Here is a 114,441-nt window from a genome sequence, read left to right on the forward strand (position 1 = left end):
CGCGACCGACACCTTCGTCGACGGCCTCGGTGACCTGCTCGACGACCGCGACCGCGCGACCCTCGCCGAGTGCGTCGACGTCGCCTACGACTGGGCGCTCGCCCGCGCGTCGCGGTTCGCGCTCGTGCACGGCGACTACCGGCTCGACAATCTGCTGTTCCCGACGGTGAGGGACGCGGCGCCGCCCGACGCCCGACGCGTCGTCGCCGTCGACTGGCAGACGCTCAGCCTCGCGCTGCCCGCACGCGACCTCGCGTACGTCCTCGGCACGGGCCTCGCCGTCGCCGACCGGCGCGCATACGAACAGCAGCTGGTACGCGCGTACCACGATGCGCTGCTGCGCTTCGGCGTCGCCGGATACACCCTCGACGACTGCTGGGACGACTACCGGTTCGCGATGCTGCAGGGCCCGCTCGTGTCGGTCTTCGGGTGCGCGTACGGCACCCGCAGCCCGCGCGGTGACCGCATGTTCGCGGCGATGGTCACGCGGGCGTGTGCCGCGATCCGCGACCTCGGCACACTCGATGCGGTGCGCGGCGAAAGCCCCTGAACAACAACCTGAGGGCGTCGTGACCGCCCCAGCAACTTCAGGCGTCGTGACCGCCCCAGCAACTTCAGCGCGTCGTGACCGCCCCAGCAACCTCAGCGCGTCGTGACCGCCGCAGCAACCTCAGCGCGTCGTGACCGCCGCGACGGCCCGCACGGTGTCGCCGACCATGAACCACGTCGTGAGCGACGAGTCGGTGTGCACGGTGCGCAACACGAGTTCGTCGCTCGAGGTGACGGGGGACAGGTACTCGACGACCGCGCGGTGCGGCACGGTCGCGAGGTGCGCCGACTCGGGTTCGGCGAGGAGTTCCTCGACGGCATGCCAGTACGCGGCGTTGTTGACGTGGTCGAAGGGGTCGATGTCGGTGCGGCGCAGCGGGAAGTGCCGCACCGACGCGTCGGCGGGCGGCGTCTTCGGCAGCCACTGCTTCCACTTGAGCCGGTGCTCGTCGGTGGATCTCGTGAGCCCGGCGAGGAATCCGTCCGACATGCGGGTCGGCATGCCCGTCTCGCCGCTGATGTTGATCCAGAATCCCGAGGTCTCGAGGAGTGCACCCGACTCGCTCGTGATCTGCACGCGCATGTCCGCCCACCTCGTCGAGAACCCGCTGCACCATCGGCGCAATGCGACCCGCTCGGTACCGGTGGTGGGCCGCACGACGTCGATGACGGTGCGCCGCACGATCCAGTAGGGGTGGGTGTCGAGGGCGTCGATCGCCTCGAGGTTGTCGTTTCCGATGTCCTGGAGGTAGCGCGCGACGCCGTCGAAGCGCAGTCGGCTCGACGCGTCGACGTCGCCGGTGCGGATGGGCCACGACGTGTCGAAGTACCGCGCATCCGGAAAGCGAGCCGGGTCGGGCGGCTCGGGAAGTGCGCACGCGAGTGGGTCCGGCGTCGGCGTCGCGAGGTTCGTGGTCACGGCCGTCGATTCTCGCACCTTCGGCGCGGCCCGTCGATCCGTGCACGCTTGTCTACGGAGACACGAATCACTAGAGTCGTAGTAACTGTTACCGAATGTCACACACAGAGTGTGGCCGCCCCTCGGGCGAGCGACGGCTTGTGAGGAACGACCGATGGCTTACGTGATCACCCAGGCGTGCTGCAACGACGCGAGCTGCGTGTCGGCGTGCCCCGTCAACTGCATCCACCCCACGCCCGAAGAGCGTCAGTTCGCGCAGACCGAGATGCTGCACATCGACCCGCAGACGTGCATCGACTGCGGTGCCTGCGTCGACGCGTGCCCGGTCGACGCGATCTTCCCCGAGGACAAACTGTTCGGCTCGCTCGAACGGTACAAGGAGATCAACGCCGAGTACTACGAGACGAACCCGATGCCCGAGACGTGGGCCCCGCTCGTGCCCGAGACGCCGCCGCGCCGCGACCTCGGCACCCTGCGTGTCGCGATCGTCGGCGCCGGTCCCGCCGCCTGCTACGCCGCAGGCGAACTGCTCGAGCGCTCCGACATCGAGGTCGAGATGTTCGAGCGGCTGCCCACGCCCTGGGGCCTCGTGCGTGCGGGCGTCGCACCCGACCATCCGGGCACCAAGGAGGTCACGCGCATGTTCGAGTGGAGTCTCGACCGCGCGAACTTCGCTCTGCACCTCGGCGTCGAGGTCGGCACCCACATCACGCACGACGAACTTCTCGCCAACCACCACGCCGTGATCTACGCCGTCGGCGCCTCCTCCGATCGCCGCCTGAACGTGCCCGGCGAGGATCTGCCCGGTTCGCACGCCGCCACCGAATTCGTCTCGTGGTACAACGGCCACCCCGACTACGCCTCCCGCACGTTCGACCTGAGCGGAAAGCGCGCCGTCATCGTCGGCAACGGCAACGTCGCGCTCGACGTCGCCCGCATCCTGACCATGAACGTCGACGAACTCGCGGCCACCGACATCGCCGACCATGCACTCGACGCGCTGCGCCGCAGCAACATCGAAGAGGTCGTGCTGCTCGGCCGCCGCGGTCCCGCGCAGGCCGCGTACTCGAACCCCGAGTTCCTCGCACTGGGCGATCTCGACGGCGTCGACGTCGTGATCGATCCGGTCGAGCTCGAACTCGACCCGTCGAGCGCGGCGCTCCTCGACGACCCCGCCGTCGCGATGAAGATGCAGCTCGCCCGCGAATACGCTGCACGCCCCCCGCGCCCCGGACACAAGCGCATCGTGTTCCGGTACCTCGCTTCTCCCACCGAGATCACGCCCACCGAGGGCGCCGAACGGGTCGGTGGCGTCGAGATCGTGCACAACGAACTCGTCGACGTGGACGGCGTCGCACGCGCACAGGCCACCGATCGCCACGAACACCTCGACGCGTCGCTCGTGCTGCGGTCGATCGGCTACCGCGGCCGTCCGGTGCCGGGGGTCGCCTTCGACGACGCGAAGGGCGTGCTGCCGAACGAGGGCGGACGCGTCGGCGAGCGGATCTACGCGACCGGCTGGATCAAGCGCGGCCCCAGCGGCGTCATCGGCACGAACAAGGCGTGCGCGAAGGAGACCGTCGGGGCGCTGCTCGACGACTTCGAGTCGGGCTCGCTGCGGCGCACCGTCGGGACCCGCAAGGACGTCGCGAGGCTGCTCCGTCACCGCAGGCCCGAGCAGATCGGCTTCGACGGATGGCGCGCGATCGACGCCGCGGAGGTCTCGCGCGGGCAGGGCAGCGGCCGGCCTCGCGTCAAGTTCACCGACACCTCGGAGATGCTCGCGGTCGCGGGCAAACGCAAGCGGCGGCTCTTCGCACGATGAGCGGCGGTGCGCCGTCTATGCTCGCCGGTATGCGTGCTGCTGTCGTCACCGAACTGTCCGGTCCCTCCGCCACGATCGTGCGTGACGTCGACGAACCCACCGCCGACGGCATGGTGGTGCTCGACGTCAAGGCGAGCGGTGTGTGCTTCCCGGATCTGCTGATGACACACGGCAAGTACCAGATCCGGCCCGAGCCGCCGTTCGTGCCGGGGACGGAGGTGGCCGGTGTCGTGCTGTCGGCACCCGACGGCAGCGGGATCGAGCCGGGTGCACGCGTGCTCGCGTTCGCGGGTCTGGGCGGTTATGCCGAGCGCGTCGCCGTCGCGCCCGAGATGGTGCTGCCGATTCCGGATTCGCTGGGTTTCGCCGAGGCGGCGTCGCTGATCATCAACTACCAGACGATGGAGTTCGCGCTGGCGCGGCGCGCACGCCTCCAGCCCGGCGAGACGGTCGTCGTGCTCGGCGCCGCGGGCGGGATCGGCACCTCGAGCATCCAGCTCGCGAAGGCACACGGCGCGCGGGTGATCGCGGTCGTGCGCCGCGAAGGCGTCGACGACTTCCTGCGTGACCTCGGTGCCGACGAGGTCGTGCGGCTCGCGGACGGCTGGGGTGCGCGGGTGCGTGAGCTGACCGAGGGCGGCGCGCATGTCGTCGTCGACCCGGTCGGCGGCGACACCTTCGACGAAGCCGTGCGTGTGCTCGCGCCCGAGGGCCGGCTCGTCGTGATCGGGTTCGCCGGCGGCGGGATCCCCGAGCTCAAGCTCAACCGGGTGCTCTTCCGCAACATCAGCATCGTCGGTGCCGCGTGGGGCGAGTTCCTTCGCAGTCGTCCCGAGGCGTACCGCGAGGTGCACGAGGCCCTGCTGCGGCACGTCGAGAACGGCCTGGAACCGCTCGTGCGGGCGCGCTACGCGCTCGAGGACGCCCCGCGTGCGCTGGCCGACCTCGAAGCGGGCGAGGTGCTCGGCAAAGCGGTTCTCGTTCAGTAGTGACGTACGACACGTGAAAGTGCCGGGCATTCCGGTCTTTTCGGACGAATATCGGTAGCACGGCTAATTGAAGTCCGAATGAGCTGTGCGAGTGCGCAATTCGTTTGCGCAACGACGGTCGCGGCGGGCATATTCGATGTCGGTGCGGCGTTCTCTGCCGACCTGCCTTGCCGGGTTCTGTCCTGACCCGGCCCGACTCTCGTTCCCTCAGGAGAAGTTCCCCGATGAGTTCGTCGAACACCCCTGGCTCCGCGCCGTCCAGCGACGCACCACCGCCCTCGTCGGGTAGCGCCGGATCCAGTTCCGACAAGCTCGACGCCACGGTCCTGCGGATCGCGTCCGTCGTCGTACTCGGTGCCATCATGTCGATCCTCGACATGACCGTGGTCAACGTCGCGCTGCCGACCTTCCAGCACGAGTTCCAGACCAACTATGCCAATGTCGCGTGGACCATGACGGGCTACACGCTCGCGCTGGCCACCGTCATCCCGCTGACCGGGTGGGCTGCCGATCGGTTCGGCACCAAACGCCTCTACCTCACGGCACTCGTGTTGTTCGTGCTCGGTTCGGTGCTGTGCAGCTTCGCGTGGGACATCACGTCGCTCATCGCGTTCCGTGTCCTGCAAGGCCTCGGTGGCGGCATGCTCATGCCGCTGGGCATGACGATCATGACGCGCGCCGCGGGACCCGAACGTGTCGGCCGTGTCATGGCGGTCCTCGGCATTCCGATGCTGCTCGGGCCTATCGGTGGCCCGATCCTCGGTGGCTGGCTCATCGAGATCGCGTCGTGGCACTGGATCTTCCTGATCAACCTGCCGATCGGCATCGTCGCGCTGATCGCGGCGCTCCTGATCCTGCCGTCCGATTCGCCGTCGCCTTCGGAGTCGTTCGACTTCGTCGGCATGTTGCTGCTCTCGCCCGGCCTCGCGCTGTTCCTGTTCGGCGTGTCCTCGGTGCCGGAAACCGGCACGGTGCTGTCGGCACGCGTTCTCGTCACCGCGATCGCGGGCCTCGTACTGGTGGCGGTGTTCGTGTGGCACGCGTTGCGTGCGTCGCACCCGCTGATCGACCTGCACTTGTTCCGCAACCGCAATCTCACCGTCGCGGTCGTCACGTCCACGCTGTTCGTCATCGCGTTCATGGGCTCGGCGCTGCTGTTCCCCACCTACTTCCTGCAGGTGCGCAGCGAGACCACGCTCGGCGCGGGCCTGCTGCTCGCACCACAGGGCATCGGTGCGATGGTCACGATGCCCATCGCGGGCAGGCTCGTCGACAAGATCGGTCCCGGCAAGATCGTCATGACCGGTGTCGTGATCATCGCCGCGACGATGGCGGTGTTCACACAGGTCGGCCCGCACACGTCGTACGGCATCCTGTTGCCCGCGCTGTTCGTGATGGGGCTCGGCATGGGCTGCACGATGATGCCGATCATGACCGCCGCGTTGCAGACGCTCACCGACCACAACATCGCGCGCGGCTCGACGCTCATGAACATCGTGCAGCAGGTGTCGGCGTCGATCGGTACGGCGCTCATGTCGGTCGTCCTGACGAACCAGCTGCAATCGCGCGAACTCGCAGGTCCCGCGGTGGCGGCGCAGCAGTCGCCCGAGATCGCGCAGCAACTCGGACCCGACGCCGTGTCGGCGGGTCTCGCGCAAGCGGCCGACGCCTTCGGCTCGACCTTCGTGCTCTCGGTCGTGCTGATCGTGGTGACGATCGTTCCCGCGTTCTTCCTGCCACGGCGCCGGCCCGCCACGCCGGTCGGCGACACTGCAGCCCCCGTCGCGATGCACTAGCCGCCGTCTGCGCGGCCCCCGTCACCGGGCGGCCGCGCAGACGCGCCGCGGTCGGTGAGCACCGAACCCACGCCTGCGCACACGACGAGCGCGATCGCGACGAGTGCGCCCGCCGCGAGGGTCTGGCCGAGAACGACGGCGCCTGCGAGCGCGGCCACCGCGGGATCGAGCGCGATCAGGACGGCGAACACCTTCTTGTGCAACACGCGCAGGGCTCGCAGTTCGAGCGAGTAGGGGATCACCGACGACAGCAGGGCCGCGAGCGCACCGAGTGCGAGCACCGTCGGGTCGAGCAGATCGTCGCCGCCCGCCGCGAGCCCGAACGGTGCGGTGAGCACCGCGGCCACCACGCTCGCACCCGCGAGGCCGTCCGAACTCGGCAGTGTCGCCGCGATATTCGAGCCCGCCACGATGTATCCGGCCCACGCCGCGGCCGCGACGAGCGCGCATGCGACGCCGACCCAATCCCATGCGCCGTCCGCGTGGTCGCCGTAGACCCCCAGCAGGCTCACGCCGCCGAGCGCCGCGAGCACCCACACGCCGTCCCACCACCGGCGCGCGAGCGAGGCCGCGAGCACGAGCGGTCCCAGGAACTCGATCGTGACCGCGGTGCCCAACGGCAGTCGCGCGAGAGCCTCGTAGAACGCGCCGTTCATCACCGCGAGCGCGATACCGAGCGCGACGACACCCCGGCGCTGCCGCGTGTTCCAGGCGCGCACGCGCGGCCGGACGAGGACCACGAGGATCAGCGCCGCGATCGACAACCGCAGGAACACCGCGCCGCCCGGGGCCACATGCTCGAACAGGCGGCCCGCGAATCCCGCACCGAACTGCACCGACACGACCCCGCCCAGGACCTGCAGGGTGGGAACCGCCTGCGCGCGTGTCCCTCGGCTGCTCACGAGTGCAGTGTCGCCCACGGCCTGCCTGCGCGCGCGGCGGTTGCGGGAGCCGCTCGTGGATGATGGAAACATGCGCCCGCCTCCCCGAGCCCGCGCCGTGCGCGCGCTCGCCGCCGCGGCCGTTGCCTGTGCGACTGCGCTCGCGGGTTGTTCGTTCGATCCGACACCGCGGCCGCACATTCCGGACGGTGTTCCGCCCGGCCCGGGCGCGCCGACCCCTCTCATCGACCTCGATGCGCCGCTGCGCAGTGCCGACCAACTCGCCGGGTGGGCCGCCGAGCGCAGCGACGAGTTGTCGATCGGCACGACCGCGCTCGAGGCGTACGGGTACGCGGCCGCGGTGCTCGCACGCAGCAGGCCCGGCTGCGGCATCGGATGGACGACCCTTGCCGGAATCGGGAGCGTCGAGAGCAGGCACGGCACCCACGGCGGGTCGTCGGTCGCGCCCGAGGGGCTCGTGTCGCCGCCCATCCGTGGCGTGCCGCTCGACGGCACGCCGGGCGTCGCGGAGATCCCCGACACCGACGGCGGCGCGATGGACGGCGACATCGAGTTCGATCGCGCGATGGGACCGATGCAGTTCATCCCCGAGACGTGGCGACAGTGGGGTGTCGACGCGAACGGCGACGGCATCGCCGACCCGGACAGCATCGACGACGCGACGCTCACCGCGGCTCTGTACCTGTGCGAGCGCGGCGGCGACCTCACGACCGCCGACGGGTGGTACTCGGCCCTCATGGCCTACAACCTGTCCGGCTCGTACCTGCGGCTCGTACGTGACCGCGCGGCCGCGTACTCGGTGGGTGTGGCGCCGTGACGACGGTCGGGTCGCGTCCGGGGTGACAGGGCGCGCCCTCTGCACCGCGGAGAAGGCTCCCGTTAGGCTGTCCCCTGCACGACCGACACCGGTCGTCTGTGCCACCGGGCACGGCCACCACGGCCGGCAATGCGAGGCGCGAACAAGCCGAGGCGTCAGTCCACAAAAGGAGAATCAGCAAGTGGCCATCATTGAGCAGGTCGGAGCGCGCGAGATCCTCGATTCGCGTGGCAACCCCACCGTCGAGGTCGAGGTGCTGCTCGACGACGGAAGCTTCGCGCGCGCGGACGTGCCGTCCGGCGCCTCCACGGGCGAGCACGAGGCGGTCGAACTGCGTGACGGCGGCTCGCGCTACGGCGGCAAGGGCGTCGAGAAGGCCGTCGAGGCCGTGCTCGACGAGATCGCGCCGGCGATCATCGGCCTGGATGCCACCGAGCAGCGCACTGTCGACCAGACTCTCCTCGACACCGACGGCACACCCGACAAGTCCCGTCTCGGCGCCAACGCCCTGCTGGGTGCGTCGCTCGCGGTCGCGAAGGGCGCGGCGGAGTCGTCCGGCCTCGAGCTGTTCCGTTACCTCGGTGGCCCGAACGCACACATCCTGCCGGTCCCGATGATGAACATCCTCAACGGCGGCGCGCACGCCGACACGGGTGTCGACGTCCAGGAGTTCATGGTCGCCCCGATCGGTGCCTCGACGTTCAAGGAGTCGCTGCGCTGGGGTGCCGAGGTCTACCACTCGCTCAAGGCCGTCCTCAAGCAGAAGGGCCTGTCCACCGGCCTCGGCGACGAGGGCGGTTTCGCCCCCGACGTCGCGGGCACCAAGGCCGCGCTCGACGTCATCGGCGAGGCCGTCGAGAAGACCGGCCTGAAGCTCGGCACCGACGTCGCGCTCGCACTCGACGTCGCCGCCACCGAGTTCTACACCGCGGGCTCGGGCTACGCGTTCGAGGGCAAGGTGCGCACCGCCGCCGAGATGGAGGCCTTCTACACCGAGCTGCTCGGCCAGTACCCGCTCGTGTCGATCGAGGATCCGCTGAGCGAGGACGACTGGGACGGCTGGGTCGCGCTCACCGAGCAGATCGGCAACAAGGTCCAGCTCGTCGGCGACGACCTGTTCGTCACCAATCCCGAGCGGCTCGAGGACGGCATCGTCAAGGGTGCCGCCAACGCCCTGCTCGTCAAGGTCAACCAGATCGGCACGCTCACCGAGACGCTCGATGCCGTCGACCTCGCGCACCGCAGCGGGTACCGCACGATGATGAGCCACCGCTCGGGCGAGACCGAGGACACCACGATCGCCGACCTCGCGGTTGCGGTCGGCTCGGGCCAGATCAAGACCGGTGCGCCCGCACGCAGCGAGCGTGTCGCCAAGTACAACCAGCTGCTGCGCATCGAGGAGAACCTCGGCGACGCCGCACGCTATGCGGGAGAGGTCGCCTTCCCGCGCTTCGCGTTCGAGAGCTGATCCGACAGTGAGGTGATTCCCGAGTGGCCACGCGTGGCAGACCCGGTCCGGGACCGGGTGGGCGAGGTGGTGGACGCGACCGTCCCGGTCGGCGTCGCACCGACGCCGACACGAGCACCGGTCGCCGTTCGTCGCGGCCGGCGGACGTGTCTGCTCGGGGTCGCACGGGCAAGTCCGACACCGGCTCGGGCACGGTCCTTCCGGGCCGTGCCCGGCCGCGGCGGGTGGGCGGCGGTCGTGGCCGTGCGCCCATCCCCGAACGCACGATCCTCGGGCTGTCGACGGGGCGTGCGCTGATCCTCGCGGTGGTCGTCCTCGTGCTGGCGCTCACCCTCGCGGTGCCGCTGCGTACCTATCTCACTCAGCGCAGCGACCTCGAGCGCGTCGCCACCGAGCGTGCGCAACTCGAACGTGAGCTCGACGAGTTGCGCAAGCTCGAGGAGAAGTACACCGATCCCGCCTACATCGACACCCAGGCGCGTCAGCGGCTTCGCTTCGTGCGCCCGGGGGAGACGCCGTACCAGGTGCAGTTGCCGGGCGACTATCGCGAACCCGAGCCGGTCGCGGCCGAGGAGAGCCGATCGCCCGGGCCCTGGTATTCGGATCTGTGGCAGTCCGTGGCACGGCCCGACGCGAGCACCGAGCCGCCACCTCCACCACCGATGCCGCTCGAACCTGCGGAACCGGAAGACCGAGAACAAGGAGAACCCACCGGGTGACCGAACCGACCGTGCCCGAGGGCGGCCCGTCCGCCGACGATCTCGAGGTCGTGGCGCGTCAGCTGGGCCGCGAACCGCGAGGCGTCCTCGCGATCGCGTACCGCACGCCCGACGGCGCTCCCGCAGTCGTCAAGACCGCGCCGCGCCTGCCGGACGGCACGCCGTTCCCGACGCTCTACTACCTCACCGACCTGCGGCTCACCGCCGAGGCGAGCAGGCAGGAGTCGGCGGGCGTCATGCGTGAGATGACCGAACGACTCGGCAGCGACGCCGAACTCGCGCGTGCCTACCGTGCGGCGCACGAGTCGTTCCTCGCCGAGCGCGACGCGATCGAGTCGCTCGGCACCGACTTCTCCGGCGGCGGCATGCCCGACCGCGTCAAGTGCCTGCATGTGCTCATCGCGCATTCGCTCGCGAAGGGCCCCGGCGTCAACCCGCTCGGCGACGAAGCGGTCGCGCTCGCGGCACGCGCGGACGGTGGCAAACTGCGCGGCACCGCGATTCCGGCCGACTGGCCCGGTGCGGACGGTGCTGTGAGCGACAGTGCCGACGGGGCGGGGGGAGACGAATGACGAGGGTCGCGGCGATCGACTGCGGAACCAACTCGATCAGGCTGCTCGTCGCCGACCGCACCGACGGCGCACTGAGCGACGTGCGCCGCGAGATGCGGATCGTGCGGCTCGGTCAGGGTGTCGACGCGACCGGCGCGTTCGCACCCGAAGCGATCGAGCGCACCCGGGTCGCGCTCGAAGAGTACGCGGCGATCATCGCGGACACCGGCGCCGGCGCGGTGCGCATGGTCGCGACGTCCGCAACGCGCGACGCGTCGAACCGGGACGAATTCTTCGCGATGACCCGCGACGTGCTGGGGCGCGTGATCCCGGGCGCGGAGGCCGAGGTCATCACCGGCGACGAGGAAGCGCGGCTGTCGTTCGCGGGCGCCGTCGGCGAGCTCGCCGCGTCCGAGGCGCCGTTCGTCGTGGTCGATCTCGGCGGCGGCTCCACCGAGCTGGTCGCAGGCACGAACGACGGCGTCGACGCCGCGTTCTCGGCCGACATCGGATGTGTGCGCGTCACCGAGCGTGCGCTGCCGAGCGACCCGCCGACCGCCGACGAGGTGGATGCGGCTCGCGCGTTCACGCGCGAGCGCCTCGACATCGCCTTCGAACGCGTCCCCACGGAGTCCGTTCGCACGTGGGTGGGCGTGGCCGGCACGTTCACCACCCTCGCGGCGGTGGCCGACGACCTGCCGGAGTACGACCCCGAGCGGGTGCACCTGTCGCGGGTGTCGCTGACACGGCTGCGTCAGGTGTGCGACGACCTCGTCGCGATGCCGCGTGCCGAGCGGGCCGCGCTGGGGCCGATGCACCCGGGGCGGGTCGACGTGATCGGCGGCGGCGCGATCGTCGCGTCGGTGCTGGCCGACGAACTGGAGTCACGCGCGGGCATCACCGAATTGGTGGTCAGCGAGCACGACATCCTCGACGGAATCGCGCTGTCGATCGCGTGAGAGGGGCGCGCCTCGTCAGCGGGGCGCGCAGGCCGGACACAGGTCGACGAGCGAGTCGGTCCACCACCCGTACACGTCGCGCAGCAGCAAGCGGACCACCTCGACCGCACGGTCGGTGGTGCCGACGTGTACGGCGGTGCGGTGCACGTGGCCGCACTTGTTGCAGAATGCGATGACGTCGAGTTCGTCGACGCTCGCGTCCAGCAGGTTTCTCATCCTCACCCCTGCGGTTCCGGTTGTTGTCACAAATCCCCAACCTTGTGCGCCAATTACAGAGTGTTTGCTGGTTACTCGCCAGTTCGATTCAGTGTCGTGCGACGAACGGTCGGTTTCGTGCGACGAGTGGTGGTTTCACCAGGTCTTTGGTGGAACGTTCAACCAGTGTGGCTTCCTGGACGAGCGACCATTCAGCTACCGGATAGGCTGTTCGACGCGGCGCCGGGCGACGGCCCCCATAGCCCAATTGGCAGAGGCAGCGGACTTAAAATCCGCCCAGTGTCGGTTCGAGCCCGACTGGGGGCACAGGCAGAAGACGCGCTACCTGCACCGATAGCGCCCGCGACTGTAGCGGTACCTTGCGGATCCGGCCCAGTGGTCACCGAATGGTCACGCGGAGCCGCGGCGCGGCTCGATCGAGGGACGAGAGCCGCGGTTGCCGCGGCCGCCTGCGCGCCCACACCTTCGAGTAGGTGTGAGTACGTGTCGGAGGTGATCGCGATCGTCGAATGCCCAAGGGTCTTCGACACCACGGCCATCGGCACGCCCGCGGCAAGCATCAGGCTTGCGCGCCCGTGACGTAGATCGTGTAGCCGCACCTTCCTCAGGCCGGCCTCGTTGGTGAGGCGTGCGAACAGATCCGTGACGGCCTGCGGCGACAACGGTGTCCCGTCCTCCCGTGCGAAGACGAGCCCGTGATCGTTGTAGGCCTCGCCCCAGTTCTCTCGCTCATCCTGCTGTCGCAGTTGGTGGGCCAGTAGCGTTCCTGCGGTTGTTCCGTCCAAGTCGACAACCCTGTTTTCGCCTGACGCCGTCTTAGGGGCGCCGAACGCGATTCGGTGATGCTCGGCGCCGCAGTACGGACACTGGATTCCGTGGATGCCGTCGACGATCTGCTGGCGCACGACGATGCGACTGCGCTCGAAGTCGACGTCCTCCCAGCGCAGGCCGCAGGCCTCGCCGCGCCGCAGGCCTGTCATGGCCATGAGTTCGAAGAGTGTGCCGAGTCGGTTGTTCGATGCGTGGTCGAGGAACGTCCCGAGTTCGTGCGCTTCCCACGGGTGGACCTGCGGCCGTACTGCGCGAGGGAGCTCGAGGTTCTCGGCGGGGTTTACCGAAATGAGGTGCTTCCGCTTCGCCGAGGTCAGGGCGCTACGCAGCGTCGCGTGCACACGGCGAATTGTGGAAGGCGACAGGTGGTTGCGCTGACCGATGTCTCGAAGCATGCGTTCGATCTGTTGCGGGCGGAGGTCGCCGAGCCTGGTTCGACCGAGGTGCGGATTGATGTAGTGGTCGATGTGCTGCCGGTAGGACTTGAGGGTGGTGGGCCGTGTCCCGGTGTTCTCTTTCGCTTCGAGCCACGTCGCGAGGTAGGCGGCGACTGTCTGGCGTTCATCGTGCGCGACCTGGCCGGTGCCGACCTCGTGGAGGAACGTCGTCAGTGCCGCCTCGGCTTCGTCGCTGGTTCGGAAGCCTGAGCGGCGAACCTGCCGGCGCTTTCCCGTCGCTGGATCTGCGCCCATGTCAGCGACGAAAACCCAAGATCCGTGCGGCTTTCGGCAGGTCTTTCGCCGCCCCTTAGCGTCGCGTTCGACCGGGCACTTGCATCTCTTGAGAACTGAGCCTTTCATTCCATCGTTCCTTCTCTTCGGTGGGTACTCAGTCAGTACGGCTCGTCTGAGTCGTCATCCAGGGGTGATCTGTTGATGGCAGGACTTACCACGTAGGGCACGGTGATTCCCTTCTCCCGGAGATGGGCGCGCACACCACGGATCTGTGCCTGTAGGTGATCGAGGCGTTCTTCGATGCGCTCGACTTCGGGAGAGGTGGCACCTCCTGCCCGTTCCCAGGCTCGATCGGCGAGTTGCTGGTCTTCGCGGTAGTTGGACGCGAGCCGATCGTGCAGACGAAGGAGCTCGAGTGCTTGTGCGTTCGCCTCGAAGTGCGCGTATGCCTCCGGTTCGATGCCTTCCATGACGACCCCGTCGATCAGCCTGTAGTCCATGAGGGGCTCCTCACCGGTGAACCACTTCAGTGCATTCCATGCGGTGGCCTCGACCTGCGGGGTCACTTCGACGACCTTCTGCGCGAGGTTCGGGTATAGCAGGCTCACAGGCGGCACCTCCAACGCTTTGGCGAGCACTATCAGCTCGGCGAGACCTAGTAGGCCACCACGTTTGCCGCGCTCGAGGTCGGAGAGTCGTGAGCGACTGATCGGGTAGCCGAGTTCAGCCGTTCGGTCAGCGACCCACTGCACCGTCCGCTCGCCTCTCAGGCGCTGCACTTCCGCGGCTACCCGAGAGGTGGTCTCGCGTGCCCAATCTCCATTCGTCATTTAACGAACTGTAGCGGATTGTCGCGTAATACTCCACAGTGCTGTATTGTACTCGTTGAACAGCGAGCGACTGGCTCACTGTTCGTCAAACTACGAATGGAGTGGTTATGGCAACCGGGGGCAGTTCCTCGACAACGATCGATGACCTCAGGGCCGCTGGCCCGACGGTCGCACTCTGGCCGACAGCCGGCCGCGCACTCGGAATCAGTCGCACGACTGCGTACAAGCTCGCCCGTGCGGGCGACTTCCCAGTGAAGATCCTCCGGTTCGGAACGACCTACCGGGTCGTCACCGCGGACCTCCTGGACGCCCTCGGTGAAGGACGGCGCCGGGTACCAGCCGCGTGACCAGGAAAGCTGATCCGCCGCAGACAAGACGAAACCCCCGCCAAATCCAGACCGTTGCAGCGATCCGGGGCGAGGGCTCCACCTCAAACATTCGATCCACCCCACTCGACATGGAGGAGAAGATCCAATGACCACGCTACAGCACGCTACTGACACCACCCCTACCAACCGTCGATCGGCAGGCTGCACGACGCGCATCTTCACCGGCGTCCTCCACCCCGCCGACATCGACCAGTACACCCACTTCGCCACCATCCGAACAGCTGACTCCGGCGACTGGGAAGTCGAAGCGCAGGTCTACCACCACGGAACAGGCAGCCACATCGAGCGGTACGCCAACATCGGCGCCACGAGCGTCGAGTTCGACCAGCTCGAATCCCTCATCGACGCCCTCACCCGCTGCCGCGACCTTCTCCGTGCAGACGCTCAGGCCAAGGAGCTCCGGCGTGACGTGATCCGCATCGACACCGAAGTGGAGATCCGGGAGCGGCTGCAATGACACACCGGCAGAACGACTGTCGCGATTCAGGCGGTGTGAGACGTCCGGAGTTACCTGGTGCAACAGGGCCGAGACGCGAGACCTGGACGGGCGGGCACCGACCACAACCGGACATGATCGAGGGGGCCTGCCATAGTGACTGACTCGATGCGTTTCGACTGGCGTCGCATGGTGAACCGGGACCCCGGCCTCACCGACGCCAGCCGTCGCGTCCTCTTCGAGTTGGAGTCGTACGCCAACCCAGACGGCACCAAAGCGCACCCGAGCGTCCTCGGAATTGCACTCAACCTCCGAACCTCCACCGGCTCGCACGGACACGTCTCGGAGAAGACCGTCCGGACGGCCCTCCGCGACGGTGTCGGCCGCGGATACATCGAACTCACGCACAAGGCGCGACGTGTCCCGAGCGGGGGTCTCGCAGACGAGTACAGGCTCACCCTGCCCGACACCGCGTACACGCTGGGGTGGGGAGTCCTCGACTGTGTCTGTGCCGTCGCACGCGAGGAACAACGTACGAAACGCCTGATCCAGCAGCAAAACCAGGGTTCACCGGTAACAGCTGCTACCGGTGAACCCGGTTCGGCGGTAACAGCTATTACCGGTGAACCGACGGTTTCACCGGTAATCAGCGACCACTTCACCGGTAATCCGGCTCAGTTTCACCGGCAACAGCTATTACCGAACACCAGATCCTTTCCACCAGTTCTGGAACACCAGAAAGCCGGATCTCTCGTTGGCATACCGGACGCGGGCGCAAGCGCCACCGCGCCCGAAGGCGAGCAAACCGACCTCGAATGGCTCAGCACTGCCGTAGCCGGACTCGACGCTGCCGAACTCGCCACCGCAACCGAACAACTGGCGACAGGCAACAGCCGCTACGCCGTCGCCGCACACATCCGCACAGGCCGCAAAAGGAGAGCCTGATGACCCCAGACACCCACAGGAGCAACCCATGCCCGACAGATACGGAGACCCCGAACCCTCCAACGAACCACCCAGCATCCACGACCCTCGCTGCAACCGAGGCTGGCTCGGCGAAGACTACGACGGACGCCGAATCCCATGCCTCACATGCAAACCCCACCTCACCCACAGAGCTCCATGACCCACAACGACCGGCCAGCCCCATCACCCAGCACCTCGAGCCTGCACGCAAGCTCATCGAGCACCTCGCCGCAGGCCGGCACCGCGAATTCGCGACCACATACAAGGCCATCCACCCCGGCGACATACCACGAGTCCTCCTCGCCACCCTCGCCATCGCAGCCACAACCGAAATCCTGGCGGCCGAACCGCAATGTTCCTCGCGCACGAGCGAGGGAGGTGAGGGTCGATGACGGCCCGGAAGATCACGGAAGAGATGGGGGCGAGGATCCGTGAGGGACACGCGGCGGGTGACTCACTGAACTCGATCGCTCGGGCACTCGGGGTGAATCCGGCCGCGGTCAGTCGATGGTCCAAGAAGGAAGGAATCGTGTGGACCGGTGTTCCCTATGCGGCGACGGTCGTGAAGAACCGTATCGCATACAGCCGCACGCGGATCGCGGAGGCCGCGTTGGCCGACGCGTTAGCGATCAGAGAACGGTTGTGGGAGCGGCACACGATCGTCGTGAGTACGGCTGCGGGGCCACAGCGTGTGGTGCTGGACCTTCCAGATGCGAAGGCGACGGCTGAGTACGCCGCCGCCATCGAGAGGCTGATCAAGACCCACCAGCACCTGGCCAGCTACATCGACATGACGAGCTCAGAGGCTTCCAAGAGCGTGCTCAGCCAGATGCACGAGGCGCTGATGCGACTCGCGGCGGAGTCGGACTACGAAGACGAGCTTGGGCCACCCACACCTGCTGATGACGAGCTCGAGTCGGAGGCGGTGGAGGCAAGGCGCGGTCTGGACGAGGCGCCACACGATGAGGTGACCACGCTGTGACCACATATCAATTCACCTGCGGCTCTGGGGCATCCATCGGATTCTCTATCCGCACTGAACGTCCGGGAGGACAACATGTCTGAAGATGCAGCACGAGTGCAGGCCGTCGTTGACGCGATCTGCAACGACGACACCGAACACGCCCGCTCGATTCTGAACCGGTTCGAGCGTGACGAACTGCTCGAGATGACGCTCGCGGCCTGTCGGGTGTTCGCCGCCTCGGCGGCGATCACTCACCCGGAGCACATCGTTCGGACCGACGCGAAGACGCGCCTCAGTGAGTGCGAATGGTTCATCAACACGGCGAAGACGTTCAAGCCGTCTGCTGCGTCGTTCCGTGAGCTCACGAAGGACGCGGAAATGAGGGCCCGCCTCCTGAGGAAACGGGTCGCGGATCCACTGAAAAGGGGTATGTAGATGAGTCTGGATGTTGGCGAACTGGTTGCTCGGCTCACGATGGACGACGCCCGCTTCGTCCAGTCCACGAAGGACGACGAGAAGCGGCTCAAGGGGCTCGGCGACACCGCCCGCACCGAGTCGCAGCGCATCGAGAAGGCCCTCGTCGACGCGACGAAGGGCACCGACCGTCTCGGTACCGGCGCGCAGCAGGCGACGCGTGACCTGTCGAAGATGGGCACCGGGTCGGCGCAGGACATCGGCCGGATCGAGGTCGGTGCACGGCAGGCCGCGACCGGTGTCGACAAGATCGGTACCGCGGCGCAGCAGGCGGCCCGCGAGGTCGGGCAGCTCGACAAGTCCCTCGGCGACGCCGGCAACGGTGCCGGGGCGGCGGGGAAGAAGTCGGGCGGCAACTTCCTGTCCGGGTTCTCCGACGCGGTCGGCAGCCTGTCGTCGAAGACCGGCCCGATCGCGGGCAGCATCCTCGGTATCGCCGCCCTCGGCCTGGCAGCAGGAACGTTGCTCGCGAAGGCCGTCCAGGACGGAATGGCCCAGGAACTGTCACGTGACATTTTCCAGGCGCAGACCGGCGTCACCGAAGCGCAGGCAGAGAAGTTCGCGAGGGCTGCCGGCGAGGCGTACGCCAATGTGTTCGGCGAGTCGGTGCAGGAGAACCTCGACAACGTGCAGCTCGCGTTGAACTACAAGTTCATCGACGCCGGGTCGACGCAACTCGAGGCGCAGAAGGTCATCGAAACCCTCGACGGAGTGTCGTCGATCGTGCGCACGACCGCGGACGACTCTGCCCGCGCTATCGGTGGTCTCATCAACTCGGGCCTGGTCGACAACTTCGACGAGGCAGCCGATCTGATCGTCAAAGCCACCGCTCTGGGATTGAATCGCCAGGGCGACCTGATCGACTCCATCTCGGAGTACTCGGCGGGCTGGGCGAACACGGGCCTGTCGGCGCAGACGACGATGGCGCTCATTGCGCAGTCCCTCGACCTCGGCGTCGACAACACCGACCGGGCTGCCGACGCGATCCGCGAGTTCGGGCGCCGCGTCACCGAAGAGGGCGACACGATCATCGAGGCGATCGACGGTATCGGGCTCAACGGCCGCGAGATGTACGACGCGTTCAAGCGTGGAGGCGACGACGCCGAGTCGGCGTTCGATCAGGTCTTCGACGCGATCCGGGCGATCGAGGACCCGGTGAAGCGGAACCAGGTCGCGATGGACCTCCTCGGCGACACCGCGGGCGACTTCATCGGCGCGTTCGCGCAATGGGACCCCTCGGCAGCCAAGCAGAAGTTCGGGGAAGTCGAGGGCGCGGCGAAGCGGGCGATCGACGTGATGGGCGGCAACGCCGCGACCTCGGTCGAGGGTGCGGTCCGCTCCATCCAGACCGCGGCAGACGGGCTGAAAGCGGCTCTCGCCGAAGCGTTCGGCCCCCACATCCAGGAGTTCGCGGACACGATCTCGAACAACCGTGCCGGGGTCATCCAGTTCTTCATCGACATCGGCAACGGCGCATTCGAGGCAGCGAAGGCCGTCCTCGGGTTCGCTTCCGACTCGATGCGGGTCCTCGCTGAGTTCGCGCAGGCAGGCACCGACATGTCCGCGTCGTTCCTGCGGTCGCTCGCCGAGATGGCCGAAGGGATCGACTCGTGGACACCGGTACTCAAGTTCCTCGGCCTCGTGCCGATCGACTTCGACTCGGGTGACCTCGGGGAGAAGCTGAACGGGATGGCGGACGCCGCGGAGAAGACCGGCGACCGGATCGCCGACAACCTCGGCAAGGGCGCGGACCTCATCGACAACAAGCTGATCCCCGGGGTTGATGCTGCGCAGGAGCGGTTCAACCAGTTCGCCGGTGACCAGAAACTCTCGGCCGCGTTCAACGACGAGATCCAGAAGGTGAACACCGCGATCGCGTCGGTCGGTGTGACCGCGGACGGCACCGCCATGTCCCTCGCGGACTGGCGTGCCGGAATGGCTGTGCCGCCGGACCTCGACGGGCAGTTGCGGGGTCTGGCCGACGCGTTCCTCGAGCAGAACCGCACCGGCCTCGAAGCCGGGGCGACTGTCGAAGAGCTCACGAAGCAGTACTACGGCAACCGTGACGCCCTCATCCAGCAACTGCGGGCGGCGGGCATGTCGAACCAGGCGGCGGTCGCGCTGGTCGACTCGTACGGTCTCGTGCCGGACCTCGTCGCGACGCAGATCGCGCAACCGGGGATGCCGGAAGCGCAGTACTCCCTCGACGTCCTCAAGGGCAAGGTCATCGACGTCCCGGACTCGAAGACGATCCTCACGCACGCGCTCACGCAGGACGCCGAGGATCGGCTCACCGCGTTGGGGCTGCACGTCGAACACCTCCCGGACGGGACGGTGAAGGTGACCGCGAACACCGACGAGGGCGAACAGATCATCGCCGAGTGGCTGCGCCGGGACCGGTCGATGCGGGTACGCGTCGACTACTGGACCGGGGCGGGCGCATCACCGGGGGAGGCCAGCAACATTCAGGGCCCGGTGCCGGTCGTGCCCAACGCGCTCGGCAACGTCCGCGACCCCGGCCAGGCTGAGATCGCGCACTCCACGATCAACCAGTGGGCCGAGGACGGCCCAGAGGCGTTCATCCCGCTCTCTCCCGGCCGCAAGCGTGCACGCTCCACGTCGATCTTGAACGAGGTGGCACGCCGGTTCGGGTTCGGTCTGGTGAAGATGGCCGACGGCGGCATCACGGACCCGGACACGCTCGACGCGAAGGCCCGCGGCATCGAGGGCGCGACGTACGTGTTCGGTGGATGGGGCGACGGCTGGAACACCGACTGCACCGGTGCCGCGTCGCGGCTCGCGAACATGGCGGTGTACGGCGACCCGGACACCGGTGGCCGCTTCGCCACCGGCAACGCCGGGGTGGCGCTCACCGCCCGCGGCTTCAAGCAGGGGTATCAGGCTGGTGCACTCAACATCGGGTGGCTCGACGACCCGGGCGGACCGGGCGGCGGGCACGCGGCGTCGACACTGCCGAACGGCGTGAACATCGAGATGGGTGGGGCCCGCGGCAACGGCCAGTACGGCGGGCAGGCCGCGGGTGCACGGGCATTCCCCAACATCATGCACCTGCCGATGGTGCCGTCCCTCGACCAGCTCGTCGGGTCGGGGAACCTCGGGTCGACGGGCTACGAGTACGACCTCGGGACACCGGGCAGCGGCGGCACCGGGCGACTGTCGACCGGGTACACCGGCGACGGGCAGCTCGCGCTGTCGACGGACGGGCAACGTGTGTTCGTCACGAACTGGCCGGCATCGTTCGGCGCGGACGGCGGCACCCCGATCTACTCCGCGGCGCTGCGTGTCATGGCGAACGGCGGCATCGAGAACGGGCAGGCCGGTATCGCACCCGCGGGGGCGAACCTGTACAAGTTCGCCGAGCAGGAGACCGGGGGAGAGGCGTGGATCCCGCTCGCCACATCGAAGCGGGGCCGGTCGCTCGCGATCACCGAGACCGTCGCCCGTCGGTTCGGGTACCGGCTGACACCGATGGAGAACGGCGGGTTCGGCGGCTACACCGGTGCCAGCGCACCGGCAGCGCTCGACATTCCGCTGTCGATCCAGGGGTTGGCGGGGCTCACCGGCAGCCAGCGGCGGGCGTACATGCAGCGGCTCACCGCGCTCGGTGTCGGCGGCGCGTTCGCCATCGCGTCCGGCTTCGACGAAAACGGTGTGTTCACGGGCCAGTTCGATACCGGCGCGAACTCGCACGCCGCGCTCGAGAAGGGCTTCGAGGCTGTCGTGCCGCTGCTCGAGGAGATCGCGAACGCGGCAGTGAAGGGCACCTTGCTGCACGTACAGGTGGACGTCGACCGCGACAGCAACAGCGCATCGGTCGAGATCATGAAACGCGGACTCTGAACCGCAACAACACAACACACCAGGAGAACCCTCATGCCCCACTACGTGAATCACCTCGTCGACGGACACCCCGCCTACGGCTGCCATTACGACGAACAGACCGGAGACTTCGTCATGAGCGGAGGCTCGCGCCTCAGTCCCGAAGGCATCTACACCGACCCCTACGGCACACGAACCTACGGCGCTCGCCGACTCCGGGTCCGCAAGTCCGACCTCGGCCTCATTTCGGCCATCCCTAAACGGGACGCGTACGACACGCGACCGAACCCGCCTCTCGTCCCGACCGACGCCGGGTGGCCGACACCCCCGGAAGGCTTCGGCTGGCCCAACCTCGACAACCCCAGCTGGGACGACTGACCAACCACAACCGCACACCCTCCCACCAGGAGCAGAACTTCAAATGACTACCTTCCGACAGATCCAGCAGCGCGCCAACGAACTTCAGGCCGAACGCGAACGCCTCGTCAAGATCCGCCGCGACGCCGCAAACAACGACCGCATGATGACCGCCAGCGAACGCGCCGAGTACGTCGAGGAATGGCGCAAGAGCATCGCCAAGCAGCTCGAACCGCAGTTCGCCGCACTGCGCGAGGAGGCACGCGGCCTCGCCGCCTCCACGAAGCGGCGAGCAGCGAACGCACGCCCCAAGCTCGACCCGTCCTCGGCGGCCGACCTCGTGCGCACCGAACATGCATGGCGCAACTCTGTGCTTCCACAGCTCGAGAGGGGCACACCGCTGGCAGACGCGCTGCGCAATGCCGATGCCGACGCTGTACTCGGCGCCGAGCGGTTCGCCGAATCGTGGCTTCGTGCCAACCAGACACGGCCCGCAGGTCTCGGCGATGTTGCGTACGGGGAAGACGGTCGTTGGCGGCGGCCCAGTGATGCCGACGGCCATGCCGAGATGGTCGCCGCGGCCATCGCGGGCCGGTTCGCCGACCTCACCGCCGACCCCGACGATGCTGCCGCCCTCAGGGCGAGCGTCACTGTCGACTCGGTCATCACGCCGGCAATCGACGCGTACATCAGTGAGGCTGAGTCTCGCCCTCGTGTGAGCCTCGATACCTCGATCGGTACGCACTACGCCCTCGGAGCGGCCGACGGAAACGCAGAAGGCGACGCTGCCTGATAGACCACGCACAGAGCGGCCCCACCCATGAATCCGGGTGGGGCCGCTCTGTGTTGTCAGGATGGTTCAGTGGTGACCACTCTGTGACCGAATCCGGTGCGACCTGCGGTGTTGCACGCAGCAACGGACACTAGATCCGCAAGATTCCGTCGACGTTACTTGGCGAAGCACCGATACCCCGGATGCTTCGAGGCGGTGCGCGCCGGAACCAGTCAGGGAGATTGTGTGCGACTGTCGGGGATAGTTCACGCGCAGGTGAGCGCTCGCTCACGTACGCTTCGCGCTGTTGTCTGCAATCGCGTCGAGCGCTTTAGCAATCTGCTTCAACCTGCCTTCAGGCGAGGTAGACGAGGTGGCGGAGGTCCCTTGCTTGAGCACGCGCATGTCGAGCACGAAATCCTCGCGATAGTGATCTCGCCTTCCGAACCAACCCCTGTCATTGGACTTGGTAGAGATCGATGCGGTGACCTGCTCCGGGAAACCCGGCTCTGTGTGTGGCCAGATGTTGTTGAGTTCAGCGCCGGGCATCAATGTTGGGATCGGATCGCTGTATCGGCGAACGATGAACGACAGCATGTTGTTCGCATCGCCAAGGGGCGGCTCGAAGGTGACACAGACATCTCGGGCAACCGAGGGCCCATAGTTGCGGACTACGAGCTCGGCCATCCCGTTGGCGTACGGAACGGGTCGCAACTCTGCTCCCACCATTGGCCGCGACCGGCTCTGGCTGTCTCTTCGAGCTCGTCTGAATGTCTGGATGGCGGCGCCAGCTGCAAGTACCGCGGCGCCTGAGGCCACACGGGAAGCAGTGAACCATCCCCACAGGTCGCCGATCAGGTCGCCAGCTTGCTGCAAGCTCACGGTGTGCCCTCCCACCTGCTGGGCGCGGCTAGTACGCCCACGTCCAACCGATCCTCGATGTGCCGGCGCGAAGCTCGGATACCAATGTGCCCGTGGGGTTCCGGCTGTCGAACGCAAGAGTGAACTGGTAGCGCGAGGCGGAGTTCATCGCGTCCGGGTAATCCACACTCGCGCAACCATAGCTGTGGGGTGTCGTGATCGCGGTCTCCGTCACGCCGTCGGGCCCGACGATTGACCAGGCATTCCCCTTGAACGGAGACAGGAGATTGGGGAACTGGGAAGGCTCGTAGTCAGGGCCAGTGACGAGCTCGACATCGGCGAGGATCGTGTGGCCGTTCTTGTTGGCGCTCACAGAATCGTTCGGGCACCCCGTGTCGACGCGGATGTCGCGCACAGTCCACGTTGCCACGTCGATGCTGCTGTCCTTCAGGCCGACGTACTGACCGAGTACTGCCGGCTTGTTCGTCATCGTTGCGGCTGCTCTCGTCGTGGGCCTGGTAGTGGGTGCCGCGCTCGGAGCAGACGTAGCGGAGGCTTGGGGTGCGCTGTCGGCGGAGGACGAGCAGCCAAGGAAGAGGGGCGAAGCCAGCGCAATCGCACACGCGAACGCCACACGTTTTGTCATGGCGAATAAGTACCAGATGTTGCCGACACAAGCGAGATTCGGCGAAGGAAGCGGCTGGGGTTTGTCAGAGTCGGTCGGGGAACGCGGGCGCGAGCTTCTGCGCGTAGCCGGTCGCCCACGTGCAGGCGTCCTGCACCGTGGCCGGGATCGTGACGGGGTCGAACGTGTCGGCGCTGTACCCGACTTGCACCGTGATGACGCCGGGGTCGATCTCGACGACCACGACGCACGAGCGTGCCTGGGGCGAATCGGTCGAGATCATGCGGTGCCCGTCGAGTGTCGTCTCGTCGATCTTCGTGCCGAGGTTGAGCGCGTCGTCGACGGTCATCGCGTTCGACGCGACGACGGCGCCGGGCCCGTGTCCGTCGGCCGCGTCGTAGATGCAGCCGTACGACTGCGGGCTCGTCGACCGGTCGATGCGGGCGTCGGCGTCGTCCGGTGGTTTCGCGAGACCGGCCTGCGCGAGCACGTCGGCCGGGATCGCGTCGCACGGCTGCCAACTCACGGGCTCCTGCGTCGGCGTCGCGGACTGATCCGGCTCGTCGTTCGACGAGCAGCCGACGAGCACGACCGCTGCCGCGCACGCGAGGCCGACCGCCCGCCTCACAGCTGACCGCCGAATGCGGCAGCGTTCGCGGCGTCCTGTTCCTCGTACTTCTTCAATGCCTCCCGCAGCGCGTCGCCGAAGTTCCGGGCCCACGCCGCGTGCGACTCGAGGTATTCGACGGCCGACGACCCTTTCGGGATGTTGCCGCCGCCGATGGCCTTGTCCTGGAACTTGCGCACGATCGCCTGTGCCGTCTGGATGTCGGACTCGCCGATGCCGAGGCTTTCGACCCACAGCTCGCGGCGGGCCCGGTGCGCGAGCCGCGTCATCTTGGTCACCTGCTCGTCGCACAGATTGATCATGCCGACCAGCCCCTCCCGGTCGATCGAGAACGCGTCGGCGGCGCACAGCTCACCGAACTTCTTCCACTCGCCTTCGAGCGCCATAGATCCCCCCAGGTGCATCGGTATCCGGACGGCGGACAACCTATCAGCCTGAACGAATCAACTTCGTGAAGTGGATGGTGTGGCCGGGCGGCAGTGGCTTCAATGTGGTCACAGAGGCGGCGTGACGCCGAGGTATAGCGCGGCACCAGGTGGCAGGCGGAACAACCTGCCACCTGGGAAAATGGGCCTGCGCTATCACTCGGTTGCACTTGGCGGCACGTTCGGGTTCTGACTTAAAATCCGCCCAGTGTCGGTTCGAGCCCGACTGGGGGCACAGGTCAGATGGATCTGCACAGGCTTTCGCGCGAGAACCCCGGCTACAGCACGCTGTAGCCGGGGTTCTCGCGCGAAATGGTGTGTGAGACTTCCTGTTGGGCAGGGGAGCGGCCGCGTCAGGCGATGCGGCGCACCATCACGGTGTTGTCCAGGCGTACCCCGTCGGTGCCGTCGGGCCGCTTCTGTGCGCGTTCGTGCACGACGCAGCGCAGCGTCTCCCACTCGCCGTCCGCGAGTTCGAGGTCGGCGAGGATCTCCTCGGGCGTCTTGAACTCCATGTCGTGGTGGTGGTCGTGCTCTTCCCAGTCCGGCATGCCCGAGTGGCTCTCGACGAGCAGTACTCCGCCCGGCGCGACGGCGCGGCTCGCGCGGCGCAGGATGTCCTCGCGGGCCAGTTCGGCGAACGAATGCAGGAAGTGCGCCGACACGAGGTCGAACGTGCCTTCGGGGAACGACTCGGACAGGTCGATGTGCACCAGTTCGACGCGGTCGCCCACACCTTCGTCCTCGGCGTGCTGCCGCGCGCGGCCGAGTGCGACGACCGACAGGTCGGTGCCGGTCACCGCCCACCCGCGCTTGGCGAGCCAGATCGCGTCGCCGCCCTCGCCGCACCCGAGGTCGAGTGCGCGACCGGGTGCGAGGTCGGCAGTCTCCCGGACGAGCGAGTCGTTCGGATTTCCGCTCCAGATGCGGTCACTTTCGAGGTAGCGGGCATCCCACTGTTCGGCGGCGGTCTCGGTCATGGCCCCTCTTTCGTCCCGGGCGGCAATGTCGACACCACTGTGCCGCGCGCGTGACGCGATCCGCCACTTCCGTTGCCGTTCCGGCAACTCGCGCCAGCGGGCACCCTCTGGGGTGACGTCCGCGCGTGCGAGCGAATCGCTCGTCTCGCGGTGCCTGATGCGCGACGATCGAGGGGAGTGCAGTCGAGCGGCGGGAGATCGCAGTGGATCAGGCGCAGTTGCTCAGCGACGGGTTCGGGCGCATCCGGGAGGTGGTGGGCGCGACCCTCGACGGGCTGCCCGACGACGCGCTCACCTTCCGGATCGATCCCGACGCCAACACCGTGGCGTGGCTGATCTGGCATCTCACGCGGGTGCAGGACGATCACGTCGCCGACGCGGCGGGCACCGAGCAGGTGTGGACGATCGACGGCTGGGCGGACCGGTTCGCGTTGCCGTTCGATCGCGACGAGACGGGCTTCGGCCAGTCGTCGCGTGAAGTGGGGCTGGTTCGCGCGAGTGCCGACTTGCTGGCGGGCTACCACGACGCCGTGTGCGAACGGACCCTCGCGTACGTCGCGGGTCTCGACGCGGGGGCGCTGGACCGGGTCGTCGACGAATCGTGGGATCCGCCGGTGACGCTCGGTGTGCGGCTTGTGAGCGTCCTGTCGGACGATCTGCAGCACGCCGGGCAGGCCGCGTTCGTCGCGGGCGCGTGGTCGCGGTCGTCCGGACGGTGAGAAAAAACCGACCGATACGCATGTGATGGGTGTCACACTTGTTCGGTAGGTGATTCCGCGAGAAAGGCCGTGCGGCCATGACAGATCGCGACGAGCCCGGGCGTGCCGACCCGCCGGAGGGCCACGACGCTTCACAGGGCGGACCGGAAGGTCGAGCGCAGCAAGAAGGTTATCCGGGCCAGGGTGCACCGCCCGGTTTCGGTCAGCAGGCGCCCTACAACCAGCAACCGCCCTACGGGCAGGGCCTGTACGGGCAGCAGGGGCAGTACGCACAGCAAGGGCCGCCGCCGGGGTACGGGCAGCAAGCTCCGTACGCACAGCAATCGCCGTACGGACAGCAGGGTCAGTACGGACAGCAGCCGCCACCGGGGTATCCACCTGCGGGTTATCCTCCGCCGCAACAGAAGAAGAAGCGGCGCAAGTGGCCGTGGATTCTCGGCATCCTCGCGGTCATCGTGATCGTCATCATCGCGGTGAGTACGAGTGGAGGCGACGACTCCGGCTCGGGTGGCACCGCGGGCGGTGGCAGTGGTGACGGCGGCGGTGGTTCGTCGAACAGCGAGGCGGCCGGCATCGGCACCGAAGTCCGCGACGGCAAGTTCGGCTTCACGGTGACGAATGTGCGTTCCGGGGTGCCGAGTATCGGCGACGTCTTTTCGGAGGACGCGCAGGGCCAGTTCGTGTTGGTCGAGATGACCGTGCACAACATCAGCGACGAGCCGCAGACGTACTTCGGTGACAACCAGAAGCTGATCGACGCGCAGGGCCGCGAGTTCACGAACGACACCGCCGCCGAGATCACGATGGGCGCGTCGACGTCGGCGCCGGTCAACCCGGGCAACTCTCTGATGACGACACTCGTGTTCGATATTCCGGCCGATGCGCAGCCGTCCGAACTGGAAGTGCACGATTCGCCGCTCTCCAACGGGGCCACCATCAACCTGCAGTGACCCCGCCGGAGGTGTAGCGGCTTACGGCGCGTACCGCAGGACGGCCGACGCGGGCGGCCCGTTCGGTACCTCGTCGCCGCGCAGTGCGAGCACCCGGCCGCTCGACAGCAGGGTGCGGCGCGCGATCTCGTCGATCACGCCGTAGGCGGAGGAGTCGTCGCCGAGGAGCACCGTGCCGTCGTCGGGATCGACGGTGCCGTCGACGATGCTGTCGATGTCGACGAACAGCGTGTCGATCTGTCCGTACGTGGCCGAGCGGCCGAGGTCGGACAGCTCGGTCTGCGTGCGTCCCTGCGACGTGCGCAGATCGAACAGTTCGGCGTAGCCCGCGACGAGCGTCTTGTAGTAGTCGTCGAGGACGTGCCGCGACTTCTCGGCGAGCACGTCGTCGGTCACGTGTTCTGGGTTGCCGTCGATGCCCTCGTCGAGCAGGTCCTCGTAGGTGGCGACCGACCGGTAGATCGACGAGGTCGGTTCGGCCGCGGCGAGAATCAGCGGGATCCCGCGCGCGCCGAGGACGCTGCGCAACTCACGATCGACCGCCCGCGCGTACTGACGCAGCCGCAGCTTTCGGCCTTCGTCGCCCTGCACGCGCCGGATCGCGGCGCGATCGGTGAGTTCGGCCTTCCCCGCGTACGACGCGGCGTCGGTGGGCAGGCCGGGTACCGAGATCTCGTCGGCGGGTCGGTCGGCGGACACCTCGACGACGCGCACCGAGCCTTCGGCGAGGGCTAGCACGATCGCGGACTGCGGGAACGTGACGGCCCGCAGGATCGGCTTGATGTAGTACCGGTCGCCGGTGAAGGTGCGCGCGGGCAGCCGGTTCGGCAGCCGATACGTGCGCAGGCGGGTGCGGGAGACGAACACCGCCAGCGTGCGCGACTGGTAACGCCAGAACTCGGCGTCCTCGAGCAGTGTGTCGAACTGCTCCTCGAATGCGGCGCGGTCGGCCTCGTCGGCGACCGAGTCGAGCGCGTCGCGCACCTGGTTCCCGAAGGCCGTGTGGTTGATCTCCGCGTCGTTCGCGCTCGCGTATTCGGTGGGCGTGTAGATCGTGATGCTCGGTTCGCCCACCACCTCCGCGAGTGCCAGGATCTCGGCGCGTCCGGGAACATCGTTGTGTGCCATCGGTGGTTCCTCCGATCGGGGGCCGCGGGGGGACGTCAGTTCAGCAGTTCCTGCCAGTTCGGCGGCACCTTGCCCGACGGGCCCGGTATCGGCTGGTCCGCGGGATGCGCGCGGGGCGGCGCGAGCACGGGACCTTCGTAGAACTGCTGGTCTCGATAGTCGTAGAACCAGTCCTCGCCGGGTTCGTAGCTCGCGACCAGCGGGTGGCCGGTGGCGCCTGCGTGCTTGGTCGCGTGCTGGGACGGCGACGTGTCGCAACAGCCGATGTGCCCGCAGTGCGCGCATCGACGCAGGTGCACCCACCATCCGTCCGCGGCGAGGCACTCGACGCAGCCGGGACCGCTCGGAGGGACGTCGGGATCGATTGCGGTCGGTTCGGTCATGCCTCGATCCAACCGCTCGCCCGCGCGCTCTGTCCGGTGAACGCGGCGATTGGTGCGGCAGGCGTTCTCGGCCGCGCGTTCACTCCACGTGTCCTCAATCCACGACAGCGTCGCTGAACGTCGGGGGATCACCGAGGAACGGACGGTGCGACGGGGGAGTGTTGCCGTCGACGTCGGTCACGCCGAGCTCGGCGGCGATCTCGGCGCCTACCAGCACCTGGCCGCTGCGCTTCGCCAGTTCGGGGTCGCGAGCGAGGGCGTCGACGACGCGGCCGGTGAACTCGGGTGTCTCGGCTGTCGCGGCGAGCCCTTCGTACGCACCCGGATTCGCGGCGAACGCGGCCATCGTGCGCTCGGTCTTGAGCAGGCCCATCCAGATCGACACGACGGCGACCCCGAACGGGCGGAAGTCGACGGCCATGTCGTGGGCCATCTTGTCGACCGCGGCCTTGCCCGCGCCGTACGCCGGGCCGTGCATGTAGCAGCTGCCGCCGAACGACGACGTGTTGACCACGAGCCCCTCACCGTTGGCGGCGAGCAGCGGGCCCGCGTGGTAGGTCGCGACGTAGGTCGAACGCATCCCGACGTCGAACAGGTCGACGAGCGAGAGCGGCTTCTCCCAGAACGGCCCCTTCGCGGTGAGCGCGTCGGGCACCGTGAGGACGTTGTTGACGAGTATGTCCAAGCGGCCCCCGTTCTCGTCGGCGACCTGCTCGAACAGGGCGCGCACCTGCTCGTCGTCGGAGTGGTCGACCACGACCGGGATTCCGGTGCCGCCGCGCCTGGTGATCTCGTCGGCGGTCGCGTAGACGGTGCCCGGTAGTGGCGACTCGCCCTCGGTGCGCGTGCGCCCGGTGACGTACACCTTGGCTCCGGTGGCGCCCAGTGCCAGCGCGATGCCCTTGCCCGCACCGCGGCTTGCGCCGGTGACGACGACCACCCGATCCGACTTCAGCCCCATGATGTGCTCCGTCCTCGTTGCCGCGACACGTGGCCGGGCCGGCCACGTGTCGCGACAGTAGGGAGTTCGGGCGCGACACGCTCACGGCTCGTCCCGCTGGACGGGAACCGCGGCGTGTCGGGGCTCGGGCGATCGGCAGTTCAGGTGAGCGTGGCCTCGTGCACCGCGCGGTCGAACACCGGCAGTGGAGCGCCCGCCCGAAGCGTCGACGCGATCGCCGGATCCGCCAGGTGCAGGCGCCCGATCGCGATGAGATCGAATTCGTCTGCCGCGAGACGGCTTTCGAGCTCGCCGATGTTGTCGAGGGTGGGGGCGGCTCCGGTCGCCCTGCTCTCGCGCAGGGACTTGCCGATGCCGACGCTGCCGACCGCGCAGGTGACCGCGCCGGTGAGCTTCTTCGCCCATCCGGCGAGACCGAGCGGGCTGCCGTCGAATACCGGGAGGTCGAAGCGGCGACTGCTCGCGTCGAGCACGTCGACACCCGCGTCGACCAGCGCGCCGAGGACGGTCCCGAGGTCGTCGGGAGTGTCCGCGAGTCGCGCCTGGTAGTCCTGCTGCTTGTGCTGCGAGAAGCGGAAGACGATCGGCAGGTCCGGCCCGATCGCGTCGCGGACCGCCCGCACCACCGCGACGGGGAACCGGGTTCGCCGCTCGAGGTCGCCGCCCCAGTCGTCGTCGCGCCGATTCGTGCTCTCCCACAGGAAGGCGTCGAGCAGGTAACCGTGTCCGCCGTGCAGCGCGACACCGTCGCATCCCGCGTCGGCGGCGAGGCGCGCGCCGCGCGCGAACGCGTCGACGACGTCCGCGATGTCCTGCTCCGTCATCGCCTCCGTCGGCACGAGCGCACGCTCGACATAGCGATCCGGGTACGACGTGACACCCGGCTCGCCCCACAGCCCCGACGGGCGCATCGGCACGAGCATCGGGTCGACGCGGCTCATCGCGCCCCACAGCGGCCCGACGTGCCACAGCTGGGGGACGATCCGCCCGCCCCCGGCGTGCACCTCGTCGACGACGCGCCGCCAGCCCGCGAGCGCGTCGTCACCGTGCATCCGAGGCACGTTCGGGTTGTCGACGGCCACCGGGTGGTCGATCGCGACGCCCTCGGTGACCACGAGGCCGGTGCCGCCCTCGGCGCGCCGCCGGTAGTAGGCAGCGACGTCCGCACCGGGAACCCCGCCGGGCGAGTGCGAGCGTGTCATGGGTGACATGACGATGCGGTTCGGCAGCGTCAGCGATCGCACCGCGAGCGGGCGGAACAGGGGCGAGTCGGACATGGTGTGCGAGAGGGTCATTCGCCGAGGGCCAGGGCAGGCTTCTCGAGCTCCGCGATCGAGTACGCGGAGTAGGTCTCGTACTGGCCCCGGCCCGAGAAGTAGCTCGTGAGCTGCTGATCGAGTTCGGCGGCGCTGAACTCGTCGCCCGCGGCGTCGAATCGGTTCTCGACCTGCGGGGCCGCCATCAGCGCGACCATCTTGCCGTACACCACGAACACCTGACCGGTGATCTCGTCGGACGCGGGCGACGCGAGGTAGCGCACGAGAGTGCCGACCCGCTCGGGCGCAAGCGGGTCGAGGCCCGTGGTGGTGGCCTCGGCGAAGGTCGCCTCGGTCATCGCGGTCCGGGCACGCGGGCAGATCGCATTGGCGCGCACGCCGTATCGCGACAGGCCCTGCGAAGTCGAGAGGGTGAGGGCGGTGATGCCTGCCTTCGCGGCCGAGTAGTTCGGTTGCCCCGCCGAACCGAACAGGAACGCCTCGGACGACGTGTTGATCACTCGGCCGAAGACCGGCCCGCCCGCCTTCTTGCTCTCGCCGCGCCAGTAGGTTGCGGCCGCACGGGACGTCGCCGCGTGCCCCTTGAGATGCACGCGGATGACGTCGTCCCAGTCGGATTCGCTGAGATTGAAGATCATCTTGTCGCGCAGGATCCCCGCATTGTTGACGAGAATGTCGAAGCTGCCGAAGTTCTCGACCGCGGTCGACACGAGCCGGTCGCCGAGCGACCAGTCCGACACGTCGCCGGTGACCGCGACGGCCTGCCCGCCCGCGGCCTTGATCTCGTCGACGACGTCGTGCGCCGCGGCGCCCATGTCGTTGACGACGACGGCGGCGCCCGCGTCGGCGAGAGCGAGCGCTTCCGCGCGGCCGAGGCCGGCCCCTGCGCCCGTCACGACGGCGGCCCGGCCGGCGAGGTTCAGCGAATCGTCCATGCTGTGCTCCTGATTCGAGTGGGAACGAGATTTCGTGCAGTCAAGCGCGGGCGGGCCACTCGTGTCTCGTCCGGTCCCACTGATCGAACCTGCCCGGCGTCGTGGTGCTACGCGCGAACGCCCGCGGCGAGCAGTTCACGCGCTTCGGCGCGGCCGTCGAGCAGGCGCGCGGTCCGTCGCGTCACCTTCCACTCGCCGTCGATCCTGACCAGCTCCCACCGGCTGGCGGTGACCCGGCGCACGTCGAAGCCGCCGGTCTCGGCGTTGTGGATGATCAACTGAGACTTGCCCGTCGCCACCGCGGTGTCGCCGTCGACGAGGATGTGCCCGGGCTCGAGCACGTGCCCGCATCCGCCGCCGATCCAGTTCTGGTGCGCCGCGGACTGCACCATCGCGACGATCTGGTCGTGCCCGCGCATCACACCGGTGTCGACGTCGTAGACGCCGTCCTCGGTCCACAGGCGCGCGACGGCTTCGGCGGAGCCGCTGTCGACGGCCGGCCCGTATGCGGTCATCAGCTGGGAGATGGCGATCGTGTCCTCGAGGGCCGTGACGCGTGCGGCGAGGGACTGGACGAGGTCGTCGGTGCTCGTACTGGTCACTGAAGTGCTCCTGATCTGTGATTCGGATGTCGAGTGCTGGGCGGTTCGGGGTGCAGGCACGGATCAGTGGTCGCCGAACGCGCTGCCGTGTTCGGTCGCGAGGTCGCGCAGGCTGTGCAGCTGATCCGTGTAGTGCTCGGCGGACTCGGCGTGCACGCTCGCCTTGACGATCGTCGCGCCGAGCGCGCGCAGTCGGTCGAGTGCCCGATGAACGCGATCGGGATCGCCGGTCGGATCGAGGTTCGCGGAGAGGACGACGTCGAAGCCGGTGGGCAGTGCGGCCCCGCCGAGCATCGTCGTCAGCTCGTCCGTGCGTAGTCCGAAGGGCACCCAGCCGTCGCCGTGTTCGACGGCGCGCCGCAGCGAGCGCTTCGTGCGGCCGCCGACCCACACGGGCACGTGCGTGCGTGGTGCGTGCGGTTCGACGACCATGTCGTCGAATTCGAAAAATGTTCCGTGATAGGACGGTTCGCGACGTCCGAGCGCGCGGCGCAGTGCCGCGAGGGCGTCGTCGGCGCGTGCCCCCCGGTCGTCGAAGGGCGCGCCAAGGAGGTCGAACTCCTCGCGCAGCGTTCCGACGCCGACGCCGAGCACGGTGCGTCCGCCGCTGAGGACGTCGAGGGTGCCGTAGCTCTTCGCGAGTGCGAGCGGGTGGTGGTAGCCGAGCACGACGACGAGCGTCGCGAGGCGGATCCTGTCGGTCGCCGCCGCGAGATAGGAGAGCGTCGCGAGTGGATCCCAGTACGTGCCGCCGCGCTCGGACGCGACATGCGCGGGGATCGCGACGTGCTCGCTGCACGTGAGGTGGTGGTAGCCGAGTCGGTCGGCGGTGGCCGCGATCGTACGGAGTTCGGCGGGCCCGGCCGACCGTTCCCACTCCGCGCACGTCTGTGGGTGCGCGGTGACGATCGGAGTGTTGATCCCGATGCGCATGCCTGCTCCCTTCGCCGCGGCGTCGTGCGGCTGTGTCGTCGTGTCGAGCGTGGCGGTGCAGCTCGGTATCGCTTTCGTGTCCCGTGCCTCGTGTCTAGTGAGGCGGCGTCGCCCGCGCGGCGGCGCTCCCGGTGACCGGAATCCGCCCGGTGCGTGGGAGCGGCGCCGCGAAGACCGCGTTTACCAGGCGTGTAACCCACTTCACAACTCGCGTGGGCGGCGCTACTCTGTCACAAGAATTCATTTCAGTTTTGTGATGCGGAGGCTCCCATGACCGTCGTCGACACCGAGACGCGCGCACCGGAGAAGCGTGAGCTGCCTGCTTCGATGGTGGAAAGGATGACGCTCATCCTCGACGCCTTCGAAGGACGCACCGCGCGGCTCACCCTGGAGGAAGTGGCCTGCCGCTCGGGGCTCCCGCGCTCGACCGTGCACCGCATCCTCGACCAGCTCGTCCGGCTCGAATGGATCGAGCACGCGTCCTTCGGCTACTGCCTCGGCCGCCGCTCACTGGGGCTCGCAGGCGACGTCAACGGGCACTCGCAGATCCGCGCGGCCGCCGCCCCCGTGCTGCACGAGCTGCACATGCAGACCGGAATGGTCGTGCACCTGTCGGTGCTCGACGGCAGCCACTCGGTCTACCTCGACAAGATCGGCGGCCGACTCGCGTCGGTCCTCCCGTCGCGCGTCGGCGGCCGGGCCCCGGCGCACGCCACCGCAGGCGGCAAGGCGATGCTGGCGTGGCTCGATCCCGAGCGCGTGGACACCACCTTCAGCGGCAGGCTCGCCAAGTCCACCGACCGCACGATCGGCGAACTCGGCACCTTGCATCAGGAGCTCGGCCGCATCCGGCAGCGCCGCGGCTTGGCGTTCGAACGCGGCGAGGCCGTGCGCGGCGTCGCGTGCGTCGGGGTCGCGGTGCGTGGGCACGACGGTCCGGTCGCGTCGATCGCACTGTGCGGCGACGCCCGCACAGCGCAACTCGAACGTGTCGCGCCGCTCGTCGCCGACGGCGCACGTGAGGTGTCGGCCACGCTGTTCCCCGAGTTGGGCGCTCCCCGCAGACGCAGGCCTGCCGCCACCCCGGAGCGCGGGTCGTGGTCGCCGCAGGCGCTCGACCGCATGCTCGCGATGCCGTCGTCCGGCTGGCTGTGACAGCGTCGCGCCTGGTTCACTGCCCCAGCCCGAACTGCCCGCAGTAGAACACCATCGGCCGGTCGGGTTCCGCCGATTCCAACTCCAGCACACGCCCGATCACGATGTCGTGGTCACCGGCGGTGTGTACGGTCTCGACGTCGGCGTGCACCCGGAGCAGCACGTCCGGTAGCGAGGGCGTCGCCCACGCCGACTCGCACCAGTCGAGGTCGTCGAACCTGCGGCCGTGCCGCGACCCGAAGCGGGTGCACAGGTCGTCCTGCGTCTCCGCCAGTACGTTCACCGTGAACCGACCCGCTGCGCGGATCCGCGGCCACGAGCGACTCCTGCCGTCGGCGCAGAACAGGATCAGGGGTGGCTCGAGGGAGACCGACGCGAACGACTGGCACGTGAACCCGACGGGTTCGCCCGCGTGCAGTGCGGTCACGACGGTCACGCCGCTCGCGAACCGTCCCATCGCGCTTCGCATGTCCTGCGGTGTGGGCGCGAGTGCGTTCGCGCTGGTAGGTGTGCTCACCTTCGCTCCTCCTGTTCCCCGCGGCTGTCGGCTGTCGCCGTACCTGCCGTGCCGGTGTGAGCGACGCTAGGGACGCCTCGGTGGTGGCGCTGCGCGCCTCTCGGTCACCGGAAATCCACGGCGCACCCGGTGTGGAAACGGCCCCGTGCGCAGCACCGACGCCGCTGCGTGGCCGCCTGCCCGGTTCGGCGTCTCAGTGGCCGGGAATCCGGGTGTGGCCGGGCCGGGCACGCTGGCAGCGTGTCGGTTCATGACGACTGAGCTGAGCTACGAGGGCACGTTGAAGGAGTTGCCGACCGAACGCGGTGTCCTCCGCTATCACGAGGCCGGCGACGGCCCGCCGCTGCTGTTGTTGCACGGCTCGGGTCCCGGCGTCACCGGCTGGCGCAACTTCCGCGGCAACCTCGCGTTGTTCGCCGAACACTTCCGTACGTTCGTCCTCGAGTTCCCGGGCTTCGGCGTGAGCGACGATTTCGGCGGCCACCCGATGGCGACGGCACAGGATGCCGCGATCGCCTTCCTCGACGGCATGGGAATCGAAGACGTTGCCGTGGTGGGCAACTCGATGGGTGGCGGGATCGGTATCAACCTCGCGATCCATCATCCCGATCGCGTCAACAAGCTCGTCACGATCGGTGGCATCGGCAAGAACATCTTCAGCCCCGGCCCGGGCGAGGGCATCAACCTGTTGATGGAGTTCACCGACGATCCCACGCGCGAGCGCCTGATCGCATGGCTGCACTCGATGGTGTACGACCCCGCGATGGTGACCGAGGAACTCATCCAGGAGCGCTGGGAGCAGGCCACCGACCCGGAGACCCTCGAGAGCGCCCGGCGTATGTACAGCCGGAAGGCGTTCACCGCGAACATGAAGGCCGCGCTCGCGGCGGACGTGACGCCCGCGTGGGCGCAGATGCACAAGATCAAGGCGCCGGTGCTCCTCACATGGGGCCGCGACGATCGCGTGAGCCCGCTCGACATGGCGCTCATCCCGATGCGCACGATCCCGAAGGCCGAGTTGCACGTGTTCCCGAACTGCGGGCACTGGGCGATGATCGAGCAGAAGACCGCGTTCGAGAGCGCCGTCCTCGCCTTCCTCCTCCGTAAAGAGGGCGCCGAGCGGTGAACCCGCTGTCCCCGTGAACGGGGACCCGCAACATCAGTTTTTCCAGCAGAGAGATGAGTACACAATGGGCGAGGTTCTGGACAGGATCGAGCAGTACGCAGACGAGATCCGTGAGGGCGGCATCGAGGGCGAGAAGCTCATGCGCCTGTCGGACGCGAACGCCAAGCGGTTGCGTGACGCAGGCGTCATCCGGATGCTGCAGCCGAAGGAGTTCGGCGGTCTCGAGGCGCACCCGCGCGAGTTCGCCGAGACCGCAATGGGCATCGGCGCCATCGACGGCTCCACCGGTTGGGTCTCCGGCATCGTCGGCGTCCACCCGTGGGAGATGGCGTTCTTCGACCCGAAGGCACAGCAGGAAGTCTGGGGCGAGGACGTCGACACCTGGATCGCGTCGCCCTATGCACCCATGGGCATGGCGGTCCCCGTCGACGGTGGGTACATCCTCAACGGCCGGTGGTCGTTCTCGACCGGAAACGATCACTGCGAGTGGGTGATGATCGGCGCGGCGGTCGGCGACAAGGACGGCAAGCGCACCGGCAAGATCCTGCACGTGCTGGTCCCGAAGTCCGACTACACCGTCGACCACGACAGCTGGAATGTCGTCGGCCTGCGCGGCACCGGATCGAAGGACTTCGTGGTCAAGGACGCCTTCCTGCCCGAGTACCGCACGATCGACGCCGACATCGTCCTGCAGGGTCAGGGCGCCGCACACGCCGGCCGCGACGAGACGCTGTACAAGTTCCCGTTCTCCTGCATCTTCCCGCTCGGTATCTCGTCCTCGCTGATCGGCATGTGCGAGGGCGGCCTCGGCTTGTACATCGCGATGCAGAAGGAGCGTGTCGCGGTCACCGGCATCCCGATCAAGGACGATCCGTACGTCATGTACGCCATCGGTCAGGCCGCCGACGAGATCAACGCGTCGCGGGTTGCGATCCTCGAGACCGTCGATCGCTTCTGGGACAAGACCGAGAAGGGCGAGACGATCACCTTCGAGGAGCGTGCGATCGGTCGCCGCACCCAGACCAATGCCGCGTGGCGCGCCGTCAGCGCTCTCGACGAGGTCTTCGCCCGCGCCGGTGGTGGTGCGATGAAGGTGACGCTGCCGCTGCAGCGTTTCTGGCGTGACGCACATGTCGGCCTGTCGCACGCGATCCACGTGCCCGGCTCGATCAACCATGCCTCGGCGCTGACCCAGCTCGGTGGTGAGCCTCAGGGCATCCACCGCTCCATGATCTGACCCCCGGCAGATCTGACTCTCGAAAAGGATTGGTACGGAACATGACCGACATCCGATCTCTCGGATACCTCAGGGTGCAGTCCCAGGATCTGCCGCGCTGGCGGGAACTGGCCGTCGACGGGCTCGGCATGGCCGTCGGCACCGGGCCGGAAGAGGACGGCCTGTACCTCCGGGTCGACGAGCGCACCTCGCGTCTGCAGGTGCTGCCCGGAGACGTCGACAAGGTGCTCGCCGTCGGCTGGGAGGTGCGAGACCAGTTCGCTCTGCACGCCGTACGCGAGCAGGTCGAGAAGGCCGGCCTCGAGGTCCGTGAGTTCACTCTCGAAGAGGCCGACTACCGGAGCTTCGAGCGGGGCATCACCTTCGCCGACCCGTCCGGCACCGCCGTCGAGGTGTTCTTCGGACCCGTCCTCGACCACAGCCCTGTCGTCACCCCGCACGGTGGCCGGTTCGTCACCGGTGCAGGCGGTTTCGGGCACGTCGTGCTGCCGACTCCGCTCTTCCAGGAGACCTACGACTTCTACACCGAGGTGCTCGGGTTCCTGCCGCGCGGCGCGATCCGTCTCGGCGGGCCGGGTTCCCCTGGCCCTGCGCGGCGGGTGCGATTCCTCGGCGTCAACCAGAGGCATCACAGCCTGGCGATCTGCCCGGCGCCGCCCACCGAGGCGCCCGGCATGGTGCACCTGATGATGGAGGTCGACACGCTCGACGCGGTCGGGCAGGCGCTGGACCGGATCGGCAAGCTCGGCTTCTCGTTGTCGTCGACGCTGGGGCGGCACACGAACGACAAGATGGTGTCGTTCTACGTCCGCGCCCCCGGCGGCTGGGACATCGAGTTCGGCACGGAGGGAATGCTCGTCGACGAGAGCCATTACACGGCCGAGGAGATCACCGCCGACAGCTACTGGGGACACGACTGGTCCGGATCGGAACCGCTCGCGGCGTTCTCGCCGAAGTGACCCCCACCCGCTGAAGAGCGCGCGCCGACGCCGGCCGTCACCCCGTGACGGCCGGCGTCGGCGTGTTCAGACGCACCGGCAGCCGCACGATCGTGTGCCTTTGCTCAGGCGGCGTGCGACGCAGGTCGCCGAGATGGATCTCGTGCAGGCCCCCGTTCGGCGCGAGGCGCTTGGCGGGCAGGTAGTCGTCGTACAGCTGCTCGACGAGCGTGCCGATCTCGCCCGGTGGGCCGACGTGCAGGATCTGCACCGAGCGGCCCTCGCGCATGCTGCGCATCCGCACGTCGGCGAGCCACGGGTTCTTCCGGCGCCCGTCGGCGATGCGGGTGGCGTCCGCGAGCATCGCGGGCGTGATCCACGCGGGCTGCGAGATCATGAGGGTCCACCGCGCGTCGGCTGCCGAGTCCCGGTGCACCACCTCGAGCGGGGCGACCTCGAAGTCTCTGCTCAGATACGCGCGGCTGCCCTGGCGCACGGTGTGGCATGCGCGGTACAGCGCGGTCACCGCGTCGTGGTAGTCCTGCGAGTCGGCGTCCGCGTTGCCGTCGACGACGGCGAACCGCATGAGCGGCACGTCGATCTGTACGAAATGAGACCGCGGCGCCGTGTACAGGTAGCTGCACTGGTGGGTCAGGTCGTACTTGATCATGGGTCCTCCCGACTTGTTTCCGCCGGAAACTCCATTGTGAGTCGGTTCGGTGGCCCATGTGAGGCAATTCGGCCCGGCGCGTCGGCCTGGCTGTGGCGCCGTGACTCCGGCGAGCAGACAGCCCCGCGGCCGGCGATCGGCAGCGGGGCTGTCTGCTGTGACGAGGGGGTGGTCAGCGGCTCATCAGCGCACGCATCCCCGCGGCCGCCGCGCGGACCTTCTCGGCACGCGGGAAGTCGTTGCGCTTGCGGACCGCATCGTAGTTGCCGCCTGCGACCCACAGCGGGCCGTCGGTGATGTGCTCGAGACCCTCGCGCGCGACGTCGGCGGGTTCGGCGACGAGCATCCCGGGAATGTCGAAGTTGAGGCCGGCACGCTCCATCGCGGGCGTGCGGGTGACCCCGAGCACGAGCTCGACGACGTCGACGCCGTGCGGTTCCAGCTCGAGCCACAGGCTCTCCGCGAAGATGCGGCTGAACGCCTTCGATGCCGAGTACAGGCTCTGCTGCTCGGCGCCCATGAAGCCCGACATCGACCCGAGCAGGATGATCCCGCCGCGACCACGCTCACGCATGAGCGCGCCGTAATGGTGCGACAGTTCGAGCTGCTTGACGACGTTGAGTTCGAGAACGCCGCGGAAGCCCTCCATGTCGCCGGTCACGAATTCGTGGCCGTAGCTGTTGGCGCCCGCGTTGAAGATCAGCAGGCCGACCTCGACGTCGTCGGTGACGGCGCGGATCCGGTCGAGTGCGTCGGCGTCGAGCAGATCGAGCGAGAGTGTGCGGACCTCGACGCCGTGCGCGCGGACGCTCTCGGCGGTGTCCTCGAGCGGACCGGGCTTGCGTGCGATCAGCACGAGATTGAAGCCGGCGCGGGCGAGTTCGTCGGCGAAACACGCACCGACACCCTCGGATCCTCCCGCGACGACCGCCCACGGGCCGTACTTGTCCAGGTCGAGCATTCGATTCCTTTCGCGTTCTGCGTGCGGGGTCGTTCCGGTCGTGCCGGTCACGGCGCCACGATCGGGGTGGGGACGGGCGTGTCGTCCAGGATGGTCAGCGAGCCGTCGCGCGCCGCGGCCTCGACGGTCGCGGTGAGCGCCGGGCAGCCCGGGTGCGGCGCTTCGGGACGTCCCGCGTGTGCGTCGCGGACGTAATGGCATGCGGTGCGCGCCGCGTCGTCCCACTGCACCGACGTGTGTTCCCAGCTGTTCTTGCCGACGAGCACCCGCGCGGCACACTCAGTGCACTGCAGTGGCTGCACTCTCGGCCTCCGTGGTGCGTGCGGTTGCCGAATCGGCATTCCTGGCGGCCATGTTGGCCTCCACTTCCTTCTTCCACGACTCGATCGGACGCGTCGTGTCGAGTTCGAACTCGAACCGGTCGGTCATCTCGGGTGTGACGTCCTCGACGTCGACGTAGAACTGCTCGTACCACCGGCGCAGCTGGTAGACGGGGCCGTCCTCCTCGCACAGCAGGGGGTTCTCGATACGCGTCTTGTTCTTCCAGATCTCGATGTCCTGTTCGAAGCCACGCGCGATGAAATCGCCGAACTTGCGGGCGGTCTCGAGGGCCGAGTCGCCGAGCTGCGGCGACTTCTTGACGATGATGCCGTACATCAGCACGAACTTGTTCTCGTTGACGGGGTAGTGGCAGTTGAGCAGCACCGACTCGATGTCGTAGCCCTCGTACTTGTACACGAGATCGTCGATCATGAACGACGGCCCGAAATACGAGGCCTCCGAGGTGTTTCCGAGCATCTTGGGGCCGTCGGTCGCAGTGGGCCGCATGTCCCCGCGGGCCTCGCCGTTCATGAACTGCGTCGCGACGTGGCCTTCGAAGACGTTCTTGAAGTAGGTGGGGAAGGAGTAGTGCACGTAGAAGAAGTGCGCCATGTCCACCACATTGTCGATGATTTCGCGGCAGTTGGTGTCGACCTCGGTGGTGTACCACACCCAGTCGGTCCACTCGTCGCTCAGCGCCCCCTCGATGCGCGGGATCGTGACGTCCTCGGGCGGAGGATTGCCCTGCGGGTCGTTCCACACGAACAGCATCCCGTCCTGCTGCAGGGTGTGCCATTTCCGGGTCCGGGCGAGCGGCGGGACGCGGCGCGCGTACGGGATCGACGTGCACCGGCCGTTGCCGCCCCAGCGCCAGTCGTGGAACGGGCACGCGACGGAATCGCCCTTGACGGTGCCCTGGCTCAGGTCGCCGCCCATGTGCCGGCAGTACGCGTCGAGGATCGAGATCTTGCCCTGCGAGTCCGCGAAGACCACCAGCTTGGTGCCGAACGCGTGCACCGAGTGCGGCTTGCCGTCGGAGAAGTCCTTCGCGAGACCGAGGCAGTGCCATCCGCGGGCGAAACGCGTGGGTGCCGATCCTGTTTCGATCTCCCTGATCTGGTCGGTGTCCTGTGCACTCACGGCGACCGTCCTTTCTGTCGAGCACGCTGGTGGGTCTGCAGCGGGGCTGGATGTGCGGCGAGCGGATGCCCGTCGCCGGTGCGGCACGCTGCGTGCGCAGTCGTGGCACCGAAGGCAGTGACCAGGACGCTAGGAGCCTGTCCGCGCTGCGGCGTCCGGCGTCCCAGTAGTCGGGACCGTCCGGTGGTCGATCTCCCGACCACCGAGATGTGCGCGCGAGGCGGTACGTCGCGGCCCTACCGTGCAGGGCGCGGGGAGCACACCGGTCGGGGGAGAGTGAGGAGCGAACTCGATGTCCAGTGCCGTACACGCCAGCACCGCGCGTGGCAGCAGCGCCGCGGTACGCGAGGTGGGCAGCCCGGAACGTAATACGGTCCTCGACGCCGTGCGGCCGCACCTGCCGTCGATCGGCGAACGCGCCCGCAAGGTGGACGAGTCCCGGCGCATCCCGTCCGCGACGATGCGTGAGCTCGGGCGCGCAGGGGTGTTCCGGATGCTGCAACCCGCGCGCTTCGGCGGCGCCGAAGCCCATCCGGCGCAGTTCTACGAGGTCGTGCGCGCCATCGCTGCGGAGTGCGGTTCGACCGGGTGGGTCACGTCGATCCTCGGGATCCACCCGTGGCATGTCGGCCTGTTCGACGAGCACGCCCAGCGTGAAGTGTGGGGCGAGGATGCCGACACCCGCATCTGCTCGTCCTACGCACCGGTCGGCACGCTCGTGCCGGTCGACGACGGATACGAGCTGAGCGGACGCTGGATGTTCGCGTCGGGCTGCGACTACGCGTCGTGGGCGCTGCTCGGCGCGATGGTCCTCGGCGCCGAGGGCAGGCCCGTCGACTTCATGACGGTGCTCGTCCCCAAGGCCGACTACCGGGTTCACGACGTCTGGGACGTCGTGGGTATGCGCGGGACGGCGAGCAACGAGATCGTCGTGGCCGACGCCTTCGTGCCCGCGCACCGCGTGATCCGCAACTACGACACCGCACAGCTGACCGGACCGGGGCAGGCCGTCAATACCGGCCCGCTGTATCGGCTTCCGTTCGCGACGATGTTCACGACCGCGGTCGCGATGCCGATCCTCGGGGTGGTCTCGGGGTGCTACGAGCGGTATCTGCGCGCCATGCGTGAGCGCACGCGGCTGAGCCTCGGTGGGGGCAGATTCGTCGAGGACCCGTTCGCGCAGGCCGCCGTCGCGCGCGCATCGTCGGACATCGACGCGTCGCTGTTGCAGCTCGAACGCAATGTCGCTGCGTTGTGGGACCTCGCGCAGGCACGCGAACCGTTGCCGATGGCGTTGCGGTTGCGGGTGCGGCGCGACCAGGTCCTCGCGACCGAGCGCGCCCTGTCGGCGATCGACGTGCTCTTCCGGACGGCGGGCGGCACGTCGCTGGGCCGGGGCAATCCGATCGAACGGGCCTGGCGCGACGCCCATGCCGGTGCGACGCACGTCGCGAACGAACCGGACCGTGCGCTCGCCCTGTACGGCCGGGGCGCGTTCGGTCTGCCGATCGAGGACAACCTCGTCTGAGCGCGCCGTGCGCGAAACAGGCGTACCTGGACTCGCAAGGTGCTCACGGAGCGTGCCCGCTCGTGCTCACCGGGGGTGGGAATCCCGCTCACCGGAAGAAAAAGACCACGACAACGTCGAGATGACAGAATCGCCGAGTCGTCAGAATCGGTCTGTCGTCGACCGGAGGGGAGCGTCGGATGCCCAGAATCGCAACGGCGCGTGACGCGGCGGAGCCCAGCTCGCAGGAACAGCACGCGCGGCACGAGCGCATCCTCGACGCCGCCGCGCGCCTGGCCACCGAGACCGAGTTGCAACGCGTCCAGATGCACGAGGTCGCCAAGGAGGCCGGCGTCGCGATCGGTACCCTCTATCGCTACTTCCCGTCCAAGACCCACCTGTTCGTGGCGGTCATGGTCAACCAGATCGAGCAGATGTCGTACTCGCTCGTGCGGCATCCGGCGGCGGTCACCAGCGCGCAGGACGGCGTCTACGACATCCTGATGCGCGCCACCCGAGCCCTGCTGCGCAGGCCCGCGCTGTCGAACGCGATGATCCAGTCCACATCCGCCGCGAACGTCACGCTCGTTCCCGATGCGGGGCGCGTCGACGCACTGTTCCACCGGCTGCTGCTCGATGCCGCGCGCATCGAGCAGCCGACCGACGACGAGTCCACCGCGCTGCGCTTGCTCGTACGGCTGTGGTTCGGCGTCGTGCAGTCCTGCCTCAACGGGCGCGCCTCGGTCGCGGACGCCGAATCGGACATCCGTCGCGGGTGCGACCTGTTGCTGGTGGCCTTGGACCGCTGACGTGGGTGCCGAAGACGAGGCACACACCTGCGCCCAATACTGAAATCAATTCTATTTGTAAGGAGTCGAGCCCGTGGAGAACGTCGTCGTAGTAGGTGCGGCACGCACGGCCATCGGCCGTCGTCGTGGAGGACTGTCGGGGCTGCATCCCGCCGAACTCCTCGGCCGGCTGCAGGCAGGGCTGCTCGAACGCACCGGCGTCGCAGCCGAGGACATCGGGCAGGTCGTCGGAGGCTGCGTCACCCAGGCGGGCGAGCAGTCCAACAACGTGACGCGTCAGGCGTGGCTGCACGCAGGCCTGCCCCACACCACCGCCGCGACCACGATCGACTGCGCCTGCGGTTCGTCGCAGCAGGCCGTCCACGTCGTCGCGGGCCTCATCGCGTCCGGCCAGATCGACGCGGGTGTCGCGTGCGGCGTCGAGGCCATGAGCCGGGTGTTCCTCGGCCAAGCAGTCACCCCCGAGACGGGCAGCCCGTTCCCCGAGGACTGGTCGATCGACATGGGCGACCAGTTCACGTCCGCGCAGCGCATCGCCGACCTGCGCGGCATCAAGCGCGGCGACGTCGACGCATTCGGTCTCGAGTCGCAGCGCCGCGCCGCGACCGCATGGGCGGAGGGCCGCTTCGACCGCGAGATCGTGCCCGTCACGGCACCGGTCGTCACGAAGGAAGGCGAGCGCACCGGCGAATCGGCTGTGATCTCGCGCGACGAGGGCCTGCGTGAAACCACCGCCGAGGCCCTCGCAGGCCTGAAGCCGGTCATCGAGGGCCACATCCACACCGCGGGCAATTCGTCGCAGATCAGCGACGGCGCCGCGGGTGTCGTGCTGATGAGCGAGAGCCGTGCACGCGCACTCGGGCTACGTCCGCGCGCCCGCATCGTCGCCGCGGGCATGGTCGGCGCCGATCCGTACTACCACCTCGACGGTCCGATCGACGCGACCCGCAAGGTGCTCGCGGATTCGGGAATGTCGTTGTCGGACATCGACCTCGTCGAGATCAACGAAGCGTTCGCATCCGTCGCGCTGTCGTGGGCGCAGGTGCTCGGCGCCGATCTCGCGAAGGTCAACGTCAACGGCGGCGCCATCGCGCTCGGGCACCCCGTCGGTTCGACGGGCGCCCGGCTCGTCACGACGGCACTGCACGAACTCGAACGTAGCGACCGCAGCACCGCACTCGTGACGATGTGTGCGGGCGGGGCGCTGTCCACCGCAACGATCCTCGAGCGGATCTGAGACAGGAGACCGATCCATGACCATGGGATTGAGCGAAGAGCACCGCGACCTGCGCGACGCGGTGCGCGGGTGGTCCACGCGCACCGTCACCGACACGGTGCGCCGCCAGGCAGTCGAGGCCAAAGTCGAAGAGCTGCCACAGTTCTGGGGCTCGCTCGTCGAGCTCGGCGTGCTGGGCCTGCATCTGCCCGAGGAGGTCGGCGGGGCCGGCTACGGCCTGCCGGAACTCGCCGTCGTCGTCGAGGAACTCGGCCGCGGCCTCGTGCCCGGCCCGTTCCTGCCCACGGTGCTCGCAAGCACCGTGCTCGCCGAAAACGGGGGCGCGGCCGAGACCGTCGCCGCGCTCGCGTCCGGTACGAGCACGGCAGCGGTGTCGTTGTCGCCCGGGTCGCTGCGGTACGACGCGGCGACGGGCCTGCTGTCCGGGACGTCCGGTCACGCGCTCGGCGGCCAGATCGCCGACGTCTTCCTGCTCGCGGCGCACACCGCGGGGGAGGGCGACGACGCCGTCACGTACGTCCTCGTGCCGCGCGAGCGCCTCGAGGTCACCGATCTCGTGAGCCACGACGTCGTGCGCCGCAATGCGACGGTGTCGGCGGACGGAGCGGAACCGATCCTCGTACCGACGATGTCGGACGAGCGGGTGCGTGACCTCGCGGCGACGCTGTTCGCCGCCGAGGCGTCGGGCGTCGCCGACTGGGCGGTCACCACCGCTGCCGACTACGCCCGCGTGCGCAAGCAGTTCGGACGAGTCATCGGCCAGTTCCAGGGCGTCAAGCACAAGACGGCCCGCATGCTCGCGGCCGCAGAGCAGGCCAGGGTCACGGCGTGGGATGCCGCACGCGCCGCCACCTCCGCCGAGGCGGGCGAGGCGACACTCGCCGCCGCGGTGGCGGGTGCCGTGGCGCCGCAGGCCGCGTTCACCGTGGCGAAGGACGCGATCCAGGTGCTCGGCGGTATCGGCTACACGTGGGAGCACGACGCCCACCTGTACCTGCGCCGGGCGCAGACCCTGCGCATTCTGCTCGGCTCGACGGCCGGGTGGTACCGCCGCGTCGCGACCCTCACGATCGCCGGGCACCGCCGCGAACTCGGAGTCGAACTGCCGCCCGAGGCCGAGCAGATCCGCACCGGGATCCGCGCGGAGTTGGGGCCCGCGACGGACATGGCGGCCGACGAGGCCCGCCGGTATCTCGCCGAGAAGGGCTACACCGCACCACATCTGCCCGCCCCGTGGGGCAAGAGCGCCGACGCGGTGACTCAGCTCGTGGTCGCCGAGGAGTTGCGTGCTGCGGCGCTGCGCCCGCACGACATGATCATCGGCAACTGGGTCGTGCCCACCCTCATCGCCCACGGCAGCGACGCACAGCGCGAGCGCTTCGTGCCGCCGTCGCTGCGCGGCGACATCGTGTGGTGCCAGCTGTTCTCCGAGCCCGGCGCCGGGTCGGATCTCGCGGCACTCACGACGAAGGCCACCAAGGTCGACGGTGGGTGGAGACTGCAGGGACAGAAGGTGTGGACGTCGATGGCGCGCGACGCGGATTGGGGCATCTGCCTCGCCCGCACCGACGCGTCGGCGCCCAAACACAAGGGCCTGTCGTACTTCCTCGTCGACATGCGGGGCAGCGCGGGGCTCGACATCCGGCCACTGCGCGAGCTGACGGGCGAGTCGCTGTTCAACGAGATCTTCCTCGACGACGTGTTCGTGCCCGACGAGCTCCTCGTCGGAGAGCCCGGCGACGGGTGGAAACTCGCACGCACGACGCTCGCGAACGAGCGGGTGTCGCTGTCGAACGACTCGTCGCTCGGGTCGGGTGGCGAGGCGCTGCTCGACCTCGCCCGCGAACTCGGCGGCCTCGACGATGAACAGCGCACGACGCTCGGCAAGGTGCTGTGCGACGCGCAGTCGGGTGGGCTGATGGGGCTCCGTGCCACGCTCCGGTCGATCACTGGCGGCCAGCCCGGTGCGGAATCGTCCGTCGCGAAACTCCTCGGTGTCGAACACCTCCAGCAGGTGTGGGAGATCGCGACCGAGTGGGCGGGCGAGATGTCGTTGATCGGTGGCACCGAGCGGCCCCGCTCGCGCACCCACATGTTCCTCAACTCGCAGTGCATGTCGATCGCGGGTGGCACCACCAATGTGCAACTCAACATCATCGGCGAACGCCTGCTCGGCCTGCCGCGCGATCCCGAGCCCGGCCGGTGAGTTCCGCCGTGTTCGTGAAGCTCTCGAAAGGACGGTCGCTGTGACGATCGATCGTGACGCGGCGCTCGCCGCTCCGCCCACCCGGCGCGACATCTCGTGGACCGAACGGGACGTCATGCTCTACCAGCTCGGACTCGGGGCGGGCGCGTCGCCGCTCGATCCGGCCGAACTCGCGTGGGTGTACGAGAAGGACCTGAAGGTCCTCCCCACCTTCGCGATGGTGGCGGGACAGGGAATTTCGGCCGGCCATGCACCCGCGCCCGGGATGTCGATGCCGGGCATCGACATCGACCTGCGCCGGATCCTGCATGCGGGCCAGTCGCTCACGGTGCACGCGCCGATCCCGGCTGCCGGCGGCGCGGTGCTGTCCTCCCGGACCGCCGACGTGTGGGACAAGGGCAAGGCCGCCGTCGTCGTCCGGGAGACCGACGCGGTCGACCGCGAGACGGGGGAGCCGCTGTGGACCTCGCGCATGCAGATCTGGGCGCGCGGTGAAGGCGGATTCGGTGGGCCGGCCGGACCCGCCGACCCGCCGGCGGTTCCCGCTCGCGAACCGGACAAGGTTCTCGTGTCCGCCACGACGCCGTCACAGGCTCTGCTGTACCGGCTGAGCGCCGACATGAACCCGCTGCACGCGGACCCTCGGTTCGCGGCCGCAGCAGGATTCGACCGGCCGATCCTGCACGGCCTCGCGTCCTACGGTGTCGTGTGCCGCGCGGTCGTCGACGGGATCCTGGGCGGCGACCCGGGGCGCGTGTCCGAATACTCGGTGCGCTTCGCGGGCACGCTCGTGCCGGGCGAGTCGATCGAGACCGCGGTGTGGCAGGACGGCAGCACGCTCACCCTGGTCGCGACATGCCCCGAGCGGTCCGGCGCCCCGGTGCTCACCCACGCGCGCATGGAGACGGTGTGACGCCCGAGCACGGTGGCGTGGGCGAGCATCCCACCTTCCGCACGGCGGAGGCGCCACTCGTTCTCACGTCGCCGCGGTCGGACGCGCCCGTCGACCGGGCGACCGACGCGGCCCGTCGCGTCGTCGACGCGCTCCTGCGCACGGACCGCGCGAATGCCAATCTCGAACGTGTTGCCGAGGAACTCGACTCCATCGCCGCACACCTCGAAGAGCATGCGCCCGAAGTCGCCGATCGGCTCGTCGACATGTGGCGCGGAGAGGGCGTCACGCGGCACGACCCGGTGACCGGGCCCGAGAACGCCGTCGCGCCGCCGCTCGTCCTCGAAGGACTGGCGGACGGCACGGTGCGCGGCACCGTGACCCTCACGCTCGCGTACCAGGGTCCGCCCGGGTGCGTGCACGGCGGCGTCTCGGCACTCCTGCTCGACCACACGCTCGGCGTCGCCAACGCGTGGGCGGGCAGGGCAGGCATGACGGCGCAGCTGTCGACGCGATACCACCGCCCGACACCATTGTTCGAACCACTCGTGGTGTCGGGCAAGCTGATCTCGGTCGACGGGCGCAAGATCCGCACCGTCGGCGACATCACGACCGCAGCGGGCGAGCTGTGCGTGTCGGTCGAGGGCCTGTTCATCGACAAGGCTGTCCCCAGACCCCGATGACGAGCAGGATGCGTTCACGGACAAGGAATTACGTGCGTACAGGTTGATCCGAGCAAGTGTGTACCCGACCAGAGAGGTGGACATGCAGAAACGATTCGAGAACAAGGTTGCCTTCGTCACGGGGGCCGCGCGTGGTCAAGGCCGTTCGGCGGCGGTGAAGTTCGCGCAGGAGGGCGCCGACATCGTCGCGCTCGACATCTGCGAGGACTTCGCGTCGACGGCATACCAGGGCGCGACCGAAGACGACCTCGCAGAAACCGTGGCACTCGTGGAGAAGACCGGCCGGTCCATCGTCGCGCAACGCGCCGACGTGCGCGATTTCGATGCCGTGTCCGCCGTCGTCACTGCGGGACTCGAGCGGTTCGGCCGACTCGACATCGTGCTCGCGAATGCAGGGATCTGCAGCGCGGGGCTCTCGTGGGAGATCGGCCTCGAGCAGTGGCGCGAGACGATCGACGTCAACCTCACCGGCGTTTTCCACACCGCGAAGGCCACCGTGCCGCACCTGATCGAACAGGGCGAGGGCGGGTCGATCGTGTTCACCTCGTCGGTGTCCGGCATCAAGGGCACCCCGTTCACGAGTCACTACGCCGCGACCAAGCACGGCATCGTGGGTCTCGCCAAGTCGATGGCGAACGAACTCGGTGAACACCGCATTCGCGTCAACACGGTGCATCCGGCGGGCGTCGCGACCGGGATGCAGATGGTGGACATGCTGCCGCTGCTCGAGAAGTACGCGGCAACCTTGGCGCCGGTCTACATGAACGCCCTGCCCTACGGGATCATCGAAGCCGACGAGGTTGCCGACGTCGTGGCGTGGGTGTGCTCGGACGAAGCGAAATACATCACCGGCGCGCAGATCCCGATCGATATCGGGAACACGATCCGGTGACCGCCGCCGGTCGCCTCGCGGGCAGGGTCGCCCTCGTCACCGGGGCGGGCATGGGCGTCGGACGCGGTATCGCCGAGGCGTTCGCGCGCGACGGCGGCACCGTCCTGGTCGCGGAGGTCGACGAGGACGCGGGCGCGGACACCGTGCGGGTGCTCCGCGAGACCTGGGGCGTCGACGCGGAGTTCGTGCGCACCGACGTCACCAGCCGCGACGACGTGATCGGTGCGGTCGACGCGGCGGTCGAACGGTTCGGGCGGCTGGACGTACTCGTCAACAACGCGTGGCGCGGCTCCGGTTACGCGCGATTCGAGAACATGACCGACGCGCAGCTCACCGGCGCGTTCGACATGGCCGTCATGGCGGCATTCTGGGCGATGCAGCGTGCCGAGCCCGAGTTGGCCCGGCACGGTACCGGCCGGGTGATCAGCTTGTGCAGCCTCAACGGCGTCAACGCGCACATGTACTCGGTGCAGTACAACGCCGCGAAGGAAGCACTGCGCACGCTCACCCGCACTGCGGCACGCGAGTGGGCACCGAAGGGCATCTGCTGCAATGTGATCTGCCCGGGTGCGCAGAGTGCGGCCTACCATCGGGTCGCGGAGGCCAACCCGGCGAACGCGGCGGCGATGGCGGCCGCCAACCCGATGGGACGTATCGGGGACCCGCTCGACGACATCGGTCCGGTCGCGGCGTTCCTCGCGAGCGACGACTCGCGCTATCTCACGGGCAACACGCTGTTCGTCGACGGCGGCGCCCACATCAACGGCGTTCCGTGGGCGCCGGACGTGGACTGAGACCGGGACGCGGGCCGAACGTCACAAGGACCGGGCCGCAGGCCGAAATCGGACCGGGCCGCAGACCGAAATCGGGGCCGGGTGCGCTGCACCCGGCCCCGATTTCGCGTTCACAGCTCGATCTGCCGACGGATCATCTTGCCCGTCGCATTGCGCGGCAACAGCTCACGGGTGAGCCGCCAGCGCGTCGGAATCTTGAAGTAGGACAGGCGTTCCTTCGCGAACGAGTGCAACTCGTCCTCGGTGACGTCGGCGCCGTCCTTGACCACCACGACGGCCGCGACCTCCTGGCCGAACTCCTCGTTCGGCGCACCGATCACGGCGCACTCGGCAACGGCGGGATGCTCGTCGAGAGTCTGCTCGATCTCGGTGGGATAGATGTTCTCGCCGCCGCGCAGGATCAGGTCCGAGCGACGACCCGTCAGGCGAAGCCTGCCGTTCTCGACGACACCGTAGTCGCCCGTGCGCAGCCACCTGCCCTTGTCGATGGCGCTCTTCGTCGCAGCGTCGTCGTTCCAGTACCCGAGCATCACGAACGGGCTGCGCACGCATACCTCGCCCTCTTCCCCGTCGGGCAGCCACTCGCCCGCGGGATCGCGGATCTCGAGGCTCACGGTGATGATCGGCTTGCCGAGCGTGCCGGGGAAATGCTCGAGCTCGGGGCCGGCCGCCGCCGCGATCGCGGTGCTGCACTCGGTGAGTCCGTAGCTGTCGACGAGAGCCTCGCGCGCGAACGCGAACTTGTCCTTGAGCCGTTCCTTGAACGCCGTCGACGACGGCGCCGACGCGAGCGCGAAGGCACTGAGCGACGACAGGTCGTAGCGGTCGACGTCGGGATGCTCGAGCAGGCGCGCGGCCATGGTGGGCACCGCGCCCCAGTTGGTGATGTGCTCGCGTTCGATCAGGCCGAGCACGGTGTCCGCGTCGAATGCGCCCTCGTTGACGATCACGGCGCTGCCGGTCGCGAGCCGCGGCACGACCAGGTTGTGCAGGCTCGCGATGTGGAAGAGCGGCGACGTCAGCAGGTAGCGCAGCGGACTCGGCTCGGACGGGTCGTACTCGCGTCCGGTGAACGAGGCTCCCAGGGCATCGTTGAACTTGTGGTAGTCGACGACGGCCATCAGGTTGCGGTGCGAGTGCAGCGCGCCCTTCGGTCGTCCACTGGTGCCGCTGGTGTAGAGGATCGTCGACGGGTCGTCCTCGTCGATCTGCACCTGGGGCAGGGGCGACCCCGCGAACTCGGCGACGAGAGCCGGCAGGTCGTGTTCCATCGTGAGAACCGGTACGTCCGTACCTGTTTCGGCGAGGATCTGCGCGCGCTTGGCGTCGGCGACGACGACAGTCGGTGTGGAGTGTTCGAGCGCGTACTGCACCTCGCGCGGCACCCACCAGCCGTTGAGTCCGACTGCGATCGCGCCCAGTGTCTGCGCCGCGAAGAACGTCGACACCCACTCGGGGGTGTTCGCGGCGAGGATCGCGACGCGATCGCCCTTGCCGACGTCGTACCGTTCGCGCAGCGCGGTCGCGAGCGCCGCGACCTGGTCGTGGTGCTCGCGGAAGGAGACCCGCCGGTCGGTCGTCACGAGGTAGTCGCGATCGCCCCACCTGAGTGAGTCCGCGACGAGCTCGCCCACCGCACGGCCGCGATTGCGCATCACCGGCATCCGGGCACCGAGGACGTCCTCTTCGACGATCTCGAACGGCCCGCCCGGGCCGGTGAGCGTGCTCACCACGTGTTCGAGGAACAACTGGGGGTCTGTGGGGGCACTCATGCTGGGCCTTTCCCTCGAAGTGTGATCCGGCACAACTTCTCACGCAGAATCGAGGTGTCGACGTGACCTACCACTCACCGGGACTTGTGGGATTCGCGTCTGCGCAGCGTCGTTAGCGTTGCTCGCGAACTTGCCCCGGCCACAAGGGATCGCCGACGACGGGCATCGACGACACGGAGGTAGCGCACAGTGTGTTCCGCAAGCCCTGACATGGCTTTCCCGAGCCGCACGACCGCGCGGGCGGGACGCACCGACGGTACCGGTGCACAGCACGACACGATCGCCGCGATGTTGCTCGACCGGGTCGGCGACACACATCCGGGTGTGCGCACGCGCGAACGGACGTGGTCGTGGGACGCGGTGGTCCGCGAGAGCGCGACGCGCGCCGATCTCGCGGCGGCCCACCGCGTGCCCGGTCCGTTCCACATCGGTGTGCTGCTCGAGAACACACCCGAGTTCCTGTTCTGGCTCGGCGGTGCGGCCCTCGCGGGTGCCACGATCGTGGGCATCAACCCGACCCGGCGCGGTGCCGAACTCGAGGCCGAGATCCGTTACGTGGACTGCCAGCTGATCGTCACCGATGCGAAGGGGCGCGACCAGCTCGCCGGCCTCGACCTGGGCCTCGATCCCGATCGCCTCCTGCTCGTCGACTCGAAGGAGTACGCGGACGAGGTCGCCGAGTACGCGAACGCCGTCCCCACGCGCGCTGCCGACGTCGGCCCCGAGTCGCTGTTCCTGCTGCTGTTCACGTCGGGAACGACCGGCATGTCGAAGGCCGTCCGCTGCAGCCAGGGCAGGCTCGCGCGCCTCGCGTACACCAACTCCGCGAAATACGGCCACGTGCGTGAGGACGTCGACTACTGCTGCATGCCGCTCTTCCACGGCAACGCGCTCATGGCGCTGTGGGCGCCCGCGCTCGCGAACGGTGCGACCGTGTGCCTCACCCCGAAGTTCACGGCGTCCGGCTTCCTGCCGGACGTCCGGTTCTTCGGTGCCACCTTCTTCACGTACGTGGGCAAGGCGCTCGGCTACCTCATGGCGACACCCGAGGAACCGGACGACGCCGACAACACGCTCGTGCGCGGATTCGGCACCGAGGCCTCACCCGAGGACAAGGTCGAGTTCGTCCGGCGCTTCGGCGCGGAGCTGTTCGAGGGCTACGGATCGAGCGAGGGCGCCGGCTCGGTCGCGCTCGACCCGAATGCCCCCGAGGGCGCGCTCGGCCGGCCCGCGAACGAACACATCGCGATCGTCGACCCGGAAACCCTTGCCGACAAGGCCCGCGCACAACTCGACGAACACGGCCGCGTCCTCAATCCCGACGAGGCGATCGGCGAGATGGTCGACAAGGCGGGCGCGGGCAAGTTCGAGGGCTACTACAAGAACGAGAAGGCGCTCGCCGAGCGCATTCGCCACGGCTGGTACTGGACGGGCGACCTCGGCTACATCGACGAGGCCGGGTTCATCTACTTCGCGGGCCGCAAAGGCGACTGGATCCGCGTCGACGGCGAGAACACGTCGGCGCTCATGATCGAGCGAATTCTCAAGCGCCATCCCGATGTCGTCGCATGCGGTGTGTTCGCGGTGCCCGACCCCAGGTCAGGAGACCAGGTGATGGCCGCGATCGAGGTCGACGATCCCGACGCATTCGATGCAGGCGCGTTCGCCCGGTTCCTCGGCGAACAGTCCGATCTCGGCACGAAGTCCGCGCCTCGGTTCGTCCGCGTGTCGGCGGATCTGCCGGTCACCGGCTCGAACAAGGTGCTCAAGCGGCAGCTGCAGACCGAGGCCTGGCACACTCGGGAGGCGGTCTTCCGCTGGGTGGGACGCGGCGCGCCCGAATACCTCCCGATGACCGACGCTGACCGCAAAGCCCTCGACGACGAGTTCGCGGCGTACGGACGCCTGCGGTTCCTGGGAGTGTGATGCAGCGCCCGCACGAGACACGGCAGTACCCGCCGGCACCGGAGAGTCGGCGGGAACGGCAGCGTGTGCTCGTGACGGGTGCGTCGCGCGGCATCGGCCGCGAGACGGCCGTGGCGTTCGCAGCCGCTGGTTTCGACGTCGCGTTCACGGCACGCACGGTCACGGAAGGCTCCGGCACGGTGCCGCCACGCACCCGCGGCGACGCGATCGCCGTGCCGGGGAGCCTCGACACGACGGCCGCGCAGATCAGGGCGTGCGGTGTGGCGGCACTGCCTGTTCGCATGGACCTGCTCGATGCGGGCTCCGTGACCGCCGCGGCCGACCGCGTGCTGGACGAATGGGGCGCAGTCGACGTCCTCGTGAACAATGCCTACGCGCAGACCGAGGGCAACATGGACCGTGTCCTCGACGTGCGTCACGTCGACGCGGAAGCGATGGTGCGTGGCAACTATCTGCATCAGCTGCTGTTGATCCAGCGGGTGCTGCCGTCGATGGTCGAGGCGGGCGGCGGCACGATGATCAATCTGGTGTCCAACTCGGCCCGTCAGGATCCGCCTGCCCCGCCTGGCGAGGGCGGCTGGGGTCTGTCGTACGCGGCGTCGAAGGCGGCATTCGGTCGAATAGCGGGCGCGGTCAATGCCGAATACCTCGCGCGGGGTGTGCGTGCGTTCAACCTCGACCCGGCGTTCGTCGTCACCGAGTCGGGTCGCGCACGCGGCGGCACCGACGCCATCGAGGCGACCGGATTCCACGGCGTGCCCGCGACGGTCCCGGCCCGCGCCGCGGTGTGGCTCGCGACGGCGAACGACGCGGCCCACCATCTCGGAAAGACCGCTCACGCCACGCAGATCGTTGCGGCCCTCGATGCCTGACGGGTATCACGCACGGGGCCATCGCATCACGCGCCTCGGGAGGCGCCACATCGACGGAAGGACGGGTCACGCATGACGAAGCTCAGCGTCGTGGTTCCGGTGGAACTCGGCAGCAGCGGCGAACCGGACTGGATTCTCGGCTTCGCGAAAGCCGCCGAATCGCTCGGCTTCGACGAGATTTCGGCAGTCGAACACTCGGTGGTCGTCTCGGACACCGAGAGCGCCTACCCGTATTCGCCGACGGGGAAGTCGCATCTGCCGGACGACTGCGACATCCCCGATCCGCTCGAACTGCTGTCCTTCGTCGCGGGCGCCACCACACGGCTCGGGCTCTCGACCGGAGTTCTCGTGCTGCCCAATCACAATCCGGTCGTGCTCGCGAAGAGGCTCGCGACCCTCGACCGGCTCTCGCGGGGCCGGCTGCGGATCTGTATCGGACTCGGCTGGATGCGCGAGGAGATCGAGGCGTGCGGCGGCGACTTCGACCGCCGCGGCAAGAGCGCCGACGAAGCCCTCGCGCTGATGCGGGCGTTGTGGGCGGGCGCCGATGCCGATTCAGCCGGTGTGGACTTCGACGGGGACTTCTACCGGTTGCGCGGCGCCCACAGTCACCCGAAACCGCATGGCGGAAGGTCGGTTCCGCTGTACGTCGGTGGGCACAGCAAGGCGGCGGCACGGCGTGCGGGCCGACTCGGTGACGGCTTCCAGCCCCTCGGACTCGCGGGCGACGACCTCGCGGCGGCCGTCGCGGTGATGCGCGGCGCCGCAGCCGAGGCCGGGCGCACCGCGGACGACGTCGAACTCGTGCTCGGCGCGACGTTGCCGCGTCTCGACGAACGGAAGCTCGCGTGGGCGCGTGAGCAGGGCGCGGGGCGGATCGTGCTGTCGGCGTCGCGGCACGTGCGCTCGCTCGACGACGTGATCGCGGAGATGGCCGACTGCGCCGAGCGTGTCGGGACACTGCGATGAGCGCGGTCTTCACGCCCGGAGCGCTTCTGCCCGGACGCCGAGCGATCGTGACGGGCGGTGGCCGTGGGATCGGCGCGGCGATCACGCGTGCCTTCGCGGCGCACGGCGCGCATGTGCTCGTCGTCGACACCGTGGACGTCGACCAGCGTGCCCACGAGTTCGACAGCGCGGCAGGAGGTTCGATCGAACACCTGGTGGCCGATGTGTGCGACGGCGCTACTGCGGGACGACTCGCCCAGTGGCGACCCGAGATCCTGGTCAACAATGTCGGGCATTTCCTGCGTCCGCCGGTCCGGTTCGCCGACGAGGCCCCCGCGATGTGGACGCAGCTCGGCGACGTCAACTTCGAGCACGTCCTGCGGCTCACGCACGCCGTGCTGCCGGTGATGCCGCGCGGCGGGTCGATCGTGAACGTCACGACGGTCGAGGCGCACCGCGCGATTCCCGGGCACACCGTGTATTCGGCGTACAAGGCCGCGCTCATGCAGTTCACGCGCAGCCTGGGCGTCGAGGAGGGGCACAACGGGATCCGCGTCAACGCGATCGCGCCCGACCTCGTCGAGTCCGTGCAGGTGCCGTACCGCGACCTGGTGGCCGACGAGGACTGGGCGAAGTGGCCGTACTGGGCCCCCCTCGGCGGACCCGGCGCGCCCGATGACGTAGCGGGCGCGGCGTTGTACCTCGCATCCGACCTGTCGCGCTATGTGACCGGTACGACGGTCCACGTCGACGGCGGCAGCCATGCCGCGGGCGGCTGGTTCCGTCGGGGCTCGGGTGGGTGGACCAACCGGCCCGCCGACGCGTGATCCGGCCCCGGCCCGTCTTCCGCACGAGAGGAACCTCCACGTGACGAACAACCGTGTGACGAACAGCGGCGTGGCGAATCGCGACGTGCCCACGCTGAGCGTGAACGTCCCCAATTTCGGACCCGCACTCGCCGCGGACGACTACGGGCAACTGCTCGCGGTGTGCCGCGCGGCGGACGCAGCCGGATTCGACCGGCTGCAGGTCACCGACCACGTCGTGATGGGGTCGGACACGTCGGGCTACACGTGGTCGGCTTTCCCCACCGCGCCCGACGAGCACTGGCTCGAACCGCTCACCGTCCTCGCCGTCCTCGCCGGACAGACCGAACGCATCCGGCTCGGTACCGGCATCGTGATCGCGGCACTGCGCGGCGGAGCCGTGCTCGCCAAGACGGCCGCGACCCTCGACCTGCTGTCGGGTGGCCGCCTCGACCTCGGTGTCGGAACAGGGTGGCAGGCCCGCGAATACGAAGCCGCGGGCCTCGATTTCGCGCAGCGCGGCCGACTGCTCGACGACACCCTGGAGGTGTGTCACGCACTGTGGTCGGGTGCGCCCGCCGCGGTCGACAACGGCACCGTGTCGTTCTCCGACGTGTACTGCTCCCCGCGCAGGCCGGTCCCCGTGTGGGTGTCGGGTTCGCTGTCGCGTGCCGTGGTGCGCCGCACCGCGCGGTGGGGCACCGGCTGGATCCCCATCATGGGCGCCACCGATGCGGATCTCGCCGAGGGCGTGCGCGTGATGCGCGGCGCGTTCGCCGATGCCGGGCGCGACCCGGGCACGCTCGAGGTGCGCGGTCGCCTGTCCGTCGCGAAGACCGCGGGCGGCGAGATCGACCTCGACGCGACCCTCGACCACGCGAAGACCCTCGTCGCGTCGGGTGTCACCGACGTCATGGTCGCACTGCAGGCTCTCGACGCCGACCCGGATCGCGCGGTGGCGGTGTTCCCTCGCCTCGTCGCCGCCTTCCGCACCGTCTTCTCCTGAGTGCGCACGGACGAATTCCCGTTCGCTCGGAAGGTTCGCGCCGGCCGGGCTCGGTTCCCCGCTCTGCGGCATCGCACCCGGTGAAGAGCGATTATTCGGGCGTTGCCCCGCAGTGCCCGCGTCCGTCATTGACGGCTCCACGATTGCGACGCTAGGTTAACTTCCTGGTTCGGCGCCGCACAGGGATCGGACCGGCAGTGGTCTGGACCGGCAGTGGTCTGGACCGGCAGCGGTCGACACGGAGTGGCATGACGCGAGGGAGTGCAGATGGATTTGGCGTGGTCCGCGGACGACGCGGCGTTTCGTGACGAGGTCGTCGCCTTTCTCGACGAGAAACTGACGCCCGAACTGCGGCAGGCCGGCCGGCTGATGACGAGTGTGTACTCGGATCACGAGGCGAGTATGGAGTGGCAGCGCATCCTGCACGAGCGAGGCTGGGCCGCGCCGGCCTGGCCGGTCGAACACGGGGGATGCGACTGGAGCCTGACGCAGCACTACATCTTCAGCCGCGAATCGGTACTCGCCGGCGCTCCGTCGTTGTCGCCGATGGGCATCCGCATGGTCGCCCACGCAATCGTCGCGTTCGGCACCCCGGAGCAGAAGGACTTCTTCCTGCCCCGCATCCTCACCGGCGAGGTGTTCTTCTGCCAGGGCTACTCCGAGCCCGAAGCCGGATCCGACCTCGCGTCGCTGTCGATGGCCGCGGTCGACGACGGCGACGACCTCGTGTGCACCGGCAGCAAGATCTGGACCACCCATGCCACGGAGGCGAACTGGATGTTCTGCCTCGTGCGCACGTCGAAAACCGGCAAGAAGCAGGAAGGCATCACGTTCCTGCTGATCGACATGAACACCCCCGGTATCGAGATCCGCCCGCTCGTCATGTCGTCCGGCGAAGAGGTCCAGAACCAGGTGTTCTTCGACGAGGTTCGCGTGCCCAAGTCCAATGTCATCGGCACGATCGACGACGGCTGGACCGTCGCGAAGTACCTGCTGCTCTTCGAGCGCGGCGGCGGCGCGGCGGCGCCGGCCCTGCAGGTCATGGCCGAATCCATCGCCGAGGCCGCCGCACAGCAGCCCGGCCCCGGTGGGCGTCCCCTCCTCGAGGATCCGGTCTTCGCCGCGAAGCTGGCCGAAGCGCGCATTCGCACCAAGGTGCTCGAGGTTCTCGAATACCGCACCCTGTCCGCCGGTGTCGACGTAGGCGGCGCCGCGTCGTCGACGATGAAGGTCCTCGGCACCGAACTCAGTCAGCGCCTCACCGAGATCTGGCTCGAAACCGCAGGCCCCCGCGGCCGCGTCTACCAACCGCACGCCACGGCGCCCGGCGGCCCGATCGCCGACTTCGTCGAACCGGACGGCGGGTACGTGAGCGGAGAGTCGTGGCAGGCTGTCGCGCCACTGCGTTACCTGAACGACCGCGCCGGCTCGATCTACGCCGGCAGCAACGAGATTCAGCGGAACATTCTCGCCAAAGCAGCATTGGGGCTCTGATGGACTTCACTCTGACGAAAGAGCAGGAACTTCTCCGTGACGGCCTGGTCAAGTTCCTTGCCGCGCGCTACACCCTCGAGGAGAGTCGCGCCGCCGCGAAAACAGGTCTCGGCCGACAGCCCGAGATCTGGCGCAGCTTCGCCCACGAGCTCGGCATCCTCGGTGCCACCCTCCCCGAGAGCGAAGGTGGACTCGGCGGCGGCGCCGTCGAACTCATGATCGTCACCGAGGCGCTCGGTCAGGCCCTCGTCGTCGAACCGTTCGTCGACACCGTCGTCCTGGGCGGCGGTCTGCTGCGGCGCGCGGGGGGCGAGCGCGCCACGACGCTCGTCGGCGAGATCGTCGACGGCAACGCTCTCACCGCCTTCGCGGCACTCGAACCGACGTCGGGCCAGCACTACGACGACGTCACCACCACGGCTCGGCGCGACGGCGACGAATGGATTCTCGACGGCAGCAAGATCGTCGTCACCAGTGCACCTTTCGCCGACCACCTGCTGGTCACCGCGCGCACCTCGGGGGAGCGACGCGACACCGACGGCATCTCGCTGTTCGTCGTCGACCTCGACCACTCGAACCTGCCCGCCGGATTCGAGAGCCACGACTACCGCACGGTCGACGACCGCCGTACCGCCGACCTCACCTTCACCGGGCTGCGCCTGCCCGCCGACGCGCTCCTCGGCGGCGAGGGCACGGCGTGGGAGTCGATCGCGCAGGGTGTCGACGAGGCCACCACCGCGGTCTGTTCGGAAGCGGTGGGCCTGATGCGCAAGGTGCTCGCCGACACCGTCGACTACGCCAAGCAGCGCAAGCAGTTCGGGGCGACGATCGGTTCGTTCCAGGCGCTGCAGCACCGCATGGTCGACATGCACATGGAGGTCGAGCAGGCGGTTGCCGCCGTGTACCTGGCGATCCTCACCCTGGGTGCCGATCCTGTGGAGCGCGCACTCGCCGTCTCGGCCGCCAAGGCCACCATCGCGCGCGCCGCCCGCTTCGTCGGCCAGAATGCCGTGCAACTGCACGGCGGCATGGGCATGACCGAAGAGCTGGCCATCGGCCACTACTTCCGTCGGCTCACCGCCGTCGAGTACGAATTCGGTTCCGCCGACCAGCACATCGCTCGTTACGCGGCGCTCACCAACCGCGCTTGACGGTCACGGTACGCGGACGGGCACGTCTTCGCTGAAGTCGACCGTGAGCGAACGAGAAGCGAAGACCCATCCGTCCCCGAATGCGACGTAGCGGTCCGCGTAGCGCAGCGCGATGCGGTTGTCGCGCACGGAGTCCTCACGCCGGTACAGATGGTGCGCCGTGCAGTACAGCTCGCCGGTGAGACCGTCCACCACCTGCTGGTGCACCACGTGACGCGTCGCGATCAGGTGCGACACCGCGCCGACGACGGCGTCGGCCACCTCCCGTGCGCCGGTGATCGTGGACGCGTCGCCGCCGGTCAGCGCGGGCGGCAGCGTGAACGTCACGTCGGGTGCGAACAGTGCGGCGAGCGCGTCGCGGTCGCGTCGGTCGACGGCCTGCGCGTACCGTGCGGACAACTCGGCGATGGGGAACGGCATGGCCTGCATCACACCCCGCCGGGCGCCGATCGGTCCACCCCGCTCCCGCTGTGCGAGACGACGCCCACGTCCCGGCGTCGTCGTCGTTAGCGTCCGGCACATGGAACTGAGGGAGAGCCCCGAACAGCAGGAACTGCGCCGCGAGTTGCGCGCGTATTTCGCGGGTCTGCTGCCGGAGGAGAAGCGCCGCAAGGCCGGCGAGCAAGGCGTCGGTGGTGAGTACTTCCGGGAGATCGTGAGCCTGCTGGGCAAGGACGGGTGGCTCGGAATCGGCTGGCCCACCGAGTACGGCGGCCAGGGCCGGTCCATCGAGGAACAGTTCGTCTTCTTCGACGAGGTGCAGCGCGCCGGCCTGCCGTTCCCGTTCGTCACCGTCAACACCGTCGGTCCGACGCTCATGAAGTACGGCACCGAGGAACAGAAGGCCCGGTTCCTGCCCGGCATCCTGGCCGGCGACATCGTGTTCGCGATCGGCTACACCGAGCCCGAGGCAGGCACCGACCTCGCATCGCTCAAGACGCGCGCCGTGCGCGACGGCGACGAATGGGTGATCGACGGCAACAAGATCTTCACGTCGGGTGCGAACACCGCCGACTACGTGTGGCTCGCGTGCCGCAGCGATCCGGACGCGCCGAAGCACAAGGGCATCTCGATCATGGTCGTGCCCACCGACGATCCGGGCTTCTCGTGGTCGCCGATCGACACCGTCGGTGGCCTGATGGTGACGTCGACGTACTACACCGGCATCCGGCTGCCCGACGAGAACGTGATCGGCGACGTCCACGGCGGCTGGAAGCTCATCGCCGCGCAGCTCAACCACGAGCGCATCGGCCTCGCGGCGATCGGCGGCCGCACCTACGGGCTCTGGCATCAGGTCCGCGAATGGGCCACCGACAACGGGGCCATCGAGATCCCCTGGGTGCAACAGGAACTCGCCCGCACGCATGCACGGCTCGAAGCGATGCGGCTGCTGAACTGGAAGATGACCGCGGCCGTCGCCGCGGACACGCTGTCCGGCGCCGACGCGGGCGCCACCAAGGCCTACGGCACCGAGACGCACATCGACGTCTACCGGACGCTGCTCTCGATCCTCGGTGCGGCGGGACGCATCCGGCCCGAATCACCCGGCGCGCTGCTCGCCGGCCAGATCGAGCAGATCTCGCGGCAGGGCATGGTCAACACGTTCGGTGGCGGTGTCAACGAGGTGCTGCGCGACATGGTCGCGACGATGGGCCTCGGGTTGGTGCGGGAGAAGAGGGTCAAGTGAGCGAATTCTTCACCACCCTGAAGGGTTTCGAGGGCAAGGTCCTCACCCCGACGACCTGGGGGCCGGACGAGGTCAACACGCCGATGATCCGCCATTGGATCCAGACGATGGGCGATACGAACCCGATCTACCTCGACGACGACGCGGCGCGCGCCACCGGGCGCGACGGCGCCGTCGCGCCCGCGCTCATGGCGCAGGTGTGGACCATGCGGACGTTCACCGACAAGATGGCGAACAACGACCCGTCCCAGGTGTGGACCGACCTGATCGCGACGCTCGACGGCGCCGGCTTCACGTCCGTCGTCGCCACCGACTCGGACTTCGAGTTCTTCACCGAACTGCGTACCGGCGACCGGGTTTCGCTCACCGAGGTCATCGAGGACATCTCGGAGGAGAAGAAGACCGGCCTCGGTACCGGGCACTTCGTCACCACCCTCAAGACCTACCGCAACGGGAACGACGAGACCGTCGCGACGCAGCGGTGGCGCACCTTGCGCTTCAAGCCGAAGGGTGGCGAGGAAGCCGGATCGAGGGGCTCGGAGAAGCCGTCGGCGAAGGACGAGAAGGCGGGCCCGATCCCGGGACTGCGTCCGCGTCCGGCGCTCAACGCCGACAACGCGTTCTGGTTCGAGGCTGCGAAGGAACACCGACTGGTGATCCAGCGCTGCAGCAACTGCGGCACATTGCGCCATCCGACGGGCCCGATGTGCGGGCAGTGCCGGTCGCTCGACTGGGACACCGTCGACGCGTCCGGCCGCGGCATCGTCTACAGCTTCGTCGTCAACCACCATCCACGGATTCCCGGCTTCGAGTACCCGCTCGTCGTGGCGACGATCGAGCTCGAGGAAGGCACCCGCCTGATCGCGAACATGACCGGCATCGCGCCCGGCGACGTCGAGATCGGCATGCCGGTGGAACTGGACTGGATCGACGCCGACCCGGACCTGACGCTTCCCGCGTTCCGGCCGGCCGTACGGGAGGACTCGTAGATGGACTTCACCTTCAGCGAAGAGCAGGAAGCGATTCGCACACTCGCCGCCGACGTCTTCACCGGCAAGGCCGGCATCGACCGCGTCAAGCAGGTCGAGCAGAGCGACGAGCGGATCGACCGCGACCTGTGGCGTGAACTCGCCTCGACGGGCCTGCTCGGAATCGCGCTCCCCGAGGACCTCGGAGGCGGGGGCCTCGGCGTATCCGAGTTGTACGTCCTGCTCGAGCAGCAGGGCCGCCACGTCGCACCGGTACCGATCTGGCAGTCGACACTCGCCGCACTTGCCGTCGCCGAATTCGGTACCGACGCACAGCGCACCGCGCTGGTGCCCGGGGTGGCCGACGGCAGCAGTTTCCTGACGATCGGACTCGAGGAGTTCGGTCCCTACGTCGACGGCGACCCCCAGACCACCGCCACCGAGACCGGTGGCGCGTGGACCCTGACGGGTGCGAAGGCCGTCGTCCCGATCACGCACGTCGCGGACCGCGCGATCGTGTCGGCGACGACGCCCACCGGCGCCGCACTGTTCGTCGTCGACCTCGCCGCCGGCGGGGTGACCGTGCAGCAGACCCAGTCCACGGACTGGGAGATCTGCGGAAACGTCACCTTCGAGTCGGCTCCCGCCGAACTTCTCGGTCCGGCCGACGGCACCACGGTGGCGTGGCTGCTCGCACGGGTGGAACTCGCCCTCGCGGCACTGCAGTTGGGCGTCGGGTCCGGCGCCGTGCAGCAGGCCGTCACCTACCTCAACGGCAGGCACCAGTTCGGCCGCCCCCTCGCCACCTTCCAGGCCGTCGGCCACCAGCTGGCGGACTGCTACATCGACCTCGAAGCGATGCGCGTGACGCTGTGGCAGGCGGCGTGGCTGCTCGCCGAGGGGGCCGATCTCGGGACCTCGGTGCTCGTCGCGAAGTGGTGGGCCACCGACGCCGGACAGCGCGTGGTGCATCGCACCACCCACCTGCACGGCGGCATGGGCGTCGACACCGACTACCCCGTGCATCGGCATCTGCTGTGGGGCAAGCAGATCGGTGCCACGCTCGGCGGTTCGGCATCCGATCTCGCGCGTCTCGGCGCGCAGCTCGCCGACGGGGTCGAGGTGGTCGCATGACCGCCACCGTCCCGGAGGTCACGGGCCGCGGCTACGACGACATCTCCGTCGGCGACGTGCTCCCGGACCTGGCGATCCCGCTCACCCGCACGCTGATCGTCGCGACCGCACTCGCGACCCGCGACTTCCAGGACGTGCACCACGATCCCGAGCTGGCGCGTGAGCGCGGCAGCAAGGACGTGTTCATGAACATCCTCACCAGCAACGGTCTCGCGGGCCGGTTCGTCACCGACTGGGCAGGTCCGTTCGCCACCGTGCGCCGCGTCAAGATCCGCCTCGGGGCCCCCAACTACCCGGGCGACACGATGAGGATGACCGGCGAGGTCGTTTCGAAGGACGACGGGCTGGTCGAGGTGAAGGTCGTGGGTGCCAACAGCCTCGGCAAGCATCTGTCGGGCACCGTCACGGTCGCCTACCCGGCGGCAACGGAAGGAAGGGACTCCTGATGGCCGTGAGCCCACTGTCGGGTGCCGCCGCGATCGTCGGTATCGGTGCCACCGAGTTCTCCAAGCGCTCGGGCCGTTCCGAGCTGCAACTCGCGTGCGAGGCCGTCACCGCGGCCCTCGCCGACGCCGGCATCGACCCGTCCGAGGTGGACGGGCTGTCGACGTTCACGATGGAGACCAACGGCGAGATCCTCGTCGCCCGTAACTGCGGGCTCGGCGAGCTGAAGTTCTTCTCCCGCATCGGGTACGGCGGCGGCGCCGCGTGCGCGTCGGTGCAGCAGGCGGCGATGGCCGTCGCGACCGGCGTCGCCGACGTCGTCGTCGTGTACCGCGCGTTCAACGAGCGCTCGGGGATGCGTTTCGGCGCGGGTCAGCACGACCGTCCGATGGACTCGACCGCCGATCGCGCCGCCTACGCGTGGCTCACGCCGCAGGGGCTCAGCACCCCTGCGCAGTGGGTCGCGATGTTCGCGCGACGCTACATGTACGAATACGGGGCCACGAGTGAGGATTTCGGACGTGTCGCGGTCGTCGCTCGCAAGCACGCCGCGAACAATCCGAAGGCGTGGTTCTACGAGCGGCCCATCACGCTCGACGACCACCAGAGCTCGCGGTGGATCGCCGAACCGTTGCACCTGCTGGACTGCTGCCAGGAGACCGACGGCGGCCAGGCCCTCGTGATCGTGTCGGCAGAGCGCGCGAAGGACCTGCCGCACGCGCCTGCGATCGTCAAGGGCGCCGCGCAGGGCAGCGGCAAGGACCAGCACATGATGGCGAGCTACTATCGGCCCGACATCACCGGTATCCCCGAGATGGGCCTCGTCGGCAGGCAACTGTACGCGCAAGCCGGGCTCGTACCGGGCGACATCGACGCCGCGATCCTCTACGACCACTTCACCCCGCTCGTGCTCCCGCAGCTCGAAGAACTCGGCTTCTGCGGCGTCGGCGAGGCGAAGGACTTCGTCCGCGAGGGCAATCTCGAGATCGGCGGCGCACTGCCGAGCAACACGCACGGCGGCCAGGTCGGCGAAGCGTACTTGCACGGCGTCAACGGCATCGCCGAGGCGGTGCGACTGCTGCGCGGCACGTCCACCAACCAGCCCGACGGCATCGACAACGTCCTCGTCACCGCGGGTACCGCCGTCCCGACCAGCGGCCTGATCCTGGGAGCAGCCTGATGACCACCACGCTCGGTGCCGGCCGTTGGAGCGGTGTCGACCTCGGCACCCGCACCGTCTCCTACGACGAGCGCGACGCGATCCTGTACGCGCTCGCGGTCGGCGCGCGTGCGGACGAACTGGACCTCGTGTTCGAGGATCGGCTGCGGGTGCTCCCGACGTTCGCGCTCACGCTCGCACAGTGGGCTCCCGACGAACTCGGCGGACGCGGTGGTTTCGACCAGTCGACCACGCTGCACGGGTCGCAAACGCTCGAGGTGCGTGCCCCGCTGCCGCGCAGCGGTGCGCTCGCGCTGTCCGCATCGGTGGGCAATGTGTGGGACAAGGGAGCCGCCGCGGTGTTCGAGGTGGTCGTCGAGTCGGAGTACTTCGTCGCGACGTGGTCGTTGTTCGCGCCAGGTGCGGGCGGCTTCGGTGGCGAGCGTGGGCCGTCGAAACCGGCTCCACCCGAGGGGGATCCGCAGTTCACGGGCGTCATGGAGACCGCGACCACGCAGGCCGCGCTGTACCGGCTCACGGGCGATCGGCATCACATCCACATCGATCCCGCCGCGGCGGCGGGCATCGGGCAGCCGCGACCGATCATGCACGGGCTGTGCACGTTGGCGGCGAGCACTCTCGAGCTGGCGCGGGCCACAGGTGCGCATCCGGCCGACCTGCGCACTCTCGACGGCAGGTTCGCCGCGCCGCTCTTCCCGGGCCAGACCCCGGGCTACCGCGCGTGGGGAGATCGCGGCGAGCTCGCGTTCGAGCTCGACCTCGACGGCACCGCCGTCATCGCGGGTGGCCGCGCGACCTTCGCCTGACCATCTCTCGCTTTCCCTTACCACGGTCGCAATGTCACATCGTGTGCATCGAGTGCACACGATGTGACATTGCGACGCACCGGGATACGGAACGACGACCGACACGGAGGACTCATGGGCACGCTCGACGGCAAGACCGCGCTGATCACCGGGGCGGGGCAGGGAATCGGACAGGGCATCGCGCTCGCGCTCGCGAAGGAGGGCGCGTCGATCGCCGTCGCAGGCCGCACCGAGTCGAAGCTCGACGCGACGTGCGAGCTGCTCGCACAGGCGGGTGGAGTGGGTGTGCCCGTACGGTGCGACGTGAGCGTCAAGGACGACATCGACGCCGCGGTCGCCGCGACGGTCGAGCGGTTCGGCGGGATCGACATCCTCGTCAACAACGCGAACGACGGCAAACCCGGACCGCTGCTCGACGTCCGCGACGACGACTACGTCCGGTTCTTCGCGACCGGACCGCTCGCCACCCTGCGCACGATGCAGGCGTGCCACCCGCACCTGAAGGCCCGCGGAGGCGGCACGATCGTCAACCTCGTGACGTCCGCCGCGGTGCGCTGGGACGCGTCGAACTACGGCGCGTACGCCTCGATCAAGGAGGGCATGCGCGCCCTGACGCGTGCGGCGGCATGCGAATGGGGCCGCGACGGCATCCGGGTGCTGTCGGTGGCGCCGCACGCGTCGACGCCCGCGCTGGCGTGGTGGATGGAGAAGAACCCGGAGGAGGCGGCCGAGTTCGTCGCGGGCATCCCCCTGGGACGCGTCGGTGACCCGGAGACCGACATCGGCCGCGCGGTCGTGTTCCTCGTCGGCCCGGACGCCGGCTACCTCACCGGTGCCACGATCCCGCTCGACGGTGGACAGTCCCGCTGGGGCTGAGTGCAGCAGTTCCCGATTCCCGCTCGCCGGGACCGTTCGACTGTGTGCCTGCGTCCTGCGGCTACCTTCGCACCCGAGATGAACGCACGTACGAGAGGCCACCTGTCGTCATGACGACTGTCGAAGCACCCCAGAGTTCCCGTTCCGTTCTGGTCACCGTGGCCGACGTGGTGGCGGAGACCGCCGACGCCTGTTCGCTGGTCTTCGAGATCCCCGAGGACGTCGAGGACCGGTTCGCGTACCGCCCGGGTCAGTTCCTGACGCTGCGCATCCCCAGCGAGCGCACCGGCTCGGTCGCGCGCTGCTACTCGCTCGCGAGCTCGCCGCACACCGACGACGCACCCAAGGTCACCGTCAAACGCACCGCCGACGGCTACGGCTCGAACTGGGTGTGCGACAACGTGTCCGTGGGTGATCGCCTCGAGGTGCTGCCGCCGTCGGGACTGTTCACGCCCCCCGACCTCGCCGAGAACCTACTGCTGTTCGCGGCGGGCAGTGGCATCACCCCGGTCATGTCGATCCTCAAGTCGGCGCTCGACCAGGGGAGCGCTCACGTCGTGCTCGTGTACGCCAATCGCGACGAGAAGTCGGTCATCTTCGCCGAGGAGCTGCGTCGGCTCGCGGCGGCCGAACCCGAGCGGCTCACCGTGATCCATCTGCTCGAATCGGTACAGGGACTGCCGACCGCGCGCACGCTGGCCGGGCTCGCACGGCCGTTCGCGTCGCATCGCGCCTTCCTGTGCGGGCCGGGCCCGTTCATGGCTGCCGTGCACGAAGGTCTCGCTGCCGCCGGGCTGCCCAAGGACCGCGTGCACGCCGAGGTGTTCACGTCGCTGTCGGGCGACCCGTTCGCCGACGTCGAGCCGATCGAGCTGTCAGCCGAAGAGGAAGCAGGCGCCGCCACGGCATTCGTCGAACTCGACGGCGAGAACCACGAACTCACCTGGCCGCGGTCGCAGACGCTCGTCGACATCATGCTCGCCCGCGGGCTGGAAGTGCCGTACTCGTGCCGAGAGGGCGAATGTGGTTCGTGCGCATGCACTGTCACATTTGGCGAGGTGGAGATGGACAACACCGGAATGCTCGACGCCGACGACATCGCCGCAGGGTACATCCTCGGCTGTCAGGCCCGCCCGGTGACGGACGCGGTGAAGATCGAGTTCTGAGGCGGCACCGAGGCGCGGCCTGTCAGAACTCGATCTCGAGATGATCGGTGACAGGCCGTGCCTGGCAACCGAGGATGTACCCGGCCTCGACATCCTCAGGATCGAGGATCTCGCTGTTCTCCATCGCGACCTCGCCCTTGCGGATCGTGCACGCGCAGGATCCGCATTCGCCTTCCTGGCACGAATAGGGCACGTCGAGCCCCTTGGCGAGCATGATCTCGACGAGGGTCTGCGACCTCGGCCAGGTGAGCGAGTGCGTCTCGCCGTCGAGTTCGACCTCGACGGTCGCGGCGTCGGCGAGATCCTCGTCGCTCACCTCGGTGGCAGGTGCGTCGGCGAACGGATCGCCCGCCAGCGAGTTGAACACCTCGGCGTGCACCTGACTGCGCGGCATCCCGGCGTCGGCGAGCGCGCGGTGCACCGCGTCCATGAAGGGCGACGGCCCGCACAAGAACGCCTCGCTGCCGAGATACGGCCCGGCGAAACGGGCGATGTGTTCGGCGGTGGGCAGGCCCTGCAGCGTCTCGAGCCAGTGCACGACGGTCAGGCGTTCGGGATACCGGTCGGCGAGGGCGCGCAGTTCGTCGGCGAAGATGACCGACTTCTCGTCGCGGTTGGCGTAGAACAACGCGACGTTCCCGTTGCCCTCGGCGAGGGCCGACTTGAGGATCGAGACAACCGGCGTGATGCCGCTGCCTGCGCCGAACAGCACGAAGTCGTGGTCCCACGTCTTGGGTGTGAATACACCCGAGGGGGGCAGCACCTCGATCCTGTCGCCATCGGACACGTTGTCGCACAGCCAGTTCGAGCCGTAGCCGTCGGCGGTGCGTTTGACGGTGACCTTGGGCGCGTCGTCGGTGTGCGGCGAGCTCGCGAGCGAGTAGCAGCGCGCGACCGAGCCGGTGCGCTCGCTGGGGATGCGCAGCGTCAGGAACTGCCCGGGCCGGTAGTGGAAGCGTTCGGCGTGCTCGCCGGGGACGTCGAACACGATCGACCGGGCGTCGTCGGTCTCCTCGATCACCTTGCCGACGGTGAGGATCACCGAGCGTGAGCCGTGCGGTACCTCGATCGTGCCGTCGGTGACGTCGCCGACGGTCGTCGTGTCGGCACCGGTGCTCACGTCGGCACTGCTCGTGTCGCCTTCGCTCATGTCGTCCTCTCTCACCGACGCTCACTCCACGATCGGAGGGCCCCGGTCAAAACTAGAACAGGTTCTAATAGCCTATCGCACGTGAGGGAATGCGTCATCCTCGTGGCCGGTGGCCGCACGCGGAGCGGCGTCGAGGCCGTGTTCGAGCGTCGCCATGCCGTCGGCCAGCAGTCGCCCGAGGTCGAGCGAATGGTCGTCGAGCCAGCTCTCGTATGCCGACATCGCGACGCCCAGCAACAGGTGGCCGATCGTGCGCGGGGCGGGCGAATCGGCGGGAACGTCCAGGCGGCGCGCCGCGTACTGTGCCACCACGTCGCGCCAGCCCGCGTACATGAGCGCCGAATGTGCCTGCAGAGCGGGCACACGCAGGATCAGCTCCATCCGCCTTCGGTGGTTCGCCGTTTCCTCCGCGGGGAAGGTGTTGAAGTCGAGCAGTGCCGCGGCGAGTGCGGTGGACATCGGGAGATCGTCCGGCAGGGCCGCGAGGCGCTCGCGCATATTTGCCAGATGCGCGTCGAAATCGCCCCAGGGAATGGCATTCTTCGAAGGGAAGTAGCGGAACAGGGTGCGGCGTGCGATGCCGCACGCGTGGGCGATGTCGTCCACGCTCGTGTCGTCGAAACCGCGTTCGACGAACAGCTCGAGTGCAACGGTGCCGATGCGTTCTCGCGATGTCGCGGGGCGTCTGCCGGGCCGCGCGGCCGCGGTGGTGTTCGGGTTGCCGCCGTGCGGGGCGCTGTCCTGCGGGGCGCTGTCGTGCGGGGCGGAGGAGTGGCTGGTCATGTTCGCGGTTCCATTTTTCTCTCCGTCGGCTCTGGATTATTGCACTCGATGCCATTAATGTAGGTGATGCAGAGCACATCCACGTGTCATTGTGTTCCATGCAGTAGAGAAAAGGGGCAGCCACGGAAGGTGTGTCCCGCAACCGAAGGGAGCGTCATGTCGCATCAGGAGAATGTCGCCGACGACCGCCAGGCCGACGCGCTGATCGAGGAGAGCCTTGTCGAAGAGGTGTCCATCGACGGCATGTGCGGCGTGTACTGATCGTGTCCACCGCAGCCGAGACCGGGCGCCGCGAACGCGTCGCATTCGATTCGGGACAGGCATGGACCGTCCACCCCCAGGTGGCGATCCGTCCGGAACCGTTCGGTGCGTTGCTGTACCACTTCGGAACCCGCAAGCTCTCGTTCCTCAAGAATCGAGTCGTCGTGGAGGTCGTGCGTGCGCTCGGCGATCACCCGGACGCCCGGTCCGCGCTGCACGCGCACGGCATCGAGGGCGAGAACGCCGCGCCGTACCTGCACGCCCTCTCCACACTCGCCGACTCGTCCATGATCGTGCCGGCCGACCCGCGCGAAGGCGCCGGTGGCGCGACGCAACCGCGTAAGGAGCAGTAGTGACATCGACGCTCGAGCACGGGACCACGACGGCCTCCACGGCTCCGCCGGCTGTGGGCAGATTGATCGACCAGTTCGAGCAGGGGCTCGACGCGCCGATCTGCCTCACATGGGAGCTCACGTACGCGTGCAATCTGTCATGCGTGCACTGTCTGTCGTCGTCGGGCAGGCGCGATCCCCGCGAGCTCTCCACCGAGCAGTGCAAGGCGATCATCGACGAGCTGCAGCGGATGCAGGTCTTCTACGTCAACATCGGTGGTGGCGAGCCCACCGTCCGCTCCGACTTCTGGGAGCTCGTCGACTACGCGACCGCACACCAGGTCGGGGTCAAGTTCTCCACCAACGGCGTGCGCATCGACGAGAAGGTCGCGGCGCGCCTCGCCGCGAGTGACTACGTCGACGTCCAGATCTCCCTCGACGGCGCCACCGCCGAGGTCAACGATGCCGTGCGCGGCCCCGGATCGTTCGCGATGGCGGTGCGCGCACTCGAGAACCTGTCGAATGCCGGCTTCCGCGACGCCAAGATCTCGGTGGTCGTCACGCGCGAGAATGTCAGCCAGCTCGACGATTTCAAGGCGCTCGCCGATCGATACGGTGCGACGCTGCGCATCACCCGCCTTCGCCCGTCCGGCCGCGGCGCCGACGTGTGGGACGACCTGCACCCCACCGCCGCTCAGCAGCGTGAGCTCTACGACTGGCTCGTCGCGCACGGCGAGGGAGTGCTCACCGGCGACAGCTTCTTCCACCTGTCGGCGTACGGCGACGCGCTGCCGGGGCTCAATTTGTGCGGTGCGGGCCGCGTCGTGTGCCTCATCGACCCGGTGGGCGACGTGTACGCGTGCCCGTTCGCGATCCACGAGGAGTTCCTCGCGGGCAACATCCTCGCCGACGGCGGCTTCCAGTCGATCTGGCAGAACTCGGAACTGTTCACCGAACTGCGTTCCCCGCAGACAGCGGGCGCCTGCACCAAGTGCGCGCACTTCGACTCGTGCCGCGGTGGCTGCATGGCCGCGAAGTTCTTCACGGGTCTGCCGATGGACGGGCCCGACCCCGAGTGCGTACAGGGTTTCGGCGAGAGTGCCCTCGCCGCCGACCGTACGATCCCGCCTGCCGCGGTGGATCATTCGCGCACCGGCAAGCGCCGCACACCGCGCGCACCCGTGCCGCTCACCCTGCTCACGACGCCGCCACGCCGGCCGTCGAAGGCATGCGACGAAAACCCCCTCGCCGGCATGACGCCTCCCGTCGCCGGCCCGAGCCGAACGGAATCGTGATGAAGAACCCCTGGGCGCGCAATCCGTGGTTCGAGACGGTCGCGGAAGCGCAGCGTCGAGCCCGCAAGCAGCTGCCGAAGTCGGTGTACGCCGCGCTCGTCGCCGGATCCGAGAAGGGCATCACGACCACCGACAACATCGAGGCGTTCTCGGAACTCGGTTTCGCGCCGCACGTCGCCGGCCTGTCGGCCGAACGCGATCTCACCACGAGCGTCATGGGACAGCCGCTCTCGTTCCCGGTCATGATCTCGCCGACCGGGGTACAGGCAGTCCATCCGGACGGTGAGGTCGCGGTCGCGCGTGCCGCCGCCAATCGCGGAATCGCCATGGGGCTCAGCTCCTTCGCGTCGAAGTCGATCGAAGACGTCGCCGCCGCGAATCCGCAGACCTTCTTCCAGATGTACTGGGTCGGCAGCCGAGACGACCTGCTGCACCGCATGGAGCGCGCCAAGGCCGCAGGCGCGGTGGGCTTGATCATGACGCTCGACTGGTCGTTCTCGATGGGACGCGACTGGGGCAGCCCCGAGATCCCCGAGAAGATGGACCTCGCGGCGATGGTCAAGTTCGGTCCCGAGGGCGCGCTGCGCCCGAAGTGGCTGCTCGAATACGCGAAGCGCCGCGAGATCCCGGACCTCACGACCCCCAACCTCAAGCCGCCCGCAGGCACCGCGCCCACCTTCTTCGGCGCGTACGGCCAGTGGATGAACACGCCGCTTCCCACGTGGGACGACATCCGGTGGATCCGGGAACAGTGGGACGGACCGTTCATGCTCAAGGGCGTCATGCGCGTCGACGACGCCAAGCGTGCGGTGGACGCGGGGGTCACGGCGATCTCGGTGTCCAACCACGGCGGCAACAATCTCGACGGCACCCCGGCGCCGATCCGTGCGCTGCCCGCGGTGGCCGACGCGGTGGGCGACCAGATCGAAGTCGTGCTCGACGGCGGCGTGCGCCGCGGCGGCGACGTGGTCAAGGCTGTCGCGCTCGGGGCTCGCGCCGTCATGATCGGGCGCGCCTACCTGTGGGGCCTCGCGGCCAACGGCCAGGCCGGTGTCGAGAACGTGCTCGACATCCTGCGCAGCGGTGTCGATTCCGCGGTGATGGGATTGGGCAAGAACAGCATCGGGAACATCACGCGCGACGACGTCGTGATGCCCCCCGGTTTCGTGCGCAATCTGGGGGTCGAGCAGTCGGGCACCGCATCGAAGGCCGCGGCGGCAGGCAAGGCGAAGCCGGCCGGGCGTCGCGCGTCGCGCTCGTCCTGACCGCGCCGCACCGGGCTCGATGACGGTCACCGATCCGTGCCGCATCGGCCCGCGCGGCGCGCCGTCGCGCGTCGTGTTCGGGCCGCACGCGACGAATCTCGCGATGCAGCGGGCTTTCTCACCGCGACACGTCGCCTACTACGCCGAACGCGCGCGCGCCGGTGCGGGCGTCGTGGTCACCGAAACCGCCTCGGTGCACGAGTCCGACCACCCCTACGCGCGGGCACCGCTCGCCGCGTCGTGCGGGTTCGGCTGGCGGACGATCGCCGACGCGTGCCACGCGCACGGCGGCCTCGTCGTGGCGAGCCTCGGGCACCGCGGGCTGCAGGGCACGAGCGCGTACCACCGCCGCCCGCTGTGGGGGCCCTCCGCGGTCGCGGATCCTGCCGAACGTGAATTGCCCGTCGTGATGGAGCGCGACGAGATCTCGGCGCTGGTGGTGGCGTTCGCGGATTCTGCGGCGCTCGCTGCAGACGCGGGCGTCGACGGGATCGAGATCGACGCAGGCCCCCGCTCGCTCGTGCGGCAGTTCCTGTCGGGCCTCACCAATCACCGCACCGACGAATACGGGACGCGGCGCGACCTGCTGCTCACCGAGGTGCTCGCTGCGGTGCGCGGTGCGGTGGGGGACGACATGATCATGGGGTTGCGGGCGAGTTGTGACGAACTCGCGCCGTGGGCGGGCATCACTCCCGCCCGCGCGGCCGAATGGGTGCGCGCCGTCGCACCGCTGGTCGACTACGTCGTGCCCGTGCGCGGCGGCCTGTACGCGCCCGACATGGATCGGCCCGATTTCCGCACTGCGGCACCCGACGATCTGTGCGCGCTGCTGCGTCCGGCAGCCGCGGACACACTGCTGGTCGGTTCTGCCGACGATCCCGTGGGTGCGCGCGAAGCGCTCGCAGGCGGCGCCGACCTCGTCGACATGACGCGCGGTCTCGTTGCCGATCCCGGCCTCGTCACGGCGCTGCGCGACGGCCGTGCGCCGCGGCCGTGCGTGCGCTGCAATCAGTCGTGCGTCGTCGACGACTGGCGCACTCTTCCGGTGCAGTGCGTCGCGCATCCCACCGAATACCCTTCCGGCGAGCGCGAGACCACGCCGTGGCACACCGATGCCGTCGCTCTCTCCGCGGGTGTCACGGTGGTCGGCGGCGGTGTCGCGGGCCTCGAAGCCGCGCGCCTTCTCGGCTCCGCGGGTGTCGACGTCGACCTCTACGAGCGGGCGGCACGGCTCGGTGGGGTGCTGCCCGCTGCGGCGCCGCAGTTCGTCCCGCTCGTCGACTGGCTCGTCGCGGAGTGCACGCGCGCGGGGGTGCGGATACACACCGGCACGCCGGTCGACGACGACACGGTGCGGGCCGCCTCGGCCGCGGGTCGGCCGGTCCTCGTCGCGGTGGGTGCGGAGGCGTCGCGGCACCGGTTCGACTGCGACGGAACCGTTCCGGTGGTCGACGCGTCCGTGGCACGGACGTCGGCGCTGCCGCACGGGCCCGTCGTCGTGTTCGACCCACGCGGCGACGACGTGGCGACCGACATCGCAACCGGTCTCGCCGCGGCCGGACGGACCGTCGCCCTGGTGACCCCCGACGACGTCCTCGGCTCGCGGGGTGTGCGCGGCGGCGCACCGCCCGCGACACGCGCGCACCGCGCTGGAGTGGACGTCCGCGTCGCGTCGACCGTCACCGCGGCCACCCGCGGTGCCGTCACGGTCGCCGGCAGGCGTGGCGGCGAGGACACGGTGAACTGCGCCGTCGTCGTCGACTGCACGAGGCCGGTCGCGTCGCCGGCCTTCGCGTCCGGAGCCGGGCGACTCCGCATCGGCGACGCGGTGGCTCCGCGCGGTGTCCTCGACGCGATCACCGATGCGCGCGCCGCGGTGCGTGCGCTGGTCGGCGGTCTCGGCGACGCGAAAGACTCTGCCGCACAGCAGCGTGCGGCGATGTGAAAGGAAACGTCATGGGAGAGTTCGACGGCAAGGTCGCCTTTGTCACCGGCGCGGCGCGCGGACAGGGCCGCAGTCACGCGGTACGACTGGCGCGCGAAGGAGCGGCGATCGTCGCGATCGACGTGTGTGCCCCGGTGAGTGACTACAACTCCTACGCGCCCGCGACGGCGGAGGACCTCGACGAGACCGTGCGCCTCGTCGAAGCCGAAGGCGGGCGCATCCTCGCGCGCCGCGCCGACGTGCGCGACAGCGCACAGCTCGCGCAGGTCGTCGCGGACGGAGTCGCCGAGTTCGGTCGCCTCGACGTCGTGATCGCGAACGCGGGCATCTGCAACTGGAGTCGATTCTGGGAGATGCCCGACGACCAGTGGGAGACGCTGATCGACGTCAACCTCACCGGCGTGTGGAAGACGCTCAAGGCTTCCGTGCCCGCGATGATCGAGGCCGGCAACGGCGGATCGATCGTCGTGGTCAGCTCGGTCGCCGGTATCAAACCGATTCCGGGGCAGGCGAACTACGCGGCCGCGAAATCGGGCCTCGTCGGTCTCACGCAGGCGGCGGCGAAGGAACTCGGCGAGTACCGCATCCGCGTCAACTCGGTGCACCCCTACGGCGTCGACACGCCGATGGGCACCGATCAGGGCAGTCTGAAGATGCTCGAAGCCCACCCGCAGTTCGCCGCGAGCCTCGGCACGATCCTCACCGAGTCGCCGCTCGCGACCGTCGACGACATCAGCGACGCGGTCCTGTGGATCGCGAGCGACAAGGCGCACACCGTCACCGCGACCCAGCTCACGGTCGACATGGGCAACACCAAGGTGTGACGCCGTGCCCGGACCGTACCCCCGGCTGCTGTCGCCGCTGCGCGTCGGTGCACTCACGCTCGCGAACCGCGTGGTGTTCGGTGCCCACCTGACGAATTTCGCGCGCGACGGTCTGCCCACCGACCGTCACCGCGACTACTACGCGGCGCGCGCAGCCGGGGGAGCCGGGCTGATCGTCACGGAAGAGCACGTCGTGCACCCGTCCGACCACGCGTACGAGCGTCTGATCCAGGGCTGGCGCGACGACACCGCGGCGTCCTATCGGAGCCTCACCGACGCGGTCCACGCACACGGCACACCGATCCTCGCGCAGCTCAATCACAATGGCGCACAGGGCACGTCGGCGTACTCGCGTCGGCCGCTGCTCGCACCGACCGCACTGCCGGACCCGATGTTCCGCGAGGTGCCGCGCGAGGCCACGGCCGACGACCTGGCCGAACTGGTCGCGGCCTACGCCGGCACCGCGGCGAGGTGCGTGCGCGGCGGCTTCGACGGCGTCGAAATCCAGTGCTCCCAGTCGTCGATCCTGCGGGCATTCCTGGCGCCCGCGCTCAACCGGCGCACCGACGGGTACGGCGGCACAGTCGCGCAGCGCGCGCGTCTCGTGCTCGAGGTGGTGCGGGCCGTGCGCTCCGCGATCGGCGACGCGGTGCTCGGTGTGCGTCTCGCGACCGGTGACGGCACCGCGGGCGGCGTGTCGATCGCCGACGCGACCGTCGTCGCGGGTCTGCTCGATCCGCACGTCGACTATCTCGGCACGTCGCCCGGATCCGCCACCGAGACACTGCATCTGGTCGAGGGGTCGATGGCGATGCCGCACGGCTACGCGCTGTCGGCCACGGCGCAGATCCGGGCCGCGGTCACGGTGCCCGTGATCGGGGCGGGCCGGCTCGACGACCCCGACGTCGCCGAGCGGGCGCTCGCAGACGGCGAGTGCGACCTCGTCGCCGTCGTGCGCGGTCAGATCGCCGACCCGCATTTCGTCGAGAAGATCGCGTCGGGCCGCGCCGACACGGTGACGTCGTGCCTCGCATGCAATCAGGACTGCATCGGCCGCGTCGGTCTCGGTCGTTCCGTCGCGTGCTGTGTCAATCCGAGCGCCGGCCGCGAAGGACACACGCGCGACTCGGCACCGGGCCCGCGACGCACCGTTCTCGTCGTGGGCGGCGGTCCTGCCGGGCTGAAGGCGGCGGCCACCGCGGCGCGGCGCGGCCACCACGTCACGGTCCTCGAGCGTGACCGGCTCGGCGGCCGCATCCGGACCGCGGCGGCGGCGCCCACCCGCGGGCGCCTCGGTCGCGTCGTCGACGAGCTCGTGGACGAGTGCGTGCGTGCGGGCGTCGACCTGCGGACCGGTGTGCATGCCGACGCCGCGACCGTGGCGGAGTGGGCCGCCGACGACGTGATCGTCGCGACCGGCGCCCGGGCCCACCGGCCCGCGTGGGCAGAGCCGGGGTCCGTCACGGACGCAGGCGACATCGACGGTGCCCTGTCGGTGGGTGCGGGCCGGGTCGGTGACGGCGAGGCCAGGCAACCGCATGCGATCGTGTTCGACGAACTGGGCTTCCACGAGGCCACGTCCGCGGCGGAGATGCTCGCCGAGGCGGGATTTCGCGTCACGGTGTGCACGAGCGGGGCGGTCGTCGGCCAGGATCTCGGGCTGACACTCGACCTCGCGGGCTGGCGGGCACGTACGGCCCGATTCGCCGTCGACGAGGTGACCGAGGTGAGTCCGCAGCGGTGTGTCCGTGCGGGGACGCACACGACGCTCTCCCTCGTGCACTACCCGTCCGGGCGCGACGTGCATCTGATGGCCGACGTCGTGGTCGCCGCGGTGGCGCCGCGCGCCGACGACGGCCTGTGGCGGCAGCTGCGTGCCCGCGGAATCGCGGCGGTCCGGATCGGCGACGCACTCGCGCCGCGCAGGCTCGACGCCGCCGTCCGCGAGGGGGCGGCCGCGGGGTCGGCGATCGGTGCGCGCACGCACGCGGTCGGAGTCGCGCGATGAGTAGGGAGCTCGCCGGGCACACGTGGCCCGAACTCCGCGACGAGAGCCCCGTGCTGGCGGTACCCGTCGGGGCGCTCGAACAGCACGGCCCGCACCTTCCCCTCGACACCGACACCGTGATCGCCGACGCCGTCGCCCGGTCGCTGGACGGCGTGCTGGTCGCGCCGCCGATCTCGATCGGCGCGAGTGGCGAGCACGAGGGCTTCGCGGGCACCGTGTCGATCGGCGCCGACGTGCTCGAACGCGTGCTCGTCGAGTTCGGTCGATCGGCGTGCCGATGGGCCGGGCGCATCGTGTGGATCAACGGGCACGGCGGCAACGCCCACGCCGTCGTCAAGGCGACCACCTTGCTCCGCTACGAGGGCCGCGACGTCGCCTGGCACCCGTGCGCGGTGCCCGGCGGCGACGCCCACGCAGGCCGGACCGAAACGTCGCTGCTACTCCACCTTTCGCCTGCCCGCGTACACCTCGACCGGCTCGAGCCGGGAAATACGGAACCGGTCGAGACGTTGATGCCCCGGCTGCGGCAAGGCGGTATGGTCGCCGTGTCGGCCAACGGGGTGCTCGGCGATCCACGTGGCGCCTCGGCCGAGGAAGGCGCACACGATTTCGCGCGGATGTGCGATCGTGCTGCGGCGATGCTGACACGATGGACGCCGGGACCACAGGGGAGGCTCACATGACGCACCGCGTTTCGCGCGGGTCCGCGCTCGCCTTGCACAGACGCCGAAGGTTCCGCACGGCAGAGCTGGCCGCACGGTTCTCCTCGCCCGGCGCTTCTTTTTCGATGCAACCGGCTTGCATCGACGTCATCCGGCATACCATCGTCTGATGCAGCCGGCTCGACTTCCCGACGGCTTCGGGATCCGGATCGATCCGAGGGTGCGCACGTACTCGGACGGTCGAGTCCTGATCGGCGGCTCACCCACCCGTATGTTGCAGCTCGCACCCACCGCTGCCGCCATGATCGGCGACGGCTACCTCGAGGTGTGCGATCAGCAGACCGCCGTCGTCGCCCGCCGCCTGCTCGACTCGGGAGTCGCCAACCCGCGGCCGATGAGCACGCCGTCTCCGCGCGACGTCACGGTGGTCGTCCCCGTCAAGGACAATCCCGAGGGCCTCGTACGTCTGCTCGGCGCGCTGCACAGCTTCGACGTCGTCGTCGTCGACGACGGGTCCACCACACCCGTGCGGGTCCCGGAGCTGCCCGCGGGGGCGCTCGGCAGTGTCACCGTGCTGCGTCACGATGCACCACGTGGGCCCGCTGCGGCGCGTAACACCGGATTACGCGTCGCGACAACACCGTTCGTTGCTTTCCTCGATTCCGATGTCGTGCCGCACACCGGGTGGGCCGAGGTCATGCTTGGCCATTTCAGCGACCCGTCGGTCGCGCTCGTCGCGCCGCGCATCGTCGCGCTGGTGCCGGACCGGGGCGTGCTGGGGCGCTACGAACACGCGCGCTCGTCGCTCGACCTCGGGCGCCGCGAGTCGGCCGTCGCGTCGGGCGGCCCCGTGTCGTACGTGCCGAGCGCGGCGATGATCGCGCGCCGCGACGTGCTCGCCGAGTTCGGCGGTTTCGACCACACGATGCACGTCGCGGAGGACGTCGATCTGTGCTGGCGGCTCCAGGACTCCGGGTGGCGGCTGCGCTACGAGCCGGTCGCGCGGGTCGCACACGACCACCGCGTGCGTTTCGGCACGTGGTTCTCGCGCAAGATGTTCTACGGCACCGGCGCGGCACCGCTCGCCACCCGGCACGACGGCAAGGTCCCGCCGGTCGCGATGTCGCCGTGGACGCTGGCGACGTGCCTCGCGGCAGGCTCGTGCACGCGCGCCGGACTGCTCGGCGCGCTCGCGATGTTCGTCGCCACGATCGTCCGGCTCCGGCGCACGCTCGCCGGGCTCGACCAGCCCACGCGCGTCGCGGCCATCCTTGCGGCGCGCGGTTTCTCGGGCGGAATGTGGCAGCTCGCGTCGGCGGCGTGCCGCCACTACTGGCCCGTCACACTGCTCGCGGTGGTGGCCTCCCGGCGGGTGCGGCGCATCGCGCTCACCTTCGCGCTCGCGGAAGGTGTCGCCGACTGGGTCACGCATCGCGAAGCCGGGGGCCTCGGTCCCGTGCGGCACACCGTGTTCAAGCGGCTCGACGACCTCGCCTACGGGTCGGGTCTGTGGCGCGGCGCGCTCACCGCACGCACCCTCGATCCGCTCAAGCCTCGGCTGCGCAGTTGACCGTGCGGCATGCGGATGTCGTGGTGGTCGGCGGTGGCTCTGCCGGATGTGTGCTCGCCGCGCGGCTGAGCGACGATCCCGCGCGACATGTCCTCCTCGTCGAGGCGGGCGAAGACCCGGCCACACCTGCGCCGATCGGCCGGTTGCCGCTCGGGCCCACCTCCACCGTCGCGACCAGCTACGAAGTCGAACTGACCGAAGGGCGAAGCGCTTTCGTTCCGCGCGGCAGCGCGGTCGGCGGATCGGGGGCCGTCAACGGCGCGTATTTCGTGCGTGCCACCGACGCCGATTTCGCGCGCTGGCCCGCAGCGTGGTCGGCCGACGCGGTACTGCCGTACTTCCGTCGCGTCGAACGCGACCTCGACTTCACCGGGCCTCGGCACGGGGCCGACGGTCCCGTCACGGTGCGACGCGTGGCCGGTGACGCGGCGGGCGCCGTCACCCGCTCGTTCGCCGACGCCGCCCGTGCGGCCGGGTGGCCCGCCGAACCCGACAAGAATGCCGGTGGCGCGGGCGGGGTCGGTCCCGTCCCGCTCAACGTCGACGGCGATCGCCGGGCCAGCACCGCGCACGCGTATCTCGACCCCGCGCGCGGCCGCGCCAACCTCGAGATCCGCACCCACACGCGCGTCGACCGCGTCGTGTTCCGCGGCGACACCGTGGTCGGCGTCGACGTCGTCGACGGAACCGAGGCCGGGCACGGCGCGCGGCAGACGGTGCGCGCGAGCACCGTCGTGCTGTGTGCGGGCGCGTTCGAGACGCCGTGCGTGCTGCTCCGGTCCGGTCTCGGGCCTGCCGACGAACTCACCGCCCTGTCGATTCCGGTCACGAACGACCTACCCGGGGTCGGGCGCGGATTCACCGATCATCCGGAACTGCTGGTGCCGTATGCATTCGACACCGGCGCGCACGCCGAATCCTTCTCGCCGGCCCGTGCCCTGCTCGAGGCGTGCGCCAACACCCCCGAGTTCGAGTTGCGGCCCTACACCGCGCCGTTCGCACGGTCGATCGAAGGCCTCGAAAGTATCGGGGGCGGCGTTGCGGCAGGGCTCGGCCTCGGCGTCGCACTGATGCGGACCGACAGCACCGGCACCCTCGCACTCGACTCGGCGGATCCGACCGTGCCGCCGCGGGTGCGCTACGGCTACCTGCGCACCGCGCACGATCGCGCGTGTGCCGCCGCGGCCCTCGACGCCGCGCACGACGTCCTGGCCGCGTGGCGGGGCGTGCGTTTCGACCCGATCCGCGCGGGCGGAGCGGCCCCGCTCCCACTCGAACTGCTGGGCACGAGCCAGCACATGTGCGGCAGCGCGCGTATGGGGGGCGTGGGCGACCCCGGTGCCGTCGTGGACGAGCGGTGCGCGGTGCGGGGCGTGCGGGGTCTGTTCGTCGCCGACGCGTCGGCGATTCCGGTCGCTCCGTCCCGCGGTCCGCACGCCACCGTGGTGATGCTCGCCGAACGTGCTGCCGAGTTCGTGAGCTCGCTGTCCGCGTAACACGCCAGTCACGCGCGAAACACACTGTGGGCACACGGCGGTCGTAACATGTGGCCCTCACCGAAGACCGCTGGATCGGCAGGAGGACGGGATGCTGCGATGAGCATCGAAGGCTGCGGGCCGTGACCCGTCACCGGCAGCAGGTGGGCGGCTGCACGTACGAATTCGACGGTCTCGTCGACGTGCTCGCGAAAGCCACTCCCGCCCGCAGCGGAGACCAGCTCGCGGGCTGTGCGGCGGGCTCGGACGCCGAACGCGCCGCCGCGCAGTGGGTACTCGCCGACCTGCCGCTGGCGGTCTTCCTCGAGGAACTCGTCGTGCCGTACGAGGACGACGAGATCACCCGCCTGATCGTCGACACACACGAGCGCGCGGCCTTCGCGCCGATCTCACATCTCACCGTCGGCGGTCTGCGCGATCATCTGCTGTCGGTCGCCGCGTCACCCGATGCCGGCACTCGGCTGGCCGCGCTCGCACCCGGCCTCACTCCCGAAATGGTTGCGGCCGTGTCGAAGATCATGCGCAACCAGGACCTGATCGCGGTCGGGCGTGCGGCGCGCGTGACGTCGGCGTTCCGGACCACGATCGGCGGCACGGGCCGGCTCGCGACGCGTCTGCAGCCGAACCACCCGACCGACGACCCGCGCGGCATCGCGGCCGCGATACTCGACGGGCTGCTGCTCGGCTGCGGCGACGCCGTGATCGGCATCAACCCGGTCACCGACTCGCCGCGCGCCACCGCCGAGCTGCTGCACCTCGTCGACGACATCCGCACGCGATTCGCGATCCCCACCCAGTCGTGCGTCCTGTCGCACGTGACCACGACCCTCGGTCTCGTCGAGGGCGGCGCTCCGGTGGACCTGGTGTTCCAGTCGATCGCCGGTACGCAGGCCGCGAACCACGGTTTCGGGGTGACGCTCGCGCTGCTCGCCGAGGCGCGGGACGCGGCGCGGTCGCTGCGGCGCGGCACGGTGGGCGAGGACGTCATGTATTTCGAGACCGGCCAGGGTTCGGCGCTCAGCGCGCACTCGCACCTCGGTACGGACGGCGCACCGGTCGACCAGCAGACGCTCGAGGCGCGCGCGTACGCGATCGCGCGGGCCTTCGACCCGCTGCTCGTCAACACCGTGGTCGGCTTCATCGGCCCCGAATACCTGTACGACGGAAAGCAAATAGTGCGGGCCGGTCTCGAGGACCACTTCTGCGGCAAGCTGCTCGGCCTGCCGATGGGTGTCGACGTGTGCTACACGAACCACGCCGAGGCCGACCAGGACGACATGGACACGCTCCTGACTCTGCTCGCGGCAGCGGGCACTGCGTTCGTCATCACCGTTCCCGGAGCGGACGACGTGATGCTCGGCTACCAGAGCCTGTCCTTCCACGACGCGCTCTACGCGCGCCGCACATTCGGCCTGCGGCCCGCACCGGAGTTCGAAGAGTGGTTGCGGGCGCTCGGCATGCTCGACGAGCACGGGGGTCTGCGCGAGATCGATCCGGCCGGGTCGCCGCTGCGGGAGCTGGCTCGATGACCGAGGACGGGGGCAGCGGCGACACCGCCCCGTGGGCACGGCGAGCCGACCCCTGGGAACCCATGCGCGCGCTGACCCGGGCACGAATCGGGCTGGGCCGCAGTGGCGATGCGCTTCCCACTCGCAGCGTTCTCGCGCTGCGCGCGGCGCACGCGGCCGCACGCGACGCGGTCCACCAGCCGCTCGACACCGCGGCGCTGTCCGCCGCGCTCGCCGCCGTCGGGTTCCCGGAGACTGCCGTCGTCTCGAGCCGTGCGCGTTCACGCGCCGAGTACCTTCGCAGGCCCGACCTCGGGCGCGTGCCCGCAGGCGATCTGTCCGAGTTGCCCGGCGGGGGCGCGGAGGTAGGCATCGTGCTCGCCGACGGCTTGTCGCCACGTGCTGTCGCCGAACACGGAGTCGGGCTCGTCGCGGCGCTGCAGTCGGAGTGGGCCGGTCGCTATGCGATCGCGCCGGTCGTCGTCGCGGTCCAGGCCCGTGTCGCGCTCGGCGACCACATCGGGGCGGCCCTCGGGGCGCGCACGGTACTCGTGCTGATCGGCGAGCGTCCCGGCCTGTCGGTCGCCGACAGTCTCGGCGTCTATCTGACACACGATCCGATGCCCGGTCGCTCGGATGCGGAGCGCAACTGCGTGTCCAACATCCATCCTCCCGACGGTCTCGGCTACTCCGATGCCGCGCGCGTCGTCGCGAGATTGCTCGAGGGTGCCCGGACACTCGGCCGCTCGGGCGTCTCCCTGAAGGACACCGGTGTCTCCGCCCCACCCCTTTCCGGGGGTGGAGAGGTGTGAGGTGAGTCACTAGCGTGGAGTCCGTCACGCACGACACGGACGGAAGGACCACGATGCCCGCGCTGCCGAGTTATGCATCCGGAGTATCCGACAAGCCGCTGCTGGGCGACACGATCGGCGACAACCTGGACCGCACGATCGCCGCGTACGGCGAGCGGGATGCCGTCGTCGACGTGCAGAGCGGTAGGCGCTGGACCTACCGCGAGTTCGGTGCCGACGTCGACGCACTCGCGGCGGGACTGATGGCGCGTGGCATCGTCGCCGGCGACCGCGTCGCGATCTGGGCACCGAACTGCCCCGAATGGACCCTCGTGCAGTACGCGACCGCGAAGATCGGCGCGATACTGGTGAACGTCAACCCGGCCTACCGCACGTTCGAGCTCGAGTACGTGCTGAAGCAGTCGGGCGTACGAATGATCGTGTGCACCGCGGAGTTCAAGGGTTGCGACTACCCGGCGATGGTGCGTGAGGCATCCGCGAACGCGCCCACGCTCGAGTACGTCGCGGTGATCGGCACCGACGAGTGGGACTCGCTGCGCCACGACGGCGTCCGCGCCCACGCCGAGGACCCGGATCGGCTGGCGGCCGTGCAGGCGTCGCTGTCCGCCGACGATCCGATCAACATCCAGTACACCTCGGGCACCACCGGTTTCCCGAAGGGCGCCACGCTCAGCCACCACAACATTCTCAACAACGGCTACTTCGTGGGCGAGCTGTGCCACTACAGCGCGGACGACCGGATCTGCATCCCGGTGCCCTACTATCACTGCTTCGGAATGGTGATGGGCAACCTCGCCGCGACGAGTCACGGTGCCGCGACGGTCATTCCGGCCCCGGCCTTCGACCCGGCCGCGACTCTCGAGGCGGTGCAGCGGGAGCGCTGCACGTCGTTGTACGGAGTACCCACCATGTTCATCGCCGAACTCGCACTCGCGGACTTCGACTCCTACGACCTGTCGACTCTGCGCACCGGCATCATGGCGGGCTCGCCGTGCCCGGTCGAGGTCATGAAGCAGGTCATCGACCGCATGGGCATGACCGAGGTGTCGATCTGCTACGGCATGACCGAGACGTCTCCCGTCTCGACGCAGACGCGTGCCGACGACACGATCGAGCAACGCGTGGCCACGGTGGGCCGTGTCGGTCCGCATCTCGAGGTCAAGGTCGTCGATCCCGCGACGGGTGCCACGCTGGAGCGCGGCGAGCCGGGGGAGCTGTGCACGCGCGGCTACTCGGTGATGCTCGGATACTGGAACGACGACGAGAAAACCGGCGAGGCCATCGATTCCGCACGTTGGATGCACACCGGGGACATCGGGGTGATGGATGCCGACGGCTACGTCGCGGTCACCGGGCGCATCAAGGACATCGTGATTCGTGGCGGCGAGAACATCTACCCCCGCGAGATCGAAGAGTTCCTCTACACCCATCCCGACGTGCTCGACGCGCAGGTGATCGGGGTCCCCGACGCCAGATACGGCGAGGAACTCATGGCGTGGATCCGCCTGCGCGAAGGCGCGCAGCCGCTCGACGCGCAGCGGCTGCGGGAGTTCTGCGAGGGCAGGCTCGCGCACTACAAGGTGCCGAAGTACGTCCACGTGGTCGACGAGTTCCCGATGACCGTCACCGGCAAGGTGCGCAAGGTGGAGATGCGCGAGATCGCCGTCTCGCTGCTCGAGTGAGCGGGAGGCTCATCGAGTGAGCGCGGCGATCGCCATCGGACGCAGCACGCGGCGGGTGTGATCGGCCGACTCGCGCCTGCCGCTGTGTGGCGTCGAGTTGAGCAGGCCGAAAACCGCGTGCGCCATCACCCGGGCGTCGCGTTCGTCGCGCGTCGCGTCGAGGCGACGCAACTCGTGCACCCACAGTTCGACGTAGGTGCGCTGCGCGCGCCGCACCTCGCGACGGGCGTCGTCGGGCAGGCTCGCGAGGTCGCGGTCCTGGATCACGATGAGATCGGGCTCGGTGGTGGCGAAGTCGAGATGGAAGTCGACGAGTGCGGCGAGTGCGTCGTGCGGATCGTCCACCGACTCGACCACCGCGTGTCCGCCCGCGAGCAGACGGGTGCTGATGCCGACGAGCAGTTCGACGAGCACGGCGTCCTTGCTCGCGAAGTGCCGGTAGACGGCGGGCCCGCTGATGCCGACGGCGGCGCCGAGATCCTCGAGGCGCACTCCGGGAAAGCCCCGCTCGGCGATGAGTCGCGCGGCCGCGTCTAGCAATTGACGGCGCCGGTCCGCCTTGCGCTGGACCCGCGTCGTGGTGGCCTGCTGTGCAGTCGTGTCTGCGGTGACTGCGCCTGGGGTGAACGTGTTCGGGGGCACAGCTCTCCTCGTATGTGGTCTGGACAACAAGATCGATCGTCGTTAAGGTCTAACTCAGTTATTGGGCATTAACTCTACAAGGATCATCGACCCTGTGGCGGTCGCCGTCAACCGAGCCGGAGTCGAGAGGAAGCGGTGTCATGTCGCTCGCGGAAAGCACCAGTCCCGAAGGGGATCGGGCGCACGCCCCACGCACGCCAGGGGATCGGGCGGCAGGCAACAGGCAAGCCCACGTCGCGCTCGTCGACGAGTTGCGGACGCGGCTCGCGTCCACGGCCCTCGGCGGCGGCGAACGCTCGCGCGAACGCCACGTCGCGCGGGGCAAGCTGCTGCCACGCGACCGGGTGAACGTGCTGCTCGACCCGGGCAGCCCCTTCCTCGAGATCGCGCCGCTCGCGGCGGGCGGCATGTACGACGACGAGTCTCCCGGCGCGGGCATCATCGCCGGCGTCGGCCGGGTCCGGGGCCGCGAGTGCGTCGTCGTCGCGAACGACGCGACCGTCAAGGGCGGCACGTACTACCCGATGACGGTCAAGAAGCACCTGCGCGCCCAGGAGATCGCCCTCGAGAACCACCTTCCCTGCCTCTATCTCGTCGATTCCGGTGGCGCCTTCCTGCCCCGGCAGGACGAGGTGTTCCCGGATCGCGAGCATTTCGGGCGCATCTTCTACAACCAGGCCACGATGAGTGCCGCGGGCATCCCGCAGATCGCGGCCGTCCTCGGCTCGTGCACGGCGGGCGGTGCGTACGTGCCCGCGATGAGCGACGAGGCGGTCATCGTGCGTAACCAGGGCACGATCTTTCTCGGCGGGCCCCCGCTGGTGAAGGCCGCGACGGGCGAGGTCGTCACGGCCGAGGAACTCGGCGGCGGCGACCTGCACTCGCGGGTGTCGGGCGTGACCGACCACCTCGCCGACGACGACCTCGACGCACTGCGCATCGTGCGCGACATCGTCGCCACCCTCGGACCCCGCACACCGGTGCCGTGGGAAACCCGCGCGCCGCGTCCCGCGATCGCCGATCAGACCGAGTTGTACGACATCGTTCCGGTCGACTCGCGCACCCCCTACGACGTCCACGACGTCGTGCACCGCCTCGTCGACGGCGGCGAGTTCCACGAGTTCAAAGCCGAATACGGCAAGACGCTCGTCACCGGATTCGCCCACATCCACGGCCATCCCGTCGGCATCGTCGCCAACAACGGAGTGCTGTTCGGCGAATCCGCCGTCAAGGGAGCGCATTTCGTCGAACTGTGCGACAAGCGCAGCGTGCCGCTCGTCTTCCTGCAGAACATCTCCGGATTCATGGTGGGCCGCGACTACGAAGCAGGCGGTATCGCGAAGCACGGCGCGAAGATGGTCACGGCGGTCGCGTGCGCACGTGTTCCGAAGCTCACCGTCGTGATCGGCGGCTCGTACGGTGCGGGCAACTACTCGATGTGCGGGCGCGCGTATTCGCCTCGTTTCCTGTGGATGTGGCCCAACGCGCGCATCTCCGTGATGGGTGGCGAGCAGGCTGCCGCGGTACTCGAGACGGTCCGCTCGCAGCAGCAGGGCGAGGACTGGACCGAGGACGACGCGGAGGCATTCAAGGCGCCCATCCGCGCACAGTACGAGCGTCAGGGCAATCCCTACTACTCGACCGCGCGCCTGTGGGACGACGGCATCATCGATCCCGCCGACACGCGTACCGTGCTCGGACTCGCGCTCGCGGCGTGCGGCAATGCACCGTTGCGGCCCGTGTCCTACGGCGTCTTCCGGATGTGAGGAACCGAATGCAGAAGACACACCCCGCCACCACGCACCCTGTCCGCTTCGACACCGTGCTGGTCGCCAATCGCGGCGAGATCGCGGTCCGCGTGCTGCGTACGTTGCGGCGCATGGGTATCCGCTCGGTCGCGGTGTACAGCGACGCCGACCGCGACGCCCGCCACGTGCACGAAGCCGACATCGCGGTCCGGCTCGGCCCGGCCCCGGCGCGCGAGAGTTATCTGTCGATCGAGAGGGTGCTCGCGGCCGCGGTCGACACCGGCGCGCAGGCCGTCCATCCTGGCTACGGATTCCTGTCGGAGAACGCCGAATTCGCAGCCGCGTGCACGCAGGCCGGCCTCGTGTTCCTCGGTCCGCCGCCGCGGGCGATCGAGGTGATGGGCGACAAGATCACCGCGAAGAAGGCCGTCACCGAGTACGGCGTGCCCGTCGTGCCCGGTATCGCCGAACCCGGTCTCGACGACGACGCACTCGTCGCGGCCGCGGTGGACGTCGGCTATCCGATCCTGATCAAGCCGTCCGCGGGGGGTGGCGGCAAGGGCATGCACCGCGTCGACGGGCCCGAGGCGCTCGCGTCCTCGTTGCGCACCGCGCGCCGCGAAGCCGCGTCGGCCTTCGGCGACGACACGCTGTTCCTCGAACGATTCGTCGAGCGTCCGCGGCACATCGAGGTACAGGTACTCGCCGACGCGCACGGCGGCGTCGTGCACCTCGGCGAGCGCGAGTGCAGTCTGCAGCGCAGGCACCAGAAGGTCGTCGAGGAGGCGCCGTCGCCACTGCTCGACGCGCAGACGCGCGCACGTATCGGTGCCGCTGCGTGCGACACGGCGCGCAGCGTCGGCTACACCGGCGCGGGCACCGTCGAGTTCATCGTGTCGGCGGACCGGCCCGACGAGTTCTTCTTCATGGAAATGAACACCCGTCTGCAGGTCGAACATCCGGTGACCGAGGAGATCACCGGACTCGACCTCGTCGAGTGGCAGGTGCGCGTCGCTGCGGGCGAGGCCCTCGACTTCACGCAGGACGACGTGCATCTCGACGGTCACGCGATCGAAGCGCGTGTCTACGCCGAAGACCCCGCACGCGGGTTCCTGCCGACGGGCGGCACCGTCCTCGTCGCGCACGAGCCGACCGCGTCCGGCCCGGGCACCGTGCGCGTCGATTCGGGGATCGACGCGGGCACCGTCGTGGCGTCCGACTACGACCCGATGCTCGCCAAGGTGATCGTGCACGCCCCCACCCGCGCGGAGGCGCTCGTAGGCCTCGACCGCGCCCTGGGGCGCACCCGGGTGCTCGGTCTGGTCACCAACGTCGACTTCCTGCGGTACCTGCTCGCGCAGCCCGACGTGCGCACGGGCGCCCTCGACACCGCGCTCATCGACCGGGTCGCGCCCGACTACACGGCACCGGCCGCGACACGCGACGTGTTCGTCGCGGCCGCCCTCGCACCGTGGCTCGAGTCGTGGTCGAGCGCGGAGGCCGCGGGCGATCCGTGGGCACTGCCGACCGGATGGCGCGCGGGCGCACCGGCCCCGGTGATCTCGCGCTACACGTCGGGTGGGGGAGAGAGCGTGACCGTCGAGATCACCGGCAGCCCCGACTCGGCGACCGTCTCGGTCACTCGCGGCGACGGCGCGCGCGAGACCGTGGCCGTACGGGCGTCGCGACGCGGCGACGCGCTCGCGCTGACCGTCGCGGGCACACGCGCCGAGTACACCGTTGTGCGCGAAGCCTCCACCGTCTGGGTCGCGGACGACGACGGCACGTGGCCCGTGCGCGTCGCGGAACACGAACGTATCCGCGCCGACGACTCGGCTGCCGACGCGGAGATCGTCAGCCCCATGCCGGGCACCGTCATCGCGGCCCCGGCCGCGAGTGGCGACCACGTGCGGGCGGGCGACACGCTCGTCGTCGTCGAGGCGATGAAGATGGAACACGCGCTCACCGCCCCCGCCGACGGGGTCGCAGAGATCCTCGTCGCCACGGGAGATCTCGTGCAGGTCGAACAACCCCTCGCTCGCGTGCACACCCACCCCGACGCGGAGGCGTCGCATGGCCTCGGGCCTGCCGCTACCGAAAACGTGAAAGAGAGCGCCTGATGAGCGATTCCGCGTACCTGTCCACCGGCACGCTGCCCGGCCACTACCGCGACCTCGCCCTCACCGTCCGCGAGTTCGCGCGCGACGTCGTCGCTCCCGTGGCGGCCGAGCACGACGCCGCGCACTCGTTCCCGTACGAGGTGGTCGCGGGCATGGCGAGCATGGGCCTGTTCGGGCTGCCCTTCCCCGAGGAGTACGGCGGGATGGGCGGCGACTACTTCGCGCTGTGCCTCGCGCTCGAAGAACTCGGCAAGATCGACCAGAGCGTCGCGATCACCCTCGAAGCAGGTGTGTCGCTCGGCGCGATGCCGTTGTACCGCTTCGGCACCGAAGAACAGAAGCAGCGCTGGCTGCCCGAGTTGACGAGCGGCCGCGCTCTCGCCGGCTTCGGCCTCACCGAACCGGGGGCAGGCAGCGACGCGGGCGGCACCCGCACCACCGCCCGGCTCGACGACGGCACCTGGGTGATCAACGGCAACAAGCAGTTCATCACCAACTCGGGCACCGACATCACGTCGCTCGTCACGGTCACCGCCGTCACCGGCACGAAAGCCGACGGGAAGAAGGAGATCTCGACGATCCTCGTACCGACCGACACCCCCGGGTTCACCGCCGAACCCGCCTACGACAAGGTGGGCTGGAATGCGTCGGACACGCACCCCCTCTCACTCACCGACGTCCGGGTCCCCGAGGCGAATCTGCTCGGCGAACGCGGCCGCGGATATGCCAACTTCCTGCGCATCCTCGACGAGGGGCGCATCGCGATCGCCGCGCTCGCGACCGGTGCGGCGCAGGGCTGCGTCGACGAGTCGGTCCGGTACGCGAAGGAGCGCGAGGCATTCGGCACCGCGATCGGTCGTAACCAGGCCATCGCGTTCAAGATCGCCCGGATGGAGGCGCGCGCCCACACTGCACGCACCGCGTACTACGACGCGTCGGCACTCATGCTGTCGGGCAAGCCCTTCAAGAAGCAGGCCGCGATCGCGAAGCTCGTCGCGTCCGAGGCCGCGATGGACAATGCGCGCGATGCCACGCAGATCCACGGCGGATACGGTTTCATGAACGAGTATCCGGTGGCGCGGCACTACCGCGACAGCAAGATCCTCGAGATCGGGGAGGGAACAACGGAGGTGCAGCTCATGCTCATCGCACGGGAGGCGGGACTGTGACCGACAGTGGACACCCGGTCGTCGAGCAGCGCGGCCTGTGGTTCGAGGAGTTCGAGATCGGCACGGTGTACGCGCACCGGCCCGGTCGCACGGTCACCGAGGCCGACAATGTGGCGTTCACGACGACGACGATGAACCCGCAGGCACTGCATCTCGACGCGGCCTACGCGGAGACCACGCAGTTCGGTCAGCGTCTCGTCAACTCGATGTTCACGCTCTCCACGCTCGTCGGCCTGTCGGTCGGGCAGCTCACGCAGGGCACGCTCGTCGCGAACCTCGGATTCTCCGAGATCTCCTTCCCGGCACCGATGTTCCACGGCGACACGCTCTACGCGGAGACCTTGGTCACCGACAAGCGCCCGTCGAAGAGCAGGCCCGGCGAGGGCATCGTGACGCTCGTGCACACCGGGCGCAACCAGCACGGTACGGTCGTCGCAACCGCGGTGCGGCAGACCCTCGTCCGATTGCGACCGACGTGAGCGGCCGCGCCTGGGTGCCGGGCCCCGCGTGGCTGTTCTGCCCCGCCGACCGGCCCGAGCGGTTCGCGAAGGCCGCCGCGGCCGCGGACGTCGTCGTTCTCGACCTGGAGGACGGTGTCGGCGAACAGCACAAGGCGGACGCGCGGAACGCGCTCGTGTCGGCACCGCTCGACCCCGATCGGACCGTCGTACGGGTCAACGCGGTCGACAGCCCGCATCACGGCGACGACCTGCGCGCGTTGGCCGACACGCCCTACCGCCGGGTCATGCTGCCCAAGTGCGAATCCGCCGGTCACGTCGCGTCTCTCGGCCGATACGACATCCTCGCGCTGGTGGAATCGCCCCTCGGGGCACTCGCCGCCGCGGACATCGCGCGTGCCGACGCCACGGTCGGCATGATGTGGGGTGCAGAGGATCTCGTCGCCGCGCTCGGTGGCACCTCCAGCCGTACCGCCTCCGGCCGGTACCGCGATGTGGCGCGTCACGTGCGGTCGACCGTGCTGCTCGCCGCCAAAGCGCACGGGCGGCTGGCACTCGACTCGGTGTACCTCGACATCCCGGACACCCGCGGGCTGGCGGCCGAGGCCGACGACGCGGGCGCGGTCGGCTTCGACGTGAAGGTCGCGATCCATCCCACCCAGGTCGCCGTCATCCGCGCGGCGTTCGCTCCCGCTGCCGACGAGGTCGGCTGGGCTCGCCGCGTGCTGGACGCGGCGGCCGCCGAACGCGGAGTGTTCGCGTTCGAAGGGAAGATGGTGGACTCACCGGTGCTCAGGCACGCGGAACAACTGGTGCGGCGCGCGGACCGCGCCGCACCGTAGGTGGCGGCGAGACGCGTACTCGTCGCCACCGAGCGGAAACGGGAGGCACACCATGACGGTAGATTCGGTACGGCCACAGTGGACACCGACGCGCGACGTAGTGGGCCGCGCGGCACTCACCGCGTTCGGTCGACGTGTCGCGCGACGGCACGGGCTGCGTACCGGCGAGTTCGACGCTCCCGACTATCGCACCTTGTGGCAGTGGTCCGTCGAGCAACCGGGCGAGTTCTGGCGCGAGGTGTGGGACTGGTTCGAGGTGCATTCGGACACCGACCCGGGGCCGGCGCTCGCCGATGCGTCGATGCCCGGCGCACGCTGGTTCCCGGATGCGCGGCTCAACTACGTGGAACAGGTGTTCCGGCACGCCGACCAGGACCGGCCCGCACTCGTCGTCGTTCACGAGGACGAGCCGGACACCACCGTCACGTGGGCTGAGTTGCAGTCCCGGACGGCCGCGCTGGCGGCGCACCTGGCGCGCGCCGGGGTCGGGCAGGGCGACCGCGTCGTCGGGTACCTGCCGAACGGGCCGGAGGCGATCGTCGCGTTCCTCGCGGCGGCGTCGCTCGGCGCGGTGTGGGCGGCGTGCGGACAGGACTACTCGGCGCCCGCCGCGCTCGATCGTCTCGGCCAGCTCGAGCCCACCGCGCTCGTCGCCGCAGACGGCTACCGCTACGGCGGAAGAACCCACGCGCGCACCGACGCCGTCCAAGAACTGCGCGCCGCGATGCCGACGCTCACGACGACCGTCGTGGTGCCCGCTCTCGGGGCAGAGGTGCCCGGCGGCTGTGTGGCATGGGACGAGGCCGTCTCGGGCGAGGAGACACTCGATCCCGTCGCGGTCCCGTTCGACCACCCGCTGTGGGTCGTGTTCTCTTCCGGCACCACCGGTTTGCCGAAAGGCATCGTCCACGGTCACGGCGGCGTGCTCCTCGTCCACCTCGAAGCACTGGCCCTGCAGAACGACCTCGGGCCGGGCGACGTGCTGTTCTGGTACACGAGCCCGAGCTGGATGATGTGGAACTTCAACGTCGCGGGACTGCTGGTCGGTGCCACCGTCGTCACCTACGACGGCGCACCGTCGTATCCGGACACGGGCAGTCTGTGGGGCGTCGCCGCGCGGGTGGGCGCCACGGTTCTCGGCACGAGCCCCGCGTACGTCCTCGCCTGCATCAAGGCCGGCGTCACGCCGCGTCGACAGTACGATCTCACCGCTCTGCGCACCGTCGGGATCACCGGTGCCACGCTGCCCGCGTCGTCGTCGCTGTGGCTCGCCGACAATGTCGGCGCCGACGTCCAGGTCGCGTCCATCTCGGGAGGCACAGACGTCGTGTCGGCGTTCGTCGGCGCCGCGCCCACGGTGCCGGTGTGGCCCGGTGAGCTGTCCGCACCCTGTCTCGGCGTCGCGCTCGCGGCATTCGATCCGGACGGGCGCGCCGTGGTCGACGAGGTCGGCGAGCTCGTCGTCACCGCGCCGCTGCCGTCGATGCCGGTGCGCTTCTGGACCGACCCCGACGGCGAGCGGTACCGCGCCGCCTACTTCGACGCGTATCCCGGCGTGTGGCGGCACGGCGACTGGATCACGATTACCGGCCGCGGTTCGGTGGTGATGCACGGCCGGTCCGATTCGACGTTGAACCGCAACGGCATCCGCATGGGCAGCGCGGACATCTACCAGGTGGTCGAGAACGTCCCCGAGGTCGCCGAAGCGCTCGTGCTCGGCGTCGAGCAGCCCGACGGCGGGTACTGGATGCCGCTTTTCGTGGTGCTGCGGCCCGGCAGCACCCTCGACGACGCGCTCGACGCGCGCATCAGCCGCGAGATCCGCGAACGGCTGTCGCCGCGGCACGTACCCGACGAGATCATCGCGGCACCGGGCGTGCCGCACACGCGCACCGGGAAGAAGCTCGAGGTACCGATCAAACGGATGCTGCAGGGTGCGGCCGCAGCGGGCAGTGTCGACCGTACGGCGGTCGACGACGCGGAACTGCTCGACTGGTACGTCGAGCGACGGCCTCGCGAATCCCCCTGATCTGCAGGTCGGTTCAGTGGTTCAGGCGGTGCGTCGCTCGCTCGGATCCGGGCAGGCGGCGCCCGTGTCGGTGTGGTCTGCGGCCGTGTCGTTCGCGAGGACGTGCAGGAGTCCGGCGGCCTTCACGAGGGTTTCGTCGAACTCGGCCGCGGGATCCGACAGCGCGGTCACCGCGCCGCCGATACCGAACGACACTCCGTCCGGGGTGCACACGAGGCTGCGGATCACGATCGACAGATCGGCCGATCCGTCGAGGGCGAAGTACCCGATCGAGCCCGAATAGACTCCCCGACGGCCCTGTTCGAGCTCGGCGATGATCTCGGTCGTGCGCTTCTTGGGCGCGCCCGTCATCGAGCCGCCCGGAAAGGCCGCACGTACCGCGTCGACCGCCGTGCAGTCGGGACGCAAGCGGCCGCGGATCGTCGAGACGAGTTGGTGCACCGAAGAGTACGTCTCGACCGCGAACAGTTCAGGAACGTGCACCGACAGCGGGTCGCACACGCGAGTGAGGTCGTTGCGCGTGAGATCGACGATCATGAGGTTCTCGGCGCGCTCCTTCTCCGACGCCCGCAGCTCGGCCCGCAGCGACGCGTCCTCGCTCTGTGTCGCGCCGCGGGGCCGGGTGCCCTTGATGGGCTTCGAGTCGACGGTCCCGTCTGCCGTCACGCGCAGGAACCGCTCGGGCGAGGCACTGGCGACCGCCACGTCGCCGAGAAGCAGGTACGCGCTGTAGGGCGCCGGGCTCGACGCACGCAACCGCACGAACGTGGCAAGCGGGTCGACCTGCGCCTGCACGTGCGCCATGTTCGTCAGGCACAGCTCGTAGCTCTCACCCTGCCGGATCGCCTCCTGCGCGGAGGCGATACGGCCGAGATAGCCGTCACGGTCGTGTCGCAGCGTGAGCGGCGTCGTGACGTCGGCGACGATCGGTCGCGGCGCTCCGGCCGGAACACGCTCGGGCAGAGTTCGTATCAGGGTCACGGTGTCGTCGAGCCAGTCGGTGTCGCCCGCGGGTGCGGCGTCGCCGGGGGCGAGCCGCAGCACGTACGTGCACGCGCGATCGTGATCGATCACGACGGCGCGGTCGACGAACACGAGGGCCGCATCGGGGATGTGCTCGCCCGGGGCATCGCGCCCGTGCGTGCGTGTGGTGGTCGCGTGACCGAGCGTGAGCGCGCCCAGTTCGTAGCCGAGAAAGCCGACATACCCCAGCGCGAAGGGAATCTCGTCGCTCGGGGCGACCCGGCGCTCGCCCAGCCGCGTGGCAAGGTGATCGAACAGGTCGACGCCGGTGTGCTCGGTGACCGTGCCGCCGCGGTCGACACGCATGCGCCCGCCGTCGACGTCGTACGCGAGGACCTCCGCGAGCGGCCCGGTGGAATCGGCGAGAACACTGACCCGCGAGCCGGACTCGGCGGCGACGCGGTCGAGCCACACCGCATGCGCGCTGCCGGCGAACAGCTGCGCGAAGACCGCTTCCGGGTCGACCTCGCAGTCGATGCGCCGCCACTCGGGAGCGCCGTCCGCCGGCTGTGGCTGCTGTTGCGGCTGGACGGGGGCTGGGGCCGGCGTGCCGGGAACCTGTCCGGAGACGCCGACGGCGGCGCCGCGTGCGCGTGCGGAGAGGTCACGGAAGTTGGCGAGCAGGGCGCGGCCGTGCTGGCTCGCGATCGATTCGGGATGGAACTGGACACCCCAGCGCGGCAGGCTGCGGTGCCGGACGGCCATCACGGCACCGTCCTCGGCATGCGCGGTGACCTCGAGTTCGTCGGGCACCTCACCGACGACCAGGGAATGGTAACGGGTGACCGAGAAGGGCGACGGCAGCCCGCGGAACAGGTCGCGTCCGTCGTGCTCGACGCGGGACACCCGACCGTGCATCGGTGTCGTCGCGAGGTCGACGGCTGCGCCGTAGGTGTGGCACAGGCCCTGGTGCCCCAGGCACACGCCGAGCAGCGGCAGGTCCGTCTCGGCGACGACGCGCGCGCTGATCCCGAAGTCCCGCGCCCGTTCGGGTCGGCCGGGGCCGGGGGAGATCACCACATTGTCGAACGCGCCGAAATCGATCGACTCCCAGGACGAGTCGTTGGTCACCACGACCGGCCGCGCACCGGCCACCTCGGTCAGCAGAGCAACGAGGTTGTAGGTGAACGAGTCGTGGTTGTCGATCAGGAGCGTGCGCACGAACACGCGGACATGCTACTCGCGGCCGTGTCCTGCCCGATCACGAGCCGCGAAGCAAGGCGAGCATCAACTGCTGGATCCGTGCGGGCGTGCGCGGCTCGGAGTCGAAGTGCAGGAAACGACCGACGTCGGGGACGAGATTGAGTGCCGCGTGCACGAGGATGCGGCACTCGACCACGGTGAGCTCGGGTCGCACCTCGGCGACGATGAGGGCCCACTCCTCGACGTTGAGGCGCTGGATGTGCCGGATCTCGTCGCGCCGCGGCCCGGGGAGACTGCCGATCTCCGCGTAGTACACCGACATGAGCTCGCGCTGCGCGAACGACAGTCGCACGTAGACCGCGGTGAGGGCGTCGAGGGCGTCGTGCGCGTTCTCGGATCCGGAGAGCGCCGTGCTGACGCCGAGCGCGACGCGGTCGGCTGCGCGGTGCAGCGCCGCCACGAGAATGTCCGACTTGCCGGTGAAATGGCGGTAGACGCCCGACGCGGGCAGGCCCACCGCCGCCGCGATCTCCTCGATCGTGACCTCGTGGTACCCGCGGTCGTCGAACAGCGTCACGGCGGCCTGAATGAGGTTCTCGCGCTTGTTCACGCTCGCGAGCCCGTGCGCTCCCCGTGCTCCGTCGGTCCCGTGGGCGTTCACCGTGAGATCGCTGTCGGCCCAGTCGATGCGGGACATGTCGCGACAGCCGCGCAGCAACAACTGCTCGAGGCGGGGTTTCGCGAGCGGGACGTTGTGGGCGGTGATGCTGCCGACCGCGCTGAACATGGCGACCGTCACGAGAATTCTGTCGCCCTCGGTCAGCTCCGGTCGCACGAGCGAAAGGACCTCGCCGACACGCTGGTTGGCGATCCATGTGCGATCTCGGACCTCCGTGCGGTGCTCGCGAGCGAGATACCGTCCTTCCCAGCGGTACAGGCCCGCGCGTCGCCGGTGGTCGACCGTCGTTCCGATGATCGCGCGCAGCTGTGCGTCGAGGCGAGCGTCGGCGTCGAGCAACACGCCCGACTCGTCGCCCAGACCGATCGAGCTGTCGACGGAGTCGAGTGCATCGGTCAACAGCGTCGTCAATCCGGTCGCGACGTGCTGGAAGAGTGCGTACTTGTTCGGAAAGTGCCGGTACACGGCAGGGCCGGAAATGCCGACCGCGGAGGCGATGTCGTCGATCGTCACGGAGTGGTACCCGCGTTGGCTGAACGCCTCGGCGGCCACCGCTGCGATCTGTTCCTTGCGGTACTTCGGTCGCGTCCCGCCTGTGGCGGTGCGGGCTGTGCGCCGGGACGGACGGGTCTGCCGAGCGCTCTTGGTCACCCGAGCTCCTTCGGGACGTGTGGTCGGTGTGCGGTGTCGCGGAAGGCGTACAGCCTGATGATGTACGGCGCACAAGTGAATCACAATTCGTGTCCCGCTCGGTAGGAATCCCGGCCGCGGATCGGCATTCGTTCGGTCGGCGGGTGCGGTGTGCACGAGTGACGATCGCCGGTGCGGAGGCAGCCGGGAACGTGCGGCCGTCGGCCGCGTGTACCTCTCCGTGTGCCGGTCACAGGGCGCGCCTCATGCTGCGTTGTCGTCGGCCTCACGCCGCCGCCGAGTGGTCGGCTCGACTGTGCGGAAGAACGGCGCCCCTGCCCAGCGCAAATGCGCGGATCTGCTGGTACGGCCGATTCGTCCGTCAGGACGAGGGCGACGCGAATATCCGTTAACAAGGGGCTGGTCACCGGCCGCCTCCGTGTGTAATATGCCTCACAGCCGCGTCGGCCCAGTCGGTCGCGGCGCATACCCACAGGGGGTCGTCGGGGAGGGGCGCACACGTGACAGGGATGCAGGTTCGGCAGGTTCCCCGCCGGGCGGCGCCGGCGCTATCTGATCGCCACGAACTCGAGAATGTGAATCGAAAGTCTCACCGAGTCCGCGCGCACGCGCCGGTCGGTGCGAGGCGGAAAGGAAGTCGGCGAATGACGGAGGCTGCGCGCACGCGCCGGCCCGGTCGGCGTGGCGATGCCACGACGTCCGGCCCCCGACGGAGTGAGGTCGTCCGGCCATGACCTACGAACTCCCCGCCGCGAAGGGCCCGCTGAGAGCTGTTGCGCTGGAAGGCGGATACCTCCTCGGCTTCGCAGTGCAGGCGCTCTTCGGTCTCGTCACCGCGGTGTTCCGTCGTCGGCTCTCGCTCAACGAGACCGTGACTCAGACGTTGTTCATCGCACGAGTCAGCACGGGACCGTCACTGCTGCTGATGATTCCGATCGGCGTGTTCATCGCCGTGTCGGTCGGCGAACTCGCCGGACGCATCGGTGCGGGCGGCTACTCGGGCGCGGTCGTCGCGTTCGTCATCGTCGGCCAGGCCGCGGCGCTCGTGTGCGCACTCATGATGGCGGGCGTCGCCGGCTCCGCGATCTGCACCGATCTGGGCTCGCGCAAGATCCGCGAAGAGATCGACGCGATGGAGGTCATGGGCATCGACGTCGTCGAACGTCTGGTGGCGCCGCGGCTCGTCGGCGCCATCCTGGTGTCGTTGGCCTTGTGCGCGATGGTCACCTTCGGCGGAGTCTTCGCGTGCTACGCCTACCACATCTTCGTGCAGCACATGCCCGCCGGGAACTTCATGTCGACGTTCAGTCAGTACGGGCGAATGTCGGACTTCGTCATGGCCATGGTCAAGGCCGCGATCTTCGGTCTCACGTCCACGCTCGTCGCGACGTTCAAGGGGCTGCACGCGAAGGGCGGGCCGCGCGGCGTGGCCGACGCCGTCAACGAGGCCGTCGTCATCGCGTTCGCTCTGGTGTTCATCGTCAACACCGCGTTGTCCGCGCTGTACACGGTCATGGTGCCTGCGGTGGGGGCGTACTGATGGTGGGTTACGACACGCGATCACGATTGCGCCGCGCGGCCGCACCCGCCGGCCACGTCTACACCGGGCTCGGCACACTCGGGCATCACGTCACCTTCTACATGCGTGCCCTCGCGTCCATTCCGTTCGCCCTCACGCGGTACCGCAAGCACGTGCTCGCCCAGATCAGCGAGGTCAGCTTCGGCACCAATTCGCTGCTGTCGGGCGGCGGCACCATCGGCATCGTGTTCGCGATGTCGCTCGCGGCCGCGATGATGCTCGGCGTCGAGACGCAGCGTGGTCTCGACCTCGTCGGCATGGACACGCTCTCGGGCACCCTGTCCGCGGTCGCCAACACCCGCGAGCTCGCGCCCGTCGTCGTGGCGATCGCGCTGGCCGCCAAGGTCGGCACCGGGTTCACGGCGCAGATCGGTGCGATGCGGATCTCCGACGAGATCGACGCGCTCGACTCGATGGCCGTGCGGTCGGTTCCGTTCCTCGCGTCCACCCGTGTCATCGCGGCGCTCGTGTGCGTCATCCCGATCTACATGATCGGTCTGCTCGCGAGTTATCTGTCGACGCGCCTCGTGGTCGTCGTGTTCAACGGTGCGTCCGCCGGCAACTACGACTACTTCTTCCACCTCGCGCTCGCACCGTCCGACCTGCTCTACTCGGGCATCAAGGCCGTCGTGTTCTCGGTGGTCGTCGCGCTCGTGCACTGCGCGTACGGCTATTACGCGTCCGGCGGGCCCGCAGGTGTGGGCCAGGCGGCAGGGCGCGCACTGCGTACCGCGATCCTTGCGATCGGCGTGCTCGACGTCCTCATGACGTTCGCGCTGTGGGGTCTCGTCCCGACCATCCCCGGAATGGGGGTGTGACGTGCGCGGAACGCAGCAGCCGAGCGAGTTGCGCATGGCGATGCGCGGCGTCGTCGCCGTCGCGGTCGTGGTGGTGGTCGGTGTCCTGATGGTGCTGCGCGGCACCGGTGGGCTCCGTCAGGATCCCGAGGTGACCGTGGCCGTGCCGTCGTCGGTCGGGTTGATCAACGGCGAAGCTCCCGTGCGCTATCAGGGAGTCAACATCGGCCGCATCGCAGCCATCGAGTCGGGGCCCGACGAGTCGATCGCGAAGCTCCAGATCGACGCGGACTCGATCGGGCTGGTCCCGGCAGGCGTCGTTGCGCGCGTGGTGCCCCGAACGTTCTTCGGCGACATCTACATCCAACTCATGGACGGCTCCGAGGCCCCGTCCGCGGATCACCTCGCGGACGGCGAGCAGATTCCGATCGACACCGGCCCCGACGCCGTCGCCCTCTACGACGTCTACACGAAGATGGTGGATGTGCTGGACCGCATGCAGCCGCACAAGATGCAGACCGCGCTCACCGCGCTCGCGCAAGCGCTCGACGGCAGGGGAGAGGCCGTCGGGCGGACCATGACGAACCTGTCGGCGGTGCTCACCGATGTCGACCCGGCGCTGCGTGAGTTCCTCGACGCCACACCGCGTTTCCGTGAGGTGATGGACGCGCTGAACACGGCGACGCCCGACATCGTCCAGACGCTCGAGTCGGCCACGAACGTCTCGAACGAGATGGTGGCGCATCAGGATTCGTTCGCACAGCTCACCGAGGCGGCGGCCGGCTTCGGCGCCGTTCTGGCGCCGTTCGTCGGAGCGAACCAGCAGAACCTGGTCACGGTGTTCGACGCCACCGGCACCATCCTCGCGACGACGGCCGCGAATCCCGAAGGGCTCTCGTCCACCCTGGCGCACGCCGAGAGCTTCGGAGCGGCGGGTACGCGGGTGTTCTCGAGCGGCCGGTTCGACATCACGGCCGTGCCGACCTTCGCCGAACCGCTGCCGTACGGCCCGCAGGACTGCGTCAGCTACGGCCCGCTCACCGGACCCAACTGCGGTGGTCCGTCCACCGCGGTCGGCGCCGAGCCCACGGAAGGCGAAGCCGCCCCGATCGGAGTCGTCGACGCGGCTGCGGAGGCGCCGGTCCTCGGGATTCTCGAAGGGGCCCTCACCGGCGCATCCGAGAGCCCCGAGGCTGCCGCCCCGAATCCCGCGACGGTCACGATGCTCGGCCCGCTCGTGCGTGGAACGCAGGTGACGGTCCGATGAAGACGACACGATCCCAATGGGCGAAGCTGGGCGTGTTCTGCGTCGCCGGTGCCGCGTGTGGCCTGCTGGTCGCGAACACGCTGTCGGTCCCGGTGCGTGGCTCCACCGAGAGCTACACCGTCGAGTTCACGGATGTCGAGGGGCTCAATCCCGGCAATCCGGTCACGCGCGCCGGCGTGCGTGTCGGCCGGGTCGAGTCGATCGAATTCGCCGATGCGGGCGCAGGCAGCGCCAAGGCCGTCGTCGAGATCGAGGTCGAGTCGGACCAGGAGTTGCCGACCGACGTCACGGCGGCGGTGCGATACGGAGACATGCTCGGCGCGCGGTACGTCTCGCTCGACGCGTCGCAGTCGAGTGCCGGCGCACAGCGACTGCCTTCGGGTGGCACCATCCCCGTCGCGCAGACCACGCCCCCGGTCGATCTCACGGCCCTCATGAACGGCTTCCGCCCCCTGTTCGACGCACTCGACCCCGACCAGGTGAACACGCTCACCCGTGGGTTCGTCGAGACGTTCAGCGGGCAGGGTGGCGCCGTGTCGCAACTCATCTCACAGGTTGCGACCATGAGCACCGATCTCGCGAATCAGGAGGAAGTGTTCACCCAGCTGGTGCACAACATGTCGCAACTGCTGGGCAGTGTCGACGCCCGTACGCCCGAGCTCGAACAGTTGCTCACCGGCCTGAGCGCGCTGACTACCTCGGTCCTCGGCGACGCGGGGCAGCTGCAGACCGTCCTCGACGACGGCAACGCCGCCGTGAGCACGCTCGCGGCCTCGATGGCGCGGTCGAACGGTGCGTTCGGGAACTCGGTGCGGGATCTGAAGACCGTCACCGACGGGTGGGTCGCGCACACGGGCGAGTTCGAACGCTTCCTCGGCAACATGCCGTCGTTCGCCGACGCGGTCAACCGTGCGGGCAGCTACGGCAGCTTCATCACGCTGTACCTGTGCAACTTCACGCTCATGGCCGGGCCGGCCGAGGCGAACATCTTCGGCTCGGCGCACTCGGAGTCGTGCCTGTGACGACGCGCGAGCACACCCGGAAGGAGGGGAACGGCCAATGATGTTCCTCGTCAAGATCATCGACGTCGTCGTCGCCGTTGCGCTCTTCCTGTTCCGGGGAGAGGGACGACGTAATCCGTCCATGCCGTTGATCCTCGGCACCGTCGGCATCGTGCTGCTCGTGGTCGGCCTGCTCGCGGCGGTGGGCCTGCCGCGCGGGTGGTACGTGCTGCGCACCAGCCCCTACACCGCAGAAATGGCCAACGCGAGCGGCCTGTCCGGGGGAGACCCGGTCTACGTCGCAGGCGTACCTGCGGGCCGTGTCGAGAACATCGAGCTCGCCGGCACGCACGTCGACGTCGAGTTCCGGCTCGACGACGGTCAACCGCTCGGCAATCAGACCACCGCGACCGTCCGCCTCAAGACCGTCCTCGGCAAGCGTTATCTCGAGGTCGTGCCGGGCGGTGTGGTCGACGACGAAAAGGTGATCCCGTTGTCCCGCACCACCGTTCCGTACAGTCTCGACGAGGTCAGCGCCGACGCCACCGACGCGGCGCAGAACATCGACGTCGAGTCCCTCGAAGCGATGATGACGACCCTCACCCAGGTCATGCCCAATGATCCCGACCAGCTCGGCCGGGCGCTCGCAGGCATGAGCGGCGCGTCCGCGGCCTTCGCCCGCAACGGCGAACAGGTCGACCAGTTGCTCTCGATGTCACGCAACTTGTCCGACCTTGCGGTCCGGCAGTCGGAGTCGCTCACCACCACGGCTGCCAATGCGCAGGCGATCGTGGGGATGCTCGCCGTACGTAGGCAGGCGCTGTCGGAGCTCGTCGACAATCTCACGTCGGTCACCCGCACGCTCGCCCAGTCGTTCACCGACAACCAGGAGGTCTTCGGGCAGATGGTGTCCAATCTCGAGCAGGTCACCGCAACCCTCGAACGCAATCTCGCCGACATCGACGCAATCATGACGAAGGTGCCGCCGTCGCTGCGCAAGGTCACCGACGCCACCGGCAACGGGAACTGGGCGGACGTCACATCGCCTTCGGCCGTGATCCCCGACAACCTGCTGTGCGTCGTGGGTGTCATGCAGGGGTGCCGATGACTACGGGCAAGCGGCGCCGCGCGATCGTGAGCCTGCTCGTGCTCGCGCTCCTCGTCGGTGCGGCCGGGTGGTACGTCTTCGCGCGCACCGACCGGTCCACCACCGTCCACGCCGAGTTCTCGTACGTCAACGGCATCTACCCGGGCAGCAAGGTCACGATCCTCGGCGTCCCGGTCGGTACCGTCACCGCCGTCGAACCACGCGGCACGTACGTGTCGGTCGCGATGTCGATGCCCGCGGACATCCACCTGCCCGCCGACGCGTCGGCGTACGTGCTCAACCCGTCGGTCATCAGCGACCGACACGTCGAGCTCGGACCTGCCTACGACGGTGGACCGGAGCTCGAGGACGGCGGGACGATTCCGCCCGAACGGTCCCATGCGCCCATCGATTTCGACGGACTGATGGGCAGCATCGAGACCCTGGCGCAGACGATCGGCGAGGACGGCGGCGACGTCGGCTCGCTACTCGAACAGGGCGCGCAGACATGGAACGGGCAGGGCGAGGCGTTCAACACTGCGGTACGCAATCTCAGTGCGGCAACAGGTGTCGTGGGTGCGCGGGCCGAGGATCTCACGGCGATCGTCGCCAATGTCGACATGCTGATGAATGCGCTAGACGCACGACAGGTCTCGCTCGACACGCTCGTGCGCGACATGGGCAGCCTCGGCGACGAGTGGGCGAGCCGCGATCTCGACATCACCGGCCCACTCCAGGATCTGCAGGTCGTGGTCGACCAGCTGAACACGTTCATGCGTGATCACGGCGACGGCGTGGGCGCTGCGGCCGAGGACATGCAGGCGCTCGGGGACACTCTCGCCCAGCACCAGTCGGGCCTCGCCGAGTTTATGGACCTCGTTCCGATGATGATGCAGAACCTCGGGGCGACGATCGGCCCCGACGAGCGCGGCCGGATTCGGCTCAACGTGTCGACGGCCCTTACTCAGTTCGAGGTCGCGAAGCCGCTGTGCGACGCATACCCGCTGCCGCTGTGCACGGGTGCAGGCTTCACCAACCCGATCTCGTTCCCGATCAGTGCCTCCGATCCGCTCGGCATCGTATCCGTGATCACCGGTGGTGCTCTGCCGCAAGGGGGTAACTGATCGTGAAGGCAACAGGGAGCCGCGTCGTCGCGGCCGTGGGAGCCGGCCTCGCCGTGGCCGTCACGCTCACCGGGTGCGGCGTCGGCATGCAGGATCTGCCGCTCGGGCGGTCCGCGGGCGGCGACGCGTACGACGTGACGGTACAACTCGCCACGGCGGAGGGGCTCGTCCTCGGCGCGGACGTCCGCACCGGCCAGGAGGTCATCGGCCGTGTCGCCGAGTTGCGGCCCGACACGATCGGCGCTCTCGTCACACTGAGCCTGGACGACTCGGTCGAGCTGCCCCAGGACGTGCGGGCCTCTGTCGAACTGCCGTCCGCACTGGGCAGCCCGTTCATCAGGCTGATCCCGCCGGACGACGGGTCCGGCGCACGACCGCTCCGCGACGGCGACCTGGTTCCCGAGTCGAGCACCGAGATAGGGCCGCAGATCGAGAACGCGCTCGCCACACTCGGCACCGTCGTCAGCGGCAGCGGCTTCGGCCAGCTCGACACCGTGGTGCGCGAGCTGAACACGGCGTTCGCGGGTCGCTCGCAGGACGTGCGCGGGCTCACCACGCAGCTCACCGAACTGATGGCGGCGGCGTCCGCGCAACAGGGCGAATTCGATCACGCACTCGCGGTGGCGACCGAGGTGTCGGGCAAGTTCGCGGCCCAGCAGGCCGTCGTGGACGGCTATCTCGACTCGCTGCCCGATGTCGTCGACGTCCTCGTGCGACAGAAGGACAGCATCTCGTCGCTGCTCGACTCGACGGCGCAGTTGTCCACCAACGCACGCACCGTCCTGTCGTCGAGCAGCAGCAGCCTCGACGGCATGCTGCACGACGCGTCGACGGTCGTCGCGACCCTCGAGTCCTTCAACGACCGCATCGGCGGCACGCTCACCAACATGAACCAGTTCCTCGAGACGTTCCAGGTGTCCGTCAAGGGTGACTATCTCGCGTTCGACGGCGCGCTGGACATCCCCGGCGGCATCGACAAACTGCTCACCGGCGGGCTGTCCCGTACCGTCGCCGCCTCGCCCGTGCCCGGTGCCTCCGCGGCCCCACCCACGGCCTCGGCACCTGCCCCCGCCGCCGGGCCCGGCGGTCTGCCTGCCGGTCTCGGCGACACCCTGTCCGGTCTGCTGTCGGGAGGCTCGCGATGAAGCGGCTCGCACTCGTCCAACTCGTGCTCTTCGCGGTCACGGCTGCGGTCGTCATCCCGTTCGGCATCTACTATGTCGTCGGCCCGCAGGGGCTCGCAGGTCAGCTCCGAGTGCACGCCACCATGGAGAGCGCGATGGGCCTCACCGCCGGCACCGGCGTCACCTACCGCGGTGCCCAGATCGGCACCGTCGAATCCGTCGCGCTCGACCCGAACGGCGGTGCGCGCGTGGAGTTCTCGATCGACAAGGACACTCGCATCCCGGTCGACAGCGTCGCCAAGGTCACGATGGGTACCGTCGCGGGGATCCAGAACGTCGACATCTACCCGAATACGGCCGACGGGCCGTATCTCGAGAGCGGCGACGAGCTGGCAGCGCCCGCCGACCAGCAGCCGGTGCAGATGGACGACTTGATGAGGCAGGCGAGTTCGCTGCTGCAGAGCGTCGACCCCGAGACGCTCAGCACCGTCGGCGACGAGATCGGCACCGCGATGGACGGTCTCGGGCCGTCTCTCGCCACGATGATCGACAACGGCGACACGCTGTCGTCGCGGCTGCGCGACCAGTCCGCGGAACTGGAGTCGATGCTGCACCGCACGTCCACCCTCGTCACGACGATGGCGGGCGAATCCGACTCGTTCGTCCGGGGTATGGGTGCCTCCCGCGATCTCGCGACCCAACTCGACGCGAGCAGGCCGGTCCTGGTACACCTGGCCGACACGAGTCCCGAGGCGCTCGGCCGGGCCCGCGAGCTGTTCGACAGGTACCAGGGCACGTTCGGTTCGGTGCTCGCGAACCTCGCGACGGTCGAACCGGTCGTGGCAGACCGCAGCGATGCGCTCGCGTCAGGTCTGAACGACATCCCGTACGGTCTCGGCAAGCTCGAGTCGATCGTCAAGGGCGACCGCGCGGACTTCGCGCTCATCGCGACGCAGGGCCCGGTGTGCTCGTACGACACCGAACGCCGAGCCGTCGGCGACCTCACCCCGGTCGAGACGAACCTCGGCCTGTACTGTCCGCCCGCACCCGACATGCAGCAGCGTGGCTCGCAGAATGCGCCGCGGCCGGACGGCCTCGGGCTCGAGGGCTCGACGACTCCGGGCGAGCGGATCGGTCCTCCCGTGGTCGAGGATCCGATTCTGGTCCCCACCGGGGTCGACGCACTGAACTACTGGAGAGAACTCATGGAAGGACTCGGCAATGGCACACGATGACACGGTGACCGGCGACAGCACTGGCACGACGGGCACACTGGAGCGGCCTGCCGACCTCGACGGCGCCGGAGTGCGGTCCGGTCCGACCGGCCGGAACCGCTCCCGCTGGATCGTCGGCGCCGTCGTCGGCGTGCTCGCGGTCGCACTCGTCGCGGTGTCGGCACTCGCGACGATCGTGCTCCTCGGGCAGCGCGGCGACGACGAACGCCGCACCCAGGCGATCGACACGGCCCGCGACTACGCGATCACGATGTCGTCGTTCGACTACCAGAACCTCGACGCCAATCGGGACAAGATCGCCGGCATGTCCACCGAGGAGTTCGCGCAACGGTACAACGAGATGGTCGACGCGCTGCGCGGGGTCGTCACCGACGGCCAGGGCAAGGCCACCGCCACCGCCGAGCACGTCGCGGTCGAGTCCCTCGACGACGACCACGCCACCGTCCTCGTGTTCGCCGACCAGCAAGCAGTCAACGTCACGGCTCCCCAGGGCAATGCCCAGAAGTACCGCATGGTGCTCTCCCTCGTCCGAGACGGCGACCGCTGGATCGTCGACGAGGTCCAGACCGTCTGATTCCGGACGGCCACGTACACCCGATCCGAAGGGACACAGCGATGCCTGCCGGTTACCTCGAGGACTACACCGCGCGCGAGCCGCGCCTCACCTCTGCACGCACCCGAATCACCGTCACCTCCGAGCGGCGACGGTGGATGCGCAAGCCCGATCTCACCGACGCCCTCGACTTCTGGTCGTTCGCGGGCGCGGCCGCGAACGTCGCGATGCAGATCGGGTGGCCCGAGGTCGCATACGGCGTCATGGAGAGCAAGGTCGAATCGGGTGCGCTGATGCACCACCCGTGGAAGCGTGCCCGCACCACCACGGCATACCTCGCCGTCGCGATCCTCGGCACGGACGAAGAACGCCTGCTGTTCCGCGAGGCCGTCAACGGCGCACACCGCCACGTCCGTTCCGACGCCGACAGCCCCGTCAAGTACAACGCGTTCAACCGCGAACTGCAGTTGTGGGTCGCGGCATGCCTGTACGTCGGTTTCGAGGACTCGCATCAGTTGTTGCACGGCCGGATGTCGGACGACGAACTGGAACACTTCTACGTCCACGCGTCGTCGCTCGCGACGACGCTGCAGGTCACCGAGGACATGTGGCCTGCCACCCGTGCGGACTTCGACCGCTACTGGAACACCGCGTGCGAACGTGTCACGTACGACGAGCGCACGAAACAGTTCATCCACGATCTCGTCGGGCTGCGGATGATCAAGTGGCCGTTGCGCGCCGGATTCGGAAACCTGTTGCAGTTCCTCACGATCGGCACGCTCGGCCCGTACTTCCGCGAGTTGCTCGACCTCGAGTGGACCGAAACCGACCGCAGGCGGTTCGAGCACCTATTCATCTTCGTGGCATTCGTCAACCGCTTCATCCCGAAGTTCGTCCGGTTCGGCGGCTCGCGCTGGTTGATGCGCGACCTGCGCAGGCGCTACCGCAAGGGTATCGACCCGATCGGCAGGTGACGGCCACCGACGACGGGCCGTCGCACGGCAGCTCCCGAGAGGACTCGGCATGCACCACGACTCGGACGGGCTCGGTCCGGACACCCTGCTGTGGAGGTTTCTCGGCGACCGCAGGTTCCTGCTCGCGCTTCCGCGCGCCGTTTCGTTGCAGATGCTGCATCCCGCGATCGCGCGGGGTGTGCGCCAACACTCCCGCAGCCCGCAACACCTGTGGCTCCACGAACGTCACACGGTGCCCCAGGCCATCGCGATCGCGTACGCCGACCGCGATCTGTCGTCCGTCGTCCGATTCGGTCACGCGGACGTCAAAGGCGTACTCGCAGACGGCGCGAGGTACCACGCGCTCAACCCGTCGGTGTTCTACTTCCAGCACGCCACCTACGTCGACACGTTGTTCATGATGATCGAGCGCTTCGTACGGCCGCTCTGGCCCGGCGAACGCGAGCAACTCTTCGCCGAGTGTGCGCTGTGGTACCGCAGGTACGGAATCTCGGATCGCGGCACACCGGCCACGTGGCTCGAGTTCGAGGACTACTTCCACGCCGAGTGTGCACGGGTGCTGCGCGCAGGTGCCGACACCGACTTCTATCGCGACCAGGTTCTCCGGCCGAACCATTGGGTCGTACGACACGTGCCCACCGCGGCGGTGCACCAGATGATGCACCCGAGGGCCCGCGAACTGTACGGCATTCGTACCCGTGGCAGCGGCACACTCACGCGGTATGCGGCGTGGCGCAAGGCCGTCGCCGCGGTGTCGCCGCGCGATCGGTACATCCCGGTCGCGCGCCGTGCCCTCGCCGCCCGCCCGTGAGCACTTTGCGAGTCTCCGTGCGCTTGTTTCGCACACAGCACCGGTACACGAAAAGTGGGGCGGCCCCGAAGGGCCGCCCCACATCCCCGATCCCCCCGGGGCTCAGCCGACGCCGACCCCCTTGGCGCCGTACGACTTACGCAGATCGCCCTTGACGACCTTGCCGCTCGCGTTGCGCGGCAACTCTGCGAGCACCACGACATCCTTGGGGTGCTTGTACCGCGCGAGACGGTCGCCGAGGAATTCGGCGACCTCGTCGATCGTGATGTCGCCGTCGGCGTCGTGCAGCGCCACCACCGCGACCGGAACCTGCGTCCACTTCGGGTCGGGGCGGCCGATCACCGCGGCCTCGCGGATCTTCGGATGCGCGAACAGAGCGTTCTCGACCTCGGCGCAGTAGATGTTCTCGCCGCCCGAGATGATCATGTCCTTCTTGCGGTCGACGACGTACACGAAGCCTTCGTCGTCCTGACGGACGAGATCGCCCGAGTGGAACCAGCCGCCCGCGAACGCGTCCGCGGTGGCGTCCGGATTCGCCCAGTAGCCCTGCATCATGGTGGGCCCGCGGTAGATGATCTCGCCGACCGTGCCGGGCGGCACGTCGTTCATCTCGTCGTCGACGATGCGAGTCTGGATCGTCGGGATGGGCTTGCCCACGGAGCCGAGCTTGCGGATCGCGTCGTCGCCGTCGAGAACGCAGGTGATGGGGGACATCTCGGTCTGTCCGAACACCGCGACGATGAGGGCCTCGGGGAAGGTGTCGGCCATCGCCCGCAGCACTGTGTCGGACGCAGGCGCCGCCCCCCAGCTGACGACGCGCAGTGCGAGGTCTCGATCGCGTACACCGGGCACCGCACACACGGCCTGCCACTGCACCGGCACGAGGAAGACCGTGCTGACGCGTTCGCGCTCCCACGCGTCGAGCATGTCGACCGGATCGAAGGCCTTGAGCGGGTGGATGACCGTGCAGCCACCGAGCATGAGCAGTGGCGCCACCGAGCCGAGCGCGGCGACGTGGAACACCGGCGAGGCGAGGAAACCGATGTCGTCGGCGCCGTTGTACCGCATCGCGCGGATACACGTGAGCGACTGGGCCGACATGTTGGCGTGCGACAGCACGGCGCCCTTGGGTGAACCGGTGGTGCCCGACGTGTAGAGGATGAGCGACGGGGTGTCCTCGTGGATGTCGAGGGCGTCGGCGGGTTCGCCGTCCTCGTCCACGAGTTCTTCGTAGCCCACCACCTGGTCGTCGGACGGCATGCCCATGCCGATCGCGAGGCCGAGTTCGGGCACCTCGGCCCGCACGGCCGCGACGAGCGGTGCGAGCGCGGCCTCGGTGAACACGACCGTGGCACCGGAATCCCGTGCGATGTAGGCGACTTCCGGCGGGGTGAGCCGGAAGTTGACCGGCACCGCGAGCGCGCCGAGGTGGTTGATCGCGAAGACCGCTTCGAAGAACTCGGTGCGGTTGAGTGTGAGCAGCAGGACGCGGTCGCCGTAGCCGACGCCGCGCCGGGCCAGGGCCCCGGCGAGTGCACGTGAGCGCCGGTCGAGCTGGGCCCACGTCGTGGTCTCGCCGAGATGGCGGAAGGCGGGGGCGTCGGGCTTGTTCTGTGCGTGCGTCGCGACCCAGTTCATCCAATGGTTGCGACGCGACTGGACGGGCTGCGTGGCCGCGGAACCCGGGCCGTCGGTTGTGGGCGCTTCGTGTGTCGGCATTTCGGGGGAGCCCCTTCGCTGATCCGGTTGCGGCACGCGCGCCGGTGCGGTGGCCGGCGATCGTGCTGCAGTGTGTGTCCGATATGTGAGGAGTATTACAGAGAGAGCGTGCCCAGGGAATACCCTTTTGTTAACGAATATTCGCGCGGGCGGTTGCGTCGGGACCGGGCTCGCCGTCGTGCCGGGGGAACACCGGCGGGCGCTTGTCGAGCATGGCCGCAGCCCCCTCTGCGAACTCAGGGCCGACGAGCAGTCTGCATTGCCCTTCGCTCTCGCGAGTGAACGCTCCTTCGAGTTGGCCCAGCGTCGCCGCGCGCAGTGCGCTCTTGGTCGACTCCAGGGCCTGTCGAGGCCCGCGCGCGATGCGCTCTGCGAGTGCGGTGACGTGCGCCGACAACTCGGCGGCCGGAACCACCTCGGCGATCAAGCCGTGTGCGAGTGCGTCGGCCGCCGGCAGCCGCTCGCCGAGCAACGCCATGCGTGCCGCGCGGGCGCGCCCGATCGCGGCCGGGATGAGGGCGGTGGCGCCCCCGTCGGGCATGAGTCCGATGTTGACGAAGGCGAGCAGGAAGTACGCGTCGTCGGCGGCGACGGTGAGGTCGGCTGCCACGGCGAGCGACGCACCGACACCCGCCGCCGCGCCACGCACTTCGGCGACGACCGGCACCGGCGCGTCGACGACCGCGCGCACCACGCGATTGGCGATCGTCATGATCTCCTCGGGAGGGGCCTCCCGCCCGCCCGCCTCGGCGCTGGCCGCGAGATCCGCGCCGGTGCTGAACGCGCGCCCCGCGCCCGCAAGCACGATCACGCGGACCCGCGGGTCGTCACCCGCGGCGAGCAGGACGTCGCCGAGCGCTCGCAGGTGCGCGAGATCGAGCGCGTTCATGCGGTGCGGGCGATCGATCGTGATGCGCATGACCCCGTCGACGAGTTCGGTGACGAGGCCGGGTGCGCCGGTCGAGATGTCGGTTTCGCGGGTGTCTGTCATGCCGTCACTCCTGCCGGCTGCAGCATCGACGTCAGCCGGTCGGCGATGACCGACTCGGCCTCGCGCACCATGCGATCGACGAGCTCGGCAACCGGAGGAACGTCGTGGATCAGGCCCTGGCTCTGGCCCGCGGTCCAGATGCCGGCGTCGAGGTCGCCGTTCTCGAACACCTGGCGTCCACGCGCCCCGGCCACGAGGTGTGCGATGTCGTCGAACTCGCAGCCCTTCGCTTCGATGTCGACCACTTCGCGGCTGATTTCATTGGCGGCGACTCGCGCAGTGTTCGACAACGTGCGGAAGATGAGCTTGGTGTCGAGCTCCGATGCCTCGACGATGCGCTGCTTGACCTCCTCGGCGACCGGGGACTCCTGCGTGCACATGAACCGTGTGCCCATGTTGACGCCGTCCGCGCCCAGCGCCAGCGCCGCGACGAGGCCGCGCGCATCGGCGATGCCGCCCGACGCGATGACCGGAATGCGCACCGCGCGTGTGGCTGCCGGAATGAGAATCAGGCCGGGAACGTCGTCCTCGCCCGGGTGCCCTGCGCATTCGAAGCCGTCGATGCTGACGGCGTCGACGCCGATGCGCTCTGCCTTGATCGCGTGCCGAACGCTCGTGCACTTGTGGATGACCTTCACGCCTGCGTCCTTGAAGAAGGGAAGGTGCGGTGCCGGATTCGAGCCTGCCGTCTCGACGATGCGGATGCCCGACTCGATGATCGCCTGTCGGTACTCCTCGTAGGGGGGCGGCGTGATCGACGGAAGGATCGTGAGATTGACGCCGAACGGCTTGTCGGTCATTTCGCGGGTGCGGGCGATCTCCTTCGCGAGATCCTCGGGCGTGGGCTGCGTGAGCCCGGTGAGGAAGCCGAGCGCGCCCGACTCGGCGACCGCCGCGACGAGCTCCGCCCGGCCGACCCACATCATTCCGCCCTGCACGATGGGATGTTCGACTCCGAACATCTCGGTGAAGCGTGTGGAGAGCATGGTGGGGTACCTCCTCGTGTGGTGGCGGCCGATCGGGAAAGCCGGGCGCCGGGTGTGCGGTGACGGTGTGTCGGAGCGACGGGTGTCTGGGAGCGGTGGGGTGAACGGCGCGGCCGCATGGCAGG

106 protein-coding genes, 1 tRNA gene and 1 pseudogene are annotated in these 114,441 nt (G+C 69.0%); 76 read left to right on the top strand and 32 right to left on the bottom strand.

The window, feature by feature from the left end; translation table 11 throughout:
* Positions 1-550: oxidoreductase family protein (locus HCA44_RS02295; protein WP_169646933.1), on the top strand; the 550-nt coding region annotated here is incomplete at its 5' end.
* Positions 551-670: 120 nt separating this feature from the next.
* On the opposite strand, the gene HCA44_RS02300 is transcribed toward HCA44_RS02295, so the two are convergent.
* On the bottom strand, positions 671-1,468 hold the full coding sequence (locus HCA44_RS02300; protein ID WP_169646934.1) for an acyl-ACP thioesterase domain-containing protein: 798 nt from the start codon (positions 1,466-1,468) through the stop codon (positions 671-673).
* A 154-nt stretch (positions 1,469-1,622) separates the two neighbouring features.
* Between HCA44_RS02300 and HCA44_RS02305 the strand changes: the two genes are divergently transcribed.
* The 3 genes from HCA44_RS02305 (at position 1,623) to HCA44_RS02315 (ending at position 6,078) form a co-directional block, all read left to right on the top strand.
* On the top strand, positions 1,623-3,293 hold the full coding sequence (locus HCA44_RS02305; protein WP_169646935.1) for an FAD-dependent oxidoreductase: 1,671 nt from the start codon (positions 1,623-1,625) through the stop codon (positions 3,291-3,293).
* A gap of 29 nt (positions 3,294-3,322) precedes the next feature.
* Positions 3,323-4,282, top strand: coding sequence for an NADPH:quinone oxidoreductase family protein (locus HCA44_RS02310; protein WP_169646936.1), 960 nt, complete (start codon positions 3,323-3,325; stop codon positions 4,280-4,282).
* 224 nt (positions 4,283-4,506) lie between these two features.
* Positions 4,507-6,078, top strand: a complete 1,572-nt coding sequence (locus tag HCA44_RS02315) for a DHA2 family efflux MFS transporter permease subunit (protein ID WP_169646937.1) — start codon at positions 4,507-4,509, stop codon at positions 6,076-6,078.
* Here HCA44_RS02315 and HCA44_RS02320 read toward each other — a convergent pair.
* On the bottom strand, positions 6,075-7,052 hold the full coding sequence (locus tag HCA44_RS02320; RefSeq protein ID WP_169646938.1) for an EamA family transporter: 978 nt from the start codon (positions 7,050-7,052) through the stop codon (positions 6,075-6,077). The two genes, HCA44_RS02315 and HCA44_RS02320, sit on opposite strands and share 4 nt — an antisense overlap.
* Here HCA44_RS02320 and HCA44_RS02325 point away from each other — a divergent pair.
* From HCA44_RS02325 to HCA44_RS02345, 5 genes are all read left to right on the top strand, one after another.
* Positions 7,051-7,797, top strand: a complete 747-nt coding sequence (locus HCA44_RS02325) for a lytic murein transglycosylase (protein ID WP_169646939.1) — start codon at positions 7,051-7,053, stop codon at positions 7,795-7,797. The genes HCA44_RS02320 and HCA44_RS02325 overlap by 2 nt on opposite strands.
* A 181-nt stretch (positions 7,798-7,978) precedes the next feature.
* Complete coding sequence (gene eno / locus HCA44_RS02330) at positions 7,979-9,265, top strand: phosphopyruvate hydratase (protein WP_169646940.1); 1,287 nt, start codon at positions 7,979-7,981, stop codon at positions 9,263-9,265.
* 146 nt (positions 9,266-9,411) lie between these two features.
* Entirely contained in the window at positions 9,412-9,984 is a 573-nt protein-coding gene (locus HCA44_RS20740) for a septum formation initiator family protein (protein WP_346764541.1), read from the top strand.
* Positions 9,981-10,556, top strand: coding sequence for a DUF501 domain-containing protein (locus HCA44_RS02340; RefSeq protein ID WP_169646942.1), 576 nt, complete (start codon positions 9,981-9,983; stop codon positions 10,554-10,556). Before HCA44_RS20740 ends, HCA44_RS02340 begins: the two co-directional genes overlap by 4 nt.
* Positions 10,553-11,494, top strand: coding sequence for a Ppx/GppA phosphatase family protein (locus tag HCA44_RS02345; RefSeq protein ID WP_169646943.1), 942 nt, complete (start codon positions 10,553-10,555; stop codon positions 11,492-11,494). Before HCA44_RS02340 ends, HCA44_RS02345 begins: the two co-directional genes overlap by 4 nt.
* Before the next feature lie 15 nt (positions 11,495-11,509).
* Here HCA44_RS02345 and HCA44_RS02350 read toward each other — a convergent pair whose 3' ends face one another.
* Positions 11,510-11,710, bottom strand: coding sequence for a hypothetical protein (locus HCA44_RS02350; protein ID WP_169646944.1), 201 nt, complete (start codon positions 11,708-11,710; stop codon positions 11,510-11,512).
* Between the two features lie 232 nt (positions 11,711-11,942).
* Between HCA44_RS02350 and HCA44_RS02355 the strand changes: the two genes are divergently transcribed.
* Positions 11,943-12,016, top strand: a tRNA-Leu gene (locus HCA44_RS02355).
* A gap of 221 nt (positions 12,017-12,237) precedes the next feature.
* On the opposite strand, the pseudogene HCA44_RS02360 reads toward HCA44_RS02355, so the two are convergent.
* Both HCA44_RS02360 and HCA44_RS02365 read right to left on the bottom strand, forming a co-directional pair.
* Positions 12,238-13,341 (bottom strand): annotated as a pseudogene (locus tag HCA44_RS02360) (tyrosine-type recombinase/integrase); the annotation flags it as partial.
* Between the two features lie 32 nt (positions 13,342-13,373).
* Positions 13,374-13,967, bottom strand: a complete 594-nt coding sequence (locus HCA44_RS02365) for a helix-turn-helix transcriptional regulator (protein ID WP_169646945.1) — start codon at positions 13,965-13,967, stop codon at positions 13,374-13,376.
* Positions 13,968-14,519: 552 nt separating this feature from the next.
* On the opposite strand from HCA44_RS02365, the gene HCA44_RS02375 reads away from it, so the two are divergent.
* The 7 genes from HCA44_RS02375 (at position 14,520) to HCA44_RS02405 (ending at position 22,264) form a co-directional block, all read left to right on the top strand.
* Positions 14,520-14,891: a hypothetical protein gene (locus HCA44_RS02375; RefSeq protein ID WP_169646947.1), complete on the top strand. Its 372-nt coding sequence runs from the start codon at positions 14,520-14,522 to the stop codon at positions 14,889-14,891.
* A 168-nt stretch (positions 14,892-15,059) separates the two neighbouring features.
* The gene (locus HCA44_RS02380; RefSeq protein ID WP_169646948.1) at positions 15,060-15,815 is read left to right on the top strand and encodes a hypothetical protein; all 756 of its coding nucleotides are present in this window, start codon (positions 15,060-15,062) and stop codon (positions 15,813-15,815) included.
* Positions 15,816-16,224: 409 nt separating this feature from the next.
* Positions 16,225-16,818, top strand: coding sequence for a hypothetical protein (locus HCA44_RS02385; RefSeq protein ID WP_169646949.1), 594 nt, complete (start codon positions 16,225-16,227; stop codon positions 16,816-16,818).
* Between the two features lie 75 nt (positions 16,819-16,893).
* Positions 16,894-17,235: a hypothetical protein gene (locus HCA44_RS02390; RefSeq protein WP_169646950.1), complete on the top strand. Its 342-nt coding sequence runs from the start codon at positions 16,894-16,896 to the stop codon at positions 17,233-17,235.
* The gene (locus HCA44_RS02395; RefSeq protein ID WP_169646951.1) at positions 17,236-21,135 is read left to right on the top strand and encodes a phage tail tape measure protein; all 3,900 of its coding nucleotides are present in this window, start codon (positions 17,236-17,238) and stop codon (positions 21,133-21,135) included. It abuts the gene before it with no gap.
* Between the two features lie 33 nt (positions 21,136-21,168).
* A complete protein-coding gene (locus tag HCA44_RS02400; RefSeq protein WP_169646952.1) occupies positions 21,169-21,492 on the top strand; it encodes a hypothetical protein in 324 nt (107 codons plus the stop codon).
* Positions 21,493-21,535: 43 nt separating this feature from the next.
* On the top strand, positions 21,536-22,264 hold the full coding sequence (locus tag HCA44_RS02405) for a hypothetical protein (protein ID WP_169646953.1): 729 nt from the start codon (positions 21,536-21,538) through the stop codon (positions 22,262-22,264).
* Between the two features lie 267 nt (positions 22,265-22,531).
* Here the strand turns inward: HCA44_RS02405 and HCA44_RS02410 are convergent, their stop codons facing one another.
* From HCA44_RS02410 to HCA44_RS02430, 5 genes are all read right to left on the bottom strand, one after another.
* Entirely contained in the window at positions 22,532-23,125 is a 594-nt protein-coding gene (locus HCA44_RS02410; protein WP_169646954.1) for a hypothetical protein, read from the bottom strand.
* A gap of 28 nt (positions 23,126-23,153) precedes the next feature.
* Positions 23,154-23,594: a hypothetical protein gene (locus HCA44_RS02415; RefSeq protein ID WP_169646955.1), complete on the bottom strand. Its 441-nt coding sequence runs from the start codon at positions 23,592-23,594 to the stop codon at positions 23,154-23,156.
* Between the two features lie 220 nt (positions 23,595-23,814).
* A complete protein-coding gene (locus HCA44_RS02420; protein ID WP_169646956.1) occupies positions 23,815-24,357 on the bottom strand; it encodes a DUF3558 family protein in 543 nt (180 codons plus the stop codon).
* Positions 24,354-24,743 (bottom strand): hypothetical protein, encoded by a 390-nt coding sequence (locus HCA44_RS02425; RefSeq protein WP_169646957.1) that lies wholly within the window; start codon positions 24,741-24,743, stop codon positions 24,354-24,356. The genes HCA44_RS02420 and HCA44_RS02425 overlap by 4 nt, the downstream gene beginning before the upstream one ends.
* A 392-nt stretch (positions 24,744-25,135) precedes the next feature.
* Complete coding sequence (locus HCA44_RS02430; RefSeq protein WP_169646958.1) at positions 25,136-25,762, bottom strand: class I SAM-dependent methyltransferase; 627 nt, start codon at positions 25,760-25,762, stop codon at positions 25,136-25,138.
* Positions 25,763-25,965: 203 nt separating this feature from the next.
* Between HCA44_RS02430 and HCA44_RS02435 the strand changes: the two genes are divergently transcribed.
* Positions 25,966-26,481, top strand: coding sequence for a DUF664 domain-containing protein (locus HCA44_RS02435; RefSeq protein ID WP_346764542.1), 516 nt, complete (start codon positions 25,966-25,968; stop codon positions 26,479-26,481).
* A gap of 77 nt (positions 26,482-26,558) precedes the next feature.
* Positions 26,559-27,431, top strand: a complete 873-nt coding sequence (locus HCA44_RS02440) for a DUF4352 domain-containing protein (protein WP_169646959.1) — start codon at positions 26,559-26,561, stop codon at positions 27,429-27,431.
* Between the two features lie 21 nt (positions 27,432-27,452).
* Here HCA44_RS02440 and HCA44_RS02445 read toward each other — a convergent pair whose 3' ends face one another.
* From HCA44_RS02445 to HCA44_RS02475, 7 genes are all read right to left on the bottom strand, one after another.
* Positions 27,453-28,559, bottom strand: a complete 1,107-nt coding sequence (locus HCA44_RS02445; protein ID WP_169646960.1) for a hypothetical protein — start codon at positions 28,557-28,559, stop codon at positions 27,453-27,455.
* Positions 28,560-28,594: 35 nt separating this feature from the next.
* Entirely contained in the window at positions 28,595-28,942 is a 348-nt protein-coding gene (locus tag HCA44_RS02450; protein ID WP_169646961.1) for a UBP-type zinc finger domain-containing protein, read from the bottom strand.
* Between the two features lie 94 nt (positions 28,943-29,036).
* Positions 29,037-29,903: an SDR family NAD(P)-dependent oxidoreductase gene (locus tag HCA44_RS02455; protein WP_169646962.1), complete on the bottom strand. Its 867-nt coding sequence runs from the start codon at positions 29,901-29,903 to the stop codon at positions 29,037-29,039.
* A gap of 140 nt (positions 29,904-30,043) precedes the next feature.
* On the bottom strand, positions 30,044-31,180 hold the full coding sequence (locus HCA44_RS02460) for an NADH:flavin oxidoreductase (RefSeq protein WP_169646963.1): 1,137 nt from the start codon (positions 31,178-31,180) through the stop codon (positions 30,044-30,046).
* Positions 31,181-31,194: 14 nt separating this feature from the next.
* Positions 31,195-32,115 (bottom strand): 3-oxoacyl-ACP reductase, encoded by a 921-nt coding sequence (locus HCA44_RS02465; protein WP_169646964.1) that lies wholly within the window; start codon positions 32,113-32,115, stop codon positions 31,195-31,197.
* A 107-nt stretch (positions 32,116-32,222) separates the two neighbouring features.
* On the bottom strand, positions 32,223-32,717 hold the full coding sequence (locus HCA44_RS02470; protein WP_346764543.1) for a nuclear transport factor 2 family protein: 495 nt from the start codon (positions 32,715-32,717) through the stop codon (positions 32,223-32,225).
* Between the two features lie 63 nt (positions 32,718-32,780).
* On the bottom strand, positions 32,781-33,650 hold the full coding sequence (locus tag HCA44_RS02475; protein WP_169646965.1) for a TIGR03619 family F420-dependent LLM class oxidoreductase: 870 nt from the start codon (positions 33,648-33,650) through the stop codon (positions 32,781-32,783).
* 270 nt (positions 33,651-33,920) lie between these two features.
* On the opposite strand from HCA44_RS02475, the gene HCA44_RS02480 reads away from it, so the two are divergent.
* On the top strand, positions 33,921-34,805 hold the full coding sequence (locus tag HCA44_RS02480; protein WP_169646966.1) for an IclR family transcriptional regulator: 885 nt from the start codon (positions 33,921-33,923) through the stop codon (positions 34,803-34,805).
* Positions 34,806-34,821: 16 nt separating this feature from the next.
* On the opposite strand, the gene HCA44_RS02485 is transcribed toward HCA44_RS02480, so the two are convergent.
* On the bottom strand, positions 34,822-35,274 hold the full coding sequence (locus HCA44_RS02485; RefSeq protein ID WP_169647331.1) for a flavin reductase family protein: 453 nt from the start codon (positions 35,272-35,274) through the stop codon (positions 34,822-34,824).
* Positions 35,275-35,572: 298 nt separating this feature from the next.
* On the opposite strand from HCA44_RS02485, the gene HCA44_RS02490 reads away from it, so the two are divergent.
* The 3 genes from HCA44_RS02490 (at position 35,573) to HCA44_RS02500 (ending at position 38,644) form a co-directional block, all read left to right on the top strand.
* Complete coding sequence (locus HCA44_RS02490) at positions 35,573-36,448, top strand: alpha/beta fold hydrolase (RefSeq protein WP_169646967.1); 876 nt, start codon at positions 35,573-35,575, stop codon at positions 36,446-36,448.
* A 64-nt stretch (positions 36,449-36,512) separates the two neighbouring features.
* Positions 36,513-37,685: a hydroxylase gene (locus tag HCA44_RS02495; protein ID WP_169646968.1), complete on the top strand. Its 1,173-nt coding sequence runs from the start codon at positions 36,513-36,515 to the stop codon at positions 37,683-37,685.
* Between the two features lie 41 nt (positions 37,686-37,726).
* The gene (locus HCA44_RS02500) at positions 37,727-38,644 is read left to right on the top strand and encodes a VOC family protein (RefSeq protein WP_169646969.1); all 918 of its coding nucleotides are present in this window, start codon (positions 37,727-37,729) and stop codon (positions 38,642-38,644) included.
* Between the two features lie 37 nt (positions 38,645-38,681).
* Here the strand turns inward: HCA44_RS02500 and HCA44_RS02505 are convergent, their stop codons facing one another.
* The 4 genes from HCA44_RS02505 to HCA44_RS02520 all read right to left on the bottom strand — a co-directional run bounded on the left by HCA44_RS02505 (position 38,682) and on the right by HCA44_RS02520 (position 41,715).
* Positions 38,682-39,293 carry a hypothetical protein gene (locus HCA44_RS02505; protein WP_169646970.1) on the bottom strand — a complete coding sequence of 204 codons (612 nt, stop codon included), beginning with the start codon at positions 39,291-39,293 and terminating at the stop codon, positions 38,682-38,684.
* 172 nt (positions 39,294-39,465) lie between these two features.
* Entirely contained in the window at positions 39,466-40,254 is a 789-nt protein-coding gene (locus HCA44_RS02510; protein ID WP_169646971.1) for an SDR family NAD(P)-dependent oxidoreductase, read from the bottom strand.
* 47 nt (positions 40,255-40,301) lie between these two features.
* Positions 40,302-40,556 (bottom strand): hypothetical protein, encoded by a 255-nt coding sequence (locus tag HCA44_RS02515; protein ID WP_169646972.1) that lies wholly within the window; start codon positions 40,554-40,556, stop codon positions 40,302-40,304.
* Complete coding sequence (locus HCA44_RS02520) at positions 40,534-41,715, bottom strand: 3-ketosteroid-9-alpha-hydroxylase subunit A (protein ID WP_169646973.1); 1,182 nt, start codon at positions 41,713-41,715, stop codon at positions 40,534-40,536. Before HCA44_RS02520 ends, HCA44_RS02515 begins: the two co-directional genes overlap by 23 nt.
* 292 nt (positions 41,716-42,007) lie before the next feature.
* Between HCA44_RS02520 and hsaA the strand changes: the two genes are divergently transcribed.
* The 8 genes from hsaA (at position 42,008) to HCA44_RS02560 (ending at position 50,735) form a co-directional block, all read left to right on the top strand.
* The gene (gene hsaA / locus HCA44_RS02525; RefSeq protein WP_169646974.1) at positions 42,008-43,243 is read left to right on the top strand and encodes a 3-hydroxy-9,10-secoandrosta-1,3,5(10)-triene-9,17-dione monooxygenase oxygenase subunit; all 1,236 of its coding nucleotides are present in this window, start codon (positions 42,008-42,010) and stop codon (positions 43,241-43,243) included.
* A gap of 179 nt (positions 43,244-43,422) precedes the next feature.
* On the top strand, positions 43,423-44,031 hold the full coding sequence (locus tag HCA44_RS02530) for a TetR family transcriptional regulator (RefSeq protein ID WP_169646975.1): 609 nt from the start codon (positions 43,423-43,425) through the stop codon (positions 44,029-44,031).
* Positions 44,032-44,104: 73 nt separating this feature from the next.
* A complete protein-coding gene (locus tag HCA44_RS02535; RefSeq protein WP_169646976.1) occupies positions 44,105-45,268 on the top strand; it encodes a steroid 3-ketoacyl-CoA thiolase in 1,164 nt (387 codons plus the stop codon).
* A gap of 16 nt (positions 45,269-45,284) precedes the next feature.
* A complete protein-coding gene (locus HCA44_RS02540; RefSeq protein WP_169646977.1) occupies positions 45,285-47,474 on the top strand; it encodes an acyl-CoA dehydrogenase in 2,190 nt (729 codons plus the stop codon).
* Positions 47,475-47,514: 40 nt separating this feature from the next.
* Positions 47,515-48,387, top strand: coding sequence for a MaoC/PaaZ C-terminal domain-containing protein (locus HCA44_RS02545; protein WP_169646978.1), 873 nt, complete (start codon positions 47,515-47,517; stop codon positions 48,385-48,387).
* A 17-nt stretch (positions 48,388-48,404) separates the two neighbouring features.
* Entirely contained in the window at positions 48,405-49,049 is a 645-nt protein-coding gene (locus tag HCA44_RS02550; RefSeq protein WP_346764574.1) for a PaaI family thioesterase, read from the top strand.
* An 82-nt stretch (positions 49,050-49,131) separates the two neighbouring features.
* Positions 49,132-49,941: a mycofactocin-coupled SDR family oxidoreductase gene (locus HCA44_RS02555; RefSeq protein ID WP_169646980.1), complete on the top strand. Its 810-nt coding sequence runs from the start codon at positions 49,132-49,134 to the stop codon at positions 49,939-49,941.
* A complete protein-coding gene (locus HCA44_RS02560; RefSeq protein ID WP_346764544.1) occupies positions 49,938-50,735 on the top strand; it encodes an SDR family oxidoreductase in 798 nt (265 codons plus the stop codon). Before HCA44_RS02555 ends, HCA44_RS02560 begins: the two co-directional genes overlap by 4 nt.
* A gap of 110 nt (positions 50,736-50,845) precedes the next feature.
* Here HCA44_RS02560 and HCA44_RS02565 read toward each other — a convergent pair whose 3' ends face one another.
* A complete protein-coding gene (locus tag HCA44_RS02565) occupies positions 50,846-52,507 on the bottom strand; it encodes a class I adenylate-forming enzyme family protein (RefSeq protein WP_169646981.1) in 1,662 nt (553 codons plus the stop codon).
* A 288-nt stretch (positions 52,508-52,795) separates the two neighbouring features.
* Between HCA44_RS02565 and HCA44_RS02570 the strand changes: the two genes are divergently transcribed.
* From HCA44_RS02570 to HCA44_RS02600, 7 genes are all read left to right on the top strand, one after another.
* A complete protein-coding gene (locus HCA44_RS02570) occupies positions 52,796-54,433 on the top strand; it encodes an AMP-binding protein (protein WP_240945279.1) in 1,638 nt (545 codons plus the stop codon).
* A 71-nt stretch (positions 54,434-54,504) separates the two neighbouring features.
* A complete protein-coding gene (locus tag HCA44_RS02575; protein ID WP_346764545.1) occupies positions 54,505-55,305 on the top strand; it encodes an SDR family oxidoreductase in 801 nt (266 codons plus the stop codon).
* 72 nt (positions 55,306-55,377) lie between these two features.
* Positions 55,378-56,274 (top strand): LLM class F420-dependent oxidoreductase, encoded by an 897-nt coding sequence (locus tag HCA44_RS02580; RefSeq protein ID WP_169646984.1) that lies wholly within the window; start codon positions 55,378-55,380, stop codon positions 56,272-56,274.
* Positions 56,271-57,080 (top strand): SDR family oxidoreductase, encoded by an 810-nt coding sequence (locus tag HCA44_RS02585; protein ID WP_169646985.1) that lies wholly within the window; start codon positions 56,271-56,273, stop codon positions 57,078-57,080. The genes HCA44_RS02580 and HCA44_RS02585 overlap by 4 nt, the downstream gene beginning before the upstream one ends.
* 85 nt (positions 57,081-57,165) lie before the next feature.
* The gene (locus tag HCA44_RS02590) at positions 57,166-58,065 is read left to right on the top strand and encodes a TIGR03619 family F420-dependent LLM class oxidoreductase (RefSeq protein WP_169647333.1); all 900 of its coding nucleotides are present in this window, start codon (positions 57,166-57,168) and stop codon (positions 58,063-58,065) included.
* Between the two features lie 267 nt (positions 58,066-58,332).
* Entirely contained in the window at positions 58,333-59,559 is a 1,227-nt protein-coding gene (locus tag HCA44_RS02595) for an acyl-CoA dehydrogenase family protein (RefSeq protein WP_169646986.1), read from the top strand.
* A complete protein-coding gene (locus tag HCA44_RS02600) occupies positions 59,559-60,710 on the top strand; it encodes an acyl-CoA dehydrogenase family protein (protein WP_169646987.1) in 1,152 nt (383 codons plus the stop codon). The genes HCA44_RS02595 and HCA44_RS02600 overlap by 1 nt, the downstream gene beginning before the upstream one ends.
* 3 nt (positions 60,711-60,713) lie before the next feature.
* Here HCA44_RS02600 and HCA44_RS02605 read toward each other — a convergent pair whose 3' ends face one another.
* Positions 60,714-61,130: a nuclear transport factor 2 family protein gene (locus HCA44_RS02605; protein ID WP_169646988.1), complete on the bottom strand. Its 417-nt coding sequence runs from the start codon at positions 61,128-61,130 to the stop codon at positions 60,714-60,716.
* A 100-nt stretch (positions 61,131-61,230) separates the two neighbouring features.
* Here HCA44_RS02605 and HCA44_RS02610 point away from each other — a divergent pair, with 100 nt between their 5' ends.
* The 8 genes from HCA44_RS02610 to HCA44_RS02645 all read left to right on the top strand — a co-directional run bounded on the left by HCA44_RS02610 (position 61,231) and on the right by HCA44_RS02645 (position 68,971).
* Positions 61,231-62,397: an acyl-CoA dehydrogenase family protein gene (locus HCA44_RS02610; RefSeq protein WP_169646989.1), complete on the top strand. Its 1,167-nt coding sequence runs from the start codon at positions 61,231-61,233 to the stop codon at positions 62,395-62,397.
* The gene (locus tag HCA44_RS02615; RefSeq protein WP_169646990.1) at positions 62,394-63,386 is read left to right on the top strand and encodes a bifunctional MaoC family dehydratase N-terminal/OB-fold nucleic acid binding domain-containing protein; all 993 of its coding nucleotides are present in this window, start codon (positions 62,394-62,396) and stop codon (positions 63,384-63,386) included. The genes HCA44_RS02610 and HCA44_RS02615 overlap by 4 nt, the downstream gene beginning before the upstream one ends.
* Positions 63,387-64,499: an acyl-CoA dehydrogenase family protein gene (locus tag HCA44_RS02620; protein WP_169646991.1), complete on the top strand. Its 1,113-nt coding sequence runs from the start codon at positions 63,387-63,389 to the stop codon at positions 64,497-64,499. It begins immediately after the preceding gene.
* Positions 64,496-64,945 (top strand): MaoC family dehydratase, encoded by a 450-nt coding sequence (locus HCA44_RS02625; protein WP_169646992.1) that lies wholly within the window; start codon positions 64,496-64,498, stop codon positions 64,943-64,945. The genes HCA44_RS02620 and HCA44_RS02625 overlap by 4 nt, the downstream gene beginning before the upstream one ends.
* Positions 64,945-66,123 (top strand): lipid-transfer protein, encoded by a 1,179-nt coding sequence (locus tag HCA44_RS02630; protein ID WP_169646993.1) that lies wholly within the window; start codon positions 64,945-64,947, stop codon positions 66,121-66,123. The genes HCA44_RS02625 and HCA44_RS02630 overlap by 1 nt, the downstream gene beginning before the upstream one ends.
* Entirely contained in the window at positions 66,123-66,929 is an 807-nt protein-coding gene (locus HCA44_RS02635; RefSeq protein ID WP_169646994.1) for a MaoC/PaaZ C-terminal domain-containing protein, read from the top strand. Before HCA44_RS02630 ends, HCA44_RS02635 begins: the two co-directional genes overlap by 1 nt.
* A 114-nt stretch (positions 66,930-67,043) precedes the next feature.
* The gene (locus tag HCA44_RS02640; protein ID WP_169646995.1) at positions 67,044-67,805 is read left to right on the top strand and encodes an SDR family oxidoreductase; all 762 of its coding nucleotides are present in this window, start codon (positions 67,044-67,046) and stop codon (positions 67,803-67,805) included.
* A gap of 110 nt (positions 67,806-67,915) precedes the next feature.
* Entirely contained in the window at positions 67,916-68,971 is a 1,056-nt protein-coding gene (locus HCA44_RS02645) for a ferredoxin--NADP reductase (protein WP_169646996.1), read from the top strand.
* Between the two features lie 22 nt (positions 68,972-68,993).
* On the opposite strand, the gene HCA44_RS02650 is transcribed toward HCA44_RS02645, so the two are convergent.
* Together HCA44_RS02650 and mftR are read right to left on the bottom strand one after the other, a co-directional pair.
* Positions 68,994-70,121: a ferredoxin--NADP reductase gene (locus HCA44_RS02650; protein WP_169646997.1), complete on the bottom strand. Its 1,128-nt coding sequence runs from the start codon at positions 70,119-70,121 to the stop codon at positions 68,994-68,996.
* 72 nt (positions 70,122-70,193) lie between these two features.
* Entirely contained in the window at positions 70,194-70,904 is a 711-nt protein-coding gene (gene mftR / locus HCA44_RS02655; RefSeq protein ID WP_169646998.1) for a mycofactocin system transcriptional regulator, read from the bottom strand.
* A gap of 156 nt (positions 70,905-71,060) precedes the next feature.
* Here mftR and mftA point away from each other — a divergent pair, with 156 nt between their 5' ends.
* From mftA to HCA44_RS02720, 13 genes are all read left to right on the top strand, one after another.
* Positions 71,061-71,165: a mycofactocin precursor MftA gene (mftA, locus tag HCA44_RS02660; RefSeq protein ID WP_169646999.1), complete on the top strand. Its 105-nt coding sequence runs from the start codon at positions 71,061-71,063 to the stop codon at positions 71,163-71,165.
* A 2-nt stretch (positions 71,166-71,167) separates the two neighbouring features.
* Entirely contained in the window at positions 71,168-71,518 is a 351-nt protein-coding gene (gene mftB / locus HCA44_RS02665; RefSeq protein ID WP_169647000.1) for a mycofactocin biosynthesis chaperone MftB, read from the top strand.
* Positions 71,518-72,792 carry a mycofactocin radical SAM maturase gene (gene mftC, locus HCA44_RS02670; RefSeq protein ID WP_169647001.1) on the top strand — a complete coding sequence of 425 codons (1,275 nt, stop codon included), beginning with the start codon at positions 71,518-71,520 and terminating at the stop codon, positions 72,790-72,792. The genes mftB and mftC overlap by 1 nt, the downstream gene beginning before the upstream one ends.
* The gene (mftD, locus tag HCA44_RS02675; protein ID WP_169647002.1) at positions 72,792-74,057 is read left to right on the top strand and encodes a pre-mycofactocin synthase MftD; all 1,266 of its coding nucleotides are present in this window, start codon (positions 72,792-72,794) and stop codon (positions 74,055-74,057) included. The genes mftC and mftD overlap by 1 nt, the downstream gene beginning before the upstream one ends.
* Positions 74,058-74,076: 19 nt before the next feature.
* Positions 74,077-76,002, top strand: a complete 1,926-nt coding sequence (locus tag HCA44_RS02680) for an FAD-dependent oxidoreductase (RefSeq protein ID WP_169647003.1) — start codon at positions 74,077-74,079, stop codon at positions 76,000-76,002.
* 11 nt (positions 76,003-76,013) lie between these two features.
* The gene (locus HCA44_RS02685; RefSeq protein ID WP_169647004.1) at positions 76,014-76,826 is read left to right on the top strand and encodes a mycofactocin-coupled SDR family oxidoreductase; all 813 of its coding nucleotides are present in this window, start codon (positions 76,014-76,016) and stop codon (positions 76,824-76,826) included.
* 4 nt (positions 76,827-76,830) lie between these two features.
* Entirely contained in the window at positions 76,831-78,834 is a 2,004-nt protein-coding gene (locus HCA44_RS02690; RefSeq protein WP_346764546.1) for an FAD-dependent oxidoreductase, read from the top strand.
* The gene (gene mftE, locus HCA44_RS02695) at positions 78,831-79,517 is read left to right on the top strand and encodes a mycofactocin biosynthesis peptidyl-dipeptidase MftE (RefSeq protein WP_169647005.1); all 687 of its coding nucleotides are present in this window, start codon (positions 78,831-78,833) and stop codon (positions 79,515-79,517) included. The genes HCA44_RS02690 and mftE overlap by 4 nt, the downstream gene beginning before the upstream one ends.
* A gap of 148 nt (positions 79,518-79,665) precedes the next feature.
* Entirely contained in the window at positions 79,666-81,066 is a 1,401-nt protein-coding gene (gene mftF / locus HCA44_RS02700; protein ID WP_169647006.1) for a mycofactocin biosynthesis glycosyltransferase MftF, read from the top strand.
* 2 nt (positions 81,067-81,068) lie between these two features.
* Positions 81,069-82,562, top strand: a complete 1,494-nt coding sequence (gene mftG / locus HCA44_RS02705; RefSeq protein WP_346764575.1) for a mycofactocin system GMC family oxidoreductase MftG — start codon at positions 81,069-81,071, stop codon at positions 82,560-82,562.
* A gap of 122 nt (positions 82,563-82,684) precedes the next feature.
* A complete protein-coding gene (locus HCA44_RS02710) occupies positions 82,685-84,091 on the top strand; it encodes an ethanolamine ammonia-lyase subunit EutB (protein WP_169647008.1) in 1,407 nt (468 codons plus the stop codon).
* Positions 84,088-84,882 carry an ethanolamine ammonia-lyase subunit EutC gene (gene eutC, locus HCA44_RS02715; protein WP_169647009.1) on the top strand — a complete coding sequence of 265 codons (795 nt, stop codon included), beginning with the start codon at positions 84,088-84,090 and terminating at the stop codon, positions 84,880-84,882. The genes HCA44_RS02710 and eutC overlap by 4 nt, the downstream gene beginning before the upstream one ends.
* A 53-nt stretch (positions 84,883-84,935) precedes the next feature.
* Positions 84,936-86,564 carry an AMP-binding protein gene (locus HCA44_RS02720; protein WP_169647335.1) on the top strand — a complete coding sequence of 543 codons (1,629 nt, stop codon included), beginning with the start codon at positions 84,936-84,938 and terminating at the stop codon, positions 86,562-86,564.
* Between the two features lie 9 nt (positions 86,565-86,573).
* Here HCA44_RS02720 and HCA44_RS02725 read toward each other — a convergent pair whose 3' ends face one another.
* Positions 86,574-87,104, bottom strand: coding sequence for a TetR/AcrR family transcriptional regulator (locus tag HCA44_RS02725; RefSeq protein WP_240945283.1), 531 nt, complete (start codon positions 87,102-87,104; stop codon positions 86,574-86,576).
* A 242-nt stretch (positions 87,105-87,346) separates the two neighbouring features.
* On the opposite strand from HCA44_RS02725, the gene HCA44_RS02730 reads away from it, so the two are divergent.
* Genes HCA44_RS02730 through HCA44_RS02755 form a run of 6 tightly spaced genes read left to right on the top strand, consistent with a single transcriptional unit; the run spans position 87,347 to position 95,572 of the window.
* A complete protein-coding gene (locus HCA44_RS02730; protein WP_169647011.1) occupies positions 87,347-88,972 on the top strand; it encodes a carboxyl transferase domain-containing protein in 1,626 nt (541 codons plus the stop codon).
* A gap of 8 nt (positions 88,973-88,980) precedes the next feature.
* A complete protein-coding gene (locus tag HCA44_RS02735; protein ID WP_169647012.1) occupies positions 88,981-91,074 on the top strand; it encodes an acetyl/propionyl/methylcrotonyl-CoA carboxylase subunit alpha in 2,094 nt (697 codons plus the stop codon).
* Positions 91,074-92,243 (top strand): acyl-CoA dehydrogenase family protein, encoded by a 1,170-nt coding sequence (locus HCA44_RS02740; RefSeq protein ID WP_169647013.1) that lies wholly within the window; start codon positions 91,074-91,076, stop codon positions 92,241-92,243. Before HCA44_RS02735 ends, HCA44_RS02740 begins: the two co-directional genes overlap by 1 nt.
* The gene (locus tag HCA44_RS02745; RefSeq protein WP_169647014.1) at positions 92,240-92,722 is read left to right on the top strand and encodes a MaoC family dehydratase; all 483 of its coding nucleotides are present in this window, start codon (positions 92,240-92,242) and stop codon (positions 92,720-92,722) included. The genes HCA44_RS02740 and HCA44_RS02745 overlap by 4 nt, the downstream gene beginning before the upstream one ends.
* Complete coding sequence (locus tag HCA44_RS02750; RefSeq protein ID WP_169647015.1) at positions 92,719-93,543, top strand: CoA ester lyase; 825 nt, start codon at positions 92,719-92,721, stop codon at positions 93,541-93,543. The genes HCA44_RS02745 and HCA44_RS02750 overlap by 4 nt, the downstream gene beginning before the upstream one ends.
* Before the next feature lie 52 nt (positions 93,544-93,595).
* A complete protein-coding gene (locus HCA44_RS02755; RefSeq protein WP_169647016.1) occupies positions 93,596-95,572 on the top strand; it encodes an acetoacetate--CoA ligase in 1,977 nt (658 codons plus the stop codon).
* Between the two features lie 21 nt (positions 95,573-95,593).
* On the opposite strand, the gene pabB is transcribed toward HCA44_RS02755, so the two are convergent.
* Both pabB and HCA44_RS02765 read right to left on the bottom strand, forming a co-directional pair.
* Positions 95,594-97,762 (bottom strand): aminodeoxychorismate synthase component I, encoded by a 2,169-nt coding sequence (gene pabB, locus HCA44_RS02760; RefSeq protein ID WP_169647017.1) that lies wholly within the window; start codon positions 97,760-97,762, stop codon positions 95,594-95,596.
* Positions 97,763-97,796: 34 nt separating this feature from the next.
* Entirely contained in the window at positions 97,797-99,068 is a 1,272-nt protein-coding gene (locus HCA44_RS02765) for a TetR/AcrR family transcriptional regulator (RefSeq protein ID WP_169647018.1), read from the bottom strand.
* Positions 99,069-99,798: 730 nt separating this feature from the next.
* On the opposite strand from HCA44_RS02765, the gene HCA44_RS02770 reads away from it, so the two are divergent.
* Genes HCA44_RS02770 through HCA44_RS02820 form a run of 11 tightly spaced genes read left to right on the top strand, consistent with a single transcriptional unit; the run spans position 99,799 to position 110,620 of the window.
* Positions 99,799-100,608 carry an ABC transporter permease gene (locus tag HCA44_RS02770; protein ID WP_169647019.1) on the top strand — a complete coding sequence of 270 codons (810 nt, stop codon included), beginning with the start codon at positions 99,799-99,801 and terminating at the stop codon, positions 100,606-100,608.
* Positions 100,608-101,465: an ABC transporter permease gene (locus HCA44_RS02775; protein ID WP_169647020.1), complete on the top strand. Its 858-nt coding sequence runs from the start codon at positions 100,608-100,610 to the stop codon at positions 101,463-101,465. Before HCA44_RS02770 ends, HCA44_RS02775 begins: the two co-directional genes overlap by 1 nt.
* Position 101,466: 1 nt before the next feature.
* A complete protein-coding gene (locus tag HCA44_RS02780) occupies positions 101,467-102,711 on the top strand; it encodes an MCE family protein (protein WP_346764547.1) in 1,245 nt (414 codons plus the stop codon).
* On the top strand, positions 102,708-103,733 hold the full coding sequence (locus HCA44_RS02785) for an MCE family protein (RefSeq protein ID WP_169647021.1): 1,026 nt from the start codon (positions 102,708-102,710) through the stop codon (positions 103,731-103,733). The genes HCA44_RS02780 and HCA44_RS02785 overlap by 4 nt, the downstream gene beginning before the upstream one ends.
* A gap of 40 nt (positions 103,734-103,773) precedes the next feature.
* Positions 103,774-104,820 carry an MCE family protein gene (locus HCA44_RS02790; protein WP_169647337.1) on the top strand — a complete coding sequence of 349 codons (1,047 nt, stop codon included), beginning with the start codon at positions 103,774-103,776 and terminating at the stop codon, positions 104,818-104,820.
* A complete protein-coding gene (locus HCA44_RS02795) occupies positions 104,817-105,923 on the top strand; it encodes an MCE family protein (protein ID WP_169647022.1) in 1,107 nt (368 codons plus the stop codon). The genes HCA44_RS02790 and HCA44_RS02795 overlap by 4 nt, the downstream gene beginning before the upstream one ends.
* A gap of 2 nt (positions 105,924-105,925) precedes the next feature.
* Positions 105,926-107,068 carry an MlaD family protein gene (locus HCA44_RS02800; RefSeq protein ID WP_346764549.1) on the top strand — a complete coding sequence of 381 codons (1,143 nt, stop codon included), beginning with the start codon at positions 105,926-105,928 and terminating at the stop codon, positions 107,066-107,068.
* Positions 107,065-108,282: an MlaD family protein gene (locus HCA44_RS02805; RefSeq protein WP_169647023.1), complete on the top strand. Its 1,218-nt coding sequence runs from the start codon at positions 107,065-107,067 to the stop codon at positions 108,280-108,282. Before HCA44_RS02800 ends, HCA44_RS02805 begins: the two co-directional genes overlap by 4 nt.
* Positions 108,269-108,856, top strand: a complete 588-nt coding sequence (locus HCA44_RS02810; protein WP_169647024.1) for a mce associated protein mas1a — start codon at positions 108,269-108,271, stop codon at positions 108,854-108,856. The genes HCA44_RS02805 and HCA44_RS02810 overlap by 14 nt, the downstream gene beginning before the upstream one ends.
* 41 nt (positions 108,857-108,897) lie before the next feature.
* A complete protein-coding gene (locus HCA44_RS02815; RefSeq protein WP_169647025.1) occupies positions 108,898-109,809 on the top strand; it encodes an oxygenase MpaB family protein in 912 nt (303 codons plus the stop codon).
* 49 nt (positions 109,810-109,858) lie between these two features.
* Positions 109,859-110,620: an oxygenase MpaB family protein gene (locus HCA44_RS02820; protein WP_169647026.1), complete on the top strand. Its 762-nt coding sequence runs from the start codon at positions 109,859-109,861 to the stop codon at positions 110,618-110,620.
* A 102-nt stretch (positions 110,621-110,722) separates the two neighbouring features.
* On the opposite strand, the gene fadD5 is transcribed toward HCA44_RS02820, so the two are convergent.
* From fadD5 to HCA44_RS02835, 3 genes are all read right to left on the bottom strand, one after another.
* Entirely contained in the window at positions 110,723-112,339 is a 1,617-nt protein-coding gene (gene fadD5 / locus HCA44_RS02825) for a fatty-acid--CoA ligase FadD5 (RefSeq protein ID WP_169647027.1), read from the bottom strand.
* A gap of 130 nt (positions 112,340-112,469) precedes the next feature.
* Positions 112,470-113,330, bottom strand: coding sequence for an enoyl-CoA hydratase-related protein (locus HCA44_RS02830; RefSeq protein ID WP_169647028.1), 861 nt, complete (start codon positions 113,328-113,330; stop codon positions 112,470-112,472).
* The gene (locus tag HCA44_RS02835; protein WP_169647029.1) at positions 113,327-114,316 is read right to left on the bottom strand and encodes a nitronate monooxygenase family protein; all 990 of its coding nucleotides are present in this window, start codon (positions 114,314-114,316) and stop codon (positions 113,327-113,329) included. The genes HCA44_RS02830 and HCA44_RS02835 overlap by 4 nt, the downstream gene beginning before the upstream one ends.
* Positions 114,317-114,441: the final 125 nt, after the last annotated feature.

Source organism: Rhodococcus sp. HNM0569 (assembly GCF_012726205.1).
In the GTDB taxonomy this organism is placed as follows: Bacteria; Actinomycetota; Actinomycetes; order Mycobacteriales; family Mycobacteriaceae; genus Rhodococcus_F.

What these genes read in the sequence shown, in the direction of transcription:
- HCA44_RS02305 (WP_169646935.1), top strand. Translation starts at nt 1,623, where the DNA reads ATGGCTTACGTGATCACCCAGGCGTGCTGCAACGACGCGAGCTGCGTG.
- HCA44_RS02310 (WP_169646936.1), top strand. Translation starts at nt 3,323, where the DNA reads ATGCGTGCTGCTGTCGTCACCGAACTGTCCGGTCCCTCCGCCACGATC.
- HCA44_RS02315 (WP_169646937.1), top strand. Translation starts at nt 4,507, where the DNA reads ATGAGTTCGTCGAACACCCCTGGCTCCGCGCCGTCCAGCGACGCACCA.
- HCA44_RS02325 (WP_169646939.1), top strand. Translation starts at nt 7,051, where the DNA reads ATGCGCCCGCCTCCCCGAGCCCGCGCCGTGCGCGCGCTCGCCGCCGCG.
- HCA44_RS02320 (WP_169646938.1), bottom strand. Translation starts at nt 7,052, where the DNA reads ATGTTTCCATCATCCACGAGCGGCTCCCGCAACCGCCGCGCGCGCAGG.
- HCA44_RS02345 (WP_169646943.1), top strand. Translation starts at nt 10,553, where the DNA reads ATGACGAGGGTCGCGGCGATCGACTGCGGAACCAACTCGATCAGGCTG.
- HCA44_RS02350 (WP_169646944.1), bottom strand. Translation starts at nt 11,710, where the DNA reads ATGAGAAACCTGCTGGACGCGAGCGTCGACGAACTCGACGTCATCGCA.
- HCA44_RS02375 (WP_169646947.1), top strand. Translation starts at nt 14,520, where the DNA reads ATGACCACGCTACAGCACGCTACTGACACCACCCCTACCAACCGTCGA.
- HCA44_RS02380 (WP_169646948.1), top strand. Translation starts at nt 15,060, where the DNA reads ATGGTGAACCGGGACCCCGGCCTCACCGACGCCAGCCGTCGCGTCCTC.
- HCA44_RS02385 (WP_169646949.1), top strand. Translation starts at nt 16,225, where the DNA reads ATGACGGCCCGGAAGATCACGGAAGAGATGGGGGCGAGGATCCGTGAG.
- HCA44_RS02390 (WP_169646950.1), top strand. Translation starts at nt 16,894, where the DNA reads ATGTCTGAAGATGCAGCACGAGTGCAGGCCGTCGTTGACGCGATCTGC.
- HCA44_RS02395 (WP_169646951.1), top strand. Translation starts at nt 17,236, where the DNA reads ATGAGTCTGGATGTTGGCGAACTGGTTGCTCGGCTCACGATGGACGAC.
- HCA44_RS02400 (WP_169646952.1), top strand. Translation starts at nt 21,169, where the DNA reads ATGCCCCACTACGTGAATCACCTCGTCGACGGACACCCCGCCTACGGC.
- HCA44_RS02405 (WP_169646953.1), top strand. Translation starts at nt 21,536, where the DNA reads ATGACTACCTTCCGACAGATCCAGCAGCGCGCCAACGAACTTCAGGCC.
- HCA44_RS02415 (WP_169646955.1), bottom strand. Translation starts at nt 23,594, where the DNA reads ATGACGAACAAGCCGGCAGTACTCGGTCAGTACGTCGGCCTGAAGGAC.
- HCA44_RS02425 (WP_169646957.1), bottom strand. Translation starts at nt 24,743, where the DNA reads ATGGCGCTCGAAGGCGAGTGGAAGAAGTTCGGTGAGCTGTGCGCCGCC.
- HCA44_RS02430 (WP_169646958.1), bottom strand. Translation starts at nt 25,762, where the DNA reads ATGACCGAGACCGCCGCCGAACAGTGGGATGCCCGCTACCTCGAAAGT.
- HCA44_RS02440 (WP_169646959.1), top strand. Translation starts at nt 26,559, where the DNA reads ATGACAGATCGCGACGAGCCCGGGCGTGCCGACCCGCCGGAGGGCCAC.
- HCA44_RS02445 (WP_169646960.1), bottom strand. Translation starts at nt 28,559, where the DNA reads ATGGCACACAACGATGTTCCCGGACGCGCCGAGATCCTGGCACTCGCG.
- HCA44_RS02450 (WP_169646961.1), bottom strand. Translation starts at nt 28,942, where the DNA reads ATGACCGAACCGACCGCAATCGATCCCGACGTCCCTCCGAGCGGTCCC.
- HCA44_RS02455 (WP_169646962.1), bottom strand. Translation starts at nt 29,903, where the DNA reads ATGGGGCTGAAGTCGGATCGGGTGGTCGTCGTCACCGGCGCAAGCCGC.
- HCA44_RS02460 (WP_169646963.1), bottom strand. Translation starts at nt 31,180, where the DNA reads ATGTCCGACTCGCCCCTGTTCCGCCCGCTCGCGGTGCGATCGCTGACG.
- HCA44_RS02465 (WP_169646964.1), bottom strand. Translation starts at nt 32,115, where the DNA reads ATGGACGATTCGCTGAACCTCGCCGGCCGGGCCGCCGTCGTGACGGGC.
- HCA44_RS02475 (WP_169646965.1), bottom strand. Translation starts at nt 33,650, where the DNA reads ATGCGCATCGGGATCAACACTCCGATCGTCACCGCGCACCCACAGACG.
- HCA44_RS02480 (WP_169646966.1), top strand. Translation starts at nt 33,921, where the DNA reads ATGACCGTCGTCGACACCGAGACGCGCGCACCGGAGAAGCGTGAGCTG.
- HCA44_RS02485 (WP_169647331.1), bottom strand. Translation starts at nt 35,274, where the DNA reads ATGCGAAGCGCGATGGGACGGTTCGCGAGCGGCGTGACCGTCGTGACC.
- HCA44_RS02490 (WP_169646967.1), top strand. Translation starts at nt 35,573, where the DNA reads ATGACGACTGAGCTGAGCTACGAGGGCACGTTGAAGGAGTTGCCGACC.
- HCA44_RS02495 (WP_169646968.1), top strand. Translation starts at nt 36,513, where the DNA reads ATGGGCGAGGTTCTGGACAGGATCGAGCAGTACGCAGACGAGATCCGT.
- HCA44_RS02500 (WP_169646969.1), top strand. Translation starts at nt 37,727, where the DNA reads ATGACCGACATCCGATCTCTCGGATACCTCAGGGTGCAGTCCCAGGAT.
- HCA44_RS02505 (WP_169646970.1), bottom strand. Translation starts at nt 39,293, where the DNA reads ATGATCAAGTACGACCTGACCCACCAGTGCAGCTACCTGTACACGGCG.
- HCA44_RS02510 (WP_169646971.1), bottom strand. Translation starts at nt 40,254, where the DNA reads ATGCTCGACCTGGACAAGTACGGCCCGTGGGCGGTCGTCGCGGGAGGA.
- hsaA (WP_169646974.1), top strand. Translation starts at nt 42,008, where the DNA reads ATGTCCAGTGCCGTACACGCCAGCACCGCGCGTGGCAGCAGCGCCGCG.
- HCA44_RS02530 (WP_169646975.1), top strand. Translation starts at nt 43,423, where the DNA reads ATGCCCAGAATCGCAACGGCGCGTGACGCGGCGGAGCCCAGCTCGCAG.
- HCA44_RS02540 (WP_169646977.1), top strand. Translation starts at nt 45,285, where the DNA reads ATGACCATGGGATTGAGCGAAGAGCACCGCGACCTGCGCGACGCGGTG.
- HCA44_RS02555 (WP_169646980.1), top strand. Translation starts at nt 49,132, where the DNA reads ATGCAGAAACGATTCGAGAACAAGGTTGCCTTCGTCACGGGGGCCGCG.
- HCA44_RS02565 (WP_169646981.1), bottom strand. Translation starts at nt 52,507, where the DNA reads ATGAGTGCCCCCACAGACCCCCAGTTGTTCCTCGAACACGTGGTGAGC.
- HCA44_RS02570 (WP_240945279.1), top strand. Translation starts at nt 52,796, where the DNA reads ATGTTGCTCGACCGGGTCGGCGACACACATCCGGGTGTGCGCACGCGC.
- HCA44_RS02580 (WP_169646984.1), top strand. Translation starts at nt 55,378, where the DNA reads ATGACGAAGCTCAGCGTCGTGGTTCCGGTGGAACTCGGCAGCAGCGGC.
- HCA44_RS02585 (WP_169646985.1), top strand. Translation starts at nt 56,271, where the DNA reads ATGAGCGCGGTCTTCACGCCCGGAGCGCTTCTGCCCGGACGCCGAGCG.
- HCA44_RS02595 (WP_169646986.1), top strand. Translation starts at nt 58,333, where the DNA reads ATGGATTTGGCGTGGTCCGCGGACGACGCGGCGTTTCGTGACGAGGTC.
- HCA44_RS02600 (WP_169646987.1), top strand. Translation starts at nt 59,559, where the DNA reads ATGGACTTCACTCTGACGAAAGAGCAGGAACTTCTCCGTGACGGCCTG.
- HCA44_RS02605 (WP_169646988.1), bottom strand. Translation starts at nt 61,130, where the DNA reads ATGCCGTTCCCCATCGCCGAGTTGTCCGCACGGTACGCGCAGGCCGTC.
- HCA44_RS02610 (WP_169646989.1), top strand. Translation starts at nt 61,231, where the DNA reads ATGGAACTGAGGGAGAGCCCCGAACAGCAGGAACTGCGCCGCGAGTTG.
- HCA44_RS02620 (WP_169646991.1), top strand. Translation starts at nt 63,387, where the DNA reads ATGGACTTCACCTTCAGCGAAGAGCAGGAAGCGATTCGCACACTCGCC.
- HCA44_RS02625 (WP_169646992.1), top strand. Translation starts at nt 64,496, where the DNA reads ATGACCGCCACCGTCCCGGAGGTCACGGGCCGCGGCTACGACGACATC.
- HCA44_RS02630 (WP_169646993.1), top strand. Translation starts at nt 64,945, where the DNA reads ATGGCCGTGAGCCCACTGTCGGGTGCCGCCGCGATCGTCGGTATCGGT.
- HCA44_RS02635 (WP_169646994.1), top strand. Translation starts at nt 66,123, where the DNA reads ATGACCACCACGCTCGGTGCCGGCCGTTGGAGCGGTGTCGACCTCGGC.
- HCA44_RS02640 (WP_169646995.1), top strand. Translation starts at nt 67,044, where the DNA reads ATGGGCACGCTCGACGGCAAGACCGCGCTGATCACCGGGGCGGGGCAG.
- HCA44_RS02645 (WP_169646996.1), top strand. Translation starts at nt 67,916, where the DNA reads ATGACGACTGTCGAAGCACCCCAGAGTTCCCGTTCCGTTCTGGTCACC.
- HCA44_RS02650 (WP_169646997.1), bottom strand. Translation starts at nt 70,121, where the DNA reads ATGAGCGAAGGCGACACGAGCAGTGCCGACGTGAGCACCGGTGCCGAC.
- mftR (WP_169646998.1), bottom strand. Translation starts at nt 70,904, where the DNA reads ATGACCAGCCACTCCTCCGCCCCGCACGACAGCGCCCCGCAGGACAGC.
- mftA (WP_169646999.1), top strand. Translation starts at nt 71,061, where the DNA reads ATGTCGCATCAGGAGAATGTCGCCGACGACCGCCAGGCCGACGCGCTG.
- mftD (WP_169647002.1), top strand. Translation starts at nt 72,792, where the DNA reads ATGAAGAACCCCTGGGCGCGCAATCCGTGGTTCGAGACGGTCGCGGAA.
- HCA44_RS02680 (WP_169647003.1), top strand. Translation starts at nt 74,077, where the DNA reads ATGACGGTCACCGATCCGTGCCGCATCGGCCCGCGCGGCGCGCCGTCG.
- HCA44_RS02685 (WP_169647004.1), top strand. Translation starts at nt 76,014, where the DNA reads ATGGGAGAGTTCGACGGCAAGGTCGCCTTTGTCACCGGCGCGGCGCGC.
- mftE (WP_169647005.1), top strand. Translation starts at nt 78,831, where the DNA reads ATGAGTAGGGAGCTCGCCGGGCACACGTGGCCCGAACTCCGCGACGAG.
- mftF (WP_169647006.1), top strand. Translation starts at nt 79,666, where the DNA reads ATGCAGCCGGCTCGACTTCCCGACGGCTTCGGGATCCGGATCGATCCG.
- eutC (WP_169647009.1), top strand. Translation starts at nt 84,088, where the DNA reads ATGACCGAGGACGGGGGCAGCGGCGACACCGCCCCGTGGGCACGGCGA.
- HCA44_RS02720 (WP_169647335.1), top strand. Translation starts at nt 84,936, where the DNA reads ATGCCCGCGCTGCCGAGTTATGCATCCGGAGTATCCGACAAGCCGCTG.
- HCA44_RS02730 (WP_169647011.1), top strand. Translation starts at nt 87,347, where the DNA reads ATGTCGCTCGCGGAAAGCACCAGTCCCGAAGGGGATCGGGCGCACGCC.
- HCA44_RS02735 (WP_169647012.1), top strand. Translation starts at nt 88,981, where the DNA reads ATGCAGAAGACACACCCCGCCACCACGCACCCTGTCCGCTTCGACACC.
- HCA44_RS02740 (WP_169647013.1), top strand. Translation starts at nt 91,074, where the DNA reads ATGAGCGATTCCGCGTACCTGTCCACCGGCACGCTGCCCGGCCACTAC.
- HCA44_RS02755 (WP_169647016.1), top strand. Translation starts at nt 93,596, where the DNA reads ATGACGGTAGATTCGGTACGGCCACAGTGGACACCGACGCGCGACGTA.
- HCA44_RS02770 (WP_169647019.1), top strand. Translation starts at nt 99,799, where the DNA reads ATGACCTACGAACTCCCCGCCGCGAAGGGCCCGCTGAGAGCTGTTGCG.
- HCA44_RS02775 (WP_169647020.1), top strand. Translation starts at nt 100,608, where the DNA reads ATGGTGGGTTACGACACGCGATCACGATTGCGCCGCGCGGCCGCACCC.
- HCA44_RS02785 (WP_169647021.1), top strand. Translation starts at nt 102,708, where the DNA reads ATGAAGACGACACGATCCCAATGGGCGAAGCTGGGCGTGTTCTGCGTC.
- HCA44_RS02790 (WP_169647337.1), top strand. Translation starts at nt 103,774, where the DNA reads ATGTTCCTCGTCAAGATCATCGACGTCGTCGTCGCCGTTGCGCTCTTC.
- HCA44_RS02795 (WP_169647022.1), top strand. Translation starts at nt 104,817, where the DNA reads ATGACTACGGGCAAGCGGCGCCGCGCGATCGTGAGCCTGCTCGTGCTC.
- HCA44_RS02805 (WP_169647023.1), top strand. Translation starts at nt 107,065, where the DNA reads ATGAAGCGGCTCGCACTCGTCCAACTCGTGCTCTTCGCGGTCACGGCT.
- HCA44_RS02810 (WP_169647024.1), top strand. Translation starts at nt 108,269, where the DNA reads ATGGCACACGATGACACGGTGACCGGCGACAGCACTGGCACGACGGGC.
- HCA44_RS02815 (WP_169647025.1), top strand. Translation starts at nt 108,898, where the DNA reads ATGCCTGCCGGTTACCTCGAGGACTACACCGCGCGCGAGCCGCGCCTC.
- HCA44_RS02820 (WP_169647026.1), top strand. Translation starts at nt 109,859, where the DNA reads ATGCACCACGACTCGGACGGGCTCGGTCCGGACACCCTGCTGTGGAGG.
- fadD5 (WP_169647027.1), bottom strand. Translation starts at nt 112,339, where the DNA reads ATGCCGACACACGAAGCGCCCACAACCGACGGCCCGGGTTCCGCGGCC.
- HCA44_RS02830 (WP_169647028.1), bottom strand. Translation starts at nt 113,330, where the DNA reads ATGACAGACACCCGCGAAACCGACATCTCGACCGGCGCACCCGGCCTC.
- HCA44_RS02835 (WP_169647029.1), bottom strand. Translation starts at nt 114,316, where the DNA reads ATGCTCTCCACACGCTTCACCGAGATGTTCGGAGTCGAACATCCCATC.